A 102,605-nucleotide genomic window follows, 5' to 3' on the forward strand; every position below is an offset into this window, starting at 1 on the left:
GTTTGAGGAACCCAAAAGTTCATTCCCCAGGGAAGGGCTATGGCAGGATAGGTATTACCGGTTGATAACTCATAAGTAGACTGGCTGCCAATCAATGGATTGACGTAATCTACCGGAGAAAACGAATCACTGCTGGCTAAAACAGAGAAAGGTTTCCCAATCCAGCACAACATTACAACAATAATAATTGTAGTTCTAATATTATTTCTCATGGCATTTATAAAATCAATTAATATTCAAAGGGCTATATCAACAATATCTTGCAAAATAAATGCTTTTTAATTTCCCCTGCAATTAAAATAATAAAAAGAGAGGGCCATATTATTAAAATACAATAAGAGTTATATAATAAAAGCCAATCCACACAAATCAAAGATATATGCAGATTGGCTTTACGAATGAACTATTTTTAATGATTATATAAGTTCTATGAGAGTTCAATCAGATTTTTACTTTTGCAATCAGTTTTCTGATTTTACCTTCTCCAATAACCGGGGCGTGAGCATCTTCAGGATATACCAATACAAATTCACCTGGATTAATATCAACATAAGTGGTTGGTGTATCTGAATAAAGAGCACAATCACCCTCTTTACTATAAGGTTTAGTTTCTTCTTTCAGATCTTCAGTTGCTTTCCAACCGATAGTTTCTTTTCCTTCGAGCAAGATATGCACATCAATATAGTCGTGATGCAATTCCAAGACCTGCTTATCTCTTGCCACACAAGTTGGATTCACATTGTTGATAAACAAGTTATCACCATCAATTTCAATACGACCTAGCTCTGCATTTAATAAATCGTGCGACTTTACATAATCAAATAGTTTAGGAAAAAGAGGATGAAGCGATTCTATCCTTTTACTGTTCTGCAAATTAGATACTACCATAATTTCTATATTTTATTGGTTACTAATTAATCCACATTATCTGCTTTTGGCCTAAGGAATGACAACTGCAATATTAATGCAACCAGAACAACGCCTCCCAACATAGAGAAGCCTAAACCCAGATTACCACCATCTGTCCATTTTCCAAGTAACTGAGTAACTGAAGCACCGGCAAACACTCCAACCATATTCATTATTCCATAAGCGGTTGCACGTTGTTTTGCAGAAACAAACTGGCAGAGAATTGGCATATTGTTGGCATCGAACATACCGTAACCAACGCCAAATAACATTCCTGCACCAATCACACCAACAAAGCTATGCCCAAATCCAAGTAAAAGCAATGAAGGGATAGTCAGTCCCAAACCAATTGCACCGGTATAGACGCGCCCGCGAATATTCTTCTGAACCCATCTGTCAGAAAGAATACCACCCACAATAACACCTATAAAAGATGAAACAGCAATGGTAAATGTTGATATCGGACCTGCTTGTGACATTGGTAATCCTAAGTTTTCAGAGAAAAGAGTAGGAAGCCAATTCTTAGTAGCCCATCCCGGAAGACTAGGAGCTGCAAAATAGATCAGGATTATCCAGAAAGCAATATTGCTGAACAATAAAGATAATCCTTTGAAAACCGGAGTCTTCTCTCCTGAATCTTTTAAAGATATCTTTTTTACCTTAATGTGATTAGGATTTTCGTGCAAGAAGAAAATCAGAATCAGAGAATATACAATACCAATAATACCAAACCAATGAAAGGCACTTTGCCAGGAGAAAGCAGCAGCAACAGTTGCACCAAATCCTCCAATGGCTTGCCCGGTATAAAGTCCGGTCATATGTATACCAATAGCCAATGAGCGTGTTTTATCCTGATGCCAGTCGGCTATTAATGATAGAGCTGAAGGTATATATAGCGCCTCACTGATACCCATTAAACCACGCAATACATAGAGTTGAGAATAATTTTCTGTAAATCCCATCATAAATGTTACTGCCGACCAAACAAACAAACTTCCTAAAAGAAGCCATTTACGATTTAATCTATCGGCTATCATTCCGGCAACCGGGCTCATGATACCATATATCCACAGGAATACAGCCATCAAAGCGCCAAAAGCTTCCGCTTTATTCAGCTCTATAATATCAACTTTCATTGCTTGTTGCATAGTAGAAAGCATTTGTCGGTCCATATAGTTCAACAAAGCTACAACCCACAACAGACCAACAACTACCCAAGGGTAAATCTTACTGTTTTTCATTACTATTTATTTATTATTTATTTACTTTGAAAAGTGGAAGCAGGCAAACCGTCGCTATTTACTAAATTAGCACGGGTAAAAGGTTGCCAGCCATAGCGGACTGATTCTGGTTTTTCAACCTTATCCGACCATATTTTAACCATATCTCCAACAATTTCGGCCTTAGCAGGATAATAAACTTTATCAGCTCCGGCAATCTCAAAAGTGCGCAACGGTTTCTTATCAGAGGAAGAAAGTCCGTGAGCATAATCAAATGTGATGTAAGCTACACTTTCTTTGAATGACACCGAACGGAATAACGGTCCGGAAGGAGTAACATTCTCTATACTGTAAACACGGTTCAAAGTCCAGCGTCCTGCACGTTCACCTATTTCTTTTTTCATTCTTGGATGAACATCCAAGGAATCTCCCTTATCACTCGAAACTACCATATATGTGTTTGGAATAGCATCCATAAGTCTTCGTTGAGCATCACGGAACCAAGGCCAACTTGGGCGATTCAGACTTGAAAGCTGCACATAGATGAAAGGAAGACTGGAGTTGTTCCAGTTTTTCCGCCAGCTATTCACCATCATTGGGAAAAGCTTTTCATAGAGTTCCATATTATGCGCATTCGATTCCCCCTGATACCAAACCACACCTTTAATTGGATATTGAGCAAGCGGAAGAATACCCGATTCGAACAAGTAGCAAGGTTCGTACGGATGACGTTGCAACTTATTCTTAGCCTGTTTTACATTAAGAGCAGCCCGTCCGCGAACCCAATCCTGTATCATATCGTTATTCGTATAGTCTTCCAGCATATCAGGAAGTTCGTATTGCAATGTGCGACGATCAATCCATGATTCACAAGGTGAACCTCCCACAGCATTGTTTATTAGTCCAACCGGAACGCCCAGACTATCCGCCAGCATTTTCCCGAAATGGTAACCGATAGCAGAAAAAGATGCCGCATTTTCAGGTGTACATTCTTTCCAAACGGTTCCTTTGTAATATTGCAAACGGCTCAAGGAATCAAGTACACTTGCATCCCATTCCACTGCATTAGTTTCCCAACGGGGTTTCATATCGAAAAGGCGGATATTTGAGTTCTTTGCTCCGGCAATATCTTCTTTTGCTGTGACGGCCTGTTTAAGCATAAATGCCATGTTCGACTGTCCGGAACAAATCCATACCTCTCCAACCAGTACATTCTTATATAACAGTGATTTACTCTTGGCACGAATAGCCAATGTATATGGGCCACCAGCCTTAAGTGGATTAAGAGTTGTGTTCCATTTACCATTTTCGGCAGCTTTGGTTGTCTGCTTCTGACCATTTATCTCTATAGTCACCTTTTCTCCAGCGTCAGCAATACCAGAGATATTAAGAGGTATATCCCGCTGCAAAACCATATTATCGGAATAGACCATCGGCATTTGCAAACCTCCATAATTCCCGGTAAGAGTAGAATATACTGCTTTCGCCAATATTCCAGCACCTTCCACATTAGGATGAAGAGCGTCGGGAAGAAGATCGGGACGATTAAAAAGCCCTTCTTCAAAGTCAATCAATCCAACGTTTGCATAAGTTGCAATATTTTCAATTGCCTGCTGAATCTGTCCATACCAATCGCGGGTACCAGAGCGAAAGCGCTTATGAAGATGTGTAATAGGTGACAATCGGCAAATCCATATCTTACATTTTGGATTTACACTGCGGAAAGAATCTATCAAAGCTCGGTAATCAGTTATAAATTCATCACGATAGTTTGGCCAGTCGCGGGGATCAGTATCATTCAATCCCAAGTGAATAATAACTCTGCCGGCTGCAAAATTCATTGCTGCACGAAACTCCTCTTGCTGCATATAAGGACGATGCCCATGATTCAAGAGCGTTGCTCCGCTTTTCCCAAAGTTTCCCACCTCGTAATCGGTACCGAGCATTCTCTGCAACTGAAACGGATAAGCATTAACTTCCCTGTCGGGGAGCAAGTAACCAAAAGTTACGCTATTTCCCACACAAGCTACCCTGATTTTCTCTTTGGCAAAAAGAGAAATTGTACAAGTAAAGAATAAGAATAAGAAAATCTTTTTCATCATCTTGCCATATAATTAATTTACATACTGTTTAATCAAATCGCGCCATAGCAAATAGCCCTTACCAAGCAAGTGAAGCCCATCATTTGATAAGTCCGAACGCATTTTACCAGTTGCCTTGTCTACAAAATGAGAATATAAATCAATATAAAAGACTTTTTTATCTTTAGCCAGTTCTACCAATCTACTATTTAAATCTACCACGACTTTTCCTTTGGAAGTATGTGATTGAAACATGTTATATACATCGCTTACCGGAAGTACGCTCTGCAAATAAATTTTAGTACGGGGCGAATCGGATTGTATCTTTTCAATAATACGTTTGACACCTCCTGCAATACTATCGGCAGAAGTCCCTCTGGATACGTCATTGATTCCGATTAATAGAAACAACTTGGCGGGTTTGCCTTTTACAATAGGGTACAAACGATCGTATACACCGTCGCAAATATCTCCACTGATTCCACGATTCTTTATATGCGGATTATCAAATAATTCAGCCCATTCACAGCCATTTGTAATACTATTGCCTAGAAAGATAATATCTTTGGGCGAAGTGTGCAGTGCTTCAAACAAAGAGGCACGTTGCTCATAGAAGGTAGAATATTTTCTTTTCTGAGCAGATACAGAAGTAAATACAAAAATCAATACTGCAAATAAATATATCTTTTTCATTGCCATTAATTTATAGTTTCGCTTTATCAGGTGAATAGATCAATCCATCTACCGCCTTATCTCCATTGGGAGTAACAAAAACAACAGTAAACTGCCATTTAACCAATCTAACTTCCGGTAAAGAGAATTTCCCTACGGGAAGTTTCAGAAAGACTTTATTCCATCCCTTGTTTAGATGCACCATTAAAGGAGGACGTGCCACGCAGTTCTCATTACCAAGAGGTATTTCATTACTCTTTTCCTTATGGGTAGCCGTCCAAACCGGTGGTTTAATTTCATTGTCATTGAGCCATATACGACTTCCCTTATAATCCCATTTTCCTTGAAGAGGCGATAAATCCATCTCCGACCGACTATAGTTCTGAAACTCCACCCATAGTCCTACATCTTGTTTCTTTGGAGACCATACCCATGTCCAGGCATAAGCCGTAGAGTTTTCTTTGGGATCTTTATAAAACGAAGGAACAAACGTTCCCCATACATGCCGTAAATAAATGCCTGCACCTATTGCCTGGCGAGTTCCGTACTCTTTTCCATTATACAGATAACTTGCTTTCAGCTCATGTTCCGGAGGAAAAACCTTTATCAAATCACCATCATTAGGGAAAGCATCAGTAATATTCCATTTCACATTCGTCTGCTTTACATAAGCAAACGGGTATCCTTTGAAGGAGTGTTCCTTATGCCAGATCATCCTTCGCTCAAAGTCGGCAAATTCTTTAAACTCTTTTGTATCTTCCTTTGGAAGTATCACGCCGTTTCCATCAAAATATTCCGAGCCGCCACCCAGCCAAGAGCGTTCTGCAAAGGCCAGTACATTTGGATAAAAGTTATTTTCGAGTATCATGTTTTGCTCGGGAACTACCAAGCGGTCGTGCCACATTCCCATAATACCTCCCGCAATATCATCACTTCCTTGTGACTGATTGTATATGCGACTGTTATAAAGTGCCACTATATCTCCAAACGTATCAAAGTGGTTCAGGTAATGAAATTTGGAATCAATAGCAGGAATACCTTTCTGAGCTTTTCCACGATAACTCCACAGATGAGTCATGTCTATCTCACCCGGTTTATACTGCCAACCGGGATTCCAGGATATAACTTTCTTTCCTTTTGCGCGAACGTAAGCCACCATCTCAGGGGCAAAAGTCTTATTGGTAAACTGCACTTCGTCCGTACCAATATGCAACCAGGGCACGTCAAACGTTTCACAAACTTCGTCCACCAATCGTTTAAGAATCACCATTCCTTCGGGGCTTTGCATATCACATTTAAAAGTACGAACAAAAGCCGCACTGTGCCCCGGCATATCAATTTCAGGAATCAGCATCACGTTGTACTGTTTACAGAAAGAGACCAGTTCTTTTGCCTCATTCAATGTGTAATATTTCCCTGGCATACGAGTAACATTAACACTATCATTCAGTGCCGGATATATTTTGCTTTCAAGTCTCCACGCCTGGTTCTCGGTAAGATGCCAGTGAAAAACATTAATCTTATAGCGGGAAAGTATTGCTATTTCCTTCTTTAGTTCAGGAAGTGAAATGTAACTCCGTCCTACATCTTGCAGAAATCCACGGATGCGGAACGACGGCCAATCCGTAATCAAACAACCTTCGAAACAGGCTTTTTTCCCATTTCTGTTCTTTAACTGACGAAGAGTCTGAATAGCCCAGTAAACGCCTTTTGAGGAAACAGCCTCAACTGTAATTTTATTATTGGTAACTTCAAGTCGGTAAGCCTCATCAGCGTTGAGTGTTACTCCCTGGAGACTGTTTATAAGCCGGACTTCTATTTTCTGTTTTGCCCGAGGATTCACCTTTCCCCCTACTTCCCGGATAAAATCTTCCCATTCAGCTTGCAGTACTGATGTAGAAATACAAATATTGCCTATGTTAAACTGCTGCCCATTAGCTGTAAGTTGTTGCGGTTTTGGCAAAAGATGAGTAATGCCCGCACGTACCGGAGAGACAAGTGGACAACTAAAAAGAAGAATAAAAAAGAAGAAAAGGATTTTTATGAGAGAAGACAACGGCTGTTTACTCTGCATAAAAGAGACATTAGCCCTTGCCGCTGAATAATTCAGCGGCAGGCACTTCTGTGTGTTATCAGTAAGTGAAATGTAATGGTGTGTTATAGTATCAAATCCCATTTTATCTTATTCCAATTATATGTAATAAAGCAAACTAAATACAGGTAAAATATCCACTTATAACCGATAAATTCAAAAAACTCGCGGGAGTTTATTAATTCATGGCGGATAGAAATTACATCCTTGTACAAAAGAATGCAATCTTCTGTACAAAAGAATTAATTGTTTTGTACAGAACAATTCAATCTTTTGTACAGGGGAATATTATTGCTTAACTATATCTTTTAATTTAATGGCCTGAAATGTCATCTGAGCCACGCTAGCTTCATAAATAATGCCCACAGTTTCTTTATCTATCATTGTGAGACAGGAATAACCCCAGTTCTCATCTTCATCAAGAAGTATCTGATTCTCGGGCAACCACGTAAGACCACCATCCAGACTTGCTTTAATTGTAATGTGATGGCGACCTTTTACCGTATTTGGGTTAGAGAATAACAGAATATCCTTATTCAGTACATTATCTTTTGCTGCGACTTTAATAAGACTTGCCATACAAACAGGTTCAATCAGCGCACTTCTTGAAGAAGGATGATCAATCCATGTTGCTCCCATATCTTTTGTTGTAGCAACGGCACGGCTTCCACCACGATTATCGCGCATATTCAGCATCAGTTCACCCGGTTTAACTTCGGCTACCTGAGCCTCGGTAGTGTTTGTACGGGCCAGCGTGCTTATCTTCCATGTCTTTCCATGGTCCTTGCTATAGATAATTCCGGCATTAGGAACGCGGGTAGAATCAATATATTGAGAAGCAAAAACCAAAGTTCCATCGCTCATGGTGATACCCCTGCCCGGACCTTGCAGCAAGAAATACCAGGAAGGATCTTTTACCTGAGACGTGATATTGATTGGAGCCGACCAGGTTTTACCATCATCGTCACTCTTTGCCAATACAAGCTGAGCGGTGTGATTTAAATCCATACCAGGATAAGAGCTCCACCACGCACGATTATTACCCATTCCATGAGTCCATGCTGCAACAACCCATGCAGTTCCGGTTTTCTCATCAACAAGAATAGCAGGATCTCCTACTCCATTCTGAGATTTTGGTAGTCCACCATATTCACCAAACGAGAGAGGAAATCTCATCTTTTCCCATGTTTTTCCACCATCCGTACTTCTGCTTAACCCTATATTTACATATTCCTGAAGGTCTGCACTATTATTGTGGCGGGCATCGTACACTGCTAAAAGAGTTCCCTTATTAGTAGTAGCAATTCCCGGAATACGGTAAGCATTAACACCGTCATCTCCGGCATGGCGAACACCTACACCCATCAAATGCTGAACTGGTTCTGTTTCAAATACCATTGGTGCAGCTTTTCCATCAAGCGACACTTCTGCAATTTTCCCGCTAATCTTAGTACTTAATGATGCAGTAGGTTTCATTTCCAGACTAATCCAGAAATAGTTTACACCAGGGAAAAGATTCTGATTGGCCGAAAGTTTAATTTTATTGGAAAGTTTATCTGTTTTTGACTTCAATACTGAGTAAGACAGATTTGCTGACAATGTTTTGCCCGGTTCATCACGAGAGATGTATGGCTGAGGGAAAAAAGTATTCTTTTTCTCGTTCTGTCTAGCCTCAGTACCACCATAATAAAGCTTCACCGACTTAATCTCACTAAGCGGCACATTCTTGTTTAATGTAAGCGTTACATAATCAAGCGAACGACTCTCTTTGGCATTAAGACGAATATAATAAAGAGCATTATCTTGTCTTTCTATAAGAACAGGTATTTGAGTTTCCTTTACTTTAACTGTGTCCTGAGCAAAAGAGTTGATTGTTCCGCCAAATAGCAGAAGGGAGAATAACAATTTTATGCAATTCATGTCAGTTTATTGATTTATTAGTTTAATTACAAATATATATAAATATCAATTTAGAGGTAAGTTTTGTTCTACTTTTCCCCTCCATATTTCAGGCGTCCGAATGCCAGGCTTAAGTTCTCCACCAAACAGATAAAAAGCATCTTCCAAATATATGGCAGTTGCTCCTGCACGTGCAGATTGCTCATAACTTCCAAACGCAGTCCATTCATTTTTATCGGGCGAATAAACCAGCAACTCCTTGTTAAATTTATACCACTCGGAGGGCTGATTCATATACGCTTTTACTTTTTCTCGCAGTAGTTTTTCTGTTTTCTGATCATGATCAGCTACCGCCTTCTTCAATGCTTGCTCACGTTTTAAAGCATCGAGAAAAATATCTTTATTTACACCACCCATACAAAGCATCAAACTGTCACCTAATGAAACGGCAACACCTCCCCCAAACGAGATAGGCTGACCATCTGATTTGCAGGGTTCTGCAATCTTTGTCCAACGATTAATATCTGGTTCGTAACAATATGCATCCGTACTAAGAGAAGCATCTCTATTATCAGTAGCAGAAGCAAATCCACCAGCAACAAATAAACACATTCTTCCTGCTTTCTTCACAGCTACGCAAACAGGTTGCGTTCTGGGATTACCAGGAACAGGTGGTAATTCATGCCATTTTGCAAAATTTTCACCTAAATTTAATGCAAACATCCGAGAAGACGGCTTTTTATCGACATTTCCTCCAACTATATATAAAGTATCTTCAATTATTGCACCAGCCATGTTATCTATCTTATAAGGCAAAGATGGCAGCGAATGCAATATAAGTGTATCCTTTTCAGAATTATATTCCAATCGATAAGCAGCAGATGTAGATCCGTTGGGAGTAACACCACCCACGCATATCACACCTTGCGGAACAGAAAACGAAACACCGTAAGCAGTTGGTGAAAGAAGACTTCCTGCCTTCTTCCATTGCTGTACAGTATCTCCAATAATACGTGCTACGTATACATCATCATAAAAAACTTTCTTCCCTCCTTCTACAGCAGGTATATCGGGAAAGTTACAGCCGCCGGCAACAAGCAGACAGCCATTCACTTTTCCCACAAAACATGCAGAAACTCCTTTTGTAAAATTCTCATTCGCAGAAGAGATCTTTGTCAATGAATGCCAGCTAACAGTGCAGACATTCTTTCTATTCTGCGAATGAGAAGAACATGCTCCAAACAAAAAAGAAAGGAATACTGGAAAAAATAATCTGTATAACTTCATCATTGTTTATAGAATATATAATGATCTAATACCTTTATTGACAAATAATCCAATTAACGTTTACTAAGTTTATGCCAATTCAAAATGTTAAGACTTGGCAGAAAGGAAAATTGCAGGTGGAAAAACCACCTGCATTTTTCTTTATAACATAATTACCAGCTTTCTGTTTGCTGATTAAGATCGGTATATCCAGGAGTTTGTTTCAACTTTGGATCAGCATTCAATGTTGCTACATCTACAGGCCACAATAATTTATGCTTTTCTGTAGCGTAATTCAGAATAGGAGTTCCTTTATAAGAAGCTGCAGCATCAAATACAAGAGGTTTACCATCTTTGGCATCCTTCATTCTGCAAACATCAAACCAGCGAGTTCCTTCATTTACGAACTCAAGATCTCTTTCATGAAGAATAGCAAGCTCATTTGTTTTGAAGTCTGAATTTGTATATCCATATAGATTTGCATCCCATTTAGCACCATAAGCACGAGCGCGAACCTGATTAATATATTGAGCAACATCGCCACCCTTCATATTTTCTACTTCAGCCAATAGCAACAATACATCTGCATATCTGTACATTGGTTCATCACCACAGAAAATACGAACATTGCTTGCATTTACAAAACCCAGATTCTTTTTCAACACAGTTCCCATCAAAGATCCGTCTGCTTTATAGAATTCAAGGAACGTAGCATCACGTCTTGAGTCGTTGGCATTAAATGCCTGCCAAAGTGATGGCATGTATTCATTTCTTTGCCAGCCAGAACCTTTCAGGTTAAGAGTATCGGTAGCAATAACCTTATTATTACGTCCGTAAACCGTACCTATAAAACCTCCATTAGGATTAGCGTAAACAAATTCACCTGCTGAATTAGTTGCTTCTCCCTCTGCATATCTGATAGTGAAGATAATTTCCTTATTTCCTTTGTCAGTAGAAACAGCACTGAAAATAGTACTGTAAGAAGGTAATAATCCAAAACGAGAATCGTTCTTAATAGTATTCAAGTATGTTTCAGCTTTTGTTAAATCATCAGCTGCAGGAGTCTGATCTCCAAGAGAAACCTTTGCCGACCACAAATATACTTCAGCAGACAACATGGTAGTTGCAGCCTTAGACCAGAAAGATTTAGTTCCATTGATTGTTTCGTTAGTACCGAAATAATCCAGAGATTTCTGCAAATCTGCTTTGATAAAATCCATCACTTGTTTAGGAGTAGATCTTCCTGTATAAAGATCTTCAGGAGAAACCTTTCCATCCAACACTTTAACGCGATCAATTAATGGCACACCTCCATAGGTTCTGTACAAATAGAAATAGTACATAGCTCTGATACCATAAGCCTGAGCAAGCGCATAGTCAATAGCAGCTTTGTTTTCCTCTTGTAAAGATGTTCCTTCTACTTTCTGAATAACAAGATTACAATCGAAAATATTGCCATATAATCCGGCCCATGAAGAAGTACCGGTATTAGAAGCATCCAGATTATTTTCTTTAATTCTATCGTAGTTAATAGAGGTATTCAAAGAAGAAGTACCCGATTTGTTAGTACCACCACGTGCTTCACCCAGAACAAAATTACGGTTAAAACTTGTAGATCTTAAGTCCATGTGAATACCGTTCATGTATGCTTGTACCTGAGGAACAGTATTCCAGAAATTACCACTTGCATAGTAATCTATAGGCGACAACTCCAGTTCGTTACAAGAAGTATAAAAAGCCGAGGTGACTAAAACCGCACAGCTAAATATAATTGATTTTATTGTTTTCATAATTGATTCTGATATAATTTATTAGAATGTTACATTAACACCAAACAAAAGCGTACGTGGAAGTCCATATCCCGATCCTGCTCCTGTTCCTGCTTCCGGAGTTGTGATAGTCTTACACTGTGTAAGATAACCAAGATTCTGTCCGGTAACAGAAAGATCTACTTTCTCAAGTTTAGCTTTGTTAATGATACTCTTTGGTAAAGAATAAGAAAGAGAAACCTCACGGAAAGCTACATAAGAACCATCGTATGCAAACATAGTAGAGGTTCTGTAGTAATTACTCTTGCCTAACTGGTCAGCCCAGTAATATTTTGGTAATGTTCCGTTTGGATTAGCTTCCGACCATGTTTTCTTTACTTCTGTAGTCATGTTATATGTACCCTGCATATTTCCTAAGAACCAAGGTGTTGTATTATCATATATTGTAAAATCCAAAGCATAGTCTAGAGCAACAAACAGTGAAAGACCTTTCCATGAAAGCGTTGAAGTGAAACCGCCTAACCAGTGAGGAGTAGTATTACCCACTTTCACCAAATCATAGTTATCAATAACACCATCACCATTTACATCTTTCCATTTTACATCACCTGGTTGGATAGGTAATGCTTTTACTTTTGATGCACCTGTTTCACCTGAGCCTTTTTGAGCATCAGTTAAATTCGCCCATGATGTTTTTCCATAAAGGACACATGCGGAGCTACCTCCTCCTCTATCTACCATGATGTCTGGAATTTCGTCGTAGCTTTTATAGATACCTTCGGCTTTATAAGCGTAAAGAACACCCGGTTCATTTCCTTCCTGGTAACCACCTACCCACTTTTTATCATTGCCGTTGCCGGTATATACCTGATATGCATCCTGACGGTTCTTTTCCAATCCGTTATTTGGTAACTTAACGATAACATTCTTGTTATAAGAAATATTAGCGTTCATACTCCAATTCCAATTTTTAGACTGAATAGGTTTTGCAGCAAGTTCTATTTCAACACCACGGTTACGGAATCGACCATTGTTTGTAGTAATACCGCTGATACCTGAAGAGATTGGTAAACTGATTCTTGCATATTTATCATCAGTTAAACGATTATATACCGTAAAGTTTGTAGAATAGCGATTATTCAAGTAACTCAGATCTAAACCAAATTCAAATGTTTTAGATTTTTCCCATCTAAGAGTAGGATTAGGAACTCCACTCATTATAAACGTTGCATTTCCGTTGTAATTTGTAGATGTAGCATAAGCTCCTTGCAAGTCATAGCTTCCAATACCTGAAACGTTACCATTCAAACCATAGCTGGCACGTAATTTACCAAATGATATAACGTCAGACAAAGAATTCATAAAGTTTTCTTTTGAGAATATCCATCCTGCAGAAAGACCTGGGAAAGTACCCCAACGATTGTCAATCAGTTTAGAATATCCATCACGACGAACAACTAATGACAAAAGGTATTTACTTGCATAATCATAGTTAACACGTCCGAAGAAAGAAAGAATACGTTGACGATTATGGTAAGAATCAATAGAACGCATATTTTCTTTTGAAGATGTTAATCCCAGATCCTGAAAATCATCTGTAGCAGCGCCTTGTCCGGCAGCACTAAATCCACGAGAATATGAATTATAATATTCAGAACCAAGCATTGCTGTTACATAATGATCGCCAAACTGGTGTTCATAATTCATAATAGCATTGTATGTCTGGTCGAAAGTACGATCATAAGATGCAGAAGAAGAACGGGTTGATACGATGTTAACAGGATTACTATAATAATCTTTATTGAAAGACTCATACATACCTTCACTATAGTACCAGTTAGCAGATAGCTTCAAGTAAAGTCCTTTTGTAAAATCAAGTTTAAATGCTTGATTCATTGTAAATTTATCCGTTTGATTATCACGAATAAACTTATCAGACTGATATCGTTGATTACCATCTGCAGAGGCATTACCTAACATCATATTTCCCTCTTCATCTTCAAAACGTACTGTTGGAGGCATAGACATTATACGACCAAAGTAGTTATACTCTGATGTATTAGATCCTGGCATTGACTGCCAGTTTGCACGGTTATAGTTCAAACTTGAGTAAGAAGTCAACCAATCTCTGATTTTATAATCGCCATTGAAAATGAAAGAGTAACGATCATAGTAAGAGTCAATAGGAAGACCTTCAGAATGGTTGTAGCCAAAACCTGCATAATAGTGACCTTTATCATTACCACCAGACATATTAATATTATAATCTTGTGTGATTGATGGATTCTTAAGATTATAGGACGCTACATCTGTATCTTTAAAAATCAGCTCTTTTCCTGTAATAGGATCAGTCATTGTTTTCCAACCTTTATCCAAAAGGAATTTATTTGTATCATCCAGGAACATTGTACTCCAAATTGCACTATTACTGTTCTTCAAAGGAGTAACTCCATCTGCTGCAAAATACTTATTACCTGTTCCATAAGGATAATTACCTGTTAAACTACTAGAACTAACATATCCTGCACCCGGAGTTCCATCAGCATTCTGCCACATATTGGAAGAACGAGAATAAGCAGTACGCATCCACCATAAATAATCGGCAGCATTACAGAATTCATAAGGAGTATTCAGATAATTGATACCTACTTTAGCTTTAACGTTAATTTCAGAACTGCCAGCTTTACCTTTCTTTGTGGTAATAAGGATTACACCATTATTAGCACGCGCACCATAAATTGCTGTAGCTCCGGCATCTTTCATAACTTGCATATCTGCAATATCCTCAGGGTTGATGTCGCTCAAGCTGGAACGAATTTGTCCATCAACAATTACAATTGGAGAACCGCTACCATCAAGGTTTGTACCACCACGAAGTACAATTGTTGGAGTTGCACCCGGATTACCAGAAGTCTGTACAACTCTCAAACCAGAAACTGCTCCTGATAAAGCTTGTGCAGGATTGGAATAAACACCAACACTCAATTTTTCATTGCTTACTTTCGCAATTGAGTTAGTTGACTTAGAACGTAACTGTGTTCCGGAATATCCTGTTACCACAATCTCCTCCAACACAGTAGAAGTAGGTTTAAGTTTTATTTCCAGGTTCTTTTGACCTTTAATACTTACTATTAGTTTTTCATAGCCAATATAAGTCACGGAGATTTCCCCTTTCGGGTTTACGACCAGTGAGAATTTTCCATCAAAATCGGTAATAGTACCGTTTGTTGGGTTCCCCACTTCAGATACACTAGCACCAAGTACTGGTTGATTAGTTTCATCAGTAACTTGACCAGTTACAGTCTGCTTTTGAGCCATCACGTTAAGTGACAGCAAAAAGCACATCAATAATAAAAGCTTCCTCATAGTAGGATTGTTGAATAATGAATAGATTAATTTTGTTTATGGTATAGATATAGATTTAACTACGTTAATAGTTAGAAAAGTTAAGTCTGGTTTAATTAAACCATTCCAGTCTTTTAGTTTTCAATTATTTATAGCACAATTAAGGAATATCTTAATAGCTTAGTTTAGTATAGTCTTTTTTGATAGTTATTGTACAGTTTAGTATAGTCTGATGTCGTTTTCTCGTAAATGCTATTTCAGAATTTCATTACACAAATCATAACACTTTACCATCATTCTAGGAATATGGAAAGGTCCTTTAAAAAGATTTCCTTTTGCCGGTTGTGAAACAGAGCCATCCATATGTAAATAGCCATACCACTCTCCATATTCTTTATCAGGAAAATGAGTATATGTCCAATCACTTATTTGTTTGTGCATATCCAAATATTTCTCATCTTTTGTTGCTTCATATGCATAGAGTGTTGCAATAATAGCTTCGCACTGTGGCCACCAAAATTTCATATCGTGAGCATAATCCTGAGGAGAGTAATTCTTACAGTCACGGAAATTAGTTATTCCTCCATAAGTTTTGTCCCATCCCCATTTCCATGACCAATCTAAAATTGTCAAAGCAGTATCCACCAATTCTTTATCCCAGTCACGGAGCTTAGCTTCTTCCAATATGAACCAAGCAGTTTCAATACAGTGCCCCGGATTAATTAAACGTCCATTGATAGTATCAATAAATTCACCGTTTGGCCCAACGGTTTCTAACAATGCATTGAATTCCGGATGCATAAAGTCTTTGCGGAGCTTCGCTACAGATTTGTCAATTTGCTCTGTTAAGTCAGGAGCATCAATTACTTCACGTATACGAGAGGCGGTATTGATTAAAATCATGGTTAAAGAATGTCCCTGCATATGCACATTTTCACAATACTTAGAAGGTAATAACCCCGGAGTTGAAATTAAGCGTTGTATATTATGGTACATCTTTAGCGCTTTTTCTGCATAACTCTTATCGCCTGAGGCTAAAGAATATTCAGACATTGCAATAGCCGCAAAAGTTTCAGAAAAAACGTAACGGCGCTTTCTTATAGGTTCACCCGTAGCCGTTACTTCAAAGAACATATGTCCGTCTGTATCAATACAATGCTGTTCTATAAAGTCAATTGTGCTTTTTGCGGCTGCCAACCATTCCGGATTCTTTTCAACCTTATTATATGCATATGCGCAGACAAAAGCAAAACGCCCTTGAAACCAAACAGATTTAGTAGAGTCAATAAGTGTTCCATCTCTATCTACGCATGTATATACGCCACCGTTCACACGGTCAAGACCGTACTTTAACCAAAAAGGCATAATGTTGGTTGTCAGGTCCTGGCGATAAACATCAGCCCATTGGGATAAGTATTCATTTATATTTTCCATTGCTTATTCTAAATCAAAGTTTGTTGCAACGATTAAAGAAGTTGATAGCTTCGAGTTCAGCCTTCATTGCAACTTCTTCTTCATCAGTCATATTCTGGAATGGAGTGCGATTCTTACCTAAATCTAGTCCAATAAATTTCATTATGCGCTTTCCACCTACGATATTACCACGATAATGGCAAATCACATTAATTACCTCCTGAGAGAAGTTTTGCTTTTCACGAGCAGTTTCAATATCACCGGCTTTCCATGCATCGATAATGCCAACAAGCTCTTTTCCATTGTAATTAGTTGTACCTCCGATACCACCTTGCGCACCTCCCATTGCCAGACATGGCAAAATAGTTTCATCTTGTCCATGAAGCATATCAAATTTACCACCTTTATAAAGACGGCACTGATTGTATTCATAAAGACTCTCGAAAGTATACTTAATCCCGGCAAAATTAGGAATACGCCCATCTACTGCTTCCAGGAATGAAACCATTGGAAGAAAAGCGCCGTTAAATGCAGGAATATGATAAAAATAGAAAGGAAGATCAGGTGCCCCACAAGCTATTTCTTCGCAATACTTTACCAACTCTTCTACCCTACCAACTTTTGGGAAAGGAGGTGCCATAGCACCGATACCCCATGCTCCAATTTTTTGTGCATGCTCTGCCAACAAACAACTAGATTTTACGCAAGTACTTCCAACATGAACTATTATCTTAAAGCCTTTTGGAGCAACAGAAACCCAACGTTCTGCTAGTTTCATTCGTTCTTCATCATTAAGCATATACCCTTCACCTGATGAACCATTTATAAAGACCCCTTGTAGTCCATTCTTTACAAGCATACCGCAATATGCATCAATTGGCTCATAATTTACTTCCCCATTTTCATAAAACGGAGTAAAGGGAGCATCAATTAATCCTTGAATCTTTTCCATAATAAATTGTTTATATTGTTTAGTCTAAATTCTATTTTTAATATATCCGGAGCAAATATATTATTATTTTATTAAGTACGCAAAGTTTTAATGAATATTTAATGTTAAATCAACACTATTTTTCAATTATATTTTTATTAAATGTATTTAATCGCTATTAATTGTTAATAATTAAACCATTAATATTATATATAATTAATAATATTAATTAAGTTGGCCTATATTTATAAAGGCTAAATAATAAGTCGAAAAAGTAAAGCAGAAAGCAGCCTTTAAACTATTTATTCAACAAATATCAGGCTAGACATCTAATACAATCAAAGTTCAAAAATCCAATCGAGCCACTATGAAGAATTTAAAGATTAAAGCATCTTATTTTTCTGCTAGACATTTAATCATAAATTATAAATGAAACAAAAGATAAAAATTTAAAGTTCGTTTTATAAAAAATAAATCGTAGAAGAAGAGAATAAATATGATTGCTAAACTTATTTAGGCACAACTCAAGGCTTTGTTATATCTAGAAGTGAACAATTAAGAATTATAACAATAAAAAAAATTAGAAAAAAAAGAAGCAAGAATAGTCGTAATCAATAAGAAAAAAAAATGAATCTTTGAAGAGAAAAAATGCAAGATTCTCTCAGCACATACATATTAATAGGTAATATATATGTGCTGAGAGAATAAGTTGTTTTATGAATTCATATATCCTTCGAAATTTAGAATTGAACGATATAAAAGAGAGCCTCTATCAACCAATCTATCATTATTCAAATCAGCTACAATTCGGATAGAAGTACTTTTATGTTAATAAAACGAGTATTATTCATCCCAGACTATATATGCTGATACAAGCCAGTGATTCATTTTGTCGCCTTCAGAAGCTTGCGCTTTTGGAATCGCTATATTCAGTGAGTGATCTCCAGGAGATAAATTTTCTAATAAAACAGAATATGGCGCGACTACACTTCCAGGACACCAATTTGAACGAGATAAATCCGAAGAAGCAATTGGTTCTTCAATTTCCTTTTCTGCACGCTTGCCTTCTTCTGATATATAAGAAGCAGTACGCTTTTGCAACCAAACACCTGTTGATGGATTAAAGCGTCTGAAAGATGCACAGTCGTTTCTCCATGGAATAAAGCGAATAACTTCATGTCCATCAATCGATACTATATTTTCTTTCTTTACAAATTCATCTCCACCATCATGCCCCCCGTGTCCGGTAGTAATATAATTCAGCCGAACATTCTTTGCATTCTTTGGCAAAGTAAAAGGCACACTCAAAGATTTACGAGCAAACAAATCGGGTATTGACTGGCCATAATAATACACAGTATTCACCAATGGCACAACTTTTCTTTTAGGCAGTTTATCGCATTTCAAAGCACTTTCTTTAAAATCCAGTTCTAAAGATAATTTATATCCCTCTTTTGTCCAAGTATCAATAAAAGCGCCTACATAAACCTCACCCTCTAAAAGTGGGTAAAGATCGGTAATATTCTGTTCCCATTCAGCATACGGAGCAAATTCATCTATGTATACAGGTTTTCTCCTCTCAGCAGTAACACTATCCATTTTACTAAAATAACCAACCCCAAAAGGAGTCATAAAACGCATAAGCTCTACATTAGGAGAAAAGCTATCACCTGGAACGATACCTTGAAAATGTTCCAATTTAGTTGAATCAACAGCTGGATATTTAGCACGTCCAGCCGCCACTTCAATCATATTAATAACAGATGAAGCCGGAATCACAAAACATGACCCGCTCTTATCCCATCGATCACCATTAGAAGTTAATTTCACCTTTGCAGATACAACAACATTCTGTTTAAACTTAGGCACACGAATTTTCTTAATTACAATTCGTCCATGATCGAGGCGAATCAATCCATCTCCTTCCCAAACTTTATCAGGATAATCATTGGAATTAAAACATACCGAAGTTTCGTTAAATGGTTTGATGACAAATTCTGTATTATGATTTGAAGCAGATAGCTTTTGTCCACAAACAGCCAATACCAAAAACAACATAGCTATAAAAGCATTGCCGCACGATAGAAATGAGTTTTTATTCATATATTCAAATTACATTTTTAGTTATAAAAGCAAAAACCACTATTTTATAATAAACAGCAGCACATATTTTATAAGAATAGCATACAAAAATACACATAATATATTAATACTATCAATTGATAAGTTATTTTTTAAATCAAATTAAAAATAATCCATTTTTTTCTTGCCTATTTAATATATATCCCATAATATTAAAAACAGATTTATTAGACCAATTCATTCTATTTGCTGTTTTTTTTGTAATTTCGCGCCCTTATTTTATGAATATAGAATAAATTATTATAAAGAAAGAGGTCAATGTTCATCTCATTCTGAAACAGCAAGGAAACATTATAAATTATGTAATATATGGATATTCAGACAGAAACAACAAAAGAGAAGAGCATTCCGACTGCATCTTCAGACTTAATTTACGGACTCAATGAGCGCCCACCGTTCAAAGATGCCCTGTTTGCAGCGCTACAGCATTTATTAGCTATCTTTGTTGGTATAATTACCCCTCCTCTAATTATTTGCGGTGCATTAAAAACAGACCTTGCGACTACAGGATTTATGGTTTCAATGGCTCTTTTTGCTTCTGGATTATCTACTATTATACAATGTAGAAAGTTTGGTCCACTCGGATGCGGTTTATTATGTATTCAAGGAACCAGTTTTTCGTTTATTGGCCCTATTATTACTGCAGGAATGCAAGGAGGGCTTCCACTTATATTTGGTTGCTGCATGGCAGCTTCACCGGTTGAAATGATTGTTAGCCGCACCTTTAAATACATGCGACATATCATTACTCCTCTTGTGTCGGGAATTGTAGTATTACTTATCGGACTAAGTCTTGTAAAAGTTGGTATCGTATCGTGTGGTGGAGGTTACGCTGCAATGGATAACGGAACTTTTGGAAGTATTGAAAATATTGGGATTGCCGCTATGGTATTATTAAGCGTTATGTTTTTCAACCGCTGCAAAAATAAATACCTTCGAATGGGATCAATAGTTTTAGGATTAATCCTTGGATACGCTGTTGCTTTTGCCTTGGGTAAAGTAGATCTTTCAAAAGCGATGACAACAGATATATGGGCATTTAATATTCCTATGCCTTTCAAATATGGTTTGAATTTTGACTTTTCAGTATTCATCGCTTTGGCTTTGATATATCTGATTACGGCTATCGAAGCAACCGGAGATGTTACTGCCAATTCAATGATTTCTGGTGAACCAATTGAAGGTGACCTTTACCTTAAACGCGTTTCGGGAGGTGTTTTAGCCGATGGATTCAATTCTTGTCTTGCAGGGATATTTAATTCATTTCCTAATTCTATTTTCGCACAAAACAATGGAATTATTCAATTAACAGGAGTTGCAAGTCGTTATGTGGGTTACTATATAGCAGCTATGCTTATTTTACTGGGGTTGTTCCCTATTGTGGGTATCGCCTTTTCATTAATGCCCGATCCTGTATTAGGAGGAGCGACATTATTAATGTTTGGTACTGTAGCAGCATCTGGAATTCGTATTATTTCATCACAGACAATAGACAGGAAAGCTTCTTTAGTTTTAGCAGTAAGTCTTGCCATAGGTTTGGGTGTAGAACTGATGCCTAATATTCTGGAGCAAGCACCTCAAGCTATTAAATCAATATTCTCATCAGGTATAACAACCGGTGGATTAACTGCAATTCTTGCAAATGCATTGATCCACGTAAAAGAAGGAAATGAAGAAAGAAAAAAAGAAAGAGAAATAGTCGATTAATTATGGATATATTAAAAAAGCGCATTCTGCAAGATGGCAAATGCTATGAAGGCGGAATTTTAAAAGTAGACAGTTTTATCAACCATCAGATGGATCCCATGCTGATGCATAAAATAGCTCAGGAATTTGTTACCCGTTTTAAAAACGAGCGCATAAATAAGATAGTAACAATTGAGGCCAGCGGAATAGCTCCTGCTATTATGGTTGGGTATTTAATGCAGCTTCCTGTTGTTTTTGTAAAGAAGAAACAGCCCAAAACTATGGAGAATATGCTTACCACAACAGTGCATTCTTTCACTAAAGACCGTGATTACACTGTTTGCATAAGCAACAACTTCCTCACTCCTGAAGATCATGTTCTATTTATAGACGATTTCCTTGCATACGGAAATGCAGCCTTAGGAATGATCGACCTGATTAACAAATCTGGAGCAACCCTTAGTGGTATGGGATTTATCATTGAAAAAGCATTCCAGGACGGAGGAAAAATTCTTCGCGAGAAAGATGTTCATGTAGAATCTTTAGCTATTATTGATGATTTATCTAATTGCGAAATAAAAATTAGATAAAATACCTATATAATAATGCAATAAAAAATGCATTGCATTTACGCTACATATAATTCATTTTTCAAAAATGATCTAGCAATCTAGCAGCAGGCATTTAACTCATTGTAAATAAACACAATAAGGGTGCTAGATCAAATAAATTTGATCTAGCAGTAATCTAGCAATCTAGCGCTTTTAAAAAAGCATAGCCAGATATTGATAAATATCTGGCTATGCTCAAAATTATAGAGTCGTTTTTAATCCATTCACCAATAATTCTGAGCCATTGGTGAATGGATTTTATTTATTGATGAATAATTCCAAAAGCATTAATTATCAAATTCCACATTAAGCCCTTGGTATATTTCATCATCTGTCTTAACTTCCTTACTCATAATAAATTCACACTTACCACCTTTTTCATCCAATTCAAAAATGGAGTTTTGTTCTAAATTCCATCCAAGCTTGCTCATATAGTTAATTACATCTATATCTGATTTAAACAATATAACATTTTTGTTCTCATCACATAGTTTTGCTTTATAACCAGAGCCAAAATCAAAATAAGTCTTACTTTTAATAAAAAGCACTCCTCCATAATATTGGAACTTACAAAATGTTTTATAGGCAAAGGCATTCGTTGCAAAAATAGCAAAGACAGCTATTAACAGAATCTTTCTCATAGAATAGTTATTTTAATTAAACATAAATTTTAGCCTTGTAAGTATACAATAAAAAAATCAAAACGTATAAATATGTCAGGAATAAAATCAGTTTTATTAAAATAGCAAAGGCCTGTTTTAACTATATTTTACCTTTTAGATAAGGATTATAATTTATCATTCTTTCTCTTTGGCTGATTCTTACTTCAACTGTTAAAGAAGAGTCTTCATTCTTATTCTTCTTACCATCGCGTTTCTTTATCAGCTTTAAATCTCGTATTTTTAATTTCACATAATCTAATTCTTGCACTGTTAGGTCATTCAGCAAGTTAATTACTTCGTCAACTTTTTCCATAAATTCGGTTTCTTTTTATTGTTTTATTTGTTATGAATCTGTTACTTAAAAACAAATCCGTATAAACATTTAATTTATACGGATCTATATTTTGCATAAAAGTGGAGCTGGAGGGAATCGAACCCTCGTCCAAACGAGGAAATCATAAGCTTTCTACATGCTTATCTTCGCCTAATTTTTCGAGTACGGCAAGACCGAAGCCACCAACCAGTACCTTAGTCTCTAAATTTTCGCAAGAGCCACGAGACGGGACCCAAACTATTTCCGATATAACTGCACCACTAAACCGGAACGCTTCGGAACAACAGCAACCGAGTGATGTCTCGTCTCCGCACCTAGTGCAGAGATAAAGCTAATCTACTATGATTCGATTAAGCAGCAAGAGCGTAATTATTTTCGCCAGATAAAATTTTGATAACTGAGATTTAAGTGCAAATCACCGACGCACTGCATGCTTACATACCATTTCTGCCCGCTGTCAAATCCAGTCAACCCCTTAAGAAGGATTAATGTAACCACTCTATAGCGCTACAAAGATATAAACTTAGTATTGATTTGCCAATTATTTATTGTGTCTTTTGAGAATTATTTATTCTTATTATACTTTACACTGATTTCCTTTCCCCAATCGTTAAGAGTTTCAATAACCGGAATAACGGATTCTCCCATAGAAGTGAGCTTATACTCAACTTTTGGCGGAACTGTTGGATAAATAATACGCTCTACCAAGCCCGTTTGTTCCAACTCCCGAACTGTTTGGGTAAACATTTTATTGGCTATCCCATTCAAACTGCGTTGAAGTTCGCCCGAACGCATCATCCCATCTCTAAGATGATATAATACAATCGGCTTCCACTTACCACCAATCATGTCCATCACTAACTCTAAAGAACAAAAATAGTCCTTTCCCTTAAAAATATATTTGTCTATACACCCTTCATTTCCCATAATTCACTCCTTTTGGTTACTATACTACTTTTTAGTAGGTACTTGCACAATCGATATTAATATCTGAAATTTGCAGCAAAGAAACAAAATTAAAAGGAGAAAAGAAATGAAAGTTGTAGCAATTAACGGAAGCCCTCGTAAAGAGGGTAATACTTATCATGCATTGATGGGTGTTGGAAAGCAATTAATGGAAAACGGTATTGAGTTCGAGATTATCCACATCGGCAATAAAGCAGTGAGAGGATGCATGGCCTGCGGCGGATGTTCAAGAAACAAAGACGAGAAATGCGTTATTACAACAGATCCTTTGAATGAGTGGGTTCAGAAGATGAAAGGTGCTGATGGAATTATTCTTGGTTCGCCTGTTTACTATGCCGGAATACCGGGAACCATGAAATCTTTCCTTGATCGTACTTTTTATGTATCGGGCAGTAATGGCAATTTATTCCGTCAGAAAGTTGGCGCTGCAGTTGTTGCTGTACGCCGCACAGGAGGTTCTTCAACATTCGACAGCCTGAACCATTATCTGAATTATTCGGAGATGATTCTTGCTACGTCAAACTACTGGAACATTACTCATGGACTTTCTAAAGGAGAGGTTTTAAAAGATGATGAGGGCGTACAGATCATGGAAGTTCTGGGAAGAAACATGGCGTGGTTACTTAAAATGCGCGAACAAACAAAAGAATCCGTTCCCGCTCCTGAGAAGATCGATAAGATTTACACCAATTTTATCCGTTAATAAAATAGATTTTATACATCCTCGTTACTGGTTATTAAGTTAAAAAGTAAGCCGGATATATAAAAAAGTTCTCCATTGTAACTATTGTTACAAGTGGAGAACCATGAATTACCATACCTTTGCATCATCATCCAAAATATTGAAAGAATGAAACGAACTGTGATTAAAATAGATGAAGCGTTGTGCAATGGTTGCGGAATGTGCGTAGAAGGTTGCCACGAAGGTGCTTTACAGCTTATAAATGGCAAAGCTGTAATGATCAGCGATTTATATTGTGATGGCTTAGGAGCATGCATTGGTGAATGTCCGGTTGGTGCTATTGAACTGGAGGAACGCGAAGCAGAACCTTACAGCGAAGAAGCTGTTATGGAGCGTATTACTCCTAAAGGCGAAAAAGTAATCCTGGCTCATTTGAAGCACTTAAAAGAGCATGGCGAAAAAGAATTGCTTATGCAAGGCGTTGATTATCTGAGAAGAAACAACATAAAGGTAGATCTTTCACAGGTTCATGGACAGCCTCATGCCGGCGGAATGCACGGAGGATGCCCTGGCTCTATGGCTCGTACACTGAAATCTGCAGGACCATCTGTTGCTAGTTCTGGTTTTGCTACCGGCGACACTGCAATTTCTGCTCCGGCTTTTTCTTCCGCACCTCAAGTTTCGGAACTTCGTCAATGGCCGGTTCAGTTTCATTTACTTAATCCGCAAGCTGGTTATTTTCAGGGAGCAGATGTATTATTGGCTGCAGATTGTACTTCTTTTACAGCCGGTAACTTTCACAGCCGTTTTCTAAAAGGAAAGATTCTGGCTATTGCTTGTCCTAAACTTGATAGCAACACGGAATCTTATATAGAAAAACTTAAAGTTATGATAGATGAATCTATGATTAATACTCTTACAGTGTTGATTATGGAAGTTCCATGCTGCGGAGGATTACTTCAGATGGCAAAAATTGCAAGAGAAGAAGCTACACGCAATATTCCTATCAAAGCAATTGTATTGTCTTTGGAAGGGGAAGTTAAAAGTGAAACATGGATTTAATCACTTAAAAGATTTATTTCTTTGATATATTAAGTAGTTAAGAGTAGTCAACACTAGTTGGCCGATTAGCCTCATGAACTTGATAATCTTGTATTGAACAAGTAATTATTAAGATCTTGAGGCTCTTTTTATAGATATAGCCAGTAAAAGCTGATTTTAACAAAATGCCATAAAAAAACAATTGTCACATAAAGTGATAACTATACACTTAGTCATTGAACTCATCCTCTTATTATTAAAAGGCAGATATAATATTAACAACATATTTATAACGTCAGAAAATGTTCCAGAAAGTGTTACTTTAAATAAAACAAAGCATAAAAACTTCTGATATAATGCATTTCTTTTGTCCTTTTTTTAATTATTTTTGCAGCAAAAAACATGAAACAAAGGAAATTACTCTTAATTATCTTATTGGCAGCATGCCAATTTGTTGCTGCACAAAATCTTCAGTTACATTATGATTTCAGACATGCTCTTCACAGCAAAGTCGCTCCAGAAAATTACATAACTTCAACATTCGAAATGTTTAAGCCTGATAAATGGGGGTCGACTTTTATGTTTGTTGATATGGACTACAACCAAAGTAAAGGAAATATTGGAACTGCTTACTGGGAAATTGCACGTGATTTCAAAATTGGTAAATGTCCTATCATGCCACATATTGAATACAATGGTGGAGTAGGTAATGCAGAAGGTTTCGGTTTTTCAATTGCTAACGCTTACCTAGTAGGAGCTTCTTATCCATTTAGCTGTGGAAATGCTAATTTCAGCACATATATTGCTTACAAATACAATGCATTTGCAAAAGCAAGTAATGATATTCAATGGACAGGTACATGGGGTATTCCTTTACTAGATAACAAACTAACTCTTTCTGGATTTATCGATGTTTGGACAGAAAACAAAGATCGTTCAGGAGTAGAATCAGGGAAGAAGGTTATTTTGCTTACAGAACCCCAGATCTGGTATAACGTAAATTCTAAGTTATCTGTAGGTTCAGAAATTGAAATCAGCAACAATTTCTATACAGGTTACGAAAATAAAGCTTATGTATGCCCTACTATAGCAGCTAAATGGAATTTCTAAACAAGAATAAAGATAAATACCAATGATTGAAAAACTATTTAAACTGACAGAAAATAAAACTAACGTCAGAAAAGAAATCATTGCAGGATTAATCACGTTCCTGACAATGTCTTACATCTTAGCTGTTAATCCTAGTATTCTTAGTGCAACGGGGATGGACAAATCTGCCCTATTTACTACAACAGCCCTAGCCACTATTATAGGTACGCTTTTAATGGCCTTTTTACCAAACCTGCCTATTGCACAGGCACCAGGTATGGGACTAAACAATTTCTTTGCTTTCTCAGTAGTGCTAACTATGGGATACAGCTGGCAAATGGCTCTTACTGCTGTATTTATTGAAGGTTTGATTTTCATTCTTCTTACATTCTTCAATGTACGTGAGTTGATTGTGAAGAGTATTCCTCAAACATTAAAAGAGGCTATCCCCGTTGGTATCGGACTTTTCATTACTTTAATTGGTATGAAAAATGCCGGAATAATTGTTGGGAATCCTAATACTCTTGTCTGTATGGGAGATTTAGCTAACCACAATGTTTGGATTGCAATGATAGGCCTTATTGTTACCGGTGCTTTATTCGCTATGAACGTTCATGGTTCTATCTTAATTGGTATCGTTATAGCAACAGTTTGTGGAATATTCTTCGGAGAAGTTCACACACCAGAAGCAGGTATTTTCTCACTACCTCCTTCTATTGAGCCTATCTTCTTTAAGTTCGATTGGAATCATATATTCACTTTTGATATGCTCGTGGTAGTATTCACGTTCTTATTCGTTAACTTATTCGACACAGTAGGAACTTTGATTGGAGTAGCATCAAAAGCTGGATTTATTGATGAAAAAGGAAACTTTCCACAAGTTAAGAAAGCTCTTTTTGCTGATGCTTTAGCAACAACATTTGGTTCAATCTTAGGAACAAGTACTGTAACTTCTTATGTAGAAAGCTGCGCAGGTGTTGCTTCAGGTGGTAGAACTGGTTTAACAGCAGTAAGTACAGCATTTATGTTCGTTATTGCATTGTTCCTGTCACCACTATTCCTTATGGTACCGGCTTCAGCAACTGCTCCCGCTCTTATCATCGTTGGTTTATTCATGATTTCTTCAATCATCAAAATAAACTTCAACGACATGACTGAATCTTTACCTGCATTCCTTACAATTGTAATGATGCCATTCTGCTACAGTATCGCTCAAGGTATTGTATTCGGATTCCTAAGCTATACTTTCTTAAAAGTATGTACAGGACAAGGTAAAAAGGTTTCGGTTGCTGTTTATGTAATCGCTTTACTATTCCTAACAAAGATGGTTATTGATGCTTTGCATTTAGTATAAAGATTTGCATTAAATCAGATAATATAATAAAGGCTGCCGAATAATTATTCGGCAGCCTTTATTATATTATCCTATATTATTCCTCGATTAAAACTCACTAGTGAAATGGAACTTAATACTCTTAAAGTCCATTTGCGCCATCTGAAGTACATAGTTACTATCGGCAAGGAAAACATCTCTACCTTCTCGATCCTTAGCCATGAACTGATATTTACGTTTCTTGAAAGCTTCTAGTTCTTCTTTGTTATCGCTTTCTACCCAGCAAGCTTTATAAAGGCTCAACGGTTCCCAACGGCAAGCTGCATTGTATTCGTTGAGTAAACGGTATTGTATTACTTCGAACTGCAACTGCCCTACCGTACCAATAATTTTACGACCATTGAACTGGTTAACGAACAACTGAGCAACACCTTCATCCATTAACTGATCAACACCCTTATTGAGCTGCTTCGTTTTCATTGGATCAGCATTCTCGATGTATTTAAACATTTCCGGAGAGAAGCTAGGCAAGCCTTTGAAGTGTAGCTCTTCACCCTCTGTTAAAGTATCACCGATTTTAAAGTTACCTGTATCTGGCAAACCGATAATATCGCCAGGATAAGCCTCATCAATTGTACTTTTCTTCTGAGCCATGAATTGTGTTGGCGAAGAGAAGCGCATGGTTTTTCCGTGACGGATATGTTTATAAGGTGCGTTGCGCACAAACTTACCTGAGCATACTTTACAGAAAGCCACACAAGAACGGTGGTTAGGATCAATATTAGCTGTAATCTTAAAGATAAAACCTGTGAACTTTTCTTCTTCGGGTTCTACTGTTCTCTCTTCAGCTTTTACCGGACGAGGGGATGGGGCAATTTCCACAAAGCAATCGAGCAATTCCTGCACCCCGAAATTATTAAGGGCAGAACCAAAAAAGACAGGAGCTATCTCAGCACTCAGATATTCGTTGATATCAAATTCCGGATATACTCCATCAATCAGTTCCAGGTCTGTGCGAAGTTTATCTGCGAGAGGTTTACCAATATTTTTATCCAAATCTTCACTATCAATACTAACCTCTACCTTTTCTGTAACAACCTGCTTACTTGGTTGATAAAGATCAAGCTTTTGTTCGTATATATTATAAACGCCTTTAAAACGAGCACCTTGTTCAATAGGCCAGCTTAATGGGCGAACTCTGATTTGTAATTCAGATTCTATTTCATCCAGCAAATCAAAAGGATCGCGTCCTTCACGGTCCATCTTATTTATAAACACAATTACCGGAGTGTTTCTCATTCGGCAGACTTCCATCAATTTACGAGTCTGCGCCTCAACACCCTTTGCACCGTCAACAACAATAATTACACTATCTACAGCAGTCAGCGTACGGAATGTATCTTCTGCAAAATCCTGGTGACCCGGAGTATCAAGAATATTCACTTTATAGTCGCGGTAATCAAACTCCATCACAGAAGTCGTTACAGAGATACCACGTTGTTTTTCAATCTCCATCCAGTCGGAAGTTGCCGTTTTCTTAATCTTATTAGACTTCACAGCCCCGGCAACCTGAATTTGCCCTCCAAACAGAAGAAGCTTTTCCGTTAATGTAGTTTTACCCGCATCCGGGTGAGAGATAATAGCGAAAGTACGCCTTCTTTTTATTTCGTCAAGCATATATTGGTTTAATTAATATCATTTATGCACTCTTGTAAGCTCACCTCCCAGTGAGGGATTTCAATATCAAAAGTCTTTTTTATTTTTGTTTTATCTAATACAGAATAATGAGGGCGTGCCGCTTTTGCAGGATAATCGGCAGTGTGAAGAGGACTCACTTTGCATGTATTGATTCCGGCTATACGATGAATGGCAAGTGTAAAATCGTACCATGAGCAAACCCCTTCATCGCTAAAGTGGTAAATACCCGGAACAATACCTTTATTAATTGCTGCATAAATTGCTTTGGCAAGATCACGCGCATAAGTTGGCGTTCCTATCTGATCAAAAACAACCCCCAAAGATTCTCTCTCCTTGCCAAGACGGATCATTGTCTTTACAAAGTTGTTTCCAAAGGTAGAGTAAAGCCAGGCAGTTCTTATCACAATTGCTTTTGAGCAATTACTCATAACATTCTGTTCGCCTTCCAGCTTTGTATTTCCATAAACAGAAGCTGGGCAAGTAGGTTCTTCTTCAGTATAAGGTATATGATTGGTTCCGTTAAAAACATAGTCTGTTGAAACCTGAATCATAGCAGCACCTCTGCTTTCTGCAGCCTTAGCAAGATATCCAGGAGCAACAGCATTCAGCTTTCTGCATAAATCAGCATTATCTTCTGCTTTATCCACAGCTGTATATGCTGCACAATTCACAATTACATCGATTTGGTTTTCTGTAACAAACGTCTGTATAGCTTGTTCATCACAAATATCAAGTTCTTGTACGTCTGTAAAAAAATAGTTGTATTGATTGTTTTCCGAAGAAAGCAAACGCATTTCATTGCCTAATTGACCATTGGCACCGGTTATCAATATATTTTTCATGACTAATCGTCTAATTTTAAATCTCCGTTTCTATCCTTTTCATAGTAGTTTGACAATAACGAAAGGAACTTCGATATTGTTTCTATTGCTTTACTTGTTTCAGGAGTTATTTCTTTTTTTTGAAGCTTCAGTAACATAACGCCATATAACGCTTCAAAACAGGTTTCTATTTCAGACTCTTCTGTATTTTTATTCTTATTACGCAATTCCACTATAAAAGGCAAAGCCTTATAATAAGCTGCACCATAAAAAGGTTCTTTTGGAGAACGTAACAACTGTAAATGCAAATCTGTAAGTGAGATAATTACATTCTTATTTATCTGCAGATGCCCCCTTTCTATTACACCTTCAACGCGCATCATGCCTATTAAATCATCATACCATTGAGTCAACTTAGCTTTTTCTACTTCATCTATCTGGTATTGGCTTATAAAGCTTGATTTCAACTTATCAATATCACATCCGGCAGCGCGAATAATATCTTCGATTTGCCACATGTATATAAGGTATTCAGCAATATTGGTTTGCTTAAGTTTTTGTGCAATAAACATATTCTATTTAATTAGTAAAGTGGTTTTCCAAAGAAAGTAAACATCAATCCAAGAACAGATAGCACCATTACCACTACACCTATTGTACGGTTAATAACCCATATACCTCTTACATTGAATCTTGTACGCAATTTACTTACAATAAATGTTATTAAAAACCACCATGTAAACGCACCCAGAGCAATTGACAAATAACCAACTATCTTTTCATATAAATGTATTTGCGGTGCAATAAAGGTAAAGCGTGCAAAAAGACCTATAAACAGGAATATTATAAGTGGATTAGAGAGTGTTACCGCAAAAGCAGTAATAAAATTATGTAAATAAGTTCCCTTGGAAGGAGATGCCGGCCGTAATGAGTTAACCGGATTGCTTCTGAAGGTATATACTCCAAAGACAAAAAGCACTATACTACCCAGCAGTTGCAGATAAAACTGATTTGCTGAGATAAAGTCAAAGATAAAACTCATCCCATAACCAGTTAATAATGCATAAGCAATATCACTTAATGACGCACCCAAACCGGTAACAAATCCATACCATCGCCCTTTATTCAGAGTACGTTGAATACACAGCACTCCAACGGGGCCTAGAGGAGCAGAGACCACTACTCCAATGATAAATCCTTTTATCAACAGATCTAATATCGTTACTTCTATAGCTAACATTTTGCAAAGATGGCACTTTTTTGCGAAATTTGAAGCATTCTATTCACGTTTTTTGCCTTATCTCACTTTGGTTTAGCTTTTTTAGCAATCATTTTGCACAAGCAAAAAACCGGCTAAATAAATTATTTAACCGGTTCTAGAAAAGAGTCTGCAAATTACCTAGTTTCTACAACGCCCGAACGTAATATTAAATCCAAAACAAATGTTTGTATTAAAGTTATTGGTTGGAATGTATTGAGGGGTAACATTTGTTATCATTCGGTCGGACCCAACAAAGAATGTAAATCCTTTGGGATGTATATTCAGCATCCAGCCAAGATTGGGACCAAAAGTTGAATAAGAATAGTTAACCGAAGCATCCAGCCACCTTGCCGGCCTGATATTTAATGACGCCATAGCCTGACTCCAGGTATAAGGTTTATTAATATGAGTTGTTGCTAATGCTCCTAACGACATTTTATCATTAAAGAACAAGTATTCGGCTCCAAAGTTTACAGTAGAAGCAAGAGTTGTTGTGCGGTTTACTTTTCCTTCATCATAAAACTTAGTCATATCTTCCAAATCGTCTTTCATGTTTTCGAATTGTTCATCAACGCTATTAGGATCTCCTTCTTCAGGGTCTACTGCAATGTTATTAAAGCCATCAAAAGTAAAAGGCTCATTATTACGGGTTGCACCCTTAAGACTATTTTTCCAATTGATAAATCCAAGATCGAGTACAGAAGCAGACAATATAAAATTATCGCCAATTCTATAAGTCACTCCTAAATCAATACCAGCTCCATAACCTGCAGGGCCTGCTTTATCAACATCATACCCACTAATTTCGCCGGGATTCTCGACTTTTGTTTTATAATAGCCTCCTCCAACAGCAGTATTTATTGTTCCATTAGCCATTGCCTGCCATTTATCGCCAGTGAGTTCAACATCCATCTGATCTATTTTAGTATCAACATTGGCACCACCAACCAGGAATTTCAATTTAGCACCAATGGTTAACCGGTCATTAATCTCATGTGCATGCCCCAAAGCCAGTTCAACATAATTATTTGAATTAGCAGCAAAGTTTTTAATGTGATAAACCTCCTGATCCATACCTGTCTTCATAAAATTGAATAGTTCGTATGGCAAGTTCACCGAGGTATTAGATTTTACTCCAAGTTCAATGGTATTAAATCCGCCACATCCATAGAATCCGGCAGAAAGGATTGTTAGTCCAAAACTTGTATTTATCTGGTTGTTTGTCTTTAAGTTGCCAAGAAATTCTTCCCGGGAGACAGACGAACTCATAAAAGTAGTCAGATCGTGTTTGCTTTCCGGATCATTGTATTTATAGATAAAATCAGTAAGTCCAACGTTACTACTAGTCCCCACATTTACATTTCCAAGTAATGGTATACTGATGTAGTTTCTCTGCCCCATAAAAGCAGGATTCAACTGATGGCGAAAAGTTGCCCCTTCGAGGAAATAAGAAGAATTCAATGTTTGTGCCAGAATATTTGTTGATGCTCCTCCAGCAAAAAGGAACAATATAATGATTTGTAAACGCAATTTCATATCTTTTTGTTTTATTTCGGTAGCAGGTTAGTTAATCATTTAAATCGTAATCCATTCCACTTGCTGCTTTAGCTTTGATATTCTTCAGGCGGATGTATTGATCTTCTTTCAATGGCATGCCATTTACTGTTTCTGTAGATTTAGCCGTTACTTTCAGCAACAAACCATCCAGATTCTTAATAGCTCCATCCGTTGTTTCCGTCAGTTCAATAGTTATCGGAGACTCCTGAGCCCCACCATTTGCAGCACACGATTTAATATCACCTGTAATCTTTACTGAGACACCTGGCAATGCTCCCGCATTTTTATTAATTCCTACCGTAGTAGCATTTAGTTGCAGAGCCAATGGTATAGTGTTTTCTACTGTAGCTGTTACAGTTAATGACTTTACATTCAAATCTTTGATGTCATCATTAAAGCCGTCAATCGAATCATTATACACGATTGACAACCCAGATCCAAATTTAAACGGAACTTCCACACTATAATTCATGCCTACACTATAGCTTTTGCCTAACTGTATTCTGTGCGATGTACTTTGATCGGCCCGGGCATTCATTACAAACCGGATATGATTAGGAATTGTCTCTATCAAATCGTTTAAATTTGCAATTTTATAGTTTTTGCTGCCAACAGGACCACCCACTCCTGTTCTGGATAAACAAATAACTGTTTTAGCATTGGCATCAATGGTTATAGGATTACTGGTTGTACCCTCAACTGCTACTTCACTTAACTCAGTTCCATCTCTATATCCTTTCAAAAGACCTGAGATAATTACTGGAATATCGGTACTATTTGTTACAGTGAGATTAATCATAGGATTTACAACATCCATTTTCACTTCTTTATCTTCCAGAAATTCCGGAATTTCAAAAGATACCGGATCTGCATTTATACTAATGGAAGGATCTATAATTCCTTCAATTTCGGAGATTGTTGCGGGACTAATCTGAACAGAAGTAGCAAGTGACACATTTCCTTTTAACTGAGAGTAATCAACATTTGAAAGAGCTATACCACCGGAAAGAGTTATATTTTTAACAACATCCAGTATCTTATTATTTATAGTAGATGCTCCACCATTTTCATTTGAGAAATCGAAAGAAGTAATATAAATATCTTTAGAGAATTCTGAAGATGTAGTTTCATTCAAAACTAATTCATGGCTTGAATTTAGCTGTGAAGAAACCAAATAATCTGGAAACTTTAGTTTCAGACTATTGAGATTTACCAATGTCCCGGAAGGAATTCCTGAGAATGCATATTTTATAGTAGCTTTTACCGGTGAAGCAGAAGGAAATATCACTTTCTTTATTGAAGAAACCTCAGAAGGAATGCTACGATGTACAAGTTCGAAAGTAGAAGAAGTAGTAGGTACGGCAAAGTCTACACTACCAATGGTAGATGCTCTTCCTGCTAATCCTGCAGTTCCAAAGTCAATCAAAGGCAAAGTAATTGGACTTATACTAATTGGAGAAACACTGTTTATCTTTATTTCAACCGGATCAACCGTCCCCTCTTTATACAATGAGTACTCACCTCCATTAAGATGTATAACATCAGACTCATCTGCTTTTATTATTTTACTCAGTTTAATATAGTCTGTGCTACCAATAGGCATTGCAAGCGCATTCCCTCCTACATGAATTTTTAAATCAATATCTTTACTTAAGTCATAAGTATTGTCTATGCACGATGTAGATAAAAAAGAAAAAAACAAAGAACTTGCGAAAATAACTTTCAAATAGTTTTTAGTTACAGGCATTATGTGATAATTTAATTCTTAAAAAGACTCTTTAACATTTTCTTGCGCAAACATAATGCTTTTTTTAGAAATATAAATCATTCATTTTTTCATTATTTTATCAGACTAAAAGTTTATTACCGCATTTATCTAAAGAAACAAAGAATAATAGTAATTAAAAACTCCGTCTTAAAAGATATAGAGATTCAAATCATCAAATAAAGTGTAGGTTAAGCAATTTTACTTATTAATAAATCTTATATTTTAAAAGTTTTAGGAATAGCTGCTTTTTAATATAAAAACAATCGGCGGTTTATTCAAAAATTCAAAAAACAAAGCCTGTCTTAGCCAAATTAAAGCTATAAGTATAAAGTAGAATTCATTCACCAAACATTTTATATTTATATTAGAATAAATTTTATTTTGATATACATCTAAGCCATCTTTTGATGTACATCAAACACATATTATGATGTACATCATAATATTACTTTGATATACATCATAATTAAAAAATAACTATATGAATAGTATAACTCGCAAATAATAAACACATTTCTTTCACAGCCCGAGGGTTTTGCGTAACTTTGCATGCAAAATAGAAAATAATTCATCCAGAATTATAATAACCCATATATACTTAAAGTGATATGATTCTTTTTTTCAGAACCCCTTCTCAGAGCGTGGTGGCCGTAGAAGCCGACCATGAATTCTCTTCTGAGGATATCAAAAAACTCAGTTGGCTTTTAGGTGAAGCAAATGTGGAAAGCGAAGACCAGTTACAAGGTTATTTTGTTGGCCCTCGTAAGGAAATGATTACTCCTTGGAGCACAAATGCCGTAGAAATTACTCAGAACATGGGTATTGAAGGTATTCTCCGGATTGAAGAATACTTCCCTGTAGAAGATGAAAACGCAGACCGCGATCCAATGCTGCAACGCATGTACAAAGGTTTGAATCAGAATGTATTTACAACCAATCGTGAGCCTGAAGCTATTATTTACATTGACGACTTAGCTGCTTACAATGAAAAAGAAGGTCTGGCTCTTTCTCAGGAAGAAATGGATTATCTTATCAACATGGAGAAATCCATGGGACGTAAGCTTACGGATTCTGAAGTTTTCGGTTTTGCACAGATTAACTCAGAGCACTGCCGCCACAAAATCTTCGGTGGAACTTTCGTTATCGACGGTAAAGAGATGGAATCTTCACTTTTCCAGATGATTAAAAAGACTACTGCCGAAAATCCAAACAAGATTATTTCTGCATACAAAGATAATGTAGCCTTTGCTGAAGGACCGGTTGTAGAACAATTCGCTCCGGCCGATCATTCAACTTCTGATTATTTCCAGATTAAAGATATTAAAACAGTCATTTCTCTAAAGGCTGAAACTCATAACTTCCCAACAACTGTTGAACCTTTCAACGGTGCTTCTACCGGAACTGGTGGCGAAATCCGTGACCGTATGGGTGGAGGAAAGGGTTCTTTACCTATTGCAGGAACTGCTGTTTACATGACTTCTTACCCTCGTACTGAGGAAGGACGTGAATGGGAAGAGCTTCTTCCGGTTCGCGAATGGTTATACCAAACTCCGGAACAGATTCTTATCAAAGCTTCGAACGGTGCATCCGACTTTGGAAACAAGTTTGGTCAACCACTTATCTGTGGTTCTGTACTTACATTCGAACACGAAGAAAACAATGTTCGTTACGGATATGACAAAGTTATCATGCTTGCCGGTGGTGTAGGCTATGGAACAAAACGCGATTGCCTGAAAGGTAAACCCGAAACTGGTAATAAAGTGGTTGTTCTTGGTGGTGATAATTACCGCATTGGTTTAGGTGGTGGTTCTGTTTCTTCAGTAGATACAGGACGTTACTCAAGCGGTATCGAGCTTAACGCCGTTCAGCGTGCAAATGCTGAAATGCAGAAACGTGCCAACAACGTGGTTCGTGCACTTTGCGAAGAAGATGAAAACCCTATTGTATCAATCCACGACCACGGTTCTGCCGGACACGTAAACTGTCTTTCTGAATTAGTTGAAGAAAACGGTGGATTAATTCACATGGATAAACTTCCTATCGGTGACAAGACTTTATCTGCAAAAGAAATCATTGCAAATGAGTCTCAAGAACGTATGGGATTATTAATAAAGGAAGAAGCTATCGAACATGTTCGCAAGATTGCCGAACGTGAACGTGCCCCAATGTATGTTGTAGGTGAAACCACCGGCGACGGACGCTTCGCATTTGAACAGGCTGACGGAGTTCGTCCATTCGACTTATCAGTTGACCAAATGTTCGGAAGTTCTCCTAAGACTTACATGATAGACAAGACTGTAGAGACTCATTACGAGAATGCTTCTTATAATGTAGACAATCTTGATGAATATCTTACCCGCGTTCTTCAGCTGGAAGCTGTAGCATGTAAGGACTGGTTGACTAACAAGGTTGACCGTTCGGTAACTGGTAAGGTTGCTCGTCAGCAATGTCAGGGAGAAATTCAATTGCCACTGAGCGACTGTGGTGTTGTAGCTCTTGATTATAGAGGAGAAAAAGGTATCACAACTTCAATTGGTCATGCACCTCAGGCTGCTTTAGCCGATCCTGCTGCCGGTTCCGTTCTTGCTGTATCCGAAGCTCTGACCAATCTTGTGTGGGCTCCTCTTGTAGATGGTATGGATAGTATTTCTTTATCTGCCAACTGGATGTGGCCTTGCCGCTCAATGGAGGGGGAAGATGCACGTCTTTACACTGCAGTGAAAGCATTGTCTGATTTCTGCTGCGGTTTGCAAATCAACGTTCCTACTGGTAAAGACTCTTTGTCTATGACTCAGAAATATCCTGACGGAAGCAAAGTTGTTTCTCCTGGAACAGTTATTGTTTCTGCCGGAGCTGAGGTTTCTGACATCAAGAAAGTGGTTTCTCCAGTATTAGTAAACGATCCAAAAAGTTATTTATACCATATAGACTTCAGTTTCGATGCTTTGAAACTTGGAGGTTCTGCATTTGCTCAATCACTTAATAAAGTGGGCGATGACGTGCCATGCGTACAAGATGTAGAATATTTCCGTGATGCATTCCTTGCAGTTCAGGAATTAGTAAACAAAGGATTAATCATGGCCGGACACGATATCTCTGCCGGTGGTTTAATCACTACTTTACTTGAAATGTGCTTCGCAAATGTAGAAGGTGGTCTTGAAGTTAATCTGGATAAAATGAAGGAAACAGACTTGGTTAAGATCTTGTTTGCAGAAAATCCGGGTATCGTTATTCAGGTTAAACACAAAGCTGAAGTTGAAAAGATTCTTGAAGATGCAGGTGTAGGATTTATCCTGATTGCCAAACCAACCGACGAACGTCATATTCTTGTTTCAAAAGATGATGCTACTTACCAGTTTGGCATTGATTATATGCGTGATGTATGGTACTCTTCATCATACTTGCTCGACAGAAAACAATCTATGAACGGTTGTGCTAAAGCTCGCTTCGAGAACTACAAGATGCAGCCAATTGAGTTTGCATTCAACAAAGAGTTCAAAGGCAAACTTTCTCAATATGGTATCTCTCCTGATCGCCGCACTTCTAGTGGCATAAAGGCAGCTATCATTCGTGAAAAAGGAACCAACGGTGAGCGTGAAATGGCTTACTCATTATATCTTGCCGGATTTGACGTGAAGGACGTTACCATGACCGACCTTATCAGTGGCCGCGAAACATTGGAAGATCTCAATTTGATTGTATTCTGCGGAGGTTTCTCAAACTCAGATGTACTTGGTTCAGCCAAAGGATGGGCCGGAGGATTCTTGTTCAACGAAAAAGCAAAAGCTGCTCTCGACAAGTTCTTCGCTCGTAAAGACACATTAAGTCTTGGTATCTGTAACGGTTGCCAGTTAATGATTGAACTTGGCTTAATCAATCCTGAACATGAGAAAAAAGCAAAAATGCTGCATAATAACTCTCATAAGTTCGAGTCATGCTTTGTAGGAGTTACTATCCCAACCAACCGCAGCGTAATGTTTGGTTCATTAAGCGGATCTAAACTAGGTATTTGGGTAGCTCATGGTGAAGGTAAGTTCTCATTACCTTATGAAGAAGATAAGTACAATGTAGTAGCAACATACTCTTATGACGAATATCCAGGTAATCCAAATGGTTCTGATTACAGCGTAGCAGCTCTAGCTTCAGAAGACGGACGTCATCTTGCTATGATGCCTCACTTGGAACGTGCAATCTTCCCTTGGCAGAATGCATATTATCCAGCTGACAGAATAAATAGCGATCAGATCACTCCATGGATGGAAGCATTTGTTAATGCACGTAAATGGGTTGAAGAACATAAATAAAAGCTATATACTTTCAGAGAAGGGCGAAGATTTTAAATCTTCGCCCTTTTTTTACATTCAAACAATACAACTAAAATCAAAGTATACGACAAAAGACAAATATATAACTTATTGATTTTCAAAATAATAACTATTATTTCTCAATTTATAAATCAACAACCTTCTCACTTCTTAAATATTTTTACAAATATTATATATAAGTCTTTGAAATATTAACTATTTTTTCGATTTTTGTATACTACGCAGCAAAAGACTTCCCACTAATGAAAAACACACTATTTATACTATTATTTTACATTAGTACCTTATGTTCTGCTCAGACATATAAATATATCGGTGTGGAAGATGGGCTAAGTAACAGGCGTGTATACAGCATCAATAAAGATAAAAAAGGGTACATGTGGTTTGTAACTCAGGAAGGTATAGATAGATATGACGGTACATTCTTCAAACATTACAATTTAATAGCTGGAAACGAAAGTATTAACTCATTTACTGAAATGAATAATCTTTCTATGGACAGAGAAAGAGTTCTTTGGGAAGTAACAAAAAACGGACTAATCTTTAAATACAATTTTGATAAGGACTATTTTCAGCTAGTTTTACAATTAAAAAAGAAAGACTTAATAAGTTATACATATATTGATGATAACAATAACATCTGGTTATGTACCGACCATAATCAATACTTATTTAATATAGATACTCAAAAATTAATCCCACTTATTAATACCAATAAATACACTATTAATGATTTGGTGCAAATAGACGGGAGCACTTATTATATTGGAACTGATAAGGGGGTATATAAAGTTAAATTAATAAATAAGACTTTATTTAAAGTCCATCAAAAGAAATTAGAAAGCTTACCAGTTCAGGTTAATAAGCTTTATTATCAAAAGAATAAAAAGAAGTTATTCATCGGAAGTTTTAAAAAGGGAATATACGTATTCGACAGCAGCAAGCAAACGTTACAATTAGTTCCAACCGATATTAATGACATCAGTATTAACTGTATAAAGGAACTAAATGAAAACGAGATTCTTATTGCCACAGATGGAGCTGGTGTTTATAAAATGAATACGGATAATTATCTTTCATCTCCTTATATTGTAGCAGATTATAGTAAGCCCAATACTATGAACGGTAACACTATAAATGATATATATGTTGATAATGAACAACGTATCTGGCTGGCAAACTACCCTATTGGAATAACTGTAAGATATAACCGATTTCCCAAATATCAATGGTTTAAACATGCAATTGGAAATAAGAATTCTTTAGCAAACGACCAGGTAAATTCTATCATTGAAGATAAAGACGGTGATTTATGGTTTGCAACCAACAATGGGATTAGTATTTACTATTCCAAAACAAGTAAATGGGCTCATATACTTAACGATTCAGATAATAGATCGATTAAGAAAAATCATGTTTATACTACTCTTTGTGAAGTATCTCCCGGTATTATATGGGCTGGAGGATATACTTCAGATATTTATATTATCAATAAGCGTAGTCTGAAGGTAAGTTTATTTTCTCCTTCAAATTATGGAGAAAACGATTTTCAGCCAGATAAGCACATTAATTCAATTATAAAAGACAGTAATGGATGCATTTGGTTAGGCGGTTATTACAGTCTGAAATGCGTTGACTTAAAGAATAAAAAGATTCGCAAATATCCATCAATAAATTCAGTAAATATAGTTCTAGAAAAAGATACTAATCATATATGGGTAGGTTGTTCTAACTGGTTAATTCTACTAAACAAAAAAAATGGTAAAATTAAACGAATAGAGATACCAAAGAAAGCATATATATATACTCTTCATCAAGAGAAAAACGGCTTGCTATATATTGGTACCTGTGATTCCGGAATGCTAGTATACAACAGTAAGACTAATTCTTTTATCAGTTATAACAGGGAAAACAACACACTTATGTCGGATAATGTTTATACAATATTATCCAACCAAAAAGGCACTCTATTTCTAAGTACCGAAAATAGTTTGGTACGTTTTAATATTTCAAAAAGAAACTTCAAAAACTGGACAAAAGGACAAGGATTGGTTTTAAAGCATTTTAATCCAACATCGGGTACATATAGACAAAACAGAACCTTTGTTTTTGGAAGTTCAGAAGGAGCAATAGAATTTGATGAGACAACCAAACTACCTCAAAATTATTCTTCTAAGCTGGTATTCAGTAATTTTACTCTTTTCTATAAAACAGTATCTGTCGATGATTCTAATTCTCCTTTAAAACAAAACATTGATGAAGCAAAAAGAATAGATTTAAATTATGACCAAAACATTTTCTCATTCTTCTTAGCTTCGATTAATTACGATTACCCTTCTAACATTCTATATTCATGGAATTTGGAAGGATTTTATGATAAATGGAGCAAACCTACTTATGACAATGTAATTCGCTACACAAATATTAGCCCGGGAAATTACATCCTTCGTGTACGTTCTATCTCAGAAGACAACTTGCATATAATAGATGAAAAAAGTATTGAGATAGTAATCCACCCTCCATTTTGGGGAACTATCTGGGCTAAATTATTGTATATCGTCATTTTCGGCCTAATAGTATGGGACTTTATGCAACATTACAATACGTATAAAGAGCAAAAGGCATCTACCGACAAGATTCGTTTCTTTATTAACACAGCACATGACATCCGGACACCGCTATCTTTAATAAAAGCTCCTCTGGACGATTTGGCTGAAAAAGAAGAACTGTCACTTGAAGGAAAAACCAAATTAGACACTGCTGTAAGGAATACAAATTCTCTATATCAGCTAATAACAAATCTGATTAATTTTGAAAAAGCAGAAATATACTCGTCAAGAATGCATGTAAATGAATATGAGATATTCACATTTTTGGATGAGATTATTAAAACTTTCCAGCCATATGTTGATTCAAAACATATAGAGCTTACTTACGAAAGTAATTTCCGTTTCTTAAATGTGTGGTTCGATAAAGAAAAGATGGAATCTATTGTTAGAAACCTACTATCAAATGCAATTAAATATACGCCCAATAACGGGAAAATAAAAGTAATAGCTTTCAGCAATCCTGATTACTGGGGATTTGAAATCAGTGATAGCGGAATAGGCATACCCGAAGAAGAACAAAAGAAACTGTTTAAGTTATTTGTTCGTGGTAGTAATGCTATAAATTCGAAGATTACAGGTAGCGGAATTGGATTACTGATGGTTAGAAAATTAGTACAGCTGCATAAAGGAACCATCAGTCTGAAAAGCAAAATAAACAGCGGTTCTTCTTTCAGAGTATCTTTTCCACAAGGGCATAAACACTTTAAAAAGCACCATTTGGAATGGAATCACGAATCAATATCCGATTCTGATACTTTATTCACAAGTTTCAAAACAAAGGCCGGAGAAGTTTTACCACCATCGATTCCTCTTAACAGCATGGATTCTCCTTCACAAAGAATCTTGATTGTGGAAGATAACGACGATATGAGAAATTATTTGCAGCATACCCTTGCCGACATATATTATACCTTTGTGGCAAGTGACGGAAAAATTGGATGGGATATTGTACAAAATATAAAACCAGATCTGGTTATTTCAGACATTATGATGCCAAATATGAATGGTGACGAATTATGTTCCAGAATAAAGAGTGATATCAACACATCACATATCCCTGTAATTCTGCTAACAGCACTCAATGACAAGAGCAATATTATCCGAGGATTAAAATATGGCGCAGATGAGTATATTACTAAGCCTTTTGACATATCAATACTAAAAGCTACAATCATAAACATTCTAAGTAATCGTGCAGTGCTAAAGAATAGTTTTTCTAAATTAGAACTAAAAAATACAGATGAATCAATCAACTATGCTTCAGAACTTGACCGCGAGTTTATGAATAAAGTGAAAGATATTATAGAAAAGAATTTATCGGATTCAAACTTTAATGTAGATGTATTATGCAGCGCTCTAAATATGAGTCGTTCTAGTTTTTATAGTAAAATTAAAGCTTTAACAGACCAGGCTCCGGCTGACTTTATAAGGTCAATACGGCTTGCCCGTGCAGCGAAACTGCTTAGAAGTAAAAGGTTAAACATCACAGAAGTTGCAGATATGACAGGTTTTAGTGATGCCAAATATTTCAGGGAAGTTTTTAAAAAGCATTATAAAATGAATCCAAGTAAATACATGAATGAAGATCAAGTATAGGCACACTATAAAAAATGGGACTGTTCCGCATTTGAACAATCCCATTTTAGCATATCCCATTTATAGTATACCCTAAATACTTCTCAGAGTTTTATCTTTTTGCTTTTCATTTTTGATTCATTATGCAACCTGTCGAGTGCTGTTACTACGTAACGATACTTCACCTTACCCGTATCATAAGGCAGTTTATAATAGCAAGTTCTTGTCACAGCTACTATCTTTGAAGGATCATCAAGATTCACTTTTTCCTTATTTTCAAAACGATAAACACAATAGTTAAATGCTTTATCCATTTCATCCTTAGCTTTTGGTTCTTTCCACATCAGAATATAGCCATCCTCAGTCCAGATTGCTTTCAAACCTCCTACATTTTTGGGAGCCTTATCATCCATAAAGGTAAATACAGGAGGAAGAGCCGGATAACATTGATAAGTATTAGCTAAAACAGTCAACGAGTTACCAGGATTACCAAGTAAGGCTTTTCCACTCCAGAAACAATTTCCCATCACATTAGGAGTAGTACGTGATAGTTGCATTTTTCTTGGGAGCTGATTTATATCCGGTTTATTAAGGTCTGCAAATTTAGCAGTACGTTCTATATCTTGTCCAATAAAGAAAGGACGATCGTATGAATAAGTAGCCCACCAATTCACTAAAGTTTCATGATCAGCTGCTTTGTTTCCTATTTCCCAATATATTTGTGGAATATTATAATCTACCCAACCATTGCGAATCCACAGAAGCACATCGGCATACAGTTCATCATAGTTTTGCAAACCATTAGTCTCACTACCTATACCATCCAGCGTATTCTTTTTATTGCGATAAATACCAAAAGGAGAAACACCAAACTTCACCCATGGCTTTGTTTCGCGTATAGTTTCATGTAATTCTCTAATCAGGCAACTAACATTATTTCTACGCCAATTGTCTTTCTGACCTTCAAAGCCACTAGGAACACCATAGGTCTGAAATGCCTCTTCGTCAGAAAATTCTTTTCCTGCAATAGGATAAGGATAGAAATAATCGTCCATGTGAATTGCGTCTACATCATAACGAGACACAATATCTTTCATCACTTTATTTATAAATTCACGAGATTGAGGTAATCCTGGGTTAAAGAAGCGTTGATTGCCATATACAACAAACCACTCCGGATGTTGATAGTAAATATGTGTTGGAGCCAACTTTGAACTAATATTCAATTGTACACGGTAAGGATTAACCCATGCATGAAACTCCATACCTCTCTTATGACATTCATCTATAACAAAAGCCATTGGATCAAAATCATCGGATGGTTCTACACCTTGAGTTCCTGTAAGGAAACGGCTCCAAGGTTCTAATTTGGAAGGATAAAACGCATCCGCTTCGGGACGAACCTGAAACAAGACAGCATTGATTCCTGCCTTTTGGAAAGTGTTGAGTTGACCAATCAGGTAGGTTTTAAATTCGTTTGTTGATTTTCCGGTATAATCTCCGTTGATAGTGTGTAACCATACTCCTCGAAATTCGCGTTTCGGCAAATTATGTGCAATAGTGTAGAGCGAACAGCAAACCATCAGGAAGGTTGCCAAAAAAGTCTTTATCTTCATTCTTATAGTTTTGTTATGTTATACACATACAAAGATATGTAATATTTTGTATTTATCAAGTTGACAACTACCTTAATAAATTAATGATTCATATAAGCATTCCTTTGCACTATGCCGTTTTTTATTTACTTTTGCAGATTCTTTCAAAACAGCTTATGTCTCAAGAAAAATATATATCTGTAAAAGGTGCACGCGTCAATAATCTAAAGAATATTGATGTAGATATTCCTCGCAATAAATTAGTTGTAATCACAGGATTGTCCGGCTCAGGAAAGTCATCACTTGCTTTCGATACGCTTTATGCGGAAGGGCAAAGACGATATGTGGAAAGTCTAAACAGCTACGCACGTCAGTTTTTGGGAAGAATGACAAAGCCCGAATGCGACTTTATTAAAGGTATCCCTCCCGCCATCGCTATTGAACAAAAAGTAAATAGTCGGAATCCTCGCTCTACAGTAGGAACTTCAACTGAAATATATGAATATCTGCGTTTGCTTTATGCCCGCATAGGAAAAACTTATTCACCCATATCCGGTACTCTTGTAAAAAAGCATCAGGTTGAAGACATCATCAGCTGTATGCTTTCATATCCGGAAGGAACACGTTACGTAATTCTCACTCCCATCCTTTTACGCAAAGGAAGAACAATGAAAGAGCAACTCGAAATGGACCTTAAACAAGGGTTTAACAGAGTTGAATTAAATGGAGAGACTGTACGTATTGATGACTTGCTAAAGAAGCAGGACATTGAAACTGAAAATGAAATCTATTTGCTTGTAGATAGATTAGTATGCGATAAATCTAAAGACAGCATTAGCCGTTTGACCGATTCTGTTGAAACTGCTTTCTATGAAGGTAGTGGGAACTGCATGTTGCGTTTCTATCTGGAAGAAGGACCGATTGTACATTCTTTCAGTAAAAAGTTTGAAGCTGATGGCATTGTTTTTGAAGAACCCACCGACCACATGTTTAGCTTTAACTCTCCTATTGGTGCTTGTCCTAAGTGCGAAGGTTTCGGTAAAGTAATAGGTATAGATGAAGGTCTGGTTGTTCCTAACCGTTCACTTAGCATTTATGATGGTGCTGTAGTTTGCTGGAGAGGTGAGAAAATGGGAGAATGGAAAGATGAATTTATACGTTCCGTTGCTAAATATAACTTTCCTATTTTTGTTCCATACTATGAACTAACCAAGGATCAAAAAGATTTATTATGGAAAGGAAGTAAAAATGTTCATGGTATTGACGAATTCTTTGAGATGCTTGAAAAGAATCAATATAAAATTCAATATCGTGTAATGTTGGCTCGTTATCGGGGAAAAACTTACTGCCCCGACTGTAATGGAACCAGATTAAAGAAAGAAGCTGGTTATGTAAAAATAGGCAATTGCTCAATTTCAGAGTTAGTAGATCTTCCAATACACGATTTAAAAAGATTCTTCGACAATCTTTCTCTTGATGAACACGAAGCTGCTATAGCCAAGCGAATCCTGACAGAGATAAATAACCGCATCACATTCCTTATAGATGTAGGTTTAGGATATCTTACACTCAATCGCTTAAGTAATTCATTATCCGGAGGAGAAAGTCAACGAATCAATCTGGCTACTTCCTTAGGCAGCAGTTTAGTTGGCTCTCTTTATATTCTTGACGAGCCAAGTATCGGACTCCACTCACGAGATACTGATCGCCTTATTAAAGTTCTTCGTCAGCTGCAGGAATTAGGTAACACTGTTGTAGTGGTGGAACATGACGAAGAAATTATCCGTGCAGCCGATTATATAATCGACGTAGGTCCAAAAGCTGGACGTCTGGGAGGAGAGATCGTTTATCACGGAGATATGAAAAATCTTAAAAAAGGAAGCAATAGTTATACCGTTAAATATCTGCTTGGAGAAGAAACAATAAACGTTCCTGCCTTTCATCGTCCATGGAACAATTACATAGAGGTTATTGGTGCCAGGGAAAACAACCTGAAAGGAATTAATGTCATTTTCCCATTGAATGTAATGACTGTGGTTACCGGCGTTAGTGGTTCGGGAAAATCAACACTGGTTCGTGATATCTTTTATCGGGCATTGAAACGGGAATACAGTGAAATAAGCGAACGTCCGGGAGAATTTATTTCTCTTGACGGAGATATTAATATGGTTAAGAACATAGAATTCGTAGACCAAAACCCAATAGGGAAGTCTTCCCGTTCTAATCCTGTGACTTATATCAAAGCATACGATGAAATCCGAAAATTATGGGCAGAACAACCATTGGCCAAGCTTATGGGATATTCAGCTTCGCACTTCTCTTTTAACACTGAAGGTGGTCGATGCGAAGAATGTAAAGGAGACGGTACCATTACTGTTGAAATGCAATTCATGGCCGACTTAGTGCTTGAATGTGAAAGCTGCCACGGAAAACGATTTAAATCAGAGACACTGGAAGTTAAGTACAAGGACATAAACATTTACGATGTACTTGAAATGACAGTCGATCAGGCAGTTGAATTCTTTGCTGAAAACGGGCAAAAAAAGATTGTAAAGAAGCTTTCTTCTCTTCAGGCTGTTGGACTGGGATACATTAAACTCGGTCAATCTTCATCCACTCTTTCCGGTGGAGAGAATCAGCGCGTTAAGCTTGCTTACTTCCTAAGTCAGGAAAAAGCATACCCTACTATCTTTGTCTTCGACGAACCAACAACAGGGTTGCATTTCCATGATATTAAGAAACTACTGGAAGCTTTTGATGCATTAATCGCAAGAGGACATACCGTTGTTATCATTGAGCACAATATGGATGTTATTAAATGTGCAGATTATATTATTGATCTTGGCCCTGAAGGTGGAAATATGGGAGGTAACTTAGTTTGTTGTGGAACTCCTGAGAAGGTAGCTAAATGTGCAGCTTCATACACCGGCCAGTTCCTTGCAGAGAAGCTTCAGTAAAACGAGGATGAAAAGAGGTTGACTTAAAAGTGATGTGACCCCCAAAAGTTGGGCATGTTAAACGTTAAATATTTTGGTAAAGAGTTCGGTATTGTACCGGACTCTTCCCTTTTAATCTAATTTTGATTATTATAATAGTCAATATATTCCTCCAAAGCCTTTATAAAAGCTTCTACAGTTCCAAAACCTTCGGTATACAGAAGTTAAAGTGCACCCCAAAAGTTTAAGCCTAACTTTTGGAGTGCACTTCACTATTAATAAACCAATATAAAGGGATTTTTCAAAATTGAGTTTCAGTCTATAAGATTCTCAATTCAAAAATTCTGCTTTTACACAGTCTTTACTATTTTTCAAAACCGGTTTCTTAAAAATAGAATCCAAATCCTATTTTCACACCAAACTTACTATAGTCCTGGTCAGTCAGACTTTGGTTATAATACATAGCAGGTTCCACAGTTACTGTGCGACTCAGGAAAAAGGCATATCCAACTTCTGCACCAAGGGTTGCATCATTCTTATGCCCACCGGTGTAGAAATCATAATTATCATATTTAAACTTTGATCCAATATAAATACCAGTCTGATCAAAGTAATAACGAACACCAGCTCCCAAAGAAGTTCTATCATCTCCCCTATCTTTAATATCTGCTCCGGCATTAATAAGCAAAGCAAAATTATCCATTAAAAAAACGCCACCTTCAGCTTCAAATCCTAACGAGAATTTTTCCTGACCACTATAAGACATACCGAGACCTGTAATTGAAGGTGTTATTAACCATTTATTCTGTTCAAATTGCGCTTGTGCAGTAACAGTACATAATAAAACTGCAATACAAATAAGTAATTTTTTCATTTTATATTTAGTTGTTTGAATGCTCCGAATCTTTTTTCCACTCCTCCATTTCTCTACGTCGTTTTTCAGCCAATTTTTCTTTCTTACGCAACACAAGCCATAATAGTAAAACAATAACATAAGAAACTGCAATCGTAACATATTTCTCCATTTCACCAATAGTGTGATTACGAGGTACTAAATATATAGCCATAGCTGTTATATAAATAAAGAGAGCACCACAAAGCCATGTAGATTTTTTATATTTTTTCATTAGAGTCTTCTTTTTAGTATGAAAAAAACTTTCATACACTGTTTAGCTTTTTTCTTTTTTGTATTTAAAACAAAAATAAGTAATATTATTTATTCGTGTCTCCTTTCAGTTGAAAAAGAGGAATCTTCTAACGCTTTTTTACGTTCTTTTATCTACCTTTGCAACATTACAGCAAGCGAAAATGAAACATACATACCTTATTCTTTTGTTCCTTTGTTTTTTCATAACCAATACACAGGCACAACCTAAAAATGAGATACGAGCCACTTGGCTGACAACAATATATGGACTTGACTGGCCAACAGTCAAAGCCACCTCTCCTACCACTATCAATAAACAAAAAGCAGAATTATGCAGAATTTTGGATGAGCTAAAAGCTGCCAATTTTAATACCGTATTACTTCAAACACGTTTACGGGGAGACGTTATCTATCCGTCTTCCATTGAAACCTATAATGAGACATTAACGGGAAAAGCCGGTTGCTCTCCCGGATATGACGCGCTTGCATTTGCTATTGAAGAGTGCCATAAACGCGGAATGGAATGTCATGCATGGATAGTCTCAATTCCATTGGGAAAAGAAAATCATGTAAAAGCATTAGGGAATAAATCTGTTACTAAGAAACACCCACAAATATGCAAACGTTATCAGGGTGAATGGTTTCTCGATCCCGGCAACCCGGCAACAAAAGATTACCTTTTTTCTATTGTAAAAGAAATAATTACCGGTTATGATGTAGATGGCATCCATCTTGATTATATTCGTTATCCTGACCGTCCAAATGATTTTCCGGATAAAGAGATGTTTCGCAAATATGGTAACGGAAAAAGCCTGGACAGTTGGAGAAGAGACAACATTACAGCAATTGTACGACACTTGTATCAGCAGGTTAAGCAAATCAAACCTTGGGTAAAAATGAGTAGTTCACCTGTTGGCAAATTCAAAGATACTTCTCATTACCCATCAGGAGGATGGAATGCTTATCATACAGTTTACCAGGATGCTCAAGGGTGGCTTCGTGAAGGCATCCAGGATATTCTATTCCCTATGATGTATTTCAACGGAAATAACTTTTATCCATTTGCATTAGATTGGCAGGAAAATAGCTTCGGACGTTGTGTAGTTCCCGGATTAGGTATTTATTTTCTTGATCCGGCAGAAAAAGACTGGCCGCTAAGTGAAATTGAACGTCAGATATATTTCACCCGTCGTCATGGATTAACCGGACAAGCCTTTTACCGTACTGAATACCTATTAAAAAACACCAAGCATCTGTTCGACGAACTAAACGGATTACATTACTCCAGTCCTGCTCTTCAACCTAAAATGAAATGGCTGGATAATACAGCTCCAACACGTCCTAACGATTTATCAAGTAACCGTATAGGATCGACAGTTCAATTAAGCTGGCAACCATCAACCGACAACGACTCACGAACAGCACCATACTATATTGTGTATGCTTCTGATAAATTTCCAGTAGATATATCCAAGCCTTATAATATTGTTGCACATGATATCAGAGAGAATCATTACGCTTACAAGGAAGAGACTGCCAGAGAAAATAAACGTTATTTTGCAGTAACAGCAACCGATCGTTTTGGAAATGAGAGTGCAGCAGTACAATTAACACTCCCGGATAATAAACTTCAATTATCCCAGGATAGCCTATTATTGCAACTTCCCAAATCCGAAGAATTGGAGAGTATAACTATTACCGATCTTACCGGCAGATGTGTATTACATTCTAAATATGAGGAAAAGATCTCTTTGAAGAGCTTGCAAAAGGGACTTTACAAAGTGTTATTTACAGATAAAAACGGACAGATTCATCCTTCAACCAAGATGCTTGCACGATAATTTTTTTGTTGTGTTACAGGTGTTAATTCCATATAGCCCGACACAATCCGGCCATTTTCAACAACAAGTGGAAAATCAGCCTGTTTCTTCTCGTGGTCAGTCATCAGTAAAGAAGGATCATTAAAATAATCAACCTGAAAATAGCCCATCTTTCCGGGAGTAATAAACCTGTCATAAAAGAGTCGGGAGAAAATCCCCATGTTCATACGCAGGTTTACCTCCACACAAGGATGAATACGAAAAACAGGTTGCTCAGGAAAACGACAAATCATCATATCTACCCCCAGATATCCATTATACTTTTCATCTATCAGTTGAGAAAGTTTTATTTCGAGCTGATTTCGCAACAAGTGCAAATCGGCGGCATTAACAAATTCGGTGAGACGCTGTTCAATAGCTTCATTGGAAGCCAGAAGATTCCCCGTGTAAGCCCCTCTTACATCTGTTTCAAAAAAAGAATATCCGGCAAAAGAGACTTTACCCGATTCATCACAAAAAAATTCCATGGCAAAATCCTTCACTTTATCCAGCCAAGGTTCGCCTACCACACAACGCTGATTCTTTATCACCCGATTACTCCATCCTTGAATATGACTGGTATACTCACCTTTACCCGGTCGTAGTCCTTTGCCACTACCCGACCATGGTGCTTTTAAAAGAACTTTGGGATAATGCTCAACAAACTCCCGAACAGCTTCATCAGAAGTTAATTCTTCCGAGACTCCACAAAAAGAAGAAGAAACATTCAACTCCCTGAGTAAAGAAACAGCTAAAGATCGATGAGACAACTTACGTAAAATCTCCATTTGCTTTTTATCAGGTAGAAGATCATCAGAAAAGCCTAATAGCCGGGCTTGTTTTATCAAAGCAGCATTCCATCCCCACGGACAAAGTTTCAAAGATGACTGGAAAGCAATATCATCCTCCCCGATTCTGCCGACAGATAGATCAAACAAATTCTTTATCTGCAGCATCCACTCCTCGGCATCCGGTTCGTTACTCATTACCAGCATTCCCGGTGAGGTATACCATATTGGCAGCAACGAAAGGTCGTCTGCCATCTTTCGGGCAGAAAGAGGCGGTGTATAATTCTCATCACCATTAGCCAATGCCAAATCATTATCAGGATTGAATAAATATACTTCCAGCATTTATTTTTTATGTATTTTGTATACAAAAGTAAGCAAAAAGAAAAATAGAATAATCAACCATCTAAAATAATTTTATTCTTGTACAAAAGAATGTTTTATTTTGTACAAAATGCCATCTATTAAATAGAATAAACGGATTATTGCAGAGCCTTAAAATAAGATTGAAACAACAATTATCCTCTGCAGAATTGAATATTTATAAGCTACATAATCACTTTCTATAAACAAAAGCATAAACAAGTTTAAATAGATGAATATTTTGCAATCTCTACTTTGCAAAGTAGATAATTATAATTATCTTTGCCTCGACAATAAAAGAATGTTTATGGAAGCCTTTTACAGAACTCACAGCTATCTGGTAGAACACACCAATGCCTCCGTTCGACGTGATTTGATGGATGAGATCGATTGGAACGACCGTCTTATTGGAATCAAAGGGACTCGAGGTGTAGGAAAAACTACTTTCCTGTTGCAATATGCAAAAGAGCGATTCGGAACTGACCGTTCATGCTTGTTTATCAACATGAATAACTTTTATTTCTCAGGACATACCATTATAGAGTTTGCAGAAGAATTTCTTAAAAACGGTGGTAAAGTACTTCTCATAGACCAGGTCTTTAAGTATCCAAACTGGAGTCATGAACTAAGAATTTGCCATGATCGTTTTCCTGGTTTGAAAATTGTATTTACCGGTTCATCGGTTATGCGATTAAAAGAAGAAAACACTGAGTTATCCGGAATCGTAAAATCATATAATCTCCGCGGATTCTCATTCAGAGAATTTCTGAATCTGCAAACAGGTAACAACTTTCCGTCTTACTCGTTAGAAGATATTTTGTCCAATCACGAGCAAATAGCCAAGACTGTACTCTCAAAGGTTCGTCCTACAGACTATTTCCAGGACTATCTTCATCATGGTTTTTATCCATTTTTTCTTGAAAAAAGAAATTTTTCCGAAAATTTGCTTAAAACGATGAACATGATGGTAGAAGTAGACATTCTACTTATTAAGCAAATAGAACTGAAATATCTTTCAAAGATAAAGAAGCTTTTATACTTGCTTGCAGTTGATGGTCCTTCAGCTCCCAATGTCAGTCATTTGGCTACAGAGATTGAAACATCACGTGCTACGGTTATGAACTACATCAAATACCTGGCAGACGCAAGGTTAATCAACATGGTTTATCCAAAAGGAGAATCTTTCCCTAAAAAGCCATCAAAGATAATGATGCATAACACTAATCTTATGTATTCTATTTATCCGGTAAAAGTGGAAGAACAAGATGTTGCCGAAACATTCTTTCTCAATACACTCTATAAGGACCATGTTCTCAATAAAGGAGAAAAAGGAACTTCTTTTTTGGTAGATGAAAAGATTCCATTTAAGATATGTACCGACGGATTTAAGGTCAAAAATAATCCAGCCATTACGTATGCCATTCACAGGGCAGAAATAGGGCGAGGAAATCAGATACCTTTATGGTTATTTGGTTTTCTTTATTAACTGAGTTTTTTTATTTAATATATTAAATGTTATGACTAAACAGAAGAAATTCATCACATGTGATGGTAATCAGGCTGCTGCACATATCTCGTATATGTTCTCAGAAGTAGCTTCGATCTATCCTATCACTCCTTCTTCGACTATGGCAGAGTACGTAGACGAATGGGCAGCAGCCGGACGTAAAAACATCTTCGGCGAAACAGTATTAGTACAGGAAATGCAATCTGAAGCAGGTGCAGCAGGTGCTGTACACGGTTCACTTCAAGCTGGTGCACTAACTACCACTTACACTGCTTCTCAGGGATTATTACTTATGATTCCTAATATGTACAAGATTGCAGGTGAATTACTACCTTGCGTATTCCACGTATCAGCTCGTGCTTTGGCTTCACACGCTCTTTCTATCTTCGGTGACCACCAGGATGTTATGGCTTGTCGTCAGGTAGGTTTCGCGATGTTGGCAGAAGGTTCTGTACAGGAAGTTATGGACCTTGCAGCTGTAGCTCACTTAGCTACAATTAAATCACGTGTTCCATTCGTAAATTTCTTCGACGGATTCCGTACATCACACGAAATTCAGAAAATCGAAATGTTGGAAAATGATGATCTTGCTCACCTGATCGACAAAGAAGCTTTGGCTGAATTCCGTAACCGTTCTTTGAACCCAGAGAACCCAGTTGCACGCGGTATGGCTGAAAACCCAGATGTTTACTTCCAACACAGAGAATCATGCAACAAATTCTATGATGCAGTTCCTGAAATTGTTGAAGAATACATGAAAGAACTTTCTGAAATCACAGGACGTAAATATAGCTTGTTCGATTACTATGGAGCAGAAGATGCTGACCGTGTAATCATCGCAATGGGTTCTGCTACAGAAGCAGCTCGCGAAGCTATCGATTACTTAACTGCTCAGGGAGAAAAAGTAGGTTTGGTTGCTGTACACTTGTACCGTCCATTCTCTGCTAAGCATTTCCTTGCTGCTGTTCCTAAAACAGCTAAACGTATTGCTGTATTAGACAGAACTAAAGAACCAGGTGCAGTAGGCGAACCATTATACTTAGACGTAAAAGATTGTTTCTACGGACAAGCTGATGCTCCAGTTATCGTTGGTGGCCGTTACGGTCTTTCTTCTAAAGACACTACTCCAGCTCAGATTCTTTCTGTATACGAAAACCTTTCTTTGGCAATGCCTAAGAACCAATTCACAATTGGTATAGTTGACGACGTTACTTTCACTTCTCTTCCTAAGAAAGAAGAAATCGCGTTAGGCGGTGAAGGTATGTACGAAGCTAAATTCTATGGTTTGGGAGCTGATGGTACTGTAGGTGCTAACAAGAACTCTGTTAAGATTATCGGTGATAATACTAACAAGCACTGTCAGGCTTACTTCTCTTACGACTCAAAGAAATCAGGAGGTTTCACTTGTTCACACCTTCGTTTCGGTGATACTCCTATCCGTTCTACATATTTGGTAAATACTCCAAACTTCGTAGCTTGCCATGTTCAGGCATACCTTCGTATGTATGATGTAACTCGTGGTTTGCGTGAAAATGGTACATTCCTTCTAAACACTATCTGGAGTGAAGAAGAATTAGCTAAACATTTGCCAAACAACGTAAAACGTTATTTCGCACAAAAGAATATTTCTGTTTACTATATCAACGCTACACAGATTGCTCAGGAAATTGGTTTGGGTAACAGAACAAACACTATCCTTCAATCAGCATTCTTCCGTATCACAGGAGTTATTCCAGTTGATTTGGCTGTAGAACAAATGAAGAAATTCATTGTTAAGTCTTACGGTAAGAAAGGACAAGACATTGTTGACAAGAACAATGCAGCTGTTGACCGTGGTGGTGAATACAAGAAATTGACTATCGATCCTGCATGGGCTACTCTTGCTGACGAAGATGCAGCAGCTTCAACAGCTCCTGAATTCGTAGAAAAAGTAGTTAAGGTAATCAACGCTCAGAATGGTGATGATCTTCCAGTATCTACATTCGTTGGTATCGAAGACGGTACATGGCAACAAGGTACTGCTACTTACGAAAAACGTGGTGTAGCTGCTTTTGTTCCAGAATGGAATTCAGAAAACTGTATCCAGTGTAACAAGTGTGCTTACGTTTGTCCTCACGCTTCTATCCGTCCATTCGTACTTGATGAAGCAGAACAAGCTGCAGCTCCTTTCACTGATATGTTGAAAGCTACCGGAAAAGTATTCGACGGTATGAAGTTCCGTATCCAGGTTGACGTACTTGACTGTCTTGGTTGTGGTAACTGTGTTGATGTATGTCCAGGTAACAAACAAGGCAAAGCTCTTAAGATGGCAGCTCTTGAAGGTCAGCTTCCACAAGCTCCAAACTGGGAATATGTTGCAAGCAAAGTTAAGAGCAAACAGCACCTGGTTAATATAAACGCTAACGTGAAGAACTCACAATTCGCAACTCCATTGTTCGAATTCTCTGGTGCTTGTTCTGGTTGTGGTGAAACTCCTTACGTTAAATTGTTAACTCAATTATTTGGTGATCGTCAAATGATTGCTAATGCAACAGGATGTTCTTCAATCTACTCTGGTTCAGTTCCATCAACTCCTTATACAACTAACGAAGAAGGTCACGGACCAGCATGGGCTAACTCATTATTCGAAGACTTCGCTGAATTCGGTATGGGTATGACTCTTGCAGTTGATAAGATGCGTGATCGTCTTGTTGACTTGATGACTAAAGGTCAGACTTGCGACTGCTGTTCAGACGAACTGAAAGGTTTGTTCACTGAATGGATTTCCGACAAAGACAACACAGAACGTTCTATCGAGCTTGAAGCTAAGATTACTCCACTTGTAAAAGCTTGCGATTGCGATATCTGCAAAGAAATTGCTTCTCTAAGCAAATTCTTAATCAAGAAATCTCAATGGATTATCGGTGGTGACGGTGCTTCTTACGATATCGGCTTCGGTGGTTTGGATCACGTACTCGCTTCTGGTAAGAACGTAAATATCCTTGTTCTTGATACTGAAGTTTACTCAAATACTGGTGGTCAGTCATCTAAAGCAACTCCAGTTGGAGCTATTGCTAAGTTTGCTGCTGCAGGTAAGAGAGTTCGTAAGAAAGACCTTGGATTAATCGCTTCTACATACGGTTATGTATATTGCGCACAAATCGCTATGGGTGCTGACCAGGCTCAAACATTGAAAGCTATCCGCGAAGCTGAAGCTTATGACGGACCTTCAATCGTTATCGCTTACTCACCATGTATCAACCACGGTTTGAAAGCCGGTATGGGTAAAGCACAAGCTGAACAGGCTGCTGCAGTAGAATGCGGTTACTGGCACTTGTGGAGATACAATCCTGCATTGGAAGCTGAAGGACAAAATCCATTTACATTGGATTCTAAAGCTCCAAACTGGGATAACTTCCAAAACTTCCTGAAAGGTGAAGTTCGTTATGCTTCATTGGCAAAACAATATCCTGCTGAAGCTGGTGAATTGTTCCAGGCTGCTCAGGACAACGCTAAGTGGAGATATAACAACTACAAGCGTTTGGCTAAGCAACAATGGGGTGTTGAGCAAGAAGACTAATTTAAATTAGCTCTATTATAAGAAAAGGGACTGTCCTACTTTTTGGACAGCCCCTTTTATATTTAATAAGTATACTTTCGGATATTTTTCAAACAGTTATTTTTAGTTTGCAACTGTCCGATAAAACTTATGCTTTCACCTATTTTATAAGAATGTTGTTGACAGAAATAAATTTGTTTAAAGAACAAAATTAGGATCAGTTTGTCTACTCTCCCTGTATTGACGTGGAGATATCCCAGTGTGTTGTTTAAAATATTTGCCAAAAAATGACTGGTTTGCAAAGTTTAGCTCATCTGATATTTGTTGAATTGTTTTTTCCGTTGATCTAAGCATTACTTTAGCTTCAAGAACAATATAGGTCTCGATCCATTCACTTGCTAATCTTCCAGTGGCCTCTTTTATCGAATTTGAAAAATGTTTGGAATCCAAATTAAGCTTTTCAGCGTAAAATGTGACACTTCTGCTTATCTTGTAGCTTTTGGAAAGCTCCGTCATAAAAGCTTTAAAAATTTCCTCTTTTCTTGTTCTTTTTAAATGTTCCAGTGGATGATTTTTTTCATAGATTGCACTAATCTCATGACAAATAGCATGTAACAAGCCTCGAACTATTTCTTTTCTGTCTGATAAATTCTCCATTCTAACTTTTCTAGCCAAAAGAGAATGATATTCAAGTAGTGAAGATAAATCATCTGAATTCAGGTTTACGAAAGGATTGTCCATTATACGCAATAGAAATGGGACAATATTTCGTGTGCCTTTAACAGAGTCTTCAAGGAATTCTGGAGACATAGAAATGCATTTAACAGTAAAGTCTTCACTATAGTTAAAAAACTGTATTATTTTTCCGGGAGTAATTATAAATAAATCGTTCTCTTTAAAATTATTATTCTTCAAGTTTATGCTCAATTCACTATTTCCTTTTATACATATAAGAAAACTTACACTATCAGCTTTACATGGATGATCCACAATCGGCATGTCAGCACTTGTGAAAATAACAAATTCATCACCAATAAAATTTGTAGGTAGTTGACTTTTCACAAATTCAATATCCTTTCTTTTTCGGTGATCGAAATTCATATTTATTTAATTTTGCTGTTATTTCGCAAATATAGTAAATTCCGCTGAATTATTTCTTTGTATTTCGATGTTACTATTGCACTCGTTGCTGATATTTTTTATGGAGAGGCATAATTTTCTTTCATTTTTATATAAATCTATTTGTATTATTTTTAAATAGATATTGAATCGAGTTCTCTGCTAATTTTGTATTTACTAGGAGATATTCCAGTATGCTGCTTAAAATACTTTCCAAAAAAAGATTGATTTGGAAAATTTAATTCATATGTAATTTGTTGAATTGTTTTATATGAGGTTTTAAGTAGAACTTTGGCCTCAAGAATAACATAGTTGTCAATCCATTCGCTTGCAGATTTGCCACTTATTTCTTTTACTATTTTAGACAAATGTTTAGAACTCAACCTAAGTTTATCTGCGTAGAATGAAATACTTCTGCTTATTTTATAATTTTGTTCAACTTCATATAAAAATAGCTCAAGGATCTCTTCTTTTCTTGTTTTTTTTGTGTATTTTGATATTTGATGATTTTCATAGATGGAACTAACCTCACAACATAATATTTGTAAGAGTCCTTGTGCTATTCCTCTTCTATATTTTGTATTATTGGGTTTAATTTTTTGCAATGCAAAAGTATATAGATCTATAATTGAATTTAATTCATCATCATGAAGAACTATACATGGTTTTTTTATTATTTGCAGCATAAGAGCTACTTTGTTTTGTATATTTTTAACAGATTCTTCAGCAAACCTCTGTGATACAACAAAGCAATGAATTCGCAGATCTTCACTTTTAGTATTAAATTGTACAATTTGATTTGGTGATATTAATAAAAGACTATTTTCTTCTAAAATTACTTTTTTAAGATTGATACTGAATTCTACATATCCTCCTAAGCAAAGAATAAAGGCAATATTCTCAATCCTAAATGGATTTTTTAAAAGCGATAAATTATAAGGATTATCAAAGGTTACAAATTCTTCGGATAAGATATTTACTGAGATATGAGCTCTCATAAAATCGAATCGGTCTTCTTTAAACTGGCTATACTTCATTTTTTATATTATTTAGAGATATTGTCTGCAAATATATCTGCATTCTCTAATATATGAATAGCATACAGACTTTTGGACTAATGAAACTGTTAGACAGAACTTTTAACGGTGTAAAAAACATCAGATATTTGCGCTGTTAAATAATTGAATATGATGAGAATAAAAGAACAAATTTTTAGAAACTTATTATTGTACGCACTTTTGTTATTTGCAACAGGTGTTTATGCCCAAGAATCTTGTGGTTTGGAGTATTGCGTTGAAACTGCTTTAAAGAACAGTTTACAGTTAAAATCAGATAATAATACCTTGGCAAAGTATAAAGCGTCAGTTGGTCAGGTTAGAAGTGAATTGTTGCCAAGAGTTAATGCTGTAGGAACTTATCAGTATAGTTTTGATATACAGACTCAAATGATTCCTGCTGAAATGTTTGGAGGGCTTTCTGGTACTTATAAGGAGGCAAGATTGGGTGTAAATCAAAATAAGTCGGAGAGTTTGCAGGCAAGTCAGACTCTTTACAATGCACCTTTATTGATTTCTCTAAAGATAGCTAAAGCTACAGTTAATCTTGAATGTTTGCAGATTCAAGGAACTAAAGAAGATCTGATTTATAATGTATCAGCAACTTATTACAATATTCAGTCTATATTAAAACAAGAACAATTGGTGGAAAATAACCTCAGAAGTATGAATTCACTGGTTGAAATAACAGATAGGTTGTATAAATCAGGGTTGGCTACAGCAACAGATGCTAACAGACTTACAGTATCCAGAGATAACACAAGCGCTAATCTTCGCAAGCTTCGAAATAATAAAGAGAAAATGTACAATCTGCTGAAGATCTTGATGAATATCCCAATTGATAGTAATATTCAGATAAAAGAATTTCAAGAGAACAAATCAAGTTTGGTAGAGCCTTTTCTGCCTGTTTCGAATCCAATGTTAAAAACGAATTATTTGCAGGTGGCTCAAGGTAAACAAATTGCTGAGATGCAACTTAAAAGTATCAAATCTAGTTATTTACCATCTTTATCATTTTCAGGAAGTTATGGGTATTCGGCATTTTATAATAATGCCAATCCGATGAAAAACCTGAATGACAAATGGTATAAATCATCTTATATCGGTGTTCAACTAAATATCCCTGTTTTTGATGGCTTCAGTAAGAAATATCAGATTCATCAGAAGAAAGCGGAAATTAAAAACTATGAAATTCAAGGTGAGCAGATATTACAGCAAAATAGTAAAGAGATGGCTGATGCTTATGCCGATTTGAAAAGCAATTATACAAGCTTAGATACTCAGAAGCGTAGTTTAGAATTAGCACAAAAAGTTTCGGATGATATAAATAATCAATATAAAAGTGGTCTCGTAAAAATGTCTGAGGTGATTAACTCTCAAATAGAACTGGTTACTGCTCAGAATAATTATGTAGATGCTTTAATTAGTATTAAACAAGCAGAACTTAACTTGAGCAAAGCAGCCGGAACGTTAATGAAATAATAATTTAAAATATAACAATAATGAAAAAATTGAATCTTATAATTATAGTAGTTGTTCTTTTAGTCTTGTTTCTCATAGTATGGGCATTAAAAGCAAACCAAAAAGATGTGCAAAGTAATATTTATCATAAAGATTTAAATTCTGCAGCGACTGTTCAGGTTGACACAGTAAAAACTTCGGAGTTTACAGAGTCGGTATGTTATCTTGGAACGTTTTCTCCTCAACGAGAAGTAACAATTTCTAGCCAAACTTTGGGAAAGGTTATTAAAGTAGGAGTAGAAGAAGGAAGTCATGTTGTTGCAGGAGCTCTAATAGTTCAGCTAGATATAGATGTTCTGAAAGCTCAGTTGAATTCGGCAAAAGCAAGTTACGATAATGCTTCAATTACTCTAAAACGTCTGGAAGAAGCTAAAGATGGTGTGACTCAGGTGCAGATTGATAATGCCCGCACACAATTATTGTCTGCCAAATATCAGCTTGACCTATTAAAAAAGCAAATTAGCATGGGGACTATAAAAGCTCCTTTTAGTGGAATTATTACATTGAAAAATTTCGATTTGGGTGCCGTCGTATCCCCTGGAACTCCAATAGTTGAATTAACTGATATAAGTAGACTGAAGCTAGAAATAAATATTCCAGAAAAGGATCTGTTTCGCTTTATTAAAGGACAGAAAGTAGCAATTGCTACAGATGTTTATCCAGGTGTGACTTTTGAAGGTAGAACATTGTTTATTTCTAGCAAAGCAGATGCTTCACATAATTATGCAATAAAAATATTAATACAAAACAGTACAAAAAATCCATTAAAAGCTGGGATGTATGGACGAGCTTTCTTTGATGAGACTATGTCTGAAAGTTCAATTAGTATCCCTCGATCTGCTTTAATAGGCTCTACTAAAAAGCCACAGGTTTTTGTTGTAGAAAATAGAGTCGCACATTTACGTGATATACAAATAGGAATGAGCAATGATACACATATACAGATTTTAAGAGGATTAAAAGAAAATGAAATAGTAGTTAAAGGGGGAATTGTGAATTTATCCGATGGAGTAAAAGTAAGAATAGCTCAATAATTGGATATAGCTAAATAATTTAAATAATAGAAAATATGTCAATTACTAAAATTGCAATAAACAGGCCCTCGCTTATAGTTGTATTTTTTACAGCAATATTGCTGATTGGTGGTTTTTGTTTTACAAAACTGAACTATGAGTTGTTTCCAGAGATGTCGACTCCAACTCTTATTGTGTCTACTCCTTATCCGGGAGCTGCTCCCAATAATGTAGAACAAACAGTTACTAAAAAAATAGAAGATGAAATCTGTAGTGTAGACGGAATAAAAAATGTCACTTCGCAATCAATGGAAGGAATATCTTTAGTTGTTGCTGAATTTAATGCTGGAACAGATATTAATGATAAGCAGCAGGAAGTTCAACGAAAACTTAATAATATTTTATCAGATCTACCTTCTGATGTAAAGACACCGACTATTTCTAAAATGACTCCTAGTGATCAGCCAATTATACAGCTGACTGCTACCTCAAATTTGCCAAATGCCAGTTTTTATGATTTGGTAAAAAATGAGATAAAACCACAGTTGCAGCAGATAAAGGGAATTGGAGAAATTAAAATGGTTGGTGGACAAGAGAGAGAAATTCAGGTTAATGTGAATAAGGATAAGCTGGAACATTATGGATTATCTATTTTGCAAGTAACTAAAGCTATTAATAATGCTAATACTGAATTTCCAACAGGTAAGGTCAAGACCAGAAATGCCCAGATGACTGTCCGGTTAACAGGGAAATTCACTTCGGTAGAACAAATGAAAAACTTATCCGTTGCACAGCCTGCAACCGGAAGTGCAATAAAGCTCTGTGATATAGCGGATGTAAGTGATGTCACTAAAGAGCAAACCGCTATCAACCGTTATAATGGAAAGGAAGGCATTGGAATTATAATTAAAAAGCAAAGTAATGCCAATGCTGTAGAGATAAGTAATGAGGTAAAAGCAAAAATAGCTTCTATTGAAAAGCAATATATTAGTAGTAATACTAAAATTGTAATAGCTGATGATACATCTGATTTTACTATGGAATCCGTTAATTCTGTGGGGCATGATTTAGTCATTGCAATTATGTTAGTGGCTGTAATAATGATACTTTTTTTGCATAGCGTCCGAGATTCATTCATAGTGTTACTTGCTATTCCAACTTCGCTTATATCTTCCTTTATAGCAATGTATCTTTGCGGATATTCATTAAACTTAATGACGTTACTGGCACTTTCGCTTGTTATTGGTATTTTAGTAGACGACTCAATTGTTGTCCTTGAAAATATACATAGACATCTTAGTTTGGGAAAGAGCAAATATCAAGCTGCGCTAGATGGTATAAATGAAATTGGTTTCTCTGCTTTAGCTATTACTTTGGTTATTGTGGTTGTTTTTGCACCAATGGCATTTATTAACAATACGATAGGTGATGTTTTACGTCAGTTTTCGCTTACAATTGTAACAGCTACACTAACAAGTTTAGCGGTATGTTATACCTTAACTCCATGGCTATCTTCAAAGTTTGGTAAGATTACAGAGTTGGATAACAACAATTGGTTACATAAACCTTTAATCCAGTTCGAACGTCTGATTGAAAAGATAACTGAATGGTATACAAAACAACTTCATTGGGTTATGTGCCATAAAATAACCTTTTTATCTATAATATTTACACTTTTTGCCGGTGTTTATTTTATGATGCAGATGGGTATTTTAGGAAGTGAACTTGTGGCTGGTGGTGATCAGGCTAAATTTCAATTAAAACTGGAGTTTGATAAAACAACAACAGTAACAGAAAATAATCTACAAACAAAAGCTGTTGAAGATTATTTACTTAGCCAACCAGAAGTTAAAATGGTTTTTTCTAATATTGCTGGACCAAGTACTACAGGTATGGAATCAATGAAATCTGTTGGGAGTGAATATAAATCAGAGCTATTAGTAAAATTAGTTGAAAAAGAGAAACGTACCCTTTCTACTGAGAAATATATGATTGAAATAGGTAAAAGAATTGAAGCGAAGTTTCCCGGTGTGAAACTGCGTTCAACGACTCTGGGGATTGTAAATAGTGGAGAGCCTATTCAGATTATTTTAAATTCCACCAATAATGAGTTGTTAATGAAAACAGCTAATGAATTGAAACGGAAAATTGAGACTCTTCCTGGCGCTAATGATGTATCATTGAGTGTCGAAGAAGGAAATCCTGAGGTAGAAGTAAATATTGATAGGGACAAATTGGCACAATTAGGCTTGGATATTGCAACTGTAGGAGCAACAATGCAGAATGCTTATTCTGGGAATACTGATGCAAAATATAGGGTTGGAACCAATGAATATGATATAAATATTAAATTTGATAATTTTGACAAGCGTAATGCCGGAGATGTAAGCAATATCTGTTTTATCAATAATAAGGGACAACAAATCAGACTTACTCAGTTTGCCAATGTTGAACAAGGTAGTGGTCCAAGTGTGTTAGAACGAAAAGATAGACGTACATCAGTTACAGTAAAAAGTAACGTTTTAGGTATGACATCTGGTATTTTAGCTGATGAGATTAATAAATCATTATTAGAAAAACCTTTGCCATCAGGAGTTGATATGAAATGGAGCGGTGATATAGAACGTCAGGGAGATTCATTTACTTCTTTGGGGATTGCTTTACTGGCTGCTATTATTTTGATGTATCTGATTATGGTTGCTTTATATGATAATTATATCTATCCTATTGTAGTTCTGATTTCAGTACCAGTTGCATTTATTGGATCATTCTTAGCACTTTGTCTCGCAAAATCGTCTATGAGTATGATGACAATGCTTGGGATGATCATGCTATTTGGATTAGTTGCGAAAAATGCTATTTTAATTGTGGATTTTGCTAATCATCGTAAAGCCGAAGGAGAATCTACATATATCGCTTTAATTCAGGCAGGAAAAACAAGATTTCGTCCTATATTAATGACAACGATTGCCATGGTGGCTGGTATGCTTCCAATTGCTTTGGCTAGTGGAGCAGGAGCTGAGTGGAAAAATGGGTTAGGGTGGGTATTAGTTGGAGGACTTTTATCAAGTCTATTTCTTACAATATTTTTGGTCCCGATGGCTTATTATACAGTAGACAGAATTGCTTTTAAATTTAAAAACAAATTATATGTTAAAGAAGTTATTGTTGCGCAAGAAGAAATCGCTGTAAATAAATAGTTCTAATATCTCACTACTGAAAAGTAAAAAGGCTCAAAACAACATTAATGCGTTTTGAGCCTTTTTTAATTGAAAAATTATTGTCTATTTATTATGGGGTTTCCTGATTATTATGACTCACTGTATACGAAATCATTAGCATTGATTATCTCTGAAAGTTTAACGTTCTGATTTCTAAATCTGTCACGACTCTTTTCACCACGATAACGTATAGCATTTTGGGGACAATTGTGGGTACAAGCCCCACATCGGATACATTTATCCTGAATCATCGGATAATCTCCCATCATGATATTATCAATTGGACACACTTTCAAACATATTCCACACTGGATGCATTTATCTTCTTCAATATAAAACCGTTCGTTATGTTTCGTTTCTTGCGAAACAATAGAGGCTATAAAACCTGTTGCTCTGTTCGCAAAATTGACTCCATAAATTCTTTTCTGTCTCTGATTTATTTCATTCCGGATAATCGTCAGATGCTCGTCAACCTTCTTCTTAGGCAGGGTGTCTATCTGTTTCTTTATATCCCAATAGACGAAACTACTGTCAACCATTTTAATGCTATTAATATAATCAAAGGATATACCACAATGTTTGCCGGCCTTGAGCAACTTTTCATTTGCATCAGCATTATTTTCGCCATAGGTAACTATACCAAAAAAGTAATTAGCTTTTAATTGAGCCTTATTCATAAACTCTTTTACATGGATCGGAATATTGGCATGATGATTAGGGACAACTAAGCCGATAACATCATCTTCGAAATCGAACTGATCTCCTTTCAATATGGCAGGTATAGATACCCCCTTTCCACCTATCTTCTTAACAATTTCGAGACAGTTCCCTGTTGCTGTAAAATAAAATATCGTCATATCTATATTTTTTAAAATTATGGCAGCAAAGATACATTGACATTTATTTCTAAATCTGAAACTAGTTTTATTTTTCAGAGTTCATGTTTCAGTTTACTTAGCCATTGTGGGGTAATTCCCAAATAATTAGCAATATATTTGGATGGAACCTCATTCAACAACTGAGGATATTTTTGTTTAAGATACTGCAACATCTCCAGGCTATCCAAGCTGATAAGCATAGTCCGCATAGCATTCTTTTCCATCAGGGTTCTTATAGAATACTGATGAAATACATTAGCATATTCTGGCATACAAATCAGTTGGTCAAGCTCGCTTTTATCCATTTCAATAACATTTGTATTCGTAAAAGTCTTAAGATAATATTGCGAAGATTCTCCAGGCAAAAATGCATTGCAAATAGTAGCTAATGCATGAAAACCTGGAATAAAAAAATTGATGGCCTTTTCATCACCGTTTTTCGGATTTATATAAGTAACAACCAGACCTCCTTTAAGCACAAGATATACCTTCTTTACCCAATCACCTTTGTTTATGAGATATATGTGACTTTTAATATTCTTTTCAAGGCCTCGGCTTCTGAATTCAGCGATTAATTCTTTAGGGAAATCTATATCATCCATTTTTTATATTTTTTCTACTAATATTTTATTTGTTTTTTATTTCTCAACTCTGTTTGTAAAAAAATCCGCAATTATATTATTTCATATTGGTAATAGACTACATTTGCAACATCAACTTTTACAAAGTTCAATTTCTCACAGATTCTTATCGAACCAATATTCTCAGGATACATGCGTGCTATAATCTTTTCTAGACCTAATACATTAAAGCCATAATTCAGTAACCCTTCACAAATTTCAGTGCCATAGCCTCTATTCCAATATTTATTATCAAGAATATAACCTAATTCAAGAATCTTCTTATTTTCAAAAGAATTGAATAGTCCTGCCTCACCAATAATTTTCCCATCAGCAACAACAGAAAAAATGCCATACCCTTGAGGATAACCATCAGTATTTACTTTCTCATATTTGCCTTTCAGATCTTCAACAGTCCAATCATATTTACCACTAGAGATATACTTCATATTTTCCTCTTTTGAATAAACAGACAATAGAACATTTATATCCGATGGCATTATTTCCCGAATTAAAAGGTTTTTAGTTATAATTGGCTCCATAGTTCTGTCTTTATAATAAAATCCAACGAATCATCATATTTTACAAATATATAGATTTACTTAGCTATTACCGAAATTTAATCTCAAAAAATATTTTTTAAAACCATCCCTCACTCCGTCACCTTTTCCATTCATCCCACTGTAAATCAATATTATAAATTAGTGAGGGTAGCATTTTGAACCATCACCAAACCATCACAAAATGGTACTACCCTCACCCTTTCGAGGACCATTTGCGGTTTTTTAATGAGATTTTTTGCTGTAGCTGCATGTCTTGCTACAAAGCAGAAAATAAAGTATTAAGTTAATGAACGATAAATTTTCATCCAATTACATTGTGCACAATTTAATTTTGTATATATTCGCATTATAAAAATAAAAAGAACGATTATAAAGTCAGTAATAACAAACTAAAAAATAGAAGAATATGAGCACAGTTTATAATTTCACAGTAAAAGACAGAAAAGGAAACGACGTATCTTTGAACGAATATGCAGGTAAAGTTTTGTTAGTAGTAAACACAGCAACAGCATGCGGTTTTACCCCTCAGTACACAGAATTGGAGAAAATCTATGAAGAGTATAAGGATCAGGAATTTGTTGTTCTTGATTTCCCTTGCAATCAGTTTGCCAATCAGGCAGCAGGTACTGATGAAGAAATTCATGAGTTCTGCACTTTGAACTACGATGTGCAATTTCCACAATTTAAGAAACTAGAGGTAAACGGAGATAACGCTAGTGACTTGTTCAAGTTCTTAAAGAGCGAAAAAAGCTTTGCCGGATTTGACATGAATCACCCGATAGCAAAAATCCTTGATGATATGCTTTCAAAGGAAAACCCCAATTATAAGGAGAATGCAGAAATTAAATGGAACTTCACAAAATTCCTTATCAACCGCAATGGTGAAGTGGTGAAACGTTTCGAACCAACTGAAGATATGGCTAAGGTTGAAGCAGAAATTAAGAGCCTGCTGTAATCTAAAAAAAATGAAATAGTTCGCCGTCTTTGCAAGCAGCGAACTATTTCATATAGCAAATTAATCGCACACAATTATATTTTCTGTAATTTTGCGGCAAATATAATGAGATTATGAAAGAGAATTACCCCGAGTTAAAACTAGAGAACCAGATTTGCTTTCGTGTATATCGCCTAAACCGTGCTATTACGAATCATTACCGCCCGTTTCTAAACGAGCTGGATTTAACTTATCCGCAATATTTGGTTATGATGGCCCTGTGGGAAAAAGACGGAATACCGGTAAATTCACTCAGTGAAACACTTAAACTGGATACAGGAACATTGTCTCCACTGCTGAAGCGTCTGGAAGCCACCGGTTATATTCATCGTAAGAGGAGCAAAGAAGACGAACGCACTGTTATTATTAAACTAACGAAAGCTGGCACAGAACTGCAGAAAAAGGCTATTGAGGTTCCTCATGAAATGGCTAATTGTCTGGATTTGTCAGAAGAAGAATATCTAAGTCTGCGCGAAACGCTGGATAAACTGATCCTGAAAGCAGAACAACGATAACGGGACTTTGATAAAAAATTGATAAGTTATTTGAGGAATTTAAAGGAAAGTTAAGTAAGCCTGCAGCCGTGAACCCATCGGCCCGCGACCGTAAACCGATAAGCCCTCGAATGCAGTCCCATAACCCCGCGGCCGCGGGGTTACTTATTTTCATGGAGCAAACAACTTACCAATCAGCAATACATTGTTTATATCCACCTTGTTTCCAGCAAATTAACAGTAAATATATAATTTATTTCCGATTTAATAACGCAAGCTTTGAACAGGTTATATCAATTGATTATTTGTAGTGGAAATCAGGCAGTAGCAGATTGGTGGGAGATCTGGTGGAAGATAAATGAGTATAAATTGGATCTGCTACTAAATTATATATTTAGTTATCAACAACTTAGCACCTATTTAGTAGCAGGTGGCAGATAATTTTCGTTTTTTTTATTTTTCCTGGAGAGTAATTGGCTTCACCAGTTACACAATATAAATAATTTTTAATCTTCCTGTTCGTAATAATAGGAATAGTCAATGCCTTTCATAAAAGTTTCTCTGTCGGCAATCTTATTAGTAAGAGCCGATTGTAGCAGTTGTTTTATGTTTGTTGCATCCATTACGCTGCGTTTCATGGCATCTAAATACTCTTTCTTGTTGATAAGACTCCAATCAACGCATATCTTTAAACTTCGTTTAAGCATTAAGTCGAGCCATATTCTTGTAGTACGACCATTTCCCTCACGAAAAGGATGCGCTATATTCATTTCCACATATTTGTCAATGATGTTTTCCACACTATCTTCGGGCATAGACTCAATATTAGCCAGTGTTTGTGATAAATATTGAACCATTGCAAACTGGAATCCGCCTTTTGCTATATTCACAGTGCGTATTTGTCCGGCAAAGTCATATAGTCCGCCGAACAGATAAGCATGAATTTGTTGAAGACCTTTAACAGTACCTACTTCAATATTATCTATCATGCTGCTTTCAAATAGTGCGTATGCTTTCGATTTACTCCGCCCATCGATTGTTTCATCACTATTGGTGAACCATTGTATGAAGCGCGTAGCCTTAACATTTGGGAAACAACTAGCTAATGCTATAACTCCATCCATATCTAACACATCGGTAAGCCTTCGTTTTCCATCCGGAGCCAACAATTTCAACTGGTTAGTGTCACTAACCACTTCATTTTGTTCTTTCCTTAACTTGGTCTTCAGAAATTTCCAATAGTTACGATTCTTTGAATAATCATCTTGAGCATTCAGTACACCAACTATATCGAGTACTGAAAACCACCATTTTGAATTTTCTTCGTCCCAAATGGCTCTCACTTCGCGATCATCGAAAAATCGAATTGATATCTTTTCTGCCATCGTTTTAAATTATATAGTTGGATGGATATTTTGTGCCACAGAATGCATTATTTTCCCAGCACAAGCATAACCTTCATTATACAAATCTGTGAGTTTCATCACATCTTTTTCAATTCTATCTACAACTATTGGCTTTTCCGGACGGATAACGGTAATCTGCCCTTCATCTTCCATTCGCTCTACCATTTCAAGTTGTTCATTATACACAGCACAACGACGGCTTAAGGCTTCACGGATATTTGGGTACTTGCGATAAATAATAGAAGGTATTTTGTGATCTTTTGCTTCTTTTCTATAACCTCTGTTGCGGGTTAAAACCACTACATTATTCTGATATCCGTCTTCCACTGCACGAAGTAAAGGTATAGAATCCACAATTCCACCATCCAGCATTGGAACACCATCTACATAAACTATGGGGCAGACAAACGGCAAACTGCTTGAGGCTTTGCAAATATCGAGTACGCGCTGTTTGTCTTTCTTTTCTTCAAAGTAATTGGCTTCTCCGGTTTCACAATTGGTTGTGACCATTACAAACCTATCGGGCGAAGAAAAATAGGCATCGTAATCATAAGGAAGGATTCTTTCAGGAAACTCACCGAAAAGAAGATCGTAGTCCATGATATTCCTCTTTTTTAGAAGATGCTTTAAGCCTATATAATGGTATTTATCGAGCAAATCAATGTTACTGTATTTGGCACGTCCACGCTGACGGGAAATATACGATAAGCCATTGCAGGCACCCGCTGAAACTCCTATGGTATAAGGAAAACGGATATTGTGATCCATGAAATAATCCAAAACACCACAGGTAAAAACCCCGCGCATACCGCCACCTTCAAGAACTAATCCGGTATTGTTATCTATTGTCATTTCTAATATACTCTTTTATATAAAGTAAAGACAGAAAGAAAAATTAATCAATTTATTTCGTATTGCTTTTGGGACTCATAACCAATAACGATGGCAAAGCCTCATATTCTTCCTTATTCTCGGCTATTTTTTCACAAACAGTATGACTCAGAATTAATAATCCATCCACACTTCTATAGCTAATCTCAGACAAATCATGAATAGGATGCAAAACAACCTGTTCAGGATAGTTTTCTAAAAGATCGTTCACCTTTTTTGTAAACTTATCATCGCCAACAAACAGATATAATTGAATATCTTTTATTCCATTCATCAGCAACGATTCAAGATAAAACAACATGAAAGAATCAATTGCTCCGCCAAGAACTATTGCAATATCACCATGCTGATAACCTCGATTAACAAAAACCGCAACATCACAATTCACCTGCCCAATAATATCGTCTACTTTATTCCTGAATAAGCCAAGAAGAGGAAGTACCTGAGTTCCGCCTTCCAACATGTAATTACTACCGGCACCCAGTAATAATAAGTCAGGATTCTCCGTTTGAACCAGATGTGTTATATCCTGTATCAGCTTATCTGTAACTTTATAGCGGCAATCAACCTTTATTGAAGCTCTTTGCGCTTCTGTATTTAATAAATCAAAGCTTTCTTCCTCATACTGTTTTGCCTGTATTGGATTCACATCTGTGCCCAATGTATAATGTGCAGCAATCAGTTCTTTTTGTTTCAATCTAGGTCCAAAAAGTAACTCATACACAGAAAGCAAATCCCTACCCGACTCTATTCGACCAAAACAAAGAATAAGCTTCTTTGTCAGACTTATTGGTGGTTTTGTTATTTCAAATATTTTTTCCACTAAAGTAAGAAGGGGCGTAGTCATAAATGTAGTGACTAAAGCCATGATAATGAGGATTACAAAGATAGAAGGAGGAAGTATCCCCATTTCATACCCAATGTTCAGCGCAACCAATTGCATCAATCCGCGGGTATTCATCAAGGTACCTACTATCAAGCTATTTTTCCATGATTCTCCAACCAATCGGGCAGCAATTGTACAACCGCCAAGCTTTCCTGCAATGGCAACAGCTACCAGCAATCCCAGAACGCCAAATAAACTTGGGCTGTTAATTAGTCCTATTTGAGTATGCAACCCAGTGAAAGCAAAGAAAAGAGGAAGAAAGAATACCAGAGAAACATCCTCCACTTTCTCCATCAAGACCTTACGAAAGCCAAAATTTGACGGCATCACTACTCCGGCAATAAAAGCTCCAAACAAAGCATGAATACCGAGAACCTCCGTTAATGTGGATGAAACTATTAATATAATAAAGATAAACCCTACAAAGGTTTTATTAATCACCTCTTTATTTGCATATACATTCCCAACTTTTCTCAGGAATGGGCGAATCACTAAAAACATTACAGCTATGTATACAAAGGTAAGAGCCACAGCATACAGTGCACTTCCCAATGTTCCGGCTTTTGAAATAGCAATAACAACTGCCAGTAAGCACCATGCGGTAACATCATCATTTGCAGCCGAAGCAATAGATAGAATACCAATTGGCGTTTTCGTAAGATTCTTTTCCTGAATAATACGAGCAAGTACTGGAAAAGCTGTTATACTCATGGAAATACCGATAAAAAGAGCAAAAGGCAAAAAAGCTGTTTGTTGTGCGGCATACTCTTCATAAATCCAGTATGAGGAAATCACACCAAGAAAAAAAGGAACCAATATTCCGGCATGACTTATAACGAGCGTTTCGTTTATCTTATTTTTGAGCGTACTAAAATCCAGTTCCATGCCTATTACGAACATAAACAGAATAAGTCCAATCTGACTTACAATCTGAAGATTTCCGAGTGAATCAGGCCGGAAAAGAAATCCAAAAAAATCTGGAAATAAATAGCCGAACAAGGATGGACCAAGTACAATACCTGCAACTATTTCACCTATAACACCTGGCTGACCAATATATTTAAACAGATAAGAAAAAAGACGAACAGTAAACAATATCACAATTATCTGCAACAATAAAATTGTAAACGGACTATTTACTTTTTCGATCAATATATTTTTAAACATCTGAAAACTATCTGATGAGCCTCCTTGTGGAATATGCACCACGGAAAAATGATCAAAACGACCTCCTTCCTCCAACGCCACATAAATCAGACCAGAGAATAGAACCAGCATTATAAAATATATCAGATAGTCTTTCTTTACTTTACTCATAAGTGTCTTTAATTTATCTGAAATTATTAACAAATATAATATTTTTTAATTCTCCATTACTTATCTTTGCCTAAAATATAAATAAATATAAGTAGATTTTATGAAAAAGATTATTAGTATTGTTCTTTTTTCCGCCCTCTGCTTTAGTATTTCGGCGAAAGAAAAAGCGAAAAAAGAGGAAGGATTTGTTTTCACTACAGTAAAAGAAAACCCTATAACATCTATCAAGAACCAGAACCGTTCAAGTACATGTTGGAGCTTCTCAGGTGCAGCATTCCTTGAATCGGAATTACTTCGCAAAGGCAAAGGTACTTATGACCTTTCTGAAATGTATATTGTACACCATACAATGGAAGACCGTGCCGAAAAATATGTTCGTCTTCACAGTGAGGGTTCATTCGGACCTGGAGGTAGTTTTTATGATGTAATGTACTGTCTGAAGAACTATGGGCTGGAACCACAGGAAGCCATGACCGGATTGCATTATGGCGATTCTCTTCCTGTTCACAACGAGTTGGATGCTGTAATGAAAGGATATCTTGATGCTATAGCAAAAAGTACCTTAAAGAAACTTACTCCGGTATGGAAAAGAGGTTTTGATGCTGTGGTTAGCAACTACCTTGGCGCACGTCCTGAATATTTCAATTATAACGGAAAGAAATACGATGCAAAAGCATTTGCCAGAGAACTGGAATTGAATGCTGACGACTATGTTTCAATTACTTCATATACTCATCACAAATTCTATACTCAGTTTGCTATTGAGATTCAGGATAACTGGCGTAATGGTGAATCATATAACTTGCCTTTAGATGAATTTATGGCTGTTATTGATAATGCTGTAAACAACGGATACACTGTAGCATGGGGAAGCGACGTTAGTGAAACAGGATTTACCCGCAACGGTATTGCTGTAGTTCCTGAAGAAATTAAGACTGCAGATTTAAGTGGATCGGACATGGCTCGCTGGACTGGCTTAACTAAAGAAGAAAAGAACAAGGAACTGACTGCTAAACCAAGACCTGAGAAAGAGATTACTCAAAAAATGCGTCAGGAAGCTTTCGATAATTGGGAAACAACAGACGATCACGGCATGCTTATCTACGGTATTGCAAAAGATCAGAACGGTAAAGATTACTATATGGTAAAGAACTCATGGGGAACTGACAACAAGTACAAAGGTACCTGGTATGCTTCTAAAGCATTTGTTAAGTATAAAACCATAAATATCCTTGTTCACAAAAATGCTCTTCCTAAAGAGATTGCTGACAAGCTTGGAATTAAGTTGTAATATTCGCGATTGAAGATATATTCTTCTATTAAGAAATAAAAAAAGGTTCGGGTAGTTTTCTATACTATCCGAACCTTTTTGTTTCAGAATCTACCTAGCAGCAACCTGGTATATCTTACGGGAATCTTCCCTTGTGAGGTTTCTTAAAGAGGCCTATAAACAGCTAATCCGGCAGCATATGTTACATTATAAAACGTCTTATGCCATTCATCCTTGCTTTAGTTATTATTCAGCAAAGCATTAATTTTTTCTTTCAGCAACAAAGCATTAATAGGCTTGGCCACGAAATCGTTAAAGCCACCTTCACTAATCTTGCTTCTATCTTCTTCCGAAGCATAAGCTGTTACAGCTATAACAGGAATCTCCTTTGAATGCATTCTTATCTTTTGAACTAGTTCATATCCATCCATAACAGGCATTTTTATATCTGTTAGAATCAGATCGGGCTGATGATTATTGTATAACTTTACAGCCTCTTCACCATTCCAGGCATGAATAAGTTCATAATCTTTGCCAAGAATAGCTTCCATTAATTTATAGTTACTATTGTCGTCTTCGGCAACTAACAAAGTTACTTTTTCTGCATTACTTTTCAACACAGATTTCTTATCAGAATCATCGAAATATTCTTCCTCATCTGTATCAACCGGCTTATAAGGAATAGTAAACCAAAAAGTAGAGCCTATACCCTCTTCCGAGTCAACACCAATTTCACCACCTAGTTTGTATACAATGGAAGCACAAATAGACAATCCCAATCCTGTGCCTTGAGCAAATGTATTCAACTTAACAAAACGATCAAAAACAGAACTCTGTTTATTCTTAGGAATACCACATCCAGTATCTGTTACATAAAAACGTAGTTTCTCTTCCGATAAAGTATATCCAAATGTAATGCTGCCCTGCTCCGTAAACTTGATGGAATTAGATATAAAGTTTGAAATAACCTGTGACAATCGATTTCTCTCTGTATGAATAACACATTTAGGTAACTTATCCTTGAATACTATTTTTACAGCATTCTGATCGACTTTCATGGCAGAAGATTGTTCTATTTCATCAAATAAGGTATTTATATCGACATTAGAATATACAAATTCCAATGTTCCGGCCTCTATTTTAGAAAGATCGAGAATGTCATTAATTAATTGCAGCAATAAATTATTATTGCTTTCAATAATACCAGCAAACTGATTTTCCATTTCGCCGCTATTAATATCTGCCAGAATTCTAGAGAAGCCTACTATAGCATTCAATGGAGTGCGTATCTCATGGCTCATGTTTGCCAGGAAAGCAGATTTAAGACGATTTGATTCCTCTGCTTTCTCTTTTGCCTCAAACAAAGCTTGTTCTGTTTGCTTTCTCTTGGTAATATTGATACCCGATCCAGTAACAAAAAGAATTGAGCCATCTTTATCACGCTCTGTAACCATACCTTGCAATTCATACCATTCGTAACCATTACCATAGAAATTAACCCTGAGATCAAGATCAACTCTATCAGATTTACCTTCAAGAAAGTTACTGAAAGTTATAAATGCTCGCTCAACATCATCAGGGTGAGTAAGTGAAAGTACATCCTCCAAAGGTTTTGTCAGACTCTTCATTTCCGGCAGATAATCCTCATTCTTCTGATAATCATAATCAAAAGTTATTGTTCCGCCTCTTACATCCCATATCCAGGAAATAATTTCTCCAGCATCCATAACCATTGCCAACTGGTTATTTGCTGTCTGAAACTTCCGTTGAATCGTTTTCAGTTCTGTAACATCCCAGCCACTAAACAGCATGTAAGCAGGATCTTTATCTGTTTTTATAAGAGCCTTAGATATATTAATCGAATGTAACTTATTATCAGAAAAAAGGAATTCCTCTTCATAGCTGATAGAATGTCCCTCCTTCATTAGTCTTTTATCAATTTCCTGATGTTTTCTATATATTTCGGGAGAGAACAATTCCTTATTAGTTTTTCCAATTGCCTCTTTGGGTTTGATCAGTGTAATATCCTCCATCCTCTTATTCCAATAGATAAACTTATTGTCAGTAAAATCTCTCACACATATTGCTACCGGAATGTTATCAAGAATGTTTGTGAAAAACAATTTCATTTTTTCATTTGTATTCTTTTCTTTTTTCAAAAACCATATCTTCGATAAAAGAATAGAAAAACAAATCAGCAGAATACTTACTAGAGATATTATAAGAATTATATTTTCTTCGAAGAAGCTGGCAGGTTTATGCAAATATACAGCATCGGAAGGATAGTATTTTTTGTCGAGTCCTGTTTGAATTAGATTTCGATAATTCAGATGAGCGCGTGGAAATGGAGCTAGCTGAAAAGGAATTTCGTTTGCTTTCTTACCATTAAGAACCATATTCAAAATTTCACCGGATTTGTTTCCATAGTCTTCGCTGGTTGAATAATATCCTCCTGCAAAATCTCCTAAATCATCTCCAAAATCAGTCAAACCAAACATTGGTAAATCGGTAAAGCTGCTAATCATCTTCTCCGTCCTGTTATTTGAAGAAATGCCAGTATTACCATCTTCGTACCACCCATGATAAAGCAGACCGGTATTTTTATCCATTTCAGACAAAGAATTTAGCAACTTATTTGTAGAAAGATCTTTCTGGCACAACGAAATTTCCTTTAAATCGGGGAAATATTTCTTTCGTATATATTTAAATAGAAATCTGTTATAAGTACTTGTATACCTTTTATCGGAGATAAATGCTATCTTCGTCATTTTAGGCATTAACTTCTTCATCAATTGTATTGTCTGCTTTATGTGGACAGGGTGAAAAACACCTGTTACATTAAAACCTTTTGCAGCTTCCTTGTAGGGAATAAGCATTTTAGAATCAATCTCTTTTCCGGAAATAAGATTTTCGAGAGAAGTAGTATATCTTTTGGCCGATGTTAGTACAATTGGTATTTCTTTCCAAGATTCAGGTAGTGTATTACGATAAACAATCCATCCTGCTTCTCCAATAACAACAACAGCTTTAGGTTTTATTTTATAATCTCTATATAAACTATCTGCCCTATGAGACACATCCTTCATGGAAGAAAATCTGCAATTATCAAGATATTCAATACCGACAGATATATTTTTCTTATTATCAATCGACTTAATTATTTTATCCTGAATTTTCTCTGCCCATAAATTCCCTTCGTTATACGAATTGATAATTAATACATAATCTTTAATCGGTGCAGGTAGAGCTTCAATTCTTGTTAAGAAAAAGAGGAAAAAAAGAAGAAAAGAGTAAAAAAATCTATATTGTGTCATCGTATCGGTTTTATGTATTAATTATCTACAAAAGATATTTAATTTGTGTTTTTGCGAGCAAATTGGTCTTTTATAGAATGCAAACATAAAAAAAACGATGAAACCATTCCTATTTCATTAGCACTATTTTTCCGTATAATATCAAAATAACACCATTAAAATATAATATCGTACTATTTATATTGATGTTTCATATTCTGCTTCCGATTTCATCTTTAAGATAGGGCAAATTTTATGCTAATTAAAAATAATTTATAGTTCATTTCATTTATTCACAAATACAAGCCTTTTTCATTTGCTCATAAGAGCTATTTTTGTGCATTTTTAAAGAATAAAGTTTTGTAGAATCAACTGTTTGAGTAATTTTGCAGGCTGATTATACAGCAAGTTATCATCCTGTTTGTTAGCTTACTTATATGTGTATAAAATACTAATACTAAAATTAATAACATGAGTTTAAAGATTATTGTATTGGCAAAACAAGTTCCCGACACACGTAACGTTGGGAAAGATGCCATGAAAGCCGACGGAACTATTAATCGTGCGGCACTTCCGGCCATCTTCAATCCTGAGGACTTAAATGCCCTTGAGCAAGCGCTCCGTTTGAAAGATGCACATCCCGGTTCTACCGTAACAATCCTGACAATGGGTCCAGGACGCGCCGCTGATATTATTCGTGAAGGCCTGTATCGCGGAGCTGACAATGGTTATTTGTTGACCGACAGAGCATTTGCCGGAGCAGACACGTTGGCTACTTCTTATGCACTTGCTACTGCAATACGTAAGATAAAGGATTTTGATGTAATTATCGGTGGTCGTCAGGCTATTGACGGTGATACCGCTCAGGTTGGTCCACAGGTTGCTGAAAAGCTGGGATTAACTCAGATTACTTACGCTGAAGAAATTGAAAAAATTGAGAATGGTCGCATTACTGTTAAACGCCACATTGATGGTGGTATTGAAACAGTAGAAGGTCCGCTTCCTATTGTAATAACAGTAAATGGTTCAGCAGCTCCTTGTCGCCCACGTAACGCCAAGCTTGTGCAAAAGTACAAACATGCTAAAACTGTTACAGAAAAACAACAGGGAAATCTTGATTATACCGATCTGTATGACACAAGAGATTATCTGAACCTTCCAGAATGGAGTGTTACTGACGTTAACGGAGATACTGCACAATGCGGTCTTTCTGGTTCTCCTACTAAGGTTAAAGCAATTCAAAATATTGTTTTCCAGGCCAAAGAGAGCAAAACTCTTTCTGCTTCTGACAGAGAAGTTGAAGATCTTATTGTTGAACTATTGGCAAATCACACAATTGGTTAATCACTAAAGAAAGTACTAAAAATGAACAATTTATTTGTATATTGCGAAATAGAAGACGGCATCATTGCTGACGTAAGCCTTGAGTTGCTTACTAAAGGCCGCTCTTTAGCTAACCAGTTAAAATGCCAATTGGAGGCAATTGTTGCCGGTTACAAATTAGACGATATTGAAAAGCAAGTATTACCTTATGGAGTAGATAAATTGCACGTATTCGACGCTGAAGGCCTCTATCCTTATACTTCTCTTCCTCATACATCAATTCTTGTTAATCTATTCAAAGAAGAAAAACCTCAGATCTGCCTGATGGGAGCAACTGTTATTGGTCGCGACCTTGGTCCTCGTGTATCTTCTGCTTTAACCAGCGGACTAACAGCCGACTGTACTGCTCTTGAGATTGGTGATCACGAAGAAAAGAAAGAAAATAAAGTATATAAAGATCTTCTTTATCAAATCCGTCCTGCTTTTGGTGGTAACATTGTTGCTACAATTGTTAACCCTGAACACCGCCCACAGATGGCAACCGTTCGTGAAGGTGTAATGAAGAAACAAATCCTTTCTAATGATTATAAAGGAAAGGTTATTCGTCACGAAGTTGGTAAATATGTAGCAGATGCCGACTATGTAGTGAAGGTTATTGAACGCCACATAGAAAAATCAAAAACAAATATTAAAGGAGCTCCTATCGTTGTAGCCGGAGGTTACGGTGTTGGCTCTAAAGATAACTTTAAGTTACTTTTCGATCTTGCCAAAGTACTGAACGGAGAAGTTGGTGCTTCTCGTGCAGCTGTTGATGCAGGATTTGCAGAACATGATCGTCAGATTGGTCAGACCGGTGTAACCGTTCGCCCTAAACTGTATATCGCTTGCGGTATTTCAGGTCAGATTCAGCATATCGCAGGTATGCAGGAAAGCTCTATGATTATCTCTATTAATAATGATCCGGATGCACCAATCAACACAATAGCAGACTATGTTATCAACGGAACAGTAGAAGAAGTTGTGCCGAAGATGATTAAGTACTATAAACAAAATTCGAAGTAGTAAAATGGCAAACTTATATTTAGATACACCAGAACTAAAGCATTATCTCAATCATCCATTGATGAAGAGAATTGTTGAACTCAAAGAGCGCAACTATGCTGACAAAGATAAATTTGATTATGCTCCTGTAGATTTCGAGGACGCAATGGACAGCTACGATAAAGTACTGGAAATTGTAGGCGAAATATGCTCGGAAGTAATTGCTCCAAATGCAGAAGATGTAGACCATGAAGGTCCTCAGGTTATCAATAACCGCGTAAAATATGCAAATGGTACAGCCATTAACCTTCAGGCTTTAACAGATGCCGGTTTAATGGGTGTTGCTATGCCTCGCCGTTTCGGTGGACTTAACTTCTCTACTGTACCTTACATGATGGCAGCAGACATGGTTTCTGCTTGCGATGCAGGTTTCGAAAACCTTTGGGGATTGCAGGATTGTGCAGAGACTCTTTATGAGTTTGGTAATGAAGACCAGAAGAAGCGTTATATTCCTCGCGTTTGCGCTGGTGAAACAATGTCTATGGACCTTACCGAACCAGATGCTGGTTCCGACCTTCAGGCTGTAATGCTAAGAGCTTCTTTCTGCGAAAAAGATAATTGCTGGTACTTGAACGGTGTAAAACGTTTCATTACTAACGGTGATGCAGATATTCACCTTGTACTTGCTCGTTCTGAAGAAGGAACACATGATGGCCGTGGTCTTTCCATGTTCATCTACGACAAGAAAAACGGTGGCGTAAATGTTCGTCGTATTGAAAACAAGATGGGTATCAAAGGATCTCCTACTTGCGAATTGGTATTCAAAAATGCTAAAGCAGAACTTTGCGGTGATCGCAAACTTGGTTTGATTAAATACGTTATGGCTTTGATGAACGGTGCTCGTTTGGGTATTGCTGCTCAGTCAGTAGGTATTTCTCAGGCAGCATACAATGAAGCTTTGGCGTATGCTAAAGATCGTAAACAGTTTGGCAAGGCTATTATTGAATTCCCTGCTGTATATGAGATTATCTCATTGATTAAAGCTAAACTTGATGCTTCTCGTACACTTCTATATGAAACAGCTCGTTTTGTAGACGTATACAAATGCTTGGACGATATTTCAAAAGAACGCAAACTTACTGCAGAAGAAAGAACAGAACAAAAGACTTTCTCTAAATATGCCGATTGCTTTACTCCACTGGTTAAAGGTATGGGTAGTGAATTTGCAAATCAGAATGCTTACGACTGTATTCAGATTCACGGTGGTTCTGGTTTCATGAAAGATTATGCTTGCGAACGTATCTATCGCGATGCACGTATCACAAGTATTTACGAAGGAACTACTCAGCTTCAGGTTGTAGCTGCTATCCGTTACGTAACGAATGGTACTTACCTTGCTCGTCTGAAAGATTACGAAACAATGCCTCTTGCTCCTGGATTCGAAGGTTTACGTAACCGTTTAAAGGCTATGACTGAGAAATATGCTGCTGCAGTTGAAAAGATTGTATCTACAAAAGACCAGGAATTGCTAGACTTCATGGCTCGCAGATTAGTTGAAATGGCTGCTTATAATGTTATGGCTTATCTTTTAGTGCAGGATGCTTCTAAATGTGATTCATTTACCGAATCGGCACATGTATTTGTAAGATACGCCGAAGGTGAAATTGACAAACATGCTCAGTTTATCAACAAATTTGATACAGAAGAATTAGCTTATTACAGAAAGTAATCTGATAATTCATAAATAATATTGGAAGAAGGCGTCTCAAAAGGATGCCTTCTTTGTTTTGTGATAAGACTCTGGTTATACTTTATAATAAGTCCTAGATACGTTTATATTTCCTTGTACAAAAGATTGCATTCTTCTGTACAAAAGAATTAATTGTTCTGTACAGAAGAATTAATTGTTTTGTACAACGTTACACAATTATTATTGCAAAGAAATAAAATACTCCAAAGGAAAGAATAAACTTCATCACACATTTATGGAAAAGCAGGATGATATTAGCATCATAACGAAGACAACAGTTATACGGTCACACATTGATTGACGTGAATATATAAAAAATGAATCTAAACACCATTATTGGCATCTAGATTCATTAAAAAAATAATTCAAAATATTATTAGATATTTTGTAGTGCATTGATAAAACCAGTTACATCTTCTTCTGTTGTATCAAATGATGTAACCAGACGAATTTCATTGTTTGCCTCATTCCAAAAATAGAAGAAATAAGATTCCAGCAATTTATCGATCATCTTGCGAGGCATAGTGAGGAACAAAGCATTTGTTTCCGGCTTTTGAGTAAACTTAATTTCGGGAAACTTATTTAGTCCTTCATAAAGCATCTTAGCCATATTATTGGCATGAGTGGCATTCTTTAACCAAAGATCATCGGTAAGATATGCAGTAAACTGGCAAGACAGATAACGCATTTTGGATGCCAACTGAGCTGATTGCTTACGGTAAAACTTAGCATTCTTAATTAAAGCCGGATTGAATACCACAACGCACTCACCAATCATCAATCCATTTTTTGTTCCGCCAAAGCTAAGTACATCAATACCACAATCTACAGTCAAAGCTTTCAGAGAAACATTCAGTGCTGCAGCAGCATTGGCAATACGAGCTCCGTCCATGTGGACAAACATGCCGTTTTTATGAGCAAGTGCAGTAATGGCTTTCAGTTCTTCAACGGTATATATGGTGCCAAGTTCTGTACATTGGGAAATATAAATAGCTCCCGGTTGTGAATGATGCTGATCTCCAAATCCGTGAAGATGTGGTTGAATAAGTTCAGGAGTAAGTTTTCCGTCAGGCGTTTCAATCGGACGAATCTGACAACCGGCTGCTTTTACCGGTGATCCACATTCATCTACATAAATATGCGCAGTTTCAGCACAAAGAATAGAATGAAACGGACGAGTAAGCAGTTGCAAAGCAACAATATTACTTCCTGTTCCGTTAAAAACGAATAAAGGTTCACATTCGGGTGTAAACGTATCTTGTATTTTAATAGTAGCCTCGGCGGTCCATTGGTCATCGCCATAGCCAAAAGCATGGTCAGTATTGGCTTTAGAAAGGGCTTCCATTACTAAAGGATGAACCCCTGAATTGTTGTCAGATGCAAAACTTCTCATATAATTTTCTATTTTAATGCAAATAAACTGTTTTTTATTGAAAAATTGCTAGCTTCAGTTGTTAAATCTAACTATTTCAATAACTTTGCCTGAAACATAAATGGCTGAATATTATGAAGACAGATATTCGCAATATCCGGAGAGAGTACTCAAGAGGCGGACTGACCCGAAAGAATATGTCTGAAAATCCTTTTATACAGTTTCAACAATGGTTGGAAGAGGCTATCAATGCTGAGGTTAACGAGCCTACTGCTGTAATTGTAGGTACGGTTTCCGAAGATGGAAGACCTTCTACTCGTTGTGTTTTACTGAAAGAACTCCGGGATGGAGAATTTATTTTCTACACCAATTATGAAAGCCGGAAGGGTAAACAACTTGCTAACAGCCCTTACATATCGCTTACGTTTCTTTGGCATGAACTGGAAAGACAGGTACATGTGGAGGGAATAGCTACTAAAGTTTCGCCTGAGGTTTCGGATGAGTATTTTAAAACCCGACCTTACAAAAGCAGAATCGGAGCACGAATATCTCCTCAAAGTCAGCCTATATCCGGAAGAATGGAGATTATGCAGGCTTTTCTTCGCGAAAGCATCCGTTTTGCCGGACACGAAGTAAAAAGGCCTGAAAACTGGGGCGGATATGCCGTTACTCCAAATCGTATTGAATTCTGGCAAGGACGGGAAAGCCGCTTGCACGACCGCTTCCTATACACTTTACAAAGTGATCAAAGCTGGAAAATAGAAAGACTTGCTCCTTAAATATTGAAAATCGAGTTATCCCTTGACTATGCAAAGGTTTTGCATTTTCAGGCAACAATATTTAATTGCTACAAAATAGATTTTATCAAGCTTAAAGTATTATTTTTCCAGACATAGTCCTACGCTGTTCTTCTCCGAAACCAAACAGAGCAAAATCATACTTACAGGGATCTTCCGGACAAAGTTTGGAAAGATGATTCGTAATAATCAGGGCAGTTGAAAGTCGTTCCGTTTTTGGAAGGTCATCCCATACCAGTCTTGATATACGTGCCACGTGCACATCAAGAGGAATAATAAGCTGTGCCGGTGATATGTTTTTCCACACCCCCATATCTACAATTCCATCATTCCTTACCAACCAACGAAGCATAAGGTTACTACGTTTACACGGACTTTTTGTTTGCGGTGAAGATATGTGACGAGTATTCATCAACCCGGAAAGCTTATCAAGTCCAGATAATATGCCATCTGTAAGGAATAAGCTCTCCAACGTTTCGTTTTCAAGATAATAGTGGTAAAGTCCCCGACAAATATTCCACATATCTCGCTCAAAAAAAGTGCGATGAATATTCTTTCCCGAATCTTTCAGAACTTCCCATTCCCGATTCATAATGTAATTGTACGGACTATCTCCCATCATTTGATGCATTCGTTCTGCATCACGAAGTATTAAATTACGCTTGCCCCAAGTTATTACTGAAGTAAGTAATGCCGATATTTCAATATCTTTCAGGTTAGTGAATCTACGAGGAAACTGAATAGGGTCTGTTTCTATAAATGCAGGAATATTATAAGTTACAGTTAGTTCATCCAATACACCTTTAAGAGGCACGTGTCTTTTTTTAAATTCCATTCAATTAGCATATTAATCAATACAATGCGCAAAATTAATACTTTTAAAATAGCAGGAAGCCATACTCTATATTAAATATAAATAACAGCCTCTGTATTGATTATCAATAATAATAGAAACAGTCAGGCATCTCACTGTTTATATCTATTTATAAAAGAGCTATTTACAAATTACTCCTTAATATATTTATGAATATAAATACTATTTACTTCAAAAATAATACATATATTTGCGATAATGATATGAAAAAATATATATAAATGAATTATAAGTTTCTCTTTTACACTGTTATTGCAAGCGTGCTAATGAGTTGTTGCTCAACTTCCAAAAATATCAGTATAAAAAAGGAGCAATCATTAATAACGAATAATGTGCAATTATCGAATAATTTCAGGTCTTTCTGGAATGAATTAAAAAAAGAAGCCGACGAGCAACCTTTAGATCAATTTATTCCATCCGATACATTAATTGCGCGATATTCGCTGATAAAACAAAATAAGCAATTTTATCTTTCTGGGTTTCTTTATACGGATAGTACCTTTAATGAAGAAAATATTAAAGCTATAGGAGGAAATGTTGTGATATACACTGAAAAAATCAAAACTTTCTCAGTTCCAGTCAAGAGTATTCCTTTACTTATTCAGATTAAGGGAATTACCTATATTGAGATTGGCAAAAAGGCGAAGATAAAATAAACAACGCGACAATTTAAAATAAAACACAATACTTAAAAAGACAAATATGAAACGTATAACTCTGTTGTATTGCTTCTTTACGATTTTATTCCTTGCATCGGCACAAGCTCAAGTAGCATCAGGGAAATTATCTCCTCACACTAAGACTTTTTTGTTAAAGATGAATCAAAAGGATATATCTACAACACAAAGAAAAGCGATATTAACAAAAAGTGCAGTAATTGAGACTGGTGTACAAGAGTATATTAGTGCATTTATCTATCTGAAAGAAAATGCAGAGACTGAATCGCTGGAGCAGCAAGGAGTAAAAATCAATAGCCACACAGGAGATATAGTTACAGCTATGATTCCAATTAGTTCAATTGAAAATGTAGCAGCTCTTCCAGAAGTTAAATATGTGCAGATAGGAACTCCTGTTAATAAGAAGATGGATAGAGCACGTGTTACATCAGGTGTGGATAAAGTACAGGCCGGTACATTACCATTATCTGCCCCATTCTTTGGAAAAGGTGTGGTAATTGGAATTATTGATACAGGATTTGAGTATGGTCATCCTAATTTTTATAATAAAGAGCACACAGAATATCGTGTAAAAAGAGTCTGGGAGCAAAATACAACATCTGGGACACCACCTACAGGCTTTAATTATGGGAAAGAATATATTTCTCAAGATTCCATACTGAAGAAAGCTTATGATCTCACCAATGAATCTCACGGAACGCATGTTTCAGGTATTGCAGCCGGAGCCGATCACTCTAATGACAACATTTACTATGGTGTTGCCGGAGAAGCTGATATTGTATTAGTTTCCTATATTGGATATGACACAGATGTTATAGACGGCATCAAATATATATACGACTATGCGTCTTCAGTTGGCAAACCATGTATTATTAATATTAGTATGGGTAGCTATAGCGGTCCGCACGACGGAACATCTCTCTTTGATACCACAACCGATCAAATGCAGGGAAAAGGGCGATTAATTGTTGGTGCTGCTGGCAATGAAGGCAATAAATATATACATATATCCAAGACCTTTAGTCAAACAGATACAATCTGTAAAACATTTCTCAAATCCAATAATATTGCCGCCGATATCTGGGGAGAAGCAGGAAAAGATTACAAGGTACAGGTTTGTGTGTATGACACGATAAATAATAATAATGTTTATATTAGTCCAGAATACAAAGCATCTGATAATGTAGATATTACGACTAGATTAAAGAACAATACCACTGTTAAAAATGGTGCATCAGGTTATCTCTATATTACCTCAGAGATTAATGCGTTAAATAAAAAACCTCATTTTGCGATTAATACTACTCTATCTTCAGTCGTTGCCGGTAATTGTATAGGAATCATTATTAAATCGACAGAAGGAACAGTCCACGCATGGAGTGATGAATCTTATCATTTTACCAGCAATGATAAACCTGGGTGGACCGATGGCGATAATAATTTCTCTATTGGTGAGGTTGGAGGAACAGGCAAACAAATAATAAGTGTAGGTGCTTACGTGAGCAAGAATATGTTTACCAATCTGAATAATGAAACTTATGGTATAAGTCAATACTTAAATACACTTGCCACCTTTTCAAGCACCGGCCCTACGCTTGACGGACGAATGAAACCAGACATCACTGCTCCGGGAAGTGTTCTAGCTTCATCTATATCCAGCTATGACACAAAACAGGATACATACAAAGTTAAGCAAACTACTCTTGATAATAAAACTTACTATTATGGAATAATGGGTGGAACATCAATGTCTACTCCTTATGTAACAGGCGTTCTTGCTACATGGTTACAGGCCAATCCAAACCTTACACCCGATGAAGTTAAAAGCATTTTTCAGAAAACAGCGATCAACGATTCATATACAGGAGATATACTTCCCAACGGAAACAGTACCTGGGGATATGGCAAGATTGACGCCTATAACGGACTTTTGGAAGTTATTAAGCAATATACTTCCATAGAAGATATGCCAATATTGCCACAATCAATTTTTATGTATTCAGGAAACAATCTACAATTCAATTTCTTGTTTACGCAAGAAGATACAAACGTAAAAATCAATGTCTTCAATGTAAATGGTCAGCAAGTTCTTGGTAAGAATTTCAATGAAATAGCCTGCAAGCAAGAAGAAACTATTGATTTAAACGGTCTGCCCAAAGGACTTTATATTATCAAGATTACGGGTAATAAACTGAATCAGGTATTTAAAGCAAGTACAAAATAATTGCTGTATTCGCCTCTTAATAATAGCGGATAGGAAGTTTTAATCAATACAAAAATTATAATATGTAGGCAGCTCTAAAGAGTTGCCTATTTTTTTCTTCCACCTATAACATAAATATTAGGGTTTTTAATTAGTTTACCTATTTATGTCTGAATGTATCCTCTCAACTAAGAATGTTGCTTCAACTTACGCAAATAATAATCCAGGCCAAGCAAGCCAAGAACAAGAAGCCCTATATAGAAATAAAAGCCTAAAATTGATCCTGATTCGGGAGAGAAAGAAATGTTCCTCAGGCTTTTAATTATATTGAAAGAAAAATAGGTCATCAATAGATAAGTAGATAGGCCAATCAAAGAAGCAGATGCCAGCAATAAAAAGCAAACATTTAATGCTGCTGCTCGTTTTTGTTTTTTCTGAGCCTCAACATTAATTTGTGCCATCATCCTATTCGTAAAATTAAAAGGCAGACTCTCCGAAGATGATTTTCTGAGAACTTCTTTTAATAAGCGGTCTTTATCTTTATTCGTTTTCATTTCATTGATTATTTATCAATACACATAATTTTTTGCGAGTACGATGCAATTTCACTTTCACATTACTAGATGTAAGTTTAAAAATTGTTGCCAACTCATCTATCGATTTATCTTCATTGTAAAAGAGGGTGATTAATGCTCTCTCATCTGGATTAAGTTGAATAAGTGCCAGCTCTAATTTTTTAATTCTATCCTCATTCTCAGAACTGCTTAATATATCATCAGCCTCATCATCCGACACACTCTCAATTATTTTTTCATCTATAAAAAAAGACTCTTTCTTTTGTTTACGCGTAGCAGAAATTGCAGTATTATAGGCTATACGATAAAGCCAGGTTGAAAAGCTACAATCCCCCTTATAAGTATCTAGTTTACGAAAAGCTTTTATAAAAGAGTCTTGCACAAGCTCTTCAGCATCTTCTCGACATGACACTATTTGTATAATAAGTGAATAGATGGGATGACTATAGCGGTCCAGAAAGTAAGAAAACAAATTTATTTCTCCTTCCAGGATTCGCTTTATGTAGATTATCTCATCTTTCTGCTCCATCATATCCTTTTAGACGCAGTCCTGTCTGAATGGTTACAGCTTTCGATATTTTTTTATTTTTATTCCCGGAAAGTGTAACCTTTTTAATCAGAGAACGTCAAACGTTACAAAGAACGAATTTATTCATTTAAAAACATAAGATTATGATGGATTTTATTACTATCCCATTGGTTGTAGGAATTGTAACCCTGGGAATCTACAAACTATTTGAGCTTTTCGTCAGAAAGAAAGAACGTCTGTCTATTATCGAAAAGATAGGAGAAAAATTTGATGCTTCGATGATTGAAAACAAATTTTCTTTTCCATCAAAGATATTCAAGAACTTTTCATTTGGAAGCTTAAAGGCTGGATGTCTTTTAATGGGAGTCGGTCTTGGATTATTAGTAGGATTTGTTATTTGTATTTCTACAATCAGAGGTTATAATCTAGGTGACTCTATGAACTGGGGAGTAAGAGATACAGCAGGGATTGTATATGGTGCATCTGTTCTAATCTTTGGCGGATTTGGACTAATTGCTGCGTTCATTGTAGAAATGAAGTATTCCAAAAAGGATAAGGATGAAGCTTAAAACTTTTAAAAAGAAAAGGCTACTCGTAGGAGTAGCCTTTTCTTTTTAATAACTATAGTGATAAGGAAAGAATTACATCATTCCACCCATGCCGCCCATTCCTGGAGCACCCATTGGCATTTCTGGTTTATCTTCTTTCTTTTCTACAATCACACATTCAGTAGTTAAGAACATACCTGCGATAGAAGCTGCATTCTCAAGAGCTACACGAGTAACCTTAGCTGGATCAACAACTCCGGCAGCATACATGTTTTCATAAACATCGCTGTGAGCATTGTAACCAAAGTCACCTTTGCCTTCACGTACTTTCTGAACAACAACTGCTCCTTCTTTTCCTGCATTAGCTACAATCTGACGAAGAGGTTCTTCAATTGCACGCTTGATGATTTCAATACCAGTTGTTTCATCAGCATTGTCACCCTTCATTCCTTCCAATGCATCAATTGCACGGATGTAAGCAACACCACCACCAGGAACAATACCTTCTTCTATAGCTGCACGAGTAGCACAAAGAGCATCGTCTACACGATCTTTCTTTTCTTTCATTTCAACTTCAGAAGCAGCACCTACATAAAGTACAGCAACACCACCAGCTAACTTAGCCAAACGTTCCTGAAGTTTTTCTTTATCGTAATCAGATGTAGTAGTCTTGATCTGAGCTTTAATCTGGTTGATACGAGCTTCGATATTTTCTTTTGCACCAGAACCGTTTACTACAGTTGTATTGTCTTTTGTAATAGTAACTTTTTCTGCAGTACCAAGCATTTCGAGAGTAGCTTGTTCCAGTTTGATACCTTTTTCTTCGCTGATAACGATACCACCTGTCAATGTAGCGATATCTTCAAGCATTTCTTTCCTTCTGTCGCCAAAACCTGGAGCTTTCACTGCACAGATCTTCAATTGAGAACGAAGACGGTTAACAACCAAAGTAGTTAAAGCTTCGCTATCTACATCTTCAGCAATGATTAACAATGGACGACCTGTCTGAACAGCTGGTTCCAAAATTGGAAGCATATCCTTCAGATTAGAGATCTTCTTATCATAGATAAGGATATATGGGCTTTCCATTTCGCATTGCATCTTTTCTGTATTGGTTACGAAATAAGCAGAAAGATAACCACGATCGAACTGCATACCTTCTACAACGCCGATAGTTGTATCAGTACCTTTAGCTTCTTCAATAGTGATAACACCATCTTTAGAAACTTTACGCATAGCATCTGCTACTAATTTACCGATAGTTGAATCGTTGTTTGCAGAGATACGAGCTACTTGCTCAATCTTGTCATAATCATCACCAACCTTTTCAGATTGTTTTTTGATAGAAGCAACTACAGCTTCAACCGCTTTATCAATGCCGCGTTTCAAATCCATTGGATTAGCACCTGCAGTAACGTTCTTCATTCCTACACCAACAATAGATTGAGCAAGAACAGTTGCAGTTGTTGTTCCGTCACCAGCATCTTCACCTGTTTTAGAAGCAACTTCTTTTACCAACTGAGCACCAGTGTTCTGGAATGCATCACTCAATTCTATTTCTTTAGCAACTGTCACACCATCTTTTGTGATATGTGGAGCACCGAATTTCTTTTCGATAATTACGTTACGACCTTTAGGACCTAGAGTTACTTTTACTGCATTTGCAAGCTCATCAACACCTTTTTTCAGTTGATCGCGAGCATCGATATTGAATTTTATATCTTTAGCCATGATTTTAATTTTTTATAATGATTAATGAAAAATGAATAATTAAAAATTAGAGAGTTGCAAGAACATCACTTTGACGCATGATAAGGTATTTTGTACCATCAAATTCAAGTTCTGTTCCGGCATACTTTCCATAAAGGACAGTATCGCCAACTTTCAGTACCATTTCTTCATCTTTTGTACCGTGACCAACTGCAACAACTTCACCTTTTAATGGTTTTTCTTTTGCTGTATCAGGAATAATAATACCGCCGATTGTCTTTTCTTCTGCAGGAGCAGGAAGAATAAGTACTCTGTCTGCTAATGGTTTAATGTTCATAATTCTTTAATATTTTAATGTTTACTATAAATTTATGTGTATCGCTAATAATATAGCCAAAAGTGTGCCAAAAGAAATAAGGGCACTAAAAAATATACTTTAAGTCAGATTCAAAGACAAAAAAGGTCAATTTGTATCTTACGACTGACAAATTGACCTTTTATATTGAGCTTTTAAAGTTCTTATTTTGTAACAGCAGTTATTAACTGAACAATATCCACCAGCTGTTGTTCTCCGGTTTCCATATTTTTAAGCATAACCTTGCCTTCGTTCATCTCGTTTTCACCAACAATGGCAACAAACAATACTTTCTTATCGTTGGCATATCCCATTTGCTTTTTCATCTTGGCAGCATCCGGATATATTTCTGCACGGATATTTGCCTCGCGAACTTTTGTCAGTAATGGTAAGCAATATTCAGCCTCTTTCTCTCCAAAGTTCACAAACATAAGTTGTGTACCATTCACTGCCTCTTTTGGATAAAGATCCAGCTGATTTAAAACGTCAAAGATACGATCGGCACCAAAGGATATTCCAACTCCGGAAACTCCTGCCATACCAAATACTCCTGTCAGGTTGTCATATCTACCACCACCTGTTATACTACCAATCTGTACATCCAAAGCTTTAACTTCAAATATAGCTCCTGTATAGTAATTTAATCCACGGGCCAGAGTCAAATCGAGTTCTACATCCGATTTAATATTCAAAAGAGAAAGTTTAGAAAGGATGAACTCACTTTCTTCAACCCCTTTCATACCTACTTCACTTGTTGCAAGAACAGTTTTAAGGGTATTCAGCTTCTCGAGATTTGTTCCGCTCAATAAAATGATAGGTTGAAGTTTGGCAATTGCTTCGTCAGAAATTCCTTTTGAAGCAAGTTCTGCATTCACATTCTCCAAACCAATCTTATCAAGTTTATCGATTGCCACTGTAATATCAACAATCTTTTCTGCTTCACCAATTATCTCGGCAATACCGCTTAATATCTTTCGGTTATTGATCTTAATAGATACTCTTACACCCAAACGAGTGAATACAGCATCTACCATCTGCATCAATTCAACTTCGTTAAGTAATGAGTTACTTCCCACTACGTCGGCATCACACTGATAGAACTCGCGGTAACGACCTTTTTGTGGACGGTCGGCACGCCACACTGGTTGAATCTGGTAGCGTTTGAAGGGAAAGCTAAGTTCATCACGGTGCATTACCACATAACGGGCAAAAGGCACTGTAAGGTCATATCGCAAACCTTTTTCACAGAATTTGCTGGCAAGCTTAGTTGCATTGCGTGACAAAAGTTCCTCATCAGTTAATCCAGAGAAATAGTCACCTGAATTTTGTATTTTAAATAAAAGTTTATCTCCTTCATCTCCGTATTTACCCATCAAGGTAGAAAGGTTTTCCATTGCCGGAGTTTCAATTTGTTCGAATCCGTAAAGATGAAAAACTTCGCGAATTGTATTGAATATATAGTTACGCTTCGCCATTTCAACGGGCGAGAAATCACGTGTTCCTTTAGGTATACCTGGTTTTGCCATAATTAAAATCTTTTAGTGGCACAAAGTTACACTAAATTATTGATTCTATAAAAAAAAGGGCCTATTTACTAAAACTTATTAGTACCTTAACGCGTCATATTATATGAATAGACACTAATGCTAACAGAACTAAACTTATATAAAGCAGACTTATGAGAATATTAGTTTGTATACTGTTTATTATCTGGAACATATCAACCATAAATGCCCAGATTACAATGGATGAAGTAAAGAAATACTTCACTGAGCAGAGTCGTTTGGTAAAACAAGCCAGGGATGCAAAAGATTACCAGAAAGCGGAAGAAGTGGATTTTGCAATGTTAAGAGCAGTACTCTCCTACCCCGAAGATATCAAGAAGAAAATAAGTCCGATTAAAGGTGTTCTTTATTATAATATAGCCTGTTACCGTTCACTTCTGAATAAAAAAGAAAAAGCTGTAGAAGCTTTTGCACTGGCCGTTGAAAACGGATGGACTAATTTTGCTCACTCAAAAAAAGACTCGGATTTGGACAATATAAGATCAGACAAGCAGTTCATTGCTCTGATGGAAAAAATTCAGGCTGAGAATGATTACCTGAATATATTGGCTAAAGCAGGGGGATATAATAATAGTGTTGATTCACTTTTACCTAAGTTTACTTATTCAGCGCCAAACGATTGTAACCTCGTGAAGGTTCGCGAATTCTTTAATCTGGATAGCATTGCGGGTAGTGGAAATGAGATTTCCAAAATAAAGAATCTCATGTATTGGGCACATAATGCAGTTCGTCATGATGGACGTTCAATTAATCCGGAATTAAAGAATGCTATCGACCTGGTTAATATTTGCCGGACAGAAAACCGCGGAATTAACTGCCGTATGATAGCACAGATATTGAATGAATGTTATCTGGCTATGGGGTTCAAGTCACGTTATGTAACTTGTCTGCCAAAGAAATACGTAGACGATTGTCATGTTATCAACATGGTTTATTCTAACACATTAGATAAATGGTTATGGATGGATCCAACCTTCAATGCGTATGTTATGGATGAAAACGGAACGTTACTTGGAATTTCGGAAGTACGCGAACGGTTAATCAACGGAGACTTTCTTCAAATAAATGAGGATGCCAACTGGAATAACAAAAAGAGAGAGACTAAGGAGCATTATCTGGATTATTACATGGCCAAGAATCTTTATAAAATGGAATGCGTGCTTCACAGTGGATATAACACCGAAACCCAAATAACAGGGAAACCATCACCAGCAACCATCATAATCTATCCTTCTTCTGCTCAGGAAATAATGGATAAGCAGACTGGGATTACTGACAATGCTGAGTACTTTTGGCAGCCTCCCGAAAATTAAGACTATTAATAGGCATAAGGAAGATCGATCCAAAAGAAAATTCAGTCTATGAGAATTGAATATTTAGGAAAGATCTCTGATAGAAATACTAAAAAAAGAAATAAAGAAGGGATTGTTCCAACTACATGGACAATCCCTTCTTTCAATATTTTATAAGATTAAATTAATCTCTTCTTCCCATAAAAATCATGATGTAATAAACCAAAGTTGCCAAAGAACCAAGAGCAGCAACTACGTATGTATAAGCAGCCGAACGAAGAGCATCTTCTGCCTGATTATGGTTATATGAATTGGTAATACCTGCACTACTTAACCATACCAATGCACGTTTACTTGCATTGATTTCAACCGGCAATGTAACAAAACTAAATACAGTTGTCATAGCAAACAGAACAATACCTGCAAGTAATAATTGCGGGAAAGAGTTCACCATAATAATACCGGCAAGTAATAGCCATTGCATCCATTGAGATGCAAAATTTACAGCAGGAACTAGTTTTGAACGCAATGTAAGAGGAGCATAAGCATGAGCATGTTGCACAGCGTGACCGCATTCGTGAGCTGCAACAGCTGCAGCTGCCACACTATTGCTTGCATATACACTTTCACTCAGGTTTACTGTCTTATTGGCAGGATTATAGTGGTCGGTCAGATGTCCTTGTGTACTGGTAACCTGCACATCATAAATTCCGTTATCATGTAGCATCTGCATTGCTACATCACGCCCAGTCATTCCGTTAGACAACGGAATCTTTGAATATTTCTTAAACTTGCTTTGCAACGATTGTTGCACGATAAAGCTAACAACGGCAATACCGATAAATATAATCCATGAAATAGGCATATCTTACTTTTTTATTAGTTAATACTATTAAGTATAATACAAATAGCTTGCCAAATATAGTAGTTTAGGAGAAGCTAAACCAAAAAACATAGATATTTTTAGCAAGATTTATAAAAAAGCAAGAACCTCTTTCATTATTCTGTTATTATCGGAATATTTAACCGCCAACAATAAGAAGGTTCTTCGCTGCTTTTGATGGAAGATATTGTTTTAAGCTTCTTATTTTGACGCATGCAACTACTTTATCAGATTTATCTACACCATCTGCCACCAAAATGCATAAAAAGCCTTTGAGTAAAGGATTTCAGCTAGTGGCAGATAAAAAAATTCAACTGGTTATCTGCTACAAAACCATTATTATCTGCTACCAATTCGGGGTATCCGCTACTAAATTGAGCGCTCTGCACCATCATAGCTAGTGTTGCCTCTAATCCTTCAATGAGGAATATTCTGCTTTTGAGGGTACAACTTGGGTGAATGTAGTTTGTGGCAATTGGCTTGTTTACCACTTTTCCCAGATAGGTTAACTTGCTTTGCAAAGAAATATAGGTAAGCCCTCGGCCGAAGGCTTATGGGTTCTCGAATAAAGACCCATGGGTTCTCGACTGAAGGCCCATGGGTTCTGGGCTGCGGGCTTACTTAGCTGAAGCAGAAAAATGGGGTATCTTATTAAACAGGATGTCATATCCAAGAAAGCTGAACGAGCTGTTGTTGCTCTAAATACAGTGTTATTGAAACAGCTGTTTAGTGGCAGATAACTGATTATTGTAGCAGATAAATTGTAAACAAAGTTTATCTTCCACTAATTTATAGTATTAATTATCAAACCATTAATACAATTTAGTAGCAGATAGGCAGATAAAGTGCATGAAAAAAGAAACAGGCAGATAAAATCAGATTTATCCGCCTGTATTCTTTATTATTAAAGCTATGTGTATTAATGACCTTTGCTTACTTTTCTCTTTTCTACGTTTTCAACAGCTTCTGTTACCAGAGGTTTATTTTCAAAACGTTTTGCATAAGTAGAATAATCAGGACGAGTACGTTGATATTCAGGATCAACGAACAGTGGGCTTGAAATAATATGATCGGCTGTTGAGCGATTACAGCAGAACACGATATTTTCTACTCCTGCCAAACGGGTCAACGCCTTTACGTCTGTATCATGAGGTTGTAGAGTCATAGGGTCAGTGAAGAAGAACAGATAATCAATTTCACCATCCACAATGCGAGAACCCATTTGTTGGTCGCCACCAAGCGGACCAGATTTTAATATTGTGATATCCCATTCAATATCAGGGTGCTTTTCTTTCAAAGCTTCGCGAATCAACGTACCGGTAGTTCCTGTACAATAAAACTTGTGTCCCATCATCAGCTCAGAGTTCCAAATAACCCATTCAATAAGGTCTTTTTTCATACCATCATGAGCTACCAGACCAATCTTTCTAACTAGTTTTTCCATAATCAATTTATTTTAAGTAAAACCTATCTATTTGAGAGAAATATTTCTTCCCTCTCAAGTAATAGTGCACTAAAATACTCTTTTTTATCTGTTCGGGAACAACCTGGAGAGAAGTTTTTTCCAAATTTTCTTTCCGGGATGGTCTAAAATCCCTTCTTATAGCACGATATTCTTTGCGAGCTTGTAACACAGCTGTCATATTTGCCACTCCACCTTTTAACAAAAAGGAAAAGGCTGCCACGTAATCTAACATGCAGCGCACAGTCATTACATACCTCAGTTCGTTCTCCGGAAGATTTTTATAGAGCATTAAAAGATTATTCCTGAAATTAAGAAATGTTTTCCTTGGGTTTTCTTTTTTCAGAGTAGCTCCTCCCACATGATATACTACACTCTGTGGTACACAAACCAATCCTCTACCACGGCTTCTCAACCGCCAGCAAAGATCAATCTCTTCCATGTGCGCAAAGAAGCGGCCATCAAGTCCTCCAACATTCCAATAATCGGCCGATCGGATAAAGAGCGATGCTCCGGTAGCCCAGAACACGGGAATAATATCATTATATTGACCATTATCCTTTTCAACCACACCCATAATACGTCCTCTGCAGAAAGGATATCCAAAATGATCGATATACCCACCGCAAGCACCGGCATATTCAAAATAATCTTTCTGTCGCCAGCTTAAAATCTTTGGTTGGCAAGCTGCCACTTCTGGATGCGAATCCAGATAATCAATCATTGGTTCCAGCCAATGCTCCGTTACCTCTACATCCGAGTTAAGAAGAACATAATATTCTGCCTCAATTTGAGCCAGTGCCTTATTATATCCATCAGCAAAACCACTATTTTCATTCAGCAAAACCTGCTTTACAGAGGGAAATTCTTCATTTAGTACTGCCAGCGAATTATCAGTAGAACCATTATCGGCTACATAAACATCTACTCCGCTTAGTGCAGAATAACTTATAACTGAAGGAAGAAACTTACGAAGCATCTCACTTCCATTCCAATTCAATATAACAACAGCAACTTTACTCATCGTTCCACATTTTGTCGTTTATGCTTCCAGCGCTTATGTGACCAGAACCAATATCCGGGTTCGCGGATTATTGTTTGTTCCACCTTACGTGCAAACATCTCCGTAATCTCTCCTTTAACTGTCTGTTTGGGGAATTCCACCATCAGTTCGAATATAGCTTCGCAATAACCTCGTTTTTCTTTTTTCAGCTCGCAATAAAAAACAGGAAAATCCATCATGCGGGCAATGCGCTCTCCTCCATCCATGAAAGAAGTTTCCTGATGCAGGAAGTTTGTCCAGAAATGAAGGCTGTTTTTATTTGGAGACTGATCGGCAATCAATCCCAATGCCAGTTTCTTGCTTTCCTTTCTAGCCTTTATAACTTCTTTTACCGCTTCGTGTTTAGGAACGTTATAACCTCCAAAGCTGGAGCGGGCACGTTTAAACAGTTCATCAATGTATTTATTCTTGATAGGTTTATATACTTGCATAGGGATATCTCCCTCTTTCATGATGGAGCCCATGGCAACAGTCCATTCAAAGTTTGCATAGTGAGGCATCATTACAACAATTCCTCCATACTTCTCTATCATTTCAAGATACTGCTCTGTGTTCTTAAATGTAATCCGGCGGAGCAGTTCATCTTTAGAAAGAAAGGGCATCTTTACACTTTCAAGCATATAATCACAGATATAATGATAGTACTTACGCTCTATAACTTTTAGTTCGTCAGCTGATTTCTCAGGAAAAGAGTTTCGCAGATTCTGTCGGACAACCTTTTTCCGGTAGCCAACAACCTTATACATGAATACATACAGAAGATCAGAAAATTTATATAGTACATTAAAAGGCATGATGGCCAGCAACCATATACCTAAATATGCAAATATGTAGACTAACTTCGACATCTGTTATTCAATTATAGTACCTTTCAAAGCTGTTTCATCTTCGTTGAATTCTCCTAAACAGACTTTCACCAGGTGGTTGTCTAATTTAGGTTTACTTTCCACTTCAACCCGGATATAATTATCAGTAAATCCATGCATCGGTGCACCTGCTTTAGGTTTCTCCATAAGAACAGTCATAGTTTCTCCTATTCTCTTTGCATAGAATGCTTTTGTCTTTTCATCGGAGAGAGCCAGTAATCTCTGACTTCTTTGATGTTTCACCTCTGGAGTAACCACATAGTCAATATTCAAAGCCTGCGTATTCGGGCGTTCTGAATAACTAAACACATGAAGCTGGCTAACATCGAGTCCCTGGATAAATTCGTATGCTTTTTCAAAATATTCATCAGTTTCTCCACGTGTACCAACAATCACATCGACTCCAATAAAAGCATCGGGCATCAATTCTTTAATCTTTCTAATTTTTCCGGCAAAAAGCTCCGTATCATATCTGCGTCGCATCAGTTTCAATACTTCATCGCTACCTGATTGAAGCGGAATATGAAAATGAGGCATAAAGCTGCGCGACTTAGAAACATATTCAATAATTTCATCAGTCAGCAGGTTTGGCTCAATAGAAGAGATACGATAACGTTCAATTCCCTGCACCTTATCCAATGCTTTTACCAGCTCAAAGAAACTCTCGCCAGTTGTTCTTCCAAAATCGCCAATGTTCACACCTGTAAGTACAATCTCTTTTCCTCCGTCAGCAGCAGCTTGTTCAGCTTGTTCGACCATTGAAGCGATAGTTCCGTTGCGGCTTCTTCCACGTGCCAAAGGGATAGTACAATATGAACAGAAGTAATCGCATCCATCCTGCACTTTAAGGAAATACCGCGTACGGTCTCCTCTTGAACACGATGGAGCAAAAGAACGAATATCTTTGAAGGAAGAAGCTACAGCCTCTCCTTTATCATGTTTATGCAAATCGCCCAGATGCTTCAGCAAATCTTTTTTCTGTTCGGCACCTAACACAACATCAACGCCTTCAATTTCGGCCACCTGATCGGGTTTTAACTGAGCATAACAACCTGTTACAACAATAAAAGCATCGGGGTGCTGCTTCCGAAACCGATGAATAGCCTGACGACATTTCTTATCGGCCACTTCAGTCACAGAACAAGTATTAATAACGCAAATATCAGCCTTTTCGCCTTTTCTTGCCGTACGCACACCTGCCTCTTTAAGAGTCTTGCCAATTGTAGAGGTCTCCGAGAAGTTTAATTTGCAGCCTAATGTATAATAAACAGCTGTTTTATCCTGAAATATAGAGGTATCTATCATAATCTTTTAAACATAAATCCGGTGCAAAGTTACACATTATTATAATTAAAAGTTGTTATAGAACTATTTACTTTCTTGAGGGAACATTTCTGTGTATGAAATATTATGTCTATTTTCGCACAAATTTTAAGCAAACGTGCAATGATAAAAGAAAACTTTATCAAGCTATACGAAAATAGCTATAAAGAAAACTGGGATCTGCCTTGTTATACTGATTATGGAGAAGGCATTACATTTACATACGGAGAAGTTGCTGAAGAAATAGCCAAACTACATCTTTTATTTCATCACTGCAATCTGAGACGCGGAGATAAAATTGCCATTATAGGCAAAAACAATTCACGTTGGTGCATTGCTTATATGGCAACAATTACATTCGGCGCAATAGTAGTGCCCATCCTGCAAGATTTTAATCCCGACGATGTGCATCACATTGTTAATCATTCCGAATCTGTATTCCTTTTCACCAGTGACACTATCTGGGATACACTAGAAGAAGAAAAGCTGGATGAAATCAGAGGAGTTTTTTCATTAACTGACTTCAGGTGCTTGCATCAACGAGACGGCGAAACTATCCAGAAATTTGTAAAACACATGGATGAAGCCGCAAATAAAGCATATCCACAAGGATTTAGTAAAGAAAACATTGAATACACGACCTTATCTAACGATAAAGTGATGCTCCTTAACTATACCTCGGGTACAACAGGTTTTAGTAAAGGGGTAATGCTTACAGGAAACAACCTGGCAGGAAATGTAACTTACGGAATTCGCACTGAACTACTTAAACGCGGAGATAGTGTTTTATCATTCCTTCCTTTGGCTCACGCATATGGATGTGCGTTCGACTTTCTTACTGCTACCGCCGTTGGAACACATGTTACTTTATTAGGGAAAACCCCTTCTCCAAAAATTCTGATGAAAGCTTTTGAAGAGGTTCGTCCTAACCTTATCATAACTGTTCCTCTTGTTATCGAAAAAATATATAAGAACGTAATCCAGCCTCTTATTAATAAAAAAGGAATGAAGTGGGCTCTGAATATTCCTTTATTAGACTCGCAAATTTATACTCAAATTCGCAAGAAACTAATAGACGCTCTTGGTGGACGTTTCAAAGAGGTTATTATTGGCGGAGCAGCCATGAATCCTGAAGTTGTTGACTTCTTCTATAAAATAAAGTTTCCATTCACTATTGGTTACGGAATGACTGAATGTGGTCCACTAATAAGCCACAGCCCATGGAACGAATTTATTCCAGGTTCTTCGGGCAAGATTCTGGATATTATGGAAGTCAGGATTGACTCTGAAGACGCATATAACATTACCGGCGAAATTCAGGTAAAAGGTGAAAACGTAATGAAAGGCTATTATAAAAACGAGGAAGCCACAAATGAAGTCTTTACAGAAGATGGATGGCTCAAAACAGGCGACCTTGGAACAATAGACGTTGATGGCAACATATATATAAGAGGAAGAAGCAAAACTATGATTCTTAGTTCAAGCGGACAAAACATCTTCCCTGAAGAAATAGAAGCTAAACTAAACAACCTTCCATTCGTTACCGAAAGCTTAATTATAGAACGAAATAAGAAATTAGTGGCTCTTGTTTATCCGGATTTTGAAACCCTTGACTCCCTTGGACTAAACCATGAAGACAATTTAAAAACAATCATGGATGAGAATCTTAAAAGTTTGAATAAGATAGTAGCAAACTATGAAAAGGTAAGCCAGATTCAAATCTATCCTACAGCATTTGAGAAAACGCCCAAAAAGAGCGTCAAAAGGTACTTATATAACAGTATTGCAGAAGATTAAATATGTTATAAAACATCCTCAAATGGAGAACAAAATAAAAAACTAAAAAAAAAATTGAAAATAATTCGATATTTTGATACAACATATCAAAAAAGTACATACATTTGCAACGTTTTAATAAAGCAATTAATTGTATTACAGATTTAAAAATCAAAGAAAATGAAAAAGTTAGTATTAATGTTCGTTGCTATTGCAGCAGTTTCTTTCGCATCTTGTGGTAACAAAGCAGCAGACCAAGCTGCAAAACAAGCTGATTCAATCAGAATCGCTGACTCAATCGCAGCAGCAGAAGCTGAAGCAGCAGCAGCAGCAGCAGCTGATTCAACAGCTACTCCTGATAGCGCAGCAGCAGCTACAACTACAACTGCTCAGTAATTAGTTACGAACTGTAGAAAATTAAAGTCTGGTACTAAGTACCAGGCTTTTTTTATGCTCATAATTTCAGGTTTTCACTTTTTAAGTACAGACTATTTCGGATCAGTCAATAATTTTGTGGGAATGTTAAAAGTTTCATCAGTTTATGCGTAAATTTTAGCCACTCTGTAAAGAAAGAATTTCATATCATTTAC

The 102,605-nt window shown here is 36.6% G+C and carries 77 protein-coding genes and 1 other RNA gene; 28 read left to right on the forward strand and 50 right to left on the reverse strand.

Features of this window, described 5'->3' with window-relative positions:
* The 13 genes from BUC21_RS13270 to BUC21_RS13330 all read right to left on the reverse strand — a co-directional run.
* Nucleotides 1-212 (reverse strand): hypothetical protein (locus BUC21_RS13270; protein WP_139261448.1); only part of this gene is annotated, 212 nt, incomplete at its 3' end.
* A gap of 229 nt (nt 213-441) precedes the next feature.
* The gene (locus BUC21_RS13275; RefSeq protein ID WP_073403225.1) at nt 442-888 is read right to left on the reverse strand and encodes a NanQ anomerase/TabA/YiaL family protein; all 447 of its coding nucleotides are present in this window, start codon (nt 886-888) and stop codon (nt 442-444) included.
* Between the two features lie 26 nt (nt 889-914).
* The gene (locus BUC21_RS13280; protein WP_073403227.1) at nt 915-2,150 is read right to left on the reverse strand and encodes an MFS transporter; all 1,236 of its coding nucleotides are present in this window, start codon (nt 2,148-2,150) and stop codon (nt 915-917) included.
* A 17-nt stretch (nt 2,151-2,167) separates the two neighbouring features.
* Nucleotides 2,168-4,231: a sialate O-acetylesterase gene (locus tag BUC21_RS13285; protein WP_175550527.1), complete on the reverse strand. Its 2,064-nt coding sequence runs from the start codon at nt 4,229-4,231 to the stop codon at nt 2,168-2,170.
* A 12-nt stretch (nt 4,232-4,243) separates the two neighbouring features.
* Nucleotides 4,244-4,903: a GDSL-type esterase/lipase family protein gene (locus tag BUC21_RS13290; RefSeq protein WP_073403362.1), complete on the reverse strand. Its 660-nt coding sequence runs from the start codon at nt 4,901-4,903 to the stop codon at nt 4,244-4,246.
* Nucleotides 4,904-4,913: 10 nt separating this feature from the next.
* Nucleotides 4,914-6,926 carry a family 20 glycosylhydrolase gene (locus tag BUC21_RS13295; protein WP_394332762.1) on the reverse strand — a complete coding sequence of 671 codons (2,013 nt, stop codon included), beginning with the start codon at nt 6,924-6,926 and terminating at the stop codon, nt 4,914-4,916.
* Between the two features lie 336 nt (nt 6,927-7,262).
* Complete coding sequence (locus BUC21_RS13300; RefSeq protein WP_073403229.1) at nt 7,263-8,894, reverse strand: sialidase family protein; 1,632 nt, start codon at nt 8,892-8,894, stop codon at nt 7,263-7,265.
* A gap of 45 nt (nt 8,895-8,939) precedes the next feature.
* Nucleotides 8,940-10,163, reverse strand: a complete 1,224-nt coding sequence (locus BUC21_RS13305) for a cyclically-permuted mutarotase family protein (protein ID WP_073403231.1) — start codon at nt 10,161-10,163, stop codon at nt 8,940-8,942.
* 149 nt (nt 10,164-10,312) lie between these two features.
* Nucleotides 10,313-11,929: a RagB/SusD family nutrient uptake outer membrane protein gene (locus BUC21_RS13310; protein WP_073403234.1), complete on the reverse strand. Its 1,617-nt coding sequence runs from the start codon at nt 11,927-11,929 to the stop codon at nt 10,313-10,315.
* A 21-nt stretch (nt 11,930-11,950) separates the two neighbouring features.
* Entirely contained in the window at nt 11,951-15,274 is a 3,324-nt protein-coding gene (locus BUC21_RS13315) for a SusC/RagA family TonB-linked outer membrane protein (protein WP_073403236.1), read from the reverse strand.
* A 231-nt stretch (nt 15,275-15,505) separates the two neighbouring features.
* Nucleotides 15,506-16,687 (reverse strand): AGE family epimerase/isomerase, encoded by a 1,182-nt coding sequence (locus tag BUC21_RS13320; RefSeq protein WP_073403238.1) that lies wholly within the window; start codon nt 16,685-16,687, stop codon nt 15,506-15,508.
* 13 nt (nt 16,688-16,700) lie between these two features.
* Nucleotides 16,701-17,618 carry a dihydrodipicolinate synthase family protein gene (locus tag BUC21_RS13325; protein ID WP_073403240.1) on the reverse strand — a complete coding sequence of 306 codons (918 nt, stop codon included), beginning with the start codon at nt 17,616-17,618 and terminating at the stop codon, nt 16,701-16,703.
* Between the two features lie 822 nt (nt 17,619-18,440).
* Nucleotides 18,441-19,700 (reverse strand): PNGase F N-terminal domain-containing protein, encoded by a 1,260-nt coding sequence (locus tag BUC21_RS13330; RefSeq protein ID WP_073403242.1) that lies wholly within the window; start codon nt 19,698-19,700, stop codon nt 18,441-18,443.
* Between the two features lie 348 nt (nt 19,701-20,048).
* Between BUC21_RS13330 and BUC21_RS13335 the strand changes: the two genes are divergently transcribed.
* Both BUC21_RS13335 and xpt read left to right on the forward strand, forming a co-directional pair.
* Nucleotides 20,049-21,446: a nucleobase:cation symporter-2 family protein gene (locus tag BUC21_RS13335; protein WP_073403244.1), complete on the forward strand. Its 1,398-nt coding sequence runs from the start codon at nt 20,049-20,051 to the stop codon at nt 21,444-21,446.
* Between the two features lie 2 nt (nt 21,447-21,448).
* Nucleotides 21,449-22,015: a xanthine phosphoribosyltransferase gene (xpt, locus tag BUC21_RS13340; RefSeq protein ID WP_073403245.1), complete on the forward strand. Its 567-nt coding sequence runs from the start codon at nt 21,449-21,451 to the stop codon at nt 22,013-22,015.
* A 308-nt stretch (nt 22,016-22,323) separates the two neighbouring features.
* On the opposite strand, the gene BUC21_RS13345 is transcribed toward xpt, so the two are convergent.
* From BUC21_RS13345 to BUC21_RS13360, 4 genes are all read right to left on the reverse strand, one after another.
* A complete protein-coding gene (locus tag BUC21_RS13345) occupies nt 22,324-22,677 on the reverse strand; it encodes a hypothetical protein (RefSeq protein ID WP_073403247.1) in 354 nt (117 codons plus the stop codon).
* Nucleotides 22,678-22,798: 121 nt separating this feature from the next.
* Entirely contained in the window at nt 22,799-23,011 is a 213-nt protein-coding gene (locus BUC21_RS13350; protein WP_073403249.1) for a hypothetical protein, read from the reverse strand.
* A gap of 99 nt (nt 23,012-23,110) precedes the next feature.
* Nucleotides 23,111-23,507, reverse strand: a transfer-messenger RNA (tmRNA) gene (gene ssrA, locus BUC21_RS13355).
* Nucleotides 23,508-23,596: 89 nt separating this feature from the next.
* Complete coding sequence (locus BUC21_RS13360) at nt 23,597-23,959, reverse strand: winged helix-turn-helix transcriptional regulator (protein WP_073403251.1); 363 nt, start codon at nt 23,957-23,959, stop codon at nt 23,597-23,599.
* A 106-nt stretch (nt 23,960-24,065) separates the two neighbouring features.
* Between BUC21_RS13360 and BUC21_RS13365 the strand changes: the two genes are divergently transcribed.
* From BUC21_RS13365 to BUC21_RS13380, 4 genes are all read left to right on the forward strand, one after another.
* Nucleotides 24,066-24,701, forward strand: coding sequence for a flavodoxin family protein (locus BUC21_RS13365; RefSeq protein WP_073403253.1), 636 nt, complete (start codon nt 24,066-24,068; stop codon nt 24,699-24,701).
* Nucleotides 24,702-24,848: 147 nt separating this feature from the next.
* A complete protein-coding gene (locus BUC21_RS13370; protein ID WP_073403255.1) occupies nt 24,849-25,742 on the forward strand; it encodes an ATP-binding protein in 894 nt (297 codons plus the stop codon).
* Between the two features lie 381 nt (nt 25,743-26,123).
* Entirely contained in the window at nt 26,124-26,831 is a 708-nt protein-coding gene (locus BUC21_RS13375; RefSeq protein ID WP_073403257.1) for a DUF5020 family protein, read from the forward strand.
* A 22-nt stretch (nt 26,832-26,853) separates the two neighbouring features.
* Nucleotides 26,854-28,164, forward strand: coding sequence for an NCS2 family permease (locus BUC21_RS13380; RefSeq protein ID WP_073403259.1), 1,311 nt, complete (start codon nt 26,854-26,856; stop codon nt 28,162-28,164).
* Nucleotides 28,165-28,251: 87 nt separating this feature from the next.
* Here the strand turns inward: BUC21_RS13380 and BUC21_RS13385 are convergent, their stop codons facing one another.
* From BUC21_RS13385 to BUC21_RS13410, 6 genes are all read right to left on the reverse strand, one after another.
* On the reverse strand, nt 28,252-29,820 hold the full coding sequence (locus tag BUC21_RS13385) for a peptide chain release factor 3 (RefSeq protein ID WP_073403261.1): 1,569 nt from the start codon (nt 29,818-29,820) through the stop codon (nt 28,252-28,254).
* Between the two features lie 8 nt (nt 29,821-29,828).
* A complete protein-coding gene (gene rfbD / locus BUC21_RS13390; protein ID WP_073403263.1) occupies nt 29,829-30,683 on the reverse strand; it encodes a dTDP-4-dehydrorhamnose reductase in 855 nt (284 codons plus the stop codon).
* 2 nt (nt 30,684-30,685) lie between these two features.
* The gene (locus BUC21_RS13395) at nt 30,686-31,234 is read right to left on the reverse strand and encodes a DUF4924 family protein (RefSeq protein WP_073403265.1); all 549 of its coding nucleotides are present in this window, start codon (nt 31,232-31,234) and stop codon (nt 30,686-30,688) included.
* A gap of 11 nt (nt 31,235-31,245) precedes the next feature.
* Entirely contained in the window at nt 31,246-31,902 is a 657-nt protein-coding gene (locus BUC21_RS13400) for a LysE family translocator (protein ID WP_073403267.1), read from the reverse strand.
* A gap of 159 nt (nt 31,903-32,061) precedes the next feature.
* Nucleotides 32,062-33,459 carry a DUF5723 family protein gene (locus BUC21_RS13405; protein ID WP_073403269.1) on the reverse strand — a complete coding sequence of 466 codons (1,398 nt, stop codon included), beginning with the start codon at nt 33,457-33,459 and terminating at the stop codon, nt 32,062-32,064.
* 31 nt (nt 33,460-33,490) lie between these two features.
* Nucleotides 33,491-35,227, reverse strand: coding sequence for a hypothetical protein (locus BUC21_RS13410; RefSeq protein WP_073403270.1), 1,737 nt, complete (start codon nt 35,225-35,227; stop codon nt 33,491-33,493).
* Nucleotides 35,228-35,856: 629 nt separating this feature from the next.
* Between BUC21_RS13410 and purL the strand changes: the two genes are divergently transcribed.
* Together purL and BUC21_RS13420 are read left to right on the forward strand one after the other, a co-directional pair.
* Nucleotides 35,857-39,552 carry a phosphoribosylformylglycinamidine synthase gene (purL, locus tag BUC21_RS13415; RefSeq protein ID WP_073403272.1) on the forward strand — a complete coding sequence of 1,232 codons (3,696 nt, stop codon included), beginning with the start codon at nt 35,857-35,859 and terminating at the stop codon, nt 39,550-39,552.
* 263 nt (nt 39,553-39,815) lie between these two features.
* The gene (locus BUC21_RS13420) at nt 39,816-43,778 is read left to right on the forward strand and encodes a hybrid sensor histidine kinase/response regulator transcription factor (protein ID WP_073403274.1); all 3,963 of its coding nucleotides are present in this window, start codon (nt 39,816-39,818) and stop codon (nt 43,776-43,778) included.
* An 83-nt stretch (nt 43,779-43,861) separates the two neighbouring features.
* Here BUC21_RS13420 and BUC21_RS13425 read toward each other — a convergent pair whose 3' ends face one another.
* Nucleotides 43,862-45,373 carry a glycoside hydrolase family 10-like protein gene (locus BUC21_RS13425; protein WP_073403276.1) on the reverse strand — a complete coding sequence of 504 codons (1,512 nt, stop codon included), beginning with the start codon at nt 45,371-45,373 and terminating at the stop codon, nt 43,862-43,864.
* Between the two features lie 155 nt (nt 45,374-45,528).
* On the opposite strand from BUC21_RS13425, the gene uvrA reads away from it, so the two are divergent.
* Nucleotides 45,529-48,309: an excinuclease ABC subunit UvrA gene (gene uvrA, locus BUC21_RS13430; RefSeq protein ID WP_073403366.1), complete on the forward strand. Its 2,781-nt coding sequence runs from the start codon at nt 45,529-45,531 to the stop codon at nt 48,307-48,309.
* A gap of 116 nt (nt 48,310-48,425) precedes the next feature.
* On the opposite strand, the gene BUC21_RS16785 is transcribed toward uvrA, so the two are convergent.
* The 3 genes from BUC21_RS16785 to BUC21_RS13445 all read right to left on the reverse strand — a co-directional run bounded on the left by BUC21_RS16785 (nt 48,426) and on the right by BUC21_RS13445 (nt 49,415).
* Nucleotides 48,426-48,509 (reverse strand): IS3 family transposase, encoded by an 84-nt coding sequence (locus BUC21_RS16785; RefSeq protein WP_073403368.1) that lies wholly within the window; start codon nt 48,507-48,509, stop codon nt 48,426-48,428.
* Nucleotides 48,510-48,673: 164 nt separating this feature from the next.
* Complete coding sequence (locus BUC21_RS13440; protein WP_073403278.1) at nt 48,674-49,162, reverse strand: porin family protein; 489 nt, start codon at nt 49,160-49,162, stop codon at nt 48,674-48,676.
* A 7-nt stretch (nt 49,163-49,169) separates the two neighbouring features.
* A complete protein-coding gene (locus BUC21_RS13445; RefSeq protein WP_073403280.1) occupies nt 49,170-49,415 on the reverse strand; it encodes a hypothetical protein in 246 nt (81 codons plus the stop codon).
* A 181-nt stretch (nt 49,416-49,596) separates the two neighbouring features.
* Here BUC21_RS13445 and BUC21_RS13450 point away from each other — a divergent pair, with 181 nt between their 5' ends.
* The gene (locus tag BUC21_RS13450) at nt 49,597-51,276 is read left to right on the forward strand and encodes a glycoside hydrolase family 10-like protein (RefSeq protein WP_073403282.1); all 1,680 of its coding nucleotides are present in this window, start codon (nt 49,597-49,599) and stop codon (nt 51,274-51,276) included.
* On the opposite strand, the gene BUC21_RS13455 is transcribed toward BUC21_RS13450, so the two are convergent.
* The gene (locus tag BUC21_RS13455) at nt 51,246-52,427 is read right to left on the reverse strand and encodes a hypothetical protein (protein WP_073403284.1); all 1,182 of its coding nucleotides are present in this window, start codon (nt 52,425-52,427) and stop codon (nt 51,246-51,248) included. The two genes, BUC21_RS13450 and BUC21_RS13455, sit on opposite strands and share 31 nt — an antisense overlap.
* 325 nt (nt 52,428-52,752) lie before the next feature.
* Here BUC21_RS13455 and BUC21_RS13460 point away from each other — a divergent pair, with 325 nt between their 5' ends.
* Both BUC21_RS13460 and nifJ read left to right on the forward strand, forming a co-directional pair.
* The gene (locus tag BUC21_RS13460; RefSeq protein WP_073403286.1) at nt 52,753-53,931 is read left to right on the forward strand and encodes an ATP-binding protein; all 1,179 of its coding nucleotides are present in this window, start codon (nt 52,753-52,755) and stop codon (nt 53,929-53,931) included.
* A gap of 31 nt (nt 53,932-53,962) precedes the next feature.
* Nucleotides 53,963-57,511, forward strand: a complete 3,549-nt coding sequence (gene nifJ / locus BUC21_RS13465) for a pyruvate:ferredoxin (flavodoxin) oxidoreductase (protein ID WP_073403288.1) — start codon at nt 53,963-53,965, stop codon at nt 57,509-57,511.
* A gap of 177 nt (nt 57,512-57,688) precedes the next feature.
* Here nifJ and BUC21_RS13470 read toward each other — a convergent pair whose 3' ends face one another.
* Complete coding sequence (locus BUC21_RS13470) at nt 57,689-58,591, reverse strand: helix-turn-helix domain-containing protein (RefSeq protein WP_073403290.1); 903 nt, start codon at nt 58,589-58,591, stop codon at nt 57,689-57,691.
* A 152-nt stretch (nt 58,592-58,743) separates the two neighbouring features.
* Entirely contained in the window at nt 58,744-59,646 is a 903-nt protein-coding gene (locus tag BUC21_RS13475; RefSeq protein ID WP_073403292.1) for a helix-turn-helix domain-containing protein, read from the reverse strand.
* A gap of 150 nt (nt 59,647-59,796) precedes the next feature.
* Between BUC21_RS13475 and BUC21_RS13480 the strand changes: the two genes are divergently transcribed.
* From BUC21_RS13480 to BUC21_RS13490, 3 genes are read left to right on the forward strand one after another with little or no spacing between them, the layout of a single operon-like run.
* Nucleotides 59,797-61,146 carry a TolC family protein gene (locus BUC21_RS13480; protein ID WP_073403294.1) on the forward strand — a complete coding sequence of 450 codons (1,350 nt, stop codon included), beginning with the start codon at nt 59,797-59,799 and terminating at the stop codon, nt 61,144-61,146.
* A gap of 20 nt (nt 61,147-61,166) precedes the next feature.
* A complete protein-coding gene (locus BUC21_RS13485; protein ID WP_073403296.1) occupies nt 61,167-62,219 on the forward strand; it encodes an efflux RND transporter periplasmic adaptor subunit in 1,053 nt (350 codons plus the stop codon).
* Nucleotides 62,220-62,254: 35 nt separating this feature from the next.
* Entirely contained in the window at nt 62,255-65,398 is a 3,144-nt protein-coding gene (locus BUC21_RS13490) for an efflux RND transporter permease subunit (RefSeq protein WP_073403298.1), read from the forward strand.
* 110 nt (nt 65,399-65,508) lie between these two features.
* Here the strand turns inward: BUC21_RS13490 and BUC21_RS13495 are convergent, their stop codons facing one another.
* The 3 genes from BUC21_RS13495 to BUC21_RS13505 all read right to left on the reverse strand — a co-directional run bounded on the left by BUC21_RS13495 (nt 65,509) and on the right by BUC21_RS13505 (nt 67,459).
* On the reverse strand, nt 65,509-66,276 hold the full coding sequence (locus BUC21_RS13495) for an EFR1 family ferrodoxin (RefSeq protein ID WP_073403299.1): 768 nt from the start codon (nt 66,274-66,276) through the stop codon (nt 65,509-65,511).
* Nucleotides 66,277-66,350: 74 nt separating this feature from the next.
* The gene (locus BUC21_RS13500) at nt 66,351-66,899 is read right to left on the reverse strand and encodes a Crp/Fnr family transcriptional regulator (RefSeq protein ID WP_073403301.1); all 549 of its coding nucleotides are present in this window, start codon (nt 66,897-66,899) and stop codon (nt 66,351-66,353) included.
* A gap of 71 nt (nt 66,900-66,970) precedes the next feature.
* A complete protein-coding gene (locus BUC21_RS13505) occupies nt 66,971-67,459 on the reverse strand; it encodes a GNAT family N-acetyltransferase (RefSeq protein WP_073403303.1) in 489 nt (162 codons plus the stop codon).
* 427 nt (nt 67,460-67,886) lie between these two features.
* Here BUC21_RS13505 and BUC21_RS13510 point away from each other — a divergent pair, with 427 nt between their 5' ends.
* The gene (locus BUC21_RS13510; RefSeq protein WP_073403305.1) at nt 67,887-68,435 is read left to right on the forward strand and encodes a glutathione peroxidase; all 549 of its coding nucleotides are present in this window, start codon (nt 67,887-67,889) and stop codon (nt 68,433-68,435) included.
* Between the two features lie 113 nt (nt 68,436-68,548).
* Nucleotides 68,549-68,989: a MarR family winged helix-turn-helix transcriptional regulator gene (locus tag BUC21_RS13515; protein ID WP_073403307.1), complete on the forward strand. Its 441-nt coding sequence runs from the start codon at nt 68,549-68,551 to the stop codon at nt 68,987-68,989.
* A gap of 485 nt (nt 68,990-69,474) precedes the next feature.
* Here BUC21_RS13515 and fic read toward each other — a convergent pair whose 3' ends face one another.
* The 3 genes from fic to BUC21_RS13530 are packed head-to-tail and all read right to left on the reverse strand — an operon-like array spanning nt 69,475 to nt 73,468.
* A complete protein-coding gene (gene fic, locus BUC21_RS13520) occupies nt 69,475-70,353 on the reverse strand; it encodes a protein adenylyltransferase Fic (protein ID WP_073403309.1) in 879 nt (292 codons plus the stop codon).
* 9 nt (nt 70,354-70,362) lie between these two features.
* The gene (locus tag BUC21_RS13525) at nt 70,363-71,226 is read right to left on the reverse strand and encodes a patatin-like phospholipase family protein (protein WP_073403311.1); all 864 of its coding nucleotides are present in this window, start codon (nt 71,224-71,226) and stop codon (nt 70,363-70,365) included.
* A 52-nt stretch (nt 71,227-71,278) separates the two neighbouring features.
* The gene (locus BUC21_RS13530; protein WP_073403313.1) at nt 71,279-73,468 is read right to left on the reverse strand and encodes a cation:proton antiporter; all 2,190 of its coding nucleotides are present in this window, start codon (nt 73,466-73,468) and stop codon (nt 71,279-71,281) included.
* A gap of 100 nt (nt 73,469-73,568) precedes the next feature.
* On the opposite strand from BUC21_RS13530, the gene BUC21_RS13535 reads away from it, so the two are divergent.
* Nucleotides 73,569-74,759, forward strand: coding sequence for a C1 family peptidase (locus BUC21_RS13535; protein ID WP_073403315.1), 1,191 nt, complete (start codon nt 73,569-73,571; stop codon nt 74,757-74,759).
* Nucleotides 74,760-74,977: 218 nt separating this feature from the next.
* On the opposite strand, the gene BUC21_RS13540 is transcribed toward BUC21_RS13535, so the two are convergent.
* Complete coding sequence (locus BUC21_RS13540; RefSeq protein ID WP_073403317.1) at nt 74,978-78,052, reverse strand: response regulator; 3,075 nt, start codon at nt 78,050-78,052, stop codon at nt 74,978-74,980.
* A 450-nt stretch (nt 78,053-78,502) separates the two neighbouring features.
* Between BUC21_RS13540 and BUC21_RS13545 the strand changes: the two genes are divergently transcribed.
* From BUC21_RS13545 to BUC21_RS13555, 3 genes are read left to right on the forward strand one after another with little or no spacing between them, the layout of a single operon-like run.
* Nucleotides 78,503-79,375: an electron transfer flavoprotein subunit beta/FixA family protein gene (locus tag BUC21_RS13545; protein WP_073403319.1), complete on the forward strand. Its 873-nt coding sequence runs from the start codon at nt 78,503-78,505 to the stop codon at nt 79,373-79,375.
* Between the two features lie 21 nt (nt 79,376-79,396).
* Complete coding sequence (locus BUC21_RS13550; RefSeq protein WP_073403321.1) at nt 79,397-80,416, forward strand: electron transfer flavoprotein subunit alpha/FixB family protein; 1,020 nt, start codon at nt 79,397-79,399, stop codon at nt 80,414-80,416.
* Between the two features lie 4 nt (nt 80,417-80,420).
* Nucleotides 80,421-82,124 (forward strand): acyl-CoA dehydrogenase family protein, encoded by a 1,704-nt coding sequence (locus BUC21_RS13555; RefSeq protein ID WP_073403323.1) that lies wholly within the window; start codon nt 80,421-80,423, stop codon nt 82,122-82,124.
* A 397-nt stretch (nt 82,125-82,521) separates the two neighbouring features.
* On the opposite strand, the gene BUC21_RS13560 is transcribed toward BUC21_RS13555, so the two are convergent.
* The gene (locus BUC21_RS13560) at nt 82,522-83,538 is read right to left on the reverse strand and encodes a threonine aldolase family protein (protein ID WP_073403325.1); all 1,017 of its coding nucleotides are present in this window, start codon (nt 83,536-83,538) and stop codon (nt 82,522-82,524) included.
* Nucleotides 83,539-83,651: 113 nt separating this feature from the next.
* Here BUC21_RS13560 and pdxH point away from each other — a divergent pair, with 113 nt between their 5' ends.
* On the forward strand, nt 83,652-84,296 hold the full coding sequence (gene pdxH / locus BUC21_RS13565) for a pyridoxamine 5'-phosphate oxidase (RefSeq protein ID WP_073403327.1): 645 nt from the start codon (nt 83,652-83,654) through the stop codon (nt 84,294-84,296).
* A gap of 91 nt (nt 84,297-84,387) precedes the next feature.
* Here pdxH and BUC21_RS13570 read toward each other — a convergent pair whose 3' ends face one another.
* Nucleotides 84,388-85,149 (reverse strand): TIGR02757 family protein, encoded by a 762-nt coding sequence (locus tag BUC21_RS13570; RefSeq protein WP_073403329.1) that lies wholly within the window; start codon nt 85,147-85,149, stop codon nt 84,388-84,390.
* Nucleotides 85,150-85,409: 260 nt separating this feature from the next.
* On the opposite strand from BUC21_RS13570, the gene BUC21_RS13575 reads away from it, so the two are divergent.
* Both BUC21_RS13575 and BUC21_RS13580 read left to right on the forward strand, forming a co-directional pair.
* On the forward strand, nt 85,410-85,844 hold the full coding sequence (locus BUC21_RS13575) for a hypothetical protein (RefSeq protein WP_073403331.1): 435 nt from the start codon (nt 85,410-85,412) through the stop codon (nt 85,842-85,844).
* A 46-nt stretch (nt 85,845-85,890) separates the two neighbouring features.
* Nucleotides 85,891-88,089, forward strand: coding sequence for a S8 family serine peptidase (locus BUC21_RS13580; protein WP_073403333.1), 2,199 nt, complete (start codon nt 85,891-85,893; stop codon nt 88,087-88,089).
* 167 nt (nt 88,090-88,256) lie between these two features.
* On the opposite strand, the gene BUC21_RS13585 is transcribed toward BUC21_RS13580, so the two are convergent.
* Nucleotides 88,257-88,622: a hypothetical protein gene (locus BUC21_RS13585; RefSeq protein ID WP_073403335.1), complete on the reverse strand. Its 366-nt coding sequence runs from the start codon at nt 88,620-88,622 to the stop codon at nt 88,257-88,259.
* Nucleotide 88,623: 1 nt separating this feature from the next.
* Nucleotides 88,624-89,172: an RNA polymerase sigma factor gene (locus tag BUC21_RS13590; protein WP_073403370.1), complete on the reverse strand. Its 549-nt coding sequence runs from the start codon at nt 89,170-89,172 to the stop codon at nt 88,624-88,626.
* Nucleotides 89,173-89,315: 143 nt separating this feature from the next.
* Here BUC21_RS13590 and BUC21_RS13595 point away from each other — a divergent pair, with 143 nt between their 5' ends.
* On the forward strand, nt 89,316-89,741 hold the full coding sequence (locus BUC21_RS13595; protein ID WP_073403337.1) for a DUF6249 domain-containing protein: 426 nt from the start codon (nt 89,316-89,318) through the stop codon (nt 89,739-89,741).
* A 72-nt stretch (nt 89,742-89,813) separates the two neighbouring features.
* Here BUC21_RS13595 and groL read toward each other — a convergent pair whose 3' ends face one another.
* From groL to hisS, 3 genes are all read right to left on the reverse strand, one after another.
* Nucleotides 89,814-91,451 carry a chaperonin GroEL gene (gene groL / locus BUC21_RS13600; protein ID WP_073403339.1) on the reverse strand — a complete coding sequence of 546 codons (1,638 nt, stop codon included), beginning with the start codon at nt 91,449-91,451 and terminating at the stop codon, nt 89,814-89,816.
* Between the two features lie 46 nt (nt 91,452-91,497).
* Entirely contained in the window at nt 91,498-91,767 is a 270-nt protein-coding gene (locus BUC21_RS13605) for a co-chaperone GroES (RefSeq protein ID WP_073403341.1), read from the reverse strand.
* Nucleotides 91,768-91,949: 182 nt separating this feature from the next.
* Complete coding sequence (gene hisS / locus BUC21_RS13610; RefSeq protein ID WP_073403342.1) at nt 91,950-93,314, reverse strand: histidine--tRNA ligase; 1,365 nt, start codon at nt 93,312-93,314, stop codon at nt 91,950-91,952.
* Between the two features lie 149 nt (nt 93,315-93,463).
* On the opposite strand from hisS, the gene BUC21_RS13615 reads away from it, so the two are divergent.
* Nucleotides 93,464-94,663, forward strand: a complete 1,200-nt coding sequence (locus tag BUC21_RS13615) for a TPR end-of-group domain-containing protein (RefSeq protein WP_073403344.1) — start codon at nt 93,464-93,466, stop codon at nt 94,661-94,663.
* 163 nt (nt 94,664-94,826) lie between these two features.
* On the opposite strand, the gene BUC21_RS13620 is transcribed toward BUC21_RS13615, so the two are convergent.
* The 6 genes from BUC21_RS13620 to mtaB all read right to left on the reverse strand — a co-directional run bounded on the left by BUC21_RS13620 (nt 94,827) and on the right by mtaB (nt 100,221).
* Entirely contained in the window at nt 94,827-95,507 is a 681-nt protein-coding gene (locus BUC21_RS13620) for a zinc metallopeptidase (protein ID WP_073403346.1), read from the reverse strand.
* A gap of 308 nt (nt 95,508-95,815) precedes the next feature.
* On the reverse strand, nt 95,816-96,046 hold the full coding sequence (locus tag BUC21_RS13625) for a hypothetical protein (RefSeq protein WP_139261450.1): 231 nt from the start codon (nt 96,044-96,046) through the stop codon (nt 95,816-95,818).
* 398 nt (nt 96,047-96,444) lie between these two features.
* Nucleotides 96,445-96,969, reverse strand: coding sequence for a methylglyoxal synthase (locus tag BUC21_RS13630; protein ID WP_073403350.1), 525 nt, complete (start codon nt 96,967-96,969; stop codon nt 96,445-96,447).
* Nucleotides 96,970-96,976: 7 nt separating this feature from the next.
* The gene (locus BUC21_RS13635; RefSeq protein WP_073403352.1) at nt 96,977-98,011 is read right to left on the reverse strand and encodes a glycosyltransferase family 2 protein; all 1,035 of its coding nucleotides are present in this window, start codon (nt 98,009-98,011) and stop codon (nt 96,977-96,979) included.
* Nucleotides 98,008-98,898, reverse strand: coding sequence for a lysophospholipid acyltransferase family protein (locus tag BUC21_RS13640; RefSeq protein ID WP_073403354.1), 891 nt, complete (start codon nt 98,896-98,898; stop codon nt 98,008-98,010). Before BUC21_RS13640 ends, BUC21_RS13635 begins: the two co-directional genes overlap by 4 nt.
* A gap of 3 nt (nt 98,899-98,901) precedes the next feature.
* Nucleotides 98,902-100,221: a tRNA (N(6)-L-threonylcarbamoyladenosine(37)-C(2))-methylthiotransferase MtaB gene (gene mtaB / locus BUC21_RS13645; protein ID WP_073403356.1), complete on the reverse strand. Its 1,320-nt coding sequence runs from the start codon at nt 100,219-100,221 to the stop codon at nt 98,902-98,904.
* Between the two features lie 141 nt (nt 100,222-100,362).
* On the opposite strand from mtaB, the gene BUC21_RS13650 reads away from it, so the two are divergent.
* Entirely contained in the window at nt 100,363-102,036 is a 1,674-nt protein-coding gene (locus BUC21_RS13650; protein ID WP_073403372.1) for a long-chain fatty acid--CoA ligase, read from the forward strand.
* A gap of 159 nt (nt 102,037-102,195) precedes the next feature.
* Entirely contained in the window at nt 102,196-102,411 is a 216-nt protein-coding gene (locus tag BUC21_RS13655; RefSeq protein WP_073403358.1) for a hypothetical protein, read from the forward strand.
* The last annotated feature ends 194 nt before the right edge of the window (nt 102,412-102,605 follow it).

The organism is Bacteroides luti, from assembly GCF_900128905.1.
Taxonomy (GTDB): domain Bacteria; phylum Bacteroidota; class Bacteroidia; order Bacteroidales; family Bacteroidaceae; genus Bacteroides; species Bacteroides luti.

Coding starts and splice junctions, on each gene's coding strand:
- BUC21_RS13650 (WP_073403372.1), top strand. CDS start 100,363: ATGATAAAAGAAAACTTTATCAAGCTATACGAAAATAGCTATAAAGAA.
- BUC21_RS13300 (WP_073403229.1), bottom strand. CDS start 8,894: ATGAATTGCATAAAATTGTTATTCTCCCTTCTGCTATTTGGCGGAACA.
- mtaB (WP_073403356.1), bottom strand. CDS start 100,221: ATGATAGATACCTCTATATTTCAGGATAAAACAGCTGTTTATTATACA.
- BUC21_RS13615 (WP_073403344.1), top strand. CDS start 93,464: ATGAGAATATTAGTTTGTATACTGTTTATTATCTGGAACATATCAACC.
- BUC21_RS13555 (WP_073403323.1), top strand. CDS start 80,421: ATGGCAAACTTATATTTAGATACACCAGAACTAAAGCATTATCTCAAT.
- BUC21_RS13655 (WP_073403358.1), top strand. CDS start 102,196: ATGAAAAAGTTAGTATTAATGTTCGTTGCTATTGCAGCAGTTTCTTTC.
- BUC21_RS13530 (WP_073403313.1), bottom strand. CDS start 73,468: ATGAGTAAAGTAAAGAAAGACTATCTGATATATTTTATAATGCTGGTT.
- BUC21_RS13490 (WP_073403298.1), top strand. CDS start 62,255: ATGTCAATTACTAAAATTGCAATAAACAGGCCCTCGCTTATAGTTGTA.
- BUC21_RS13585 (WP_073403335.1), bottom strand. CDS start 88,622: ATGAAAACGAATAAAGATAAAGACCGCTTATTAAAAGAAGTTCTCAGA.
- BUC21_RS13315 (WP_073403236.1), bottom strand. CDS start 15,274: ATGAGGAAGCTTTTATTATTGATGTGCTTTTTGCTGTCACTTAACGTG.
- BUC21_RS13350 (WP_073403249.1), bottom strand. CDS start 23,011: ATGGAAAAAGTTGACGAAGTAATTAACTTGCTGAATGACCTAACAGTG.
- BUC21_RS13405 (WP_073403269.1), bottom strand. CDS start 33,459: ATGAAATTGCGTTTACAAATCATTATATTGTTCCTTTTTGCTGGAGGA.
- BUC21_RS13400 (WP_073403267.1), bottom strand. CDS start 31,902: ATGTTAGCTATAGAAGTAACGATATTAGATCTGTTGATAAAAGGATTT.
- BUC21_RS13500 (WP_073403301.1), bottom strand. CDS start 66,899: ATGGATGATATAGATTTCCCTAAAGAATTAATCGCTGAATTCAGAAGC.
- BUC21_RS13445 (WP_073403280.1), bottom strand. CDS start 49,415: ATGAAAAAATATAAAAAATCTACATGGCTTTGTGGTGCTCTCTTTATT.
- BUC21_RS13485 (WP_073403296.1), top strand. CDS start 61,167: ATGAAAAAATTGAATCTTATAATTATAGTAGTTGTTCTTTTAGTCTTG.
- BUC21_RS13370 (WP_073403255.1), top strand. CDS start 24,849: ATGAAACGAACTGTGATTAAAATAGATGAAGCGTTGTGCAATGGTTGC.
- BUC21_RS13345 (WP_073403247.1), bottom strand. CDS start 22,677: ATGAGAAAGATTCTGTTAATAGCTGTCTTTGCTATTTTTGCAACGAAT.
- BUC21_RS13375 (WP_073403257.1), top strand. CDS start 26,124: ATGAAACAAAGGAAATTACTCTTAATTATCTTATTGGCAGCATGCCAA.
- BUC21_RS13450 (WP_073403282.1), top strand. CDS start 49,597: ATGAAACATACATACCTTATTCTTTTGTTCCTTTGTTTTTTCATAACC.
- BUC21_RS13635 (WP_073403352.1), bottom strand. CDS start 98,011: ATGAGTAAAGTTGCTGTTGTTATATTGAATTGGAATGGAAGTGAGATG.
- BUC21_RS13365 (WP_073403253.1), top strand. CDS start 24,066: ATGAAAGTTGTAGCAATTAACGGAAGCCCTCGTAAAGAGGGTAATACT.
- BUC21_RS13380 (WP_073403259.1), top strand. CDS start 26,854: ATGATTGAAAAACTATTTAAACTGACAGAAAATAAAACTAACGTCAGA.
- BUC21_RS13470 (WP_073403290.1), bottom strand. CDS start 58,591: ATGAATTTCGATCACCGAAAAAGAAAGGATATTGAATTTGTGAAAAGT.
- BUC21_RS13420 (WP_073403274.1), top strand. CDS start 39,816: ATGAAAAACACACTATTTATACTATTATTTTACATTAGTACCTTATGT.
- xpt (WP_073403245.1), top strand. CDS start 21,449: ATGGATATATTAAAAAAGCGCATTCTGCAAGATGGCAAATGCTATGAA.
- groL (WP_073403339.1), bottom strand. CDS start 91,451: ATGGCTAAAGATATAAAATTCAATATCGATGCTCGCGATCAACTGAAA.
- BUC21_RS13385 (WP_073403261.1), bottom strand. CDS start 29,820: ATGCTTGACGAAATAAAAAGAAGGCGTACTTTCGCTATTATCTCTCAC.
- BUC21_RS13335 (WP_073403244.1), top strand. CDS start 20,049: ATGGATATTCAGACAGAAACAACAAAAGAGAAGAGCATTCCGACTGCA.
- BUC21_RS13535 (WP_073403315.1), top strand. CDS start 73,569: ATGAAAAAGATTATTAGTATTGTTCTTTTTTCCGCCCTCTGCTTTAGT.
- BUC21_RS13605 (WP_073403341.1), bottom strand. CDS start 91,767: ATGAACATTAAACCATTAGCAGACAGAGTACTTATTCTTCCTGCTCCT.
- BUC21_RS13290 (WP_073403362.1), bottom strand. CDS start 4,903: ATGAAAAAGATATATTTATTTGCAGTATTGATTTTTGTATTTACTTCT.
- BUC21_RS13285 (WP_175550527.1), bottom strand. CDS start 4,231: ATGATGAAAAAGATTTTCTTATTCTTATTCTTTACTTGTACAATTTCT.
- BUC21_RS13630 (WP_073403350.1), bottom strand. CDS start 96,969: ATGGAAAAACTAGTTAGAAAGATTGGTCTGGTAGCTCATGATGGTATG.
- BUC21_RS13325 (WP_073403240.1), bottom strand. CDS start 17,618: ATGGAAAAGATTCAAGGATTAATTGATGCTCCCTTTACTCCGTTTTAT.
- BUC21_RS13495 (WP_073403299.1), bottom strand. CDS start 66,276: ATGACGATATTTTATTTTACAGCAACAGGGAACTGTCTCGAAATTGTT.
- BUC21_RS13525 (WP_073403311.1), bottom strand. CDS start 71,226: ATGACAATAGATAACAATACCGGATTAGTTCTTGAAGGTGGCGGTATG.
- BUC21_RS13580 (WP_073403333.1), top strand. CDS start 85,891: ATGAAACGTATAACTCTGTTGTATTGCTTCTTTACGATTTTATTCCTT.
- nifJ (WP_073403288.1), top strand. CDS start 53,963: ATGACTAAACAGAAGAAATTCATCACATGTGATGGTAATCAGGCTGCT.
- BUC21_RS13280 (WP_073403227.1), bottom strand. CDS start 2,150: ATGAAAAACAGTAAGATTTACCCTTGGGTAGTTGTTGGTCTGTTGTGG.
- BUC21_RS13570 (WP_073403329.1), bottom strand. CDS start 85,149: ATGGAATTTAAAAAAAGACACGTGCCTCTTAAAGGTGTATTGGATGAA.
- BUC21_RS13310 (WP_073403234.1), bottom strand. CDS start 11,929: ATGAAAACAATAAAATCAATTATATTTAGCTGTGCGGTTTTAGTCACC.
- BUC21_RS13480 (WP_073403294.1), top strand. CDS start 59,797: ATGATGAGAATAAAAGAACAAATTTTTAGAAACTTATTATTGTACGCA.
- BUC21_RS13320 (WP_073403238.1), bottom strand. CDS start 16,687: ATGGAAAATATAAATGAATACTTATCCCAATGGGCTGATGTTTATCGC.
- rfbD (WP_073403263.1), bottom strand. CDS start 30,683: ATGAAAAATATATTGATAACCGGTGCCAATGGTCAATTAGGCAATGAA.
- pdxH (WP_073403327.1), top strand. CDS start 83,652: ATGAAGACAGATATTCGCAATATCCGGAGAGAGTACTCAAGAGGCGGA.
- uvrA (WP_073403366.1), top strand. CDS start 45,529: ATGTCTCAAGAAAAATATATATCTGTAAAAGGTGCACGCGTCAATAAT.
- BUC21_RS13560 (WP_073403325.1), bottom strand. CDS start 83,538: ATGAGAAGTTTTGCATCTGACAACAATTCAGGGGTTCATCCTTTAGTA.
- BUC21_RS13410 (WP_073403270.1), bottom strand. CDS start 35,227: ATGCCTGTAACTAAAAACTATTTGAAAGTTATTTTCGCAAGTTCTTTG.
- BUC21_RS13515 (WP_073403307.1), top strand. CDS start 68,549: ATGAAAGAGAATTACCCCGAGTTAAAACTAGAGAACCAGATTTGCTTT.
- BUC21_RS13590 (WP_073403370.1), bottom strand. CDS start 89,172: ATGGAGCAGAAAGATGAGATAATCTACATAAAGCGAATCCTGGAAGGA.
- BUC21_RS13425 (WP_073403276.1), bottom strand. CDS start 45,373: ATGAAGATAAAGACTTTTTTGGCAACCTTCCTGATGGTTTGCTGTTCG.
- BUC21_RS13455 (WP_073403284.1), bottom strand. CDS start 52,427: ATGCTGGAAGTATATTTATTCAATCCTGATAATGATTTGGCATTGGCT.
- BUC21_RS13550 (WP_073403321.1), top strand. CDS start 79,397: ATGAACAATTTATTTGTATATTGCGAAATAGAAGACGGCATCATTGCT.
- BUC21_RS13640 (WP_073403354.1), bottom strand. CDS start 98,898: ATGTCGAAGTTAGTCTACATATTTGCATATTTAGGTATATGGTTGCTG.
- BUC21_RS13595 (WP_073403337.1), top strand. CDS start 89,316: ATGATGGATTTTATTACTATCCCATTGGTTGTAGGAATTGTAACCCTG.
- BUC21_RS13475 (WP_073403292.1), bottom strand. CDS start 59,646: ATGAAGTATAGCCAGTTTAAAGAAGACCGATTCGATTTTATGAGAGCT.
- BUC21_RS13540 (WP_073403317.1), bottom strand. CDS start 78,052: ATGACACAATATAGATTTTTTTACTCTTTTCTTCTTTTTTTCCTCTTT.
- BUC21_RS13305 (WP_073403231.1), bottom strand. CDS start 10,163: ATGATGAAGTTATACAGATTATTTTTTCCAGTATTCCTTTCTTTTTTG.
- BUC21_RS13545 (WP_073403319.1), top strand. CDS start 78,503: ATGAGTTTAAAGATTATTGTATTGGCAAAACAAGTTCCCGACACACGT.
- BUC21_RS13460 (WP_073403286.1), top strand. CDS start 52,753: ATGGAAGCCTTTTACAGAACTCACAGCTATCTGGTAGAACACACCAAT.
- BUC21_RS13330 (WP_073403242.1), bottom strand. CDS start 19,700: ATGAATAAAAACTCATTTCTATCGTGCGGCAATGCTTTTATAGCTATG.
- BUC21_RS13360 (WP_073403251.1), bottom strand. CDS start 23,959: ATGGGAAATGAAGGGTGTATAGACAAATATATTTTTAAGGGAAAGGAC.
- BUC21_RS13275 (WP_073403225.1), bottom strand. CDS start 888: ATGGTAGTATCTAATTTGCAGAACAGTAAAAGGATAGAATCGCTTCAT.
- BUC21_RS13620 (WP_073403346.1), bottom strand. CDS start 95,507: ATGCCTATTTCATGGATTATATTTATCGGTATTGCCGTTGTTAGCTTT.
- BUC21_RS13440 (WP_073403278.1), bottom strand. CDS start 49,162: ATGAAAAAATTACTTATTTGTATTGCAGTTTTATTATGTACTGTTACT.
- BUC21_RS13395 (WP_073403265.1), bottom strand. CDS start 31,234: ATGTTTATTGCACAAAAACTTAAGCAAACCAATATTGCTGAATACCTT.
- BUC21_RS13575 (WP_073403331.1), top strand. CDS start 85,410: ATGAATTATAAGTTTCTCTTTTACACTGTTATTGCAAGCGTGCTAATG.
- fic (WP_073403309.1), bottom strand. CDS start 70,353: ATGGCAGAAAAGATATCAATTCGATTTTTCGATGATCGCGAAGTGAGA.
- BUC21_RS13510 (WP_073403305.1), top strand. CDS start 67,887: ATGAGCACAGTTTATAATTTCACAGTAAAAGACAGAAAAGGAAACGAC.
- purL (WP_073403272.1), top strand. CDS start 35,857: ATGATTCTTTTTTTCAGAACCCCTTCTCAGAGCGTGGTGGCCGTAGAA.
- BUC21_RS13505 (WP_073403303.1), bottom strand. CDS start 67,459: ATGGAGCCAATTATAACTAAAAACCTTTTAATTCGGGAAATAATGCCA.